This window comes from Candidatus Poseidonia alphae (assembly GCF_943787815.1).
Lineage (GTDB): Archaea > Thermoplasmatota > Poseidoniia > Poseidoniales > Poseidoniaceae > Poseidonia > Poseidonia alphae.
On sequence record NZ_CALSNW010000001.1, the window covers coordinates 346030 to 461372 of the forward strand.

The window sequence follows — 115343 nt, forward strand, 5'->3', positions numbered from 1 at the left end:
AAATCTCATCTTCTCGAGCAAGGTGTTCGTGGACGGCCAGAAGGTTTCGCCCATTCACATCAACCCACTTCTTTGCATCTGCTTCTGCAGTTTGTAGGGTATTCTCTGCTTTCTTGAGCCGGGCCCTAAGACTTGCAATAGCCTCACCAGGAGAGCCTTCAATCGTAGGTATTTGTACTGCTTTACCACCAAGTTCTCCGAGGGCCATTTGTACCTCAGCAGAATCGCTGGGAAGGCATGCAACGGCAACAATTCGCGCTGCGGACATCAGTTCAACCTTCTGAAGAAGGTCCCCGAACACTGAACGGGCTTTTGACGCCCTGGGTGTTTCGGACACGTAGACTTCAACATGGCCGGAGCCTTTGAGCAAATCAAGTTCCATGCCCAATGGCAGGAGGCGTCCAAGCAAGTGCAACTGCTCTTCGATGTGATCGATTTCAGCCTCGGTATCTCGTTGCACATCCAGGGTGTCAAGGCCCTTTTGGAGTGTCTCTGGGAACGCTCCATTGAGCAATTCTTCAACTCGCTTGGTGTTGAGTGGCCCTTCTCCATTGACTGGATTGAATGCAGAAACGGCCGCACGGACTTTGGAGAGCATAGCACTCACTTCATTGGCGGCGTCGGTTGAGATTGCGGAACCGACATTGATTCCATCCTCAAAATTTGAGTATGTTTCGACGTGAACGCAGCCTGCTATCATGCAACTGCGGAGAACTTCTTCCATACGATCAACAGGAGCAGCCACGGCAAGGCGAGACATAGCAACTGTGTCGAACATGGAATCACCTCATTCAGACATTAATGCATCGACGACCATCTGGACGGCTTCGTCCTGGTTTTTTGCGGAGTTGGTATCGATGGCGGCGATATCTTTGCTACCATCGGATTTGACCGAATCGGCCTCGCCTTGACCCTTTGAGCGGGCTGCATCGAGGATCGTTTGAGTCATGGCCACAGATTCCTCGGCTGCGCTTTGAATCATCTCAGAGGATTTCTTCCTCGCGTCAGAGAGGACCTTGGACGCCTCGTCTTGTGCTTCAAGCAAACGCTTTTCGGCACCTTGTTCGGCTTTTTTGATGCTGCGTAAGACTTCACCCATACTCATACCAAGCACCTATTGAATCCGCTCAACGAAAGGGGGTTTATCAGTCTAACGGGGCGGGTTCCACGCCTCCAGTTTGAGGCTTGCGGCCCTTGAACCGACTTGACATGCCAAACGGATAGAGCAGCCGTCCCTTGACTTCTTCAAAACCTACTGAACGCATCATGTTCCTGTAGTAGCCGTTCGTGCCGTAGTGAGTGTAGCTTTTCGCAAGCCCTTTCCAAGGATGATTTTTTTCTTTGGTGATGATTCGGGCCATGATTTGGACCACCGAATTCATCCAGAGCACACCGAAGAACCCATGCAGCTTGTTTGCTTTCCCAGCATCACAAATCACCAATTGGCCGCCTGGCTTCAAGACCCGATAAATTTCAGAAAGCCCTTTCGCTTTATCTCTAAAATCTCGGAATGAAAACAAACAGAAGACCATGTCGTAGGTATTGTCGGGGAGTGGGATCTCTTCGGCGATGGCTTCTACATACACGGCCGGCTCCTCGCCTCGCTCCTTTCGAGCGCCGTCAACTCGCCTTTTAGCTGTGGCAAGCATTTCCGGAGAGGGGTCGAGACAGGTCACATCCAATCCCACCAAATCTTCAGCAAATGAGCCAGGCCCGCACCCGACTTCCAAGACTTTCATCCCTGGTGAGGCGTGGTTGCGGACGTTTCTTCGCCAGCGTTTATCCTGGCCAAAGGTCATCCACTTGTTGACCCGATCGTAATTAGGAATCGTCGCTTCAAGTTGTCCTTCAAGCGTTTCCCACGCCTCCGCATCAATGCCGGAGGGGTCAAATCCGCCCGTTGCTGCACGCTTGCCCATGGTGTTGCCGGGCCCCCGACTGTTTTGGACATGTCGTTTCGCCCAGGCCCCCAATGCACCCTCAAGCGATACGCTCGACGGTCTCTGGAGTGATTCCTTCTTCGGGAGTCACACGGAACACCAAAATCTTGAGATTTTCAGGGGCGTTTCGGAATTTAGAAACGATCATTGAGTTTTCAAAATCAGTACCAATCGTTCGTACCTTGAACGATAGAACCATGTCTGCGATCGAGGACAATTCTTGTTTAATTGTAGGATCCAAACCATCGGTGGATACCGAAATCAAGAGCAGTCCACGAACCAGTTGCGCATGTGCTTGAAGCATACGGACCATGGATAAAACACGAGCTGGGTCGTCACGTTGTAAGAAGAAATCCAAGTTATCCACAACGGCTCTGAAATATGGACCAAGGCCCATGATTTCATTCGTCACCTCAGTCAAATAGTCCTGATTGTTATCTTCTACGAATCGGGTTTGGGCCAGACGTTGGATATCATCCAACTGAAATCCCTCGAGGCGATACCTGCTGGCCAATAGTTCGCGCTCCAGGACATTAGCATTGTATTCCTCGCCAATGGTACGCACATTGATGTCCAACGGCCAACCGTATTTCTTGAAAATACGAACAATTTCTTGTTGCCCTTCGTCGGTAGCAACATACAGCGTATTGTCGGGTTCTTCAGCAGGCGAAGTGAATTGTTTTGCAAACAACTCGCTTCCAGAACCGGTCTCGGTGAACGCAATCATTGTGAAACCACGAGGTACGCCACCACGCATTTCGTTGTCGAATTTAGGAACGCCAAACGAGCCCACGGTGCTAAAAAACTCTTCATCTTCTGAGTCGAATGTCATCTTTTTTGCCATGATTCACACCTCAAAGGATAACGACCTGCCCTCGGTCAACGACATCTGTACAGTACGTGTCTAAATTAGACAAGACGAGCGGAGGGGTTTGGTCGGGGACATTGAGGATGACGGTAAGCACCTCACGTTGACGGAAGGTGTTGATGAAGGTGTGCAGGTACTCTGCAAGCATACGGTCATCGTTGTAAATCGCTAGTGCATTAACGCTGTCAAGGAAAACGAAATTACGCTGAGATTCCATGGTGCGCAACACATAGAGCGTGCGAAGTAGAATACTCTCAAGCATGATTGGGCTGTCCACGAAGTGCACATTGGGGTACTTGACATCGGTCCCTCCGAGAATACCGGACGACACCAAATCGATGAATTGAATGTGTGAAACATCAACGCCTATCGCCTCAAACGCTTGGATGATTTCAACGGCTCCACGACTCGCCGAGATGTAAACTCCACCCATCTCAAACATTTGCATGAGCGGAATCATTGTACTCGCTGTGACCATAAATGAGTTTGCAGTTCCTACGCGTACTTGGACGGCGCTGTTAAGCGCTACTTGTGTCAACTGCTCAGAAATCCTTTGGTCCAATTCAAACATATTTATTGCCCCCATCTGCTGGTTTTATCGGCCGAAGCGCCCCATTTGAGCATTGGCGTTAGCATGACTCCAAGCGGTGTTAGTTCAATGGCATGTTTGGCACGACTGTGGGAAGTACCTCGCATCTTTACAACTTGCAGGAACCTCAAAAGATGACCCATCCGTTCGGAGTCCCCCATCACAATGATTCCATCCGCTATCGCTTCTTCAACACCAAAGGAAGACCAGTGGGCGTTTTCAGTGGCGGAGGTGATCTCAGAGATGAGAATGGTGGTGCATCCCAAAGTCGCCAGTTTCTTTCCAAGCGTGAACAAGAAATCGCGGATGAGTTGTTCGGATTTGATCTTGTAACACAGCGTGGTGACCGAGTCGATGACAAGGCGAGTCACACCGATGGTGTTGACGATGTCTACAATTGCTTTAATCAAAGCATGTACGTCATCAAGTTCGAACGAGGCTTTGTCAAGACCGAGCCAGGAATACAATACGTCCATGTCGAATACGTTGATGAGCCCCGAATCGACCATGTTCATGTCAAAAAATGCATACTGGCGAATGTTTTCCAGAAGTTTTACAGAAGGTTCGGTTGCAGTAAAGTGAGCACACGCCTCACCTGCGAGAGCACCACGAACAAGGAACTCCATGCCGAGCGTCGTTTTTCCAGAACCGCATGTTCCAGCAGCAAGAACTGTGGAGCCGTAGGGAATGCCTCCACGAAGAATCTCATCCAATCCGTGGATACCGGTTACGCACCGGTCTCGGGTGTAAACGGTTGTAGGTTGCATGGGAACGAACCGTTGGTGCAGACGGTGGTTGATGAAGTGTGCGCAATAATGCACCCAAAACGGCGCCTCATTCGTGAAAGTATCAGCCTTCACCAGGCGTGGGAGTTTCAGCAATACTCCAGGCACTCGAAGCGGTCATGCTGGTGCCATCCCACTGAAGCGATTGGCCTGTGACGAGGAAGAGACCCGTATCACCGCCCCATTCAACTCGGGCAATCTCCACGGCCCTTGTTTCGTCGAGTTGCGTGTAACGCAGCGACAGAATACCTCGGCCATCGGCAAGGCCGTCAACCTGCCCAACCCCCAAAAAGGCGTATTGGCCCAAATCAATAACTTGTGAAGCGTTACCCGCAGATTGACTGGCGGGGTCACCTGTAAAGAGAGCCAGGGATTTCCCAGAAAGGACTCCTGACTGAATGAGAAGGTTTGTTGATGAGGAGCCTGATGTGTGATTCAGTGACCAACCTCGAAGACCAATTGCAAAATCATTTGGATTGGAAACTTCAATCCACTCCGGGCCGTTTGAGGACGGGCGTGCTACGACCTCATTGAGGTGCAAAGGATTGTTTTTTCTGCCCCCGTCGTGAACTTCAAGTACGATTTGAATCAGTTCCCCATCTTGTTGAAAACTACGGTAGGCTGTTGATGAAGAGGAGGCAGTTCCTCGTTCAGTCCCTCCGCTAAAGAGATACGAGTCCTGTCGGGTTTCATTTTGGCTTTCAGTGACCTTAATTGAAAGGAAGAGGCTCATTTCATCGCCCAATCCAATGCCTGCAGCCATGCCGTCTTCTGTGATTTCATGAAGTGCAAGTATTTTGGCGGCGTCCAAGCGATGATTGGTAAGCAATCCGGGTTGGACGCGCCCCTGATAGAGGGTTGAAGCGTCTTGCAAATGCCAGTCCGAAGTCGAATTTGCATAATCGAGGCCGCCATCGCCTCCTGGAACAAACCAACCTTCACCGGAGGTAAGGCGGTCAAGGCCCATCGCTGCAGCCCTGTCAAGACGGTCGGTTGCTGGGTCGTTTGAACCCATTTGGAGTTGGGCTAGGGAAAGAAAGGCCGTGAGGATCATCAGGAAAAGCGTGAAGGCTGATAGAAATTCAATCACGGCAGTAAGGCCACGTTCGTCTCGAACGAGGTTTGCCTCACCTGCCTGTCGCATGAGAGATGGCTCGGAGGGCGCAATTCATGAGGTTGCCGCATTTAGAATGCAGTTGAGGATTTAATTCGCAAGCCTCGGACCAAGCCGAACAACCCAAAGCAGGCAAAAGATGCATGATTTTGTTAGAATGAAGCGATGAGTCTTTGAAGCCCCACTGCGAGGAACATACGATGACAGAGCGTAAGCAATGTGCGAGACCTAACTCAAAAGCAGGCCTAGGCCTTGTTTTTCTGCTCCTCTTCTCTACGCTCGGCACGTTGGCCGTCGCCCCTTCCGCGTCAGCCAACAGCAGCCAATCACTCGGCATTGCCAGTGCCAGTCAGCCCGATGAAACAAAATGGTATTCATCGTTTGGAAACATAGAATTTACGGTTGAGATTTACAATTATGCAGGTGCTCCTGCAGGACTCAATCGCGGCATGGCGTGGTATGTATGCGAGGGCGACGTCACCTCATCGGCGTGCAAATCCAACTATGAAGAAAAGGGAATCATCAACATTGGAAACATCAATCCATCCACTAGCAACAATTTCACATCGCTTGAACAATGGACACCTGGTCAAAATTCCGAGGGCGTTTTTACCGTTTTATTTGCCTTTGACATCCCGGATTCCAACCCGTCCGACGACGAACTCCGCTATCTCATCAACGTGACCGCTTATTATTCAGACGTGATCATCAACGAGGCCCACAACCCGCTTGAAAATGTAGACGGCCTCGCCGTATACCAAGGCCATGAAGTGATCAACACCGACACAGACTACATCCTCAATTCTCGTGGCCAAGCAACGATATGTGGCGGATGCAACCTTGATGCAACATTCGGCTGGCAGTTGTGGTCAATCGACGATACAATTCTGCTCAAAGAGGCCTACCAAAATGTCACCGACCTACCTGCGTGGGGTGGATTCACCTCGTTCAATAAGAATCTGCCCGCAATGAGTTATTCACAAGAAGGGGAATTCATACTCAAGTGGGGGGTCTTCGAAAGCGTAGGCACACCCTATGCCGACATGAACACGCACGACAATGTCGCTCAGATGACATTGATCGTTGACGACAGCATCGACCTTCAAGTGAGCGACCTTTACCCCAGTCATGACAATCAAGGCACATCGTTTTACTACGGCATTGACCGAGTTCATTCGGTCATTAGCAATCAAGGCAACATGTCCGTCTATAACGTCACTGCCGAATTTGAAGTCTACAGCCCTCAATTCGACTTGGAAGTGGAACTGGATTGTGAAATTGAGGAACTGTTGCCGGGCGAATCCACTACATGTATGTTCAACATGACTACAACAGGACCGAACAGATTGCTGCGTGTTCGACTTCCTAACATCTTCCAGAATGGAGAGGATGTACGCACCTCCGACAATGTCCTCACCGTCACAACAAACGTTGAATCGGGTAAAATCAACCCTAACATTCAACAAAACATCCAGAACGGTATCTATCGGACCTCCGACACCATTGAACTGGTTGCAAGGTTCAGTGAAATCGCATCCCAACCTCTCAATTTCACCTGGAGGCAAGGCTTCTATGTATGGGGGCAGGGCCAGGTATTGAATAAAACAGGAGCAGATTTTGGCCTTGGGCACCACAACATTTCGCTTGAGGCTCGAGACCCCTTCGGGAACATTGAGTACAACTACATTGAATTCGACGTACTCAATGCAATCAGCATCGAGGCAGAGCCTTACTTCAGAGGGGAGGCCGTTACTGAAACTGCTGCCTATGCGAATCATGAAATCGCACTCCCTTACTTAGGAACGAACTACGCCATCGGCGGAGGTAAATCACCACTTATGCTCGTTGGAGTAGAGATCTTGGCCAATGATGAAGAAAGCGAACCGGGATTGCGTGGAATTGAACTTTCCATGAACCTCACTGAACTTCTCCCCGAAAGCGTTGACCTCTCAACGGTTGACCTCAGAATTCTGCCAACAATGGACTCAAGTCAGTGGAATTACATCGAAGTACCAAACCTTTACGAAATCGATGATGATTACAACGTCGACATTGAATTAACCGCAAGCGGGGCCATCCTCCTGATCGGAATCCTGCCCTCCACAAATGCTAGCGTAGAAGAACTCAACTGGACGCCGTTAGAAGCTGGAAAGATTCAACTCGACTGGATTCCGGCCGGAGACATATCCAACCCATATGTTGGAGGGTGGAACATTTACAAATTCCAAGGCATCCAAGGATCTGTCTACTTCCCCGAACCAAATAATGGCGTGAACGACGGCTTGTGGGAAGAATTAACGCTCGACTCATTTGCTGTTGGACTTTCCATTGAAGCAACGCAATGGGTGGACCCTGAGCCCCTTGAAACTGGTATTTGCGCCTCATACGCCGTTATACCTGTTGACCGTGAAGGCAACCCGAATTACCAGATGGTCAACGTTACCCGCGTGAATGGAGAGGCAGGGCTTCTTTGTGGTGACGCCATCCCACCCACTACCTCCGTCATACAGTTTGACCATTCATGGTCATTCACAAACGATACCGATTGTTTCGACCGGAGATCAGACTGGTCGATTTGTTATGTAGTCAACCTCACATGGACTTGGCCCGACCATGAAGCCCAGGGCGACTTAAACTGGAACCTTTACCGCATTGAAAGTCAACCGTCGAATGTGAATCTCAAGTACATCTACCCCATTGCTGCTAGCCTCACAGGGGTCCCTGGCGAACAAGGCACCTTCAACCAAAGCGGCATTGAGATTGATGGCATCAGAGCCTACCGAACATACTACTACATCCTGGCCCCAGTGGATTATGTCGGTAACGAGCAACAAATCGCCTCATACCCCTCGCCCAACATCGAGCGAGTAAACATCGACGATGATTGGTGGTCGTACAATCAACACCTCATCCCAGAACCCGAACCCGAACCCGAGCCCCCACTCGGAATCCCCTGGCTAAAAACGTTCAACGAATACATGCTGGAAGAAGAATTCCAATACGCTGGAGGCGCGCTGTTGGGCGTCCTGCTTCTGAATTTCATCCTCTTGCCCGTGATCATCAAAAAGCGAAAGCGACTCAAGCGTATCGTAGATGCCCGGAAGCGAAACAGCAATTCCAAGCGTTATGAAGATGAATTCGATGAATTCTTCGAATGATGTACATCATTGAATGGCGCGGCAGGGGAGATTCGAACTCCCGAGGTGAGACACCACTGGATTAGCAATCCAGCGCAATGGCCAGGCTATGCGACTGCCGCTCGCTGTCCCTGCGACCTGCGGTTCTCACATGAACATGACGGTTGAGGCGACTCCCCGATAACAGGGCTATGTTTTGTCACAAAGGCCCCAGGAAACCCAACCACGAAGGCGGAATGAGACAAATCAAGACCAAACTGAGGAACATCCAGCCCAGATAAAACAAGCTGCGGAAGAAGGATTTTGCAGCTTTGGGCATTCGTCCGTTTTCATCAAAGGGTTCAGCAGGGTCGATGTCCCAGACCGACTTCCCATACCACAAGGTAAGGCCTACAGAGACAAATGCCCACAAGAGAGGCAGACCCGATTCCGGCCAGAACAGTGGCACCGCCCCTAAAGCCAACAGCAAAAAGCAGTATATTTTTGATTGGAGAAGGGTATGTTCTGCCCCTTTAACTTCGTTCAACATCGGAATGTTGACCTTTCCATATTCACCTGAGCGATACAAAGCCAGAGCCCAAAAATGAGGTGGTGTCCACAGGAAGATAAGGAAAAACAGCATCCATGGAATGGGCGAACCCAAATCGAAAGGATTGAGGCTGGAGATGGAGTCTCCCGCTGCGGCTGCCCAGCCAATGAGTGGAGGTGTTGCACCTGCGATCCCTCCAATGACGATGTTTTGTGGTGTTCTTCGCTTAAGCCAAATGGAGTAAATGAAAACATAAAACAAGACGGAGAAAAACGACCAAAACGCAGCTTTCCAACTCAGGATGAAGAAGATACTTGAGCCGAGTATTGCAATGGAGGTTCCAAAAATGAGAGCAAAACGTGGCGTCGTATGCCCTTGAGGAATCGGGCGGTTTTGAGTTCGCCGCATGTGCGGGTCAATGTCCGCATCGTACCACATGTTAATCGAATTTGAACCGCCTGCTGACAACGTCCCTCCAACGACAGTGACAATGCAAGCGATGATCGTATCTGCCCACGTTCGTTCTGACAAGATCAAATCATAGCGAGCAAGAGCGTCATGGACCAATATTGCGCAAATTGCAGTGACCTGCAAGAGCACAATCACTCGGAGTTTCATGAGTTGTATCATGACCTTGAGCATGCCAGGATGAGGGGTGGGTTCTCGTCCGACTTCTTCCTCGCCCGTCATTCCTGTTCAACTCCAATTTCATGGTCATGAACCGTTGAATGTGCGAAGCGGAATGCAAATACGGCCAACATGGCGGAGAGGAAGGCGGCAACTCCGACCACCAGGTGCAGCAACGAGAGCCATTCAGGAAAGTCACCAATTTTGGCGAAAACGATGTAAGAACCACCGACCATGACATTCAGCATCCATATGCCGGCAGTGATTTCTCCAAACCGAGTTAGATCATTGGCTCCAGCGAGTCCCTGGCCCGAAACACGGAGATTTGAAACGCCCAAAATGAGAATCAAACCAACAACAACGGCTCCTGTGCGGTGAATCATTTGGATGAAGATGCCGGGTTCATTCAGTGAGGGAAGGAATGAGCCTTGGCATTTCGGCCATCCGTTAGGTAAACCAACCGAGCAACTTTGATTGTAGTTTCCTCCCGCAGAAGAAGAAACCCAGGCGCCGAGTACAAGAAGAACACCCACTGCTCCCGCCATTGTACTCATTCGTTTGAAGTGCTTCTCCGTATATGTTTTTGGTGATTTCAAGAAGTTCCAAGATGCACCTTCAGTGATTTTCATCGACATGAACTGCCAGAGCAATCCAGCGGCAAAGATGCTTGCAAGCGAAAGATGCAGGGCAACGGTCCAATCTGCATTATCAAACCGAACGGTAACATAACCCGCAGTAGCCTGTACTGCTAACAATACCAGCGAAAACCAAGAGACTTTGTGAACCGATTCACCGTACTCTGCGACTCGCTTTTTTGCAAGGAATGCATTGAGTATGATTGGGATTGCAATGATTCCAACCAGCAAACGATGGAACCATTCCACAAAGATTTGGAAGGTCGTATAACGATGGTCTTCTCCACGGGAATCAATTTGATCTGGATTCGCATCCCAATAGGCCGATTGCTCTGCTTCAGAAATATCAAAATGCCATGAGCCAAAGCACGTTGGCCATTCTGGACAGGATTCGCCAGCATCATTGATGCGTATGCTTCCCCCTACCACAATAATGAGGAGCGCCATGATGAACAACATCAACGGCAGGGTGGACGGGCGACGCCACCAAGGCAGTTCCATGGTTGGGTGTGGTAGCAGACCCCTTTTGAACAAATGCCTCCACCCCCATGCATGCGTTGGCGGTTTTCTCTCCCATTTCTGCTTGCGACCCTGATGATTTTACCTGTGACTCCAGCCCATGGATTTCAGGATGAAACTGATGTGGACCTGCCTGGTGCTCTCCTTGACATCCGGGTATTTTCCGCTGATTGTTTGACCAACTCCTCATGTGACCTTCATCAACCCGCACACCTTCTGGAATACTTCAGTGCAGACTGGTGCGAACCGTGTGAACAAGTTTCGCAGCAAGTGAATGCCCTCAATGAAACTGAGGCTCTCATCATCCAACATCACCCATCCAATCAAGACCTGACCTTCTTATCTGAATCAAAACTACGATTCGACCAAGAATATCGCTTGTTGCTCTATCCCTCTCTAGTCGTCAACGGGAAACATTTGCTGACAGGAACGCGTCAAGCCATGGACCTCAACTCCACATTGGAGAATTCCACAATGAATTGGTCGGGTTTGGAATCGATGACAGTTGGAAATGGGACCATTGATTGGAATGCCTCAGCGGGAGATGTACTCCGCATATGGTATATCGAACCAACCCCACACACATCGGAAAACCGAATTCACCCTCATCTTGCTCGGGAGTCATGGGAACTTAATTCGTCCACATTATCGTATAATTTAAGCCAATTTGAAACCACAAGAAACGGTTCATTCGCCGTAATGCTTGAACGGCCTGGAGTTCGGAATTTGACCGTATCTTCCGACGCTCCAACGGGCCGTGTGGAAATCGATGGTGCAATCACCGATGTTGGTTCGGAGGGCCAACGTTGGAATCCTGCATGGTTGGCTGTAGCCGCTGCAGCTGGGCTCGCCATCATGCTTCTCCCTGCCCTCTTTATGCACCGCCGCTTGATGAATAAGTCACCTCTTAAACAGTTTTTTGAGAGCGAATGAACGTCCAACGGCAGAGGTAGGTTCAAGAAGAGTCGGCCTGTCGGCGGTTTGCGACTTTGCTCGCAGGTGTACAAAAATGGTCAAGCCCGCACGACTCCACACACGATTTGAACGAGCTAGAATTATTGGTGCAAGAGCCCTTCAAATTGGAATGGGCGCTCCACTTTACGCTACTGAAGAAGTCCTTCGCCAAGAATTCAAAGACGAACTGATTTCCCTTTACGGGCTCGAAGAAGCATCTGCTCGTTTCGTTCTCGACCCGCTCAAGATTGCTCTTTACGAATACGAGAATCATTTGATTCCTATCGACATTGACCCCCACGAGTGATTTCAATCACATCCTCTGGACCCCGTTCAAAGGTCGATTGACAAACAAACGGTTACCTCTGTCATGACGTTTGAGGCAAGATCAGTGCCTTTTGCTGCTTTGCAACAAGCAGGGCTCAAGAGGATGAGAATCCGTAAAATTCTGCATGCTCTAAACTTGGAAGTGCGTCGCGTTTGACGAGCATGGTCCTGACAGCCCAGAGGTCAACAAAGATACGATATTTGGTCGTAGCGTCCAGGTAATCTACACCGCTTGAACCACCAGTCCCCATCCTTCGCCCAATCATTCGCTCTACCATTCGTGCGTGGTGGGTTCTAAAGAGAAGCATGGATTCTTCAAGTTCTACGAAACTGTCAATGAGTTTACGAGGCCACGATAGCAAAGGTAGGTCCCGATAAGATTCAATAAACAACAAACCTGCTCGAGAACGAATGACACCCTCTTCTCCGATGAGGAAAGAGCGAGCGCCATGAACTCCAGCCTCAATCCTAGGGCGGATCGTTGCTTCATCACCGTGTCCGATCGAGATCATGTGCTTGATGACCGATTCTCCATGTTCCGACATGGAGTCAAGATGCTTGTTTACATAATCAAGAACCACGTCAGTATCGTCATTTCCATCCGGAGAGGAGCCATGTATTGGCGTTCTTCCGAGCCAGGACATCAAAGCATCATTGAGCGAAGGAAGAGAATGCGTGTTGTGGAAATCTGCGAGGGCAGAAGGTGATACTTTACCTTCTCCAGCAAGTTTTTCCATGTGAGCAAGAGGGTCCATGCCGCCCATTCGTTGCTCGTTTTCAAGTCCGAGCAGCACTTCCATTTCCCTCATCTGCCATGATTCAAATCCTGAAGAAGTACCAAGGCGGTCCCTGAATGCGAGGAAGTCTTGAGGAGTGAGTGTTTCCATGACTTTCCACTGGTTTGCAAGCAATCTGAATATTTCTGAAACTCTTTCAAGATGATGGACGATAACGGGCACTGTAGCCTCTTGGACACGCTCTGATGTCATGAGGTCTCTTGCTTCCTTCAACTCTCGCAAAATCTGTTTGAACCACAGCTCAAAGGTTTGATGGACGACGATAAAATGGAGTTCATCGTTTGATGGTGCAGGAGTATATCCTTCCGGACCGGATTGGAGGTCGAGAAGAGAATCGAGTTGCAAGTATCCTCCATAAGTCATGCGAACCGCAGGTACGTCTTGTCCCATGCTTCCTTGGAGCCCAATCCACCACATGAACCCTTCACCTCGGATGCATGCTCAGCAGAATCCATCACAAGGTCCCGGAGACGGGATATGTTGTTCCAAGATTTACAGATAGACAAAAAACCAGCATAACACTCATAGAGCGAATACGAAACCCCTCGGCATGGGCGTAGATTACGAGACTGTTCAAAGTTGGCTCGCAGGCTATGATTCCAGCCAGATTACCATCGGCGTGGTCGCCTCACACTCATCCCTTCAAATCCTGCACGGAGCCCGCCAAGAAGGGTTTCGAACACTTGGAATCGCTGTTGGTGAAAACCGTCGGCGATTTTACAAAGCCTTCCCAGGGGCTGAACCCGACGAATGGCTCATGCTCGATGACTACCGAGAAATGCTTGACCACGCAGAGTGGTTTCGCTCAAAGAATGTCATCATCATACCTCATGGTTCTCTCGTTGAATACCTTGGTGCGACGAATTTTAGAAACCTTGAAGTCCCAACATTTGGAAACCGTAACATCCTGCACTGGGAAAGCAGCAGAGCGCTCCAACGCGAGTGGCTTGAAAAAGGCGGATGTACCATGCCCAAGGTCATTGAAGACCCTCACAACATCGCCGGCCCGGTCATTGTCAAGTATGCTGGGGCAAAGGGAGGTCGTGGATATTTTATCGCCCGCGACTACCGAGATTTCAGAAGGAACGTCGATATTGAAGAAGAATTCACCATCCAAGAATACGTGCTGGGGTGCAGATATTACCTCCATTTCTTCTTTGACCCCACGGCAACCGACGGCTATCAAGTCCAAGGCCGTGGCCAACATGCAGGCAAGAACCTTGGTCGGCTTGAATTGCTCTCAATGGACCGAAGAGACGAAAGCAATGTTGATGAATTTTACAAACTTGGAAGCTTGCGAGATTTGAGAGAAATGGACCTTGAACCATCTTTTGTCGTAACTGGAAACCAACCCGTTGTCATTCGTGAGTCGTTGTTACCACGGGCTTTTGAAATGGCTGAAGGCACTGTTGCAGCATCGTTCAATCTTGAAGAAGGATCACGAGGTATGCTCGGGCCATTTTGTCTTGAGACGATCGTTACTGACCAACTCGAATTCAAGGTCTTTGAAATCAGCGCTCGTATTGTCGCCGGCTCAAATCCCTTTGTAGGTGGTTCGCCTTATTCAGACATCAATGAGCGGTTCATGTCCACAGGGCGTCGCATTGCTCGTTCGATTCGTAACGGAATCGATTCAGAAACACTGGACGATATTATTTCTTGAGGATTAATCCTCAGAATCATCATCGCCCATGAGCAAATCAAGGTCTGGAGCACCAGGTAGTTCTTGGGAGGATGAACCATCCTTGGACTCTCCTTCAACGGCAGTCGAACCTTTTTCTTCAGCCTCTTCAGGGAGTTTCTCCTCGTCGTGAGGGGCCTTGTCGGCAGTTGAGCCTCCTTTTGCATCCTGTATTTGCTTCTCAAGATCACGGCGGCGTTCTTCTCGCTCTTCGGGAGATGGAAGGACAAATTCAGTAACCATCATGATTGGGTCGCCGGTAGAAAGTTCTCCGCTGAACTCAAGCAAGTCGTTGCCCGCATTGACAATGAGTTGGAATTTCGTTGGGTCCTTGCTACGGCGCTTGTTGTGCTTCTTGTAATAGTGGACATAGACTTGGTACTTGCCTGCAGGAGCGCTCCCTTCTTGCCAGAACACGTTCTCAACGGGTTTGCGAGTTTCTGCACGGACGTTAGCATCCACATCCAGTTCACCGCCACAGTCCGAATTCTTGTTTCCACCGTGGATACGCTCACCAGAAGGACAAACGACGTGCAGATCCAAATCGTTGTAATTGTTCCACATTAACGAAACTTGAACATCGGATGATTGAGCACCCTCACGTTCCAAACGTGCTTGCAATTCAGACATGGCTCGCTGTGCTGCTTCACGGGATTCCAACATTTCTTGCTCTTTCGCCGCTTCAATTTCTTCTAAGCGTTGAGATTCAGCAGCAGCGATTTCAGCTTGTCGCTCCTCTTCTTGTTCGGAAATTTCAGTTGGAATTTCTCCACCTGCAGCAAGAAGTTCTTGTTCAAGTTCCCTTCGACGTTCTGCACGTTCTTCGAGAGAAGGGAGCACAAATTCAGCTACAAGCATGATCGGGTCGCCCATTGACAAGTCTCCATTGAATTCCATAAGGTCGCTGCCCGCATTGACAATGAGTTGGAATTTCGTTGGGTCCTTGCTACGGCGCTTGTTGTGCTTCTTGTAATAGTGGACATAGACTTGGTACTTGCCTGCAGGAGCGCTCCCTTCTTGCCAGAACACGTTCTCAACGGGTTTGCGAGTTTCTGCACGGACGTTAGCATCCACATCCAGTTCACCGCCACAGTCCGAATTCTTGTTTCCACCGTGGATACGCTCACCAGAAGGACAAACGACGTGCAGATCCAAATCGTTGTAATTGTTCCACATTAACGAAACTTGAACATCGGATGATTGAGCACCCTCACGTTCCAAACGTGCTTGCAATTCAGACATGGCTCGCTGTGCTGCTTCACGGGATTCCAGCGCCTCTTGTTCACGGGCAGCTTCTATCTCTTCCAAGCGGTCAGATTCTGCGCTAGCAAGTTCCAGTTGCCGTGCTGATTCGCGCTCAGCTGCAAGGCGATCTTCTTCTGCGGCCCTTTGTGCTGCTTTTTGCTCCATTTCTAATTCACGACGCTGGCGTTCGTCTTCCTCATCATCTTCGCGCTTTGCATCTTCGAGTTCGCGACGGCGACGAGCTTCTTCTTCTGCGATTAGCTCCTCTTCACGACGTTTTGCAAACCGCTCTTCTGCCGAACCGAGGTCCGAATGATTTTGACGGCGCAGAATATCTTGTACTGCGGCCAACTTGCGGTCTAAATTTTTCTTGGCTTTACCAAATCCCATGCCCGAATGTTGCTTCATAAGTCCTTCTGCACTCATGCCGCTTTGGACATTGACCTGCGCTTCCCTTCGCATTACAATGAAGAAGAGGCCCATCACAAAAGCCCCGCCCAACGCAAATGTAAGGAGGTAATCGGTCGGCTGCATACCTTACTCCATGTGCAGTCACCACTTGAAACATACGATGTTCAAGAATGAGTATAATTTGCCAGAAATATTGCATGAAGACATAAGAAGGCAAGACCCTACCGTTATGATATGCGAGAGGTATCGTTAAGTTGGTCTAAAACGACTCTTGCTACAACTGAATTTAGAGAACTTGGCGAAATTGTGTCAAATCTGAAAGTTATGGGCCATTTGGCCGTTGAACCTTCGGGTGTCAAACAAATAGTACTCCCCATATATCAAGAAGGAAAGACCGTCAAAGACCTTGACGGCCTTGGTTTTATTTCTGTAGAGCAAAAATTGAACGAACGGGAAAGCGACGCTGTCGTGATTTGGAACAGGCATCCTTTGGTTTGCCTTGCATCCAACACCGAGAACATTCACATTCTACCTCCATACGAATTTGATGATGGTGCAATCACCGTTAACATTCGCGGCCTCCCGGAATCGATTTCAACATTTGTCAAGTTGTGCAAGGTAGTGTTGGAGCCAGATGAAGTGCGAGTTCATAACGTGCGGAGCAACACTGATGAAATTACAGCCATTCTCACCCCGAGACAAAACGATTGTTTCGCACTTGCTTCAAAACACGGCTATTACAAAGAGCCAAAACTGGTCACCATTCAGGGATTAGCTGAGTACATGGACATCGCCCGCTCGACCTACCAAGAACATCTGCAAGGTGCCGAACAAGCCATTTTGCAGTGGTTTAGCGACCAGGTTGAATGAACTCCCACATACAAACCTTTGATGATGAGGGGCGCTTCGACACACCATGGACAAGGCAACGCGACTTGACGCCCTCCTGCCTGGTGGCCGAGGTGTTTGGATTCCAATCGACCACGGCGCCTCCGATTATCCAACAGAGGGCTTACAAGACCTCGAGGCCACCATCATCTCACTGGTAAAAGCAGGCGTCAATGCCATTGTAGCCCAAAAAGGAGTGGTGAGCAAATACGCTCACCTGTGCGAAGGAACGATGACTTCAATGGTTGTGCACTATTCAGTATCAACACGCCACGGTGGCCCAGATAGCGATAACAAAGTCATCGTTGGCCACGCCGACGAAACCATCGGCAGAGGTGGCCTGGCCGTTTCAAGCCAAGTCAATTTAGGTAGCCACCACGAAGCGGCTATGATTGAACGAATGGGAGAACTCAATCGTCAGGCGCATCATGAACAGTTGCCATCTTTTGGAATGATCTATGCTCGTGGAGAGCATCTTAATGTGATGGAAAACGACCCGACGGGCGGACAAGCACATGGTGTAAGACTCGCTTTTGAGATGGGGTGCGATGCTGCAAAATCGGTTTGGACCGGTGATCAAGAAAGCTTTTCTGTGGTTTCTTCCGCAGCACCAATTCCGGTTCTCGTCGCAGGAGGGCCCTCAACCGGTAATGCTCGGGCGATTATCACCATGGTCCATGAAGCCATGGATGCTGGTGCATCAGGGGTTTGCATGGGACGTCAAGTGTTCGCACATCCACAACGAGAAGACTTAGCGCGAGCACTCATGATGATCGTGCATGAAAATGCTGATGTTGAGCATGCATTGAGTTCAAACGGCTTGTGAGATGAGTTCATGGAAATCTGGGTTGATGTGCGCAACGGTGAACTTCCCGTCATAGCGGAAGGAATCGACCGATTGTGGGTTGAAAAACCCACGAAAGATAACGAATTTTCAGTTGATGGAGCCTTGATACATGGCCCGTCCTCTGTCCTGGGCGGATACTTTGTTGTTGCCGATGAAACATCACAAAACCGATCGAAGGCGGCCATTGGAAGTGCTGACTGGTTGCTCATTGAATGCGAAACGTGGTCGATGATTCCACTTGAGAACCTCATTGCTGCACGCCAAGGCTCGGCGACCAAAATCGCAGCAATAATTACAACACCGCAGCAGGCTCAAGGAGCCGGCTTTGCGCTAGAACAAGGCGTAGACGCTTTACTGGTCGCAAACTCACAGGAACTGATTGAAGCCGCCCTGGTCACGAAATCACAACGACTTGAAGTGGAATCCAATGCCGTTCACCACGAACGAAGGAAGCCAGAACCTATGGAATTGGAATTCTTTTCCATACAGAGTGTTGAAGATGGGGGTATTGGTGACCGCTATTGCCTTGATTTCACATCATTACTTCATGTTGGAGAGGGCGTCCTTGTTGGTTCAAGTTCATCTCAAATGCTCCTGATTCACAGCGAAACAATCCCTTCTTCATTTGTCCCAACCCGTCCTTTCCGAGTCAATGCTGGAGCGCCACATTCGTACATATTGATGGCTGACGGGAATACGAAATACATGAGCGAATTGAGCAGTGGAGACGAGGTTTTGATTCTAAGCGAAACCGGTGGAAGTCGGTCGGCAACATTGGGCCGAATCAAAATTGAACAACGGCCGATGCTGAAAATTAACTTCCATCGGATGAATCATAACATGCAAAAGCCTAATGAAGGCCATGTATTTATGCAACAAGCAGAAACTGTTCGCTTGGTCGGCCAAAACAAAACTCGCCACTCTGTAACTGAGTTACCACGACATACCATCGTCATCGGTTGGCTTGGGAGAAAGGGGCGTCACGTTGGCACCGCAATAGAGAGCAGTGTCGAGGAGAGATAAAAAATGGGAGTTTTGGGGAAGGGAACGGCACATGGTGCTTGTAGTCTTCTCCATGCTGCCGCTCTTGGTTACGGAGCAAGTATCGCTTTGGACCTCCCGATGACCGTTCGCTTGCTGGATAAAAAAAGCAAGCGTGATGTTCACGACCATGACAATCTCTTCGCCTCAATACTCCAAGTTTGGATGGATGCGGGCCTTGCACTTCCCAAAGGCTTCACGAGTGAACAATTGCATTGGGGAGTCAATTCAAAGATCCCACCACAGCAAGGATTGAAGTCATCTTCAGCACTTTGCGTTGCAGCTTTCCGTGCTCTGGGAGAGGCAACCGAAATAGAGGTCAGCGATGAATTGGCTGTCGAACTCTCCGGCCATGCTCAGATCGCCGCAGGTGTTTCGATGACCGGCTCGCTTGACGACGCTTGGGCATGCGCCACAAAAGGCTGGAAACTCATCGACCCCCAGGCTGAGGTTCAATCCGGAATATTGTTGGAAGGAAGTGGTCCAAATCCATCTGATTGGACCATTATCCTCGTCTTGAGAGGTGCAAGAAAACACCGTCCAACTTTCGAAGACTTCGTCCCCCATACAGCTGCATTTCAACAGGCCCTCTCAGCACTCCAAAACAACCAAGAGTTGGTCGCATTAACTTGGAATGGGCGTGGAATGGTTGCTGTTCTTGGCGATACTGAAGGCCGTAAAATGACCAATGATTCCTTTGTCAACAGCGCCCGGGCTGCTGGAGTGACCGGTTCAGGGCCTGCACTTGTCATCGTCGTCCCAAGCCAACAAAAACCAACAATTGAACGAATAAAATCATGGTACGGCATCCGCTACAAGGATGCTGAAATCATCGAGACCGCGTTTTTATCCTCTCAAAACGATGGGCCTGAAGAGTGAACACCTTCTTGAAGGCCCCACGGCTGGGAACATTGACCCATCATGCAAATGTCTCTTGGTGAACAGTTGCGGTTGACCCTTTATGGGTCAAGTCACGGCCCTCATGTAGGTGCAGTGCTCCATGGCTTACCAAAGGGGATTGTTCTTGATGAGGATGCCCTCAAAACCGCCATGAACATGCGCAAACCTGGTGGCCCATACAGCAGTCAACGCAAAGAAACGGATGAGGTCATGTGGTTATCGGGGCTGGAGAACGGAATCAGTACCGGAGAAACCGTTGAGTGTAGAATCAAAAACAGCGATGTTCGTTCAAAGGACTATGGATTCCTCCCCGACCATCCTCGACCAGGTCACCAAGACATGGTCATGATGCTGAAAACTGAAGGAAAGGCTGACCTACGAGGCGGAGGGACCTCAAGCGCACGGATGACCGCCCCTCTTGTTGCGATAGCGGCTCTGCTTCGCCCTTGGATGGCCGAAAAAGGAGTTGCTTTCCGCGCACATGTTGGAGCCATAGGAAGCGTTGAAGCACGCCATCTTGATGAGTGTCCCCCCACGTTGGAAAGTGAAGCCAGCCAACACATGCGTTGCTACGACCCCGTTGCCGCACAAGCCATGACAGAACTCATCAGTTCATATCGGAAACAAAGGGATTCCATCGGATCACGCGTTGATTTGGTAGTGGACGGGCTCCCATTGGGTGTCGGCGAGCCATGGTTTGATGGACTTGAACCGGCGCTTGCCCGAGCGATGTTATCAATTCCAGCTGCACGCGGAGTTGAATTTGGTCATGGATTTGGCGTTCAAACCATGACCGGAAGTGAGCATAACAGTGCGTGGGGTGGAACATCAGACGCACCCGTCATGGAAGGGGAACGGCCGGATGGAGCGTTGGCCGGTCTGTCGACAGGCTCTCCAGTCCAAGTCAGTGTGGCCTTCAAACCTCCGTCAAGCATCCCCCAAAGTCAAATGACGCTCAATATGAAAACAAATCAGCAGGAATCCTTGACCGTAAAGGGCCGCCACGACCCAGTGCTTGCCCCTCGCGCCGTTGCTGTTGTGGAAGCCATGGCAATATTGGTAGTCTCAGATTTGATGATTCGAGGAGGGTTTTTGAATGTTTGAACCCCCAGAGATTCACAAGTTCGGAGGCTCATGTCTCCGCGATGCAAGCGATATTAATCGAATCGCTGAAGTCATGCTGAACTCAACGAACCCCTGTATTATCGTTGTCTCTGCTCTATGGGGGACAACCGACCGACTGATGCGAGCAGCAAAAGAACCACGGTATGCTGGACGCTTGGTCAACGATCTAGCGAGTCAACACTTGCGTTTTGCACCGAACCTCATCAACTCCCCCTTACACGATACCTTTCAATTGGTTCTCAAGGGGATTGAGGATGCGCTCGAAATTCTCGCCACGGACCGTGATGATTCCGGTGCTTACAATCGACTGCTTGCTGCTGGGGAACGACTCTCTGCACTTGTTGTCGCCTTTGCCTTAAGCGAGCACGGAATCGATGCACACCCAGTAGGAGCGGAAGACATTGGTCTTTGTTTGGATGGGACAACAACAGCCCAAACCGTGGACATGAAACAATCAACAGAACTTCTTCAACGCTCGGCACTCCATGGTACACCCGTGGTCACTGGGTGGTTTGGCCAAGGGAAGGATGGCAACATCGCCTTGCTTGGCCGGGGTGGTAGCGACCACACGGCTACAGCCCTGGCTGCGTTGCTCGATGCGCAACGTGTTGTGTTATGGAAGGACGTCCTCGGAATCTACCCTGTCAACCCTCGTTGGGGTGTTCATTCCTCCCCAATTCCTTACTTGGGATACGCAGAAGCCATAGAATTCTCACACATTGACGCCCCAATCATTCATCCAGCCACAGTTGAACCCGTTTATACACTTGGAATTCCAATAGAAATTCGTCACCTCTACAGTTACGAGAAGACTGGAATGAAAACCGTCATTGGACCTGACATTCATGAATTGAGTGCTCCTAAAGGAGTCGCATGTATACCAAAGGTGGCCTGCATTGTTGTCGAAACCAAATACATGCATCGGTCAACTTCAGCGCTTAGCGATGTGTTACAGGAATTCCATGCAGCCAACATTCGGATCTGTTCATTCGAGTCAAATAACGCTCAATGGAGGTTCATCATCCCGCAACACGAAGTCAATCGGAGCATTGGGTTGCTCAATCAACGATTTGACGAAGTTTCATTCAACTACTATGCAGCAATGATTTCGTTAATTGGGAATACCGGGAACCACAAATTGACCATTCCCTCTCTCGACAATGGATGGGTGAGCGAGCAGCTGAATTCAAGCCAACATTCTACTCATCTGCTCACGCAACGCAGTGACATCTCCAATTTGCTTGAGGAATTGATCACTCAATTGTCAATCGGTGAGCGTAACGACAATTGATTACTCTGCCTTGCTTTCACGGTAGCGTTGAAGGTGAGTTGGAAGATTCAGACCAAAGAGACCACCAACTACAATGAACACGAAGAGTGTTCCAAGGGCAACGCCGTAAACAGATGTGAGTTCAACCGATTCTTCCATTCGTAATGCCGTATCCGATGAGAAGATACGTACGATTGCGGGTAGAATCATGTTAGCAGAGAGAACAAACCAAGCGAGCAAGGTTGCAATAATTGGATTCATGATCAAAGAACGGTGGTACTTTGATACGATTTTCTTTGGGTTCATCACGTACACTTCGTTGGTGCGAATACTCGTATCGAGCATTGAATAACGAATGACACCGTTGCTCAACTCAAAGTACATGATAAGGAGGACAGAGTAAACTACGACCAGGATTGCAAGCGCCCCGGGATTGTCCTGGAAGCCGAAGAGATCGTTCGACAAAGATGTTTTCGAGGAGGCAAAACGGAGAATTGCAAGAATAAAGAGAACGTTGCTGGCGAGAGAAAAACGTGCATCACGCTTGTATGTGCCCATAAAACCTGAAACGGTTGCGCCAACGATAACCGATAACTGGAACAAGTTGGCTACACCCAGGCTGCCGGTAATGATGTACCAGATGGTGCCTTCAGGCGGTGAAATCATGAACGTCAAGAGCGCCAATGCCACCAATACACCGTAAACAGCAAATTGTAGGTTTTGGACCATCTTGTCTGGAGGTAGGAACTTCATCTTGGGGACCAACGGCCCTCCAAGTAGGCTTTCGATAAACGATGGAATCTCAACGGTTGGGATTGCATCTTTTGGAATCTCTCCAGTCGCAGATGCATTGCCTGCGAGTTTCTTTCGTGAAGGAGCTGACGAGCGAACCGTCTTTCCATCGTAGAGATGTGCAGTATCACCGGATTTCATTGCCATTCATTTCCCTCCTCAGAATCCTCGTGCCCCAGCAAGAGCGGTTGAGAGCAGCATATCAGGCTCCCAATCCATGATGTTCACGCCAAGACCTCGCAACTCCCCAATCAGGACGTCGCGCTCGGTCTTCATGACTTCGTAACCGGTTCGGTCAATCCGTCGAGCATCGAATTCAAACTCAAGCGATGATGGCGAAAGAACGGTGACATCAAAGTCTCGTGCACGGAAATCACGCAGTGCATTGACAATGGTTGGGTCATCTTCAAGATTGGAAAGGAAGATGATCGGGCTACCCTTGTTGATGTGCGGTAGAATACGGTTGACAACAACCTGGAGTGGAATGTTACCACGGGCAACTGCACCTGCAAGTTTGGTGAGAATGACGTACAATTGCTTCTTGCCGGTATCTCGGTCAACGCTGACGACTTCATCACCGTAAACAATAACCCCAACGGAGTCACGACGTCCTAGGAAGTATTTTGCAAGTGACGCAGCGGCTCGTGTAGAGTAAACCAATGCATTTCTTGATACGGGTCCTGTTTCTGAAACTGCTCTTGAGTCAACGATGATGATAATGTCGGAAACGGCGTCTCGCTCACGCTCATTGACCATGAGTTTACCCGAGCGGGCATAAGCAGACCAGTTGATCGCACGGAACGAATCTCCCTCAAAGTACTCGCGGAGGGAGTAGAACTCCGAACCCGGGCCCGGTTGACGAATGTTGACAGCACCGGTGAAAATCTTGGGTACACGAGACTTGACGAATGTTTCTTTCAGGTCTTCCATCTTAGGGAACACAAGGAAGTCGTTGTAGACATGCAACTCCTTTTCCTTATGGAACAATCCGAAAGCGTCCTGGATACGGACCGTGACCGGACCGAGACTGTAGAATCCTCGCAAAGGACACTCTACCGTATATTCGATGTATGTTTCACGGCGAGGGCCAAGTTCCATCAAAATGTAATTGGCGCCTTCTTTGATTCTCATGACTTCAGGGACACGGTCTCGTACTTCCAAAATCTTAGGCAGTGAAGATGTATTTTGCATACGCAATGTTACGCTCAATTCGCCGTCCTCAAACATCCGGGCACTGGAAAGTTTCCTCATGGCAACAACGCTACCAAGAGCAACTCCCTCTTCACCCGACCATTCTTCGGCTCTTCGGCCGCTGGATGCGACATCTGCATGATTCCCCACGAGTGCAGCCCATGTTAGGAAGACAAAGATGACAACAGCGACGGTAACAAGTTGAGAGTTACGAAGCGTAAGGCCAAGCAAATACATAGCGACAGCTAGGCTGCCGAGCATGGCTGACTTACGACTCCACATCTTCAATTCACCTCAATGATTTCGTTCAGAAATCAGACCGTTGGAACGGGGACTTCTCGTAGAATAGCTTGAATCACTTCACCGGATTCCAAGCCCTTGATTTGGTGTTCAGGCTTGAGGATAATACGGTGGGCAAGTGCAAGTTCTGAAATCGCCTTAACATCGTCGGGTGTGACGAAATCACGACCTCGAAGTGCTGCAGCAGCACGGGAGGTCTTCAACAATGCTTGGGAACCACGAGGCGATGCGCCTACGAGGACACGAGGGTCTTCACGGGTTCGGGACACGATTTCAACCATGTACATGCGCAGAGCAGGATCGACGTAAACGTCTTCACAAGCTTGTTGCATAGCGATAACTCGTTGAGGGTCGGTAATGACGTCAACATCAACGGCGTCCTTTCCACGGCTGATACGTCGGGCGAGGATTTCGTCTTCGTCTGCTCGGTCAGGATATCCAACGGACATCTTGAACATGAAACGGTCAAGTTGTGCTTCAGGAAGGGGGTATGTACCTTCTTGTTCAACAGGGTTTTGAGTAGCCATAACAATGAACGGTGCTGGCAACTTGTGAGTCACTGTACCGATGGTAACTTGCTTCTCTTGCATAGCCTCAAGCAAAGCAGCTTGAGTCTTTGGAGGTGCACGGTTAATCTCGTCAGCGAGGAGGAGATTGCAGAACAGTGGACCTGGCTTGAACGTAAACTCGCCCTTCTTGGCGTCGTAAATGTTGGTACCAGTGATGTCGGCAGGAAGCAAATCCGGCGTGAATTGAACACGCTTAAAGTCGCAACCGAGCGCATCGGCGAACGTGTTGGTCATCAACGTCTTAGCCAAACCTGGATAATCTTCGAAGAGAAGGTTTCCGTTTGACAGAATGTTGACCAATACGTTGTCGATAACGTGGGCCTTACCGATAATGACCTTTTGGACTTCGGCTGAAATCGCTGTTGCGATTGCACCGACGGCCTTGAGGCGTTCTCGGACTTCTGGTGTACTCTGGTGCTTCGGCTGGGCCGGAGCGGCCGGTGCTGCAGGTGCAACAGGTGCGGCTGGTGCAGCAGGTGCCATTGGCATTGGTGCTGCTGGGGCCGCAGGTGCTACAGGCGCTGCAGGTGCTGGCGCGGGCGGGGCTGCTGGGGGGGCTGGGGGTTGCATGTCTATTCCTCCTTGTTTCAATTACCCCAACGTCGGATGTGAGGGATCAATTCCCTCAATTCTTCGTTGGAGTATGAGCGGTTTGAACTTACAAGTTCAACCAAGCGGGGTTCCCGCACCATTTGCATTACTTCGGCGGGAGACTTGCGGGCGAATTCGTCGCGCGTCAGGTCGTTGAATTGACGAACCTTGGAGAGCAAAGCATCCCTGGTTCGTCGGTGGTATTGTGAAGGGTCCAACTTTGTTGGCCGCTCCCTGAATCGAGTCAAGTCAAAGACGTGACGCCAGTTCTCTTTCTCCGGGACGACCATGATGGCGATCGCCAGGAGTGCGAAAAGGTTGAGGATAATGAGCCACTTGAGAACGCCATCGCTCGTGAGCAAGACAATCGCCCCAATGGCTTCCGTGAACGGCATGGAAAGAGTGCTGGAAACGTGGCGGCTCTCATCAAAGACGATGTTGAACTGGGCAGGATAACGAGTAACTTGGGTTGAAATTTGTTCGTTATCGAACTCCATCATATCGTTAATCAGTGCCGTGAAGAACATGGAATTGCCGCTCCATGAGGTATCGCCCAGACCCGAATTCAATCCTGCTGAATCTGTTTCCCAGCACATGTGACCGAATTGCTGGTAAAGTTGCGAATCGCATTGTTGCTTTCCGGTTGCAGCAGCGCGGTCTTCATCCCAAAGGTGGTTTGCGAGAACGGAATGGTCCGATACAAAGACGATGCTTCCTGTCACACTCACCTCGCCGTAGTCATTGTTTGGTTGTTGGTCAAGAACCTCTTGACCGGGATAGTCAATACGAATGATGAGTCCAGTTTCACCTTCTCCGAGGGTCGGATTGTTTTCGCCCTTACCCAGATCAATTTGGGCTGAGGTAGAGGCTTGGGCGAGCACATGAATTTCTCGATTTGTATCAAGTTGCTCATCCAATACTTGGATGGCCGTTGGGCGATGGAACAAAACCGGCATTCGGCAATTCTCTACTTCTTTGTCCCGGACATTGTCGTGTGAGCATGGAATTGCCTTCTCATCGCCCATGGTATCAATACCACGAGTTACCGATGAAACAGCCCACAGTTTCTTTGTGTCTGGGCTCACACGTTCATCGTTATCGTTGGTAACCTCATAATAGCGCCCAGTTGTTGGATCGTCTCGGACTGGAGCGTCAAAGTATTTCACTCCGAATTCTTCGGCAACCAGTTGTGCGTTGGTTGAGTTCGAGGCGAGGATGACCTTACCACCGCGTTCGGTGACGAAGTCATAAATTGCAGCAGACTCAGCTGCGTCAAAAGGCTTCTCCGGTGCTGCGATAACGAGGAGCGTTCGGTGAGGCTCTTGCCAGTCGTTGACAAGCATGGGAGTGGACATGGTATTTGCGATGTTGAATTCGGTCAAGTTGGCCCTCATCAGCGTGAGTTGTTGGTCCGAAAATTCATCATCGTTCTGATATGGGGAAAAAACGGTGGTCTTACCAGCGGAAACCAAGGCGATAACAACCGTGGAGAGGAGAACAGAAACAATCAATCCTACCATGAGCCATGCTTCAAGGCTCAAACCGGATTTTTCTGCTTCTGCGATGTTAATCTCTCCTAGTGACTGACGCGCAACGCCAGATATACATCTGTCGGAACTTCGCTCCACTCATAATGATTGCTCAAGGGTGTTCAAGGAAAAACCAACAAACTCTAGAAAAATAAGTCCTCAATATTTTTGAAAAAATGCTCTAAGGCTTGAAATATTACATTTTTTGAAGCCAAAGAGGCGATTCAAAGAAATTCACGTTGACTTCGTAGGGAAAACCACGATGTAAGAAGTAACACGAAGAAAATTTCAATCAAGGACAACGCCGGCATTGATTCCGAACCTGTGGATGTCTTGTCGTCATTTGCCGTATCATCACTGGAATCGCCAGAATTATCCGTAGATTGCGGAGCTTCAACATTGACGTTCATGGTCGATGAGCGGGTTGTTCCATCACCCTCAGACAGAATGGAGATTGAGACCTCACAAGTCCGCTCCTGATGGCTGCTGGTTGCCTCAAGGCGCAACGTGAAGGATACAACTCCCGTGCCGTTTTCATCGGTCACGGCAACGACGGTCCCTTCCAAGGAGTCAAGGCCGGTCACAGAAAGGTGCGGGCAACTTCTAATGGTGGCTTCGCCGGATGTGATGGCGTCTTGATTGTTGCCGAGATTGCTCACTTCAAGGGTAAAATCAACCCAAGAACCCGAGAACAGCGTATCGGTTGGAAGTTGTACTTCTGGAAGAAGTTGATACATGCGTGGCGTACTGATGTCGCCCTCGATCTCATTGTCCCGAACGGGCGTCTCTCCAACGGTTTCTTGGGCGAGAACGGTGAGTTTAATCGAGGAAGAAGGCGAGAAAGCCCGTACGGTTTCTGCATCTGCGCCGGAAATTGAAATTGAAAACGACTTGTTTGAAGAGCCACCAACGGAAACCGAATCTGGCCCATCAAAATCAAAGGGTCCATCCTCATCGTAATCGTACGTCATATCAATGTTCAATTCCCCTGTTTGCTCGTTGTTAATGTAGAAGACAAGTTCTCCTGTGAGGTCCCAATCATCTTCCAAATCCACAAGATAGGTTGAATCCATATCGGTATCCCACCCCAATTCCCACGAGGGGGGATTGAATTCCTGGGCCGAGGAAAGCGGCAGTGTCAAGGACAGAACAAATGCCAGAAGGACCAGGTACGTGTTCCGCATGGCTTCAGTCCTCCTTCATGATGCCCTTTAAGGCCCGTTTCGTAAGGGTTTTGACCATTGAGCGGCGGTATCGAGGAGGCAGGGCGGTGTTGTTAACAGGCTTCACCGATTTTTGGATACTGGTGGCCATTGTTTTCACATCGATAAGACCATCGTTTTCTTCAAGATGTTGCGAAATTTGTTCTGAATGTTCTTTGGGAATTGACTCGAGCGCAGTGCTTGCGATTTGAAGCGTGTCGGCCTTGCCTGGAATCCATGAAGCAGCAATACCGGCCTCTGGGAAATCCCATGATTCCCTCACACGTAGTTTTTGATAACAGCCTTCTCGCTTGGAGGCGTCCTTTGGAAGCATCACTTTGAGTAAAAACTCTCCTTCTTCAAGGACGTTTTTCTTCATCCCATCCAGTTGGTAAAAAGAAGCAACATCAACCGTTCGCTCACCGTTAGGACCGACGATCAGAACCGAGGCGTTGAGGACCATGAAATTAGGAGCAAGGTCGCCTTGATAGGTCGCTACGCACAACGTGTTCTGATTCGGTATAACTCTGCAATCTGCTCCGGTGCCGCAATCTGCTTTATGACACCAATCGATTGAACGGCGCCAATCCTCGGACTGGTTGTACCAGAAACATCGGGTGTCAAGGCAAAGGTTTCCACCAACTGTTGCACTTTTTCTAATCAATGACGAGGCAACTTTTGCAGCAGCTTGTCGCAGCAGTGGGTGGGCATGCTCTGAAGCCACCAAGGTGTCCAGAGAGACCATGCATCCAATTTCGGACGGAGAGAGTGCAAACGCATCCTGGATGCTCGCGAGGGAAATCACGTGGGGCTTCGGATTAATGCGCCATTTGTAATTGGGCAAGACGTCCGTCCCTCCAGCGACCCAATCGAAGGCGTGCCCTTGTTCCATCAGAGCGGCCGCAAGGGCGCAGGCTTCCTCCACGGTTTCGGGGTGATGAAGTTCAAACGGAGGCATCAACATCAAGCATCATCCTCCATGTGTCGTTGCTCTTTTTTGAGCCAAGCACGACCGGCAAATCCGAGTTCAGCAAGTTGTTCAGGAAGCGGTTCATCTGCCTCCCTCCATCCTTCAACTTGTTCACTGAGAGGGCGGTTTGGGTCAAAACCAAACAAAACTCCGTTCACGTAGGCAGAAGTGTCCTCACTGCGTTGACGCAGACGGTCACGGACTTCGTGTTCTTTTGCACGTTCTATGAGTTGCTCCTGCAAGGGGCCGTGGGTGAGCGTGGGGGGTATGAGGTCCAACGGGTCATCGATGTCGTGCTTTTTCAGATGCTTCTCAATCCCTTTGTAGACAACATCGGGAGTGAGTGGAAGGTCTCGCATCCGGATACCTGTTGCATCGTATACTGCATTAACAACCGCTGGCAGAATCGGTAGAAGAGGTCCTTCGCCGGCTTCCTTTGCACCAAACGGCCCCTCGGGGTCGCTGGATTCAACGATAATGGGTTCTACATGAGGCATTTCATGGACCGAAGGAATCTTGTAATCCAACAAATTTGCATTTTGAAGGTGTCCAGTTCGTCCGTAAACCATCTTCTCAGAGAGAACTTGGCCCAATCCCATATGGCAGGAACCAATAATTTGTCCTCGTACGGCAAGCGGATTCAATGCTTTTCCACAATCATGAGCGGCCCAAACATTGGTGCAAGAAACCTTACCGGTTTCAACGTCAACGTCAACTTCTGCAACGTAGGCTGAAAACGAATAGGCTGGAGCCAGCCCCGCTGCTGCTCCTTTGTGAACGCCACCCATTGGCGGTGAACGGTACGCCCCTCGAGCGATGAGTGCGCCTGTATCCTCCTGTGCCTTGTGCAAGGCTTGCAAATACGACACGCCGACTGCAGGGTCGTGTTTGTAGTAGATTCTTCGGTCATTGAGAACCAATACATTGGGGTGGTATCCGAGCATTTCCCATGCTGCCTTGAGCAATTGGTCACGAATGCCGATAGCAGCACGAATGGCTGCGTTCGCATTCATGAAGGTGACGCGACTGGAGTATGAACCCAAATCAACCGGACTCGTATCGCTTTCGTGGCTTCGCACGTGGATCATTTCCACAGGAAGTGCGAGAACTTCGGCCACAACTTGGGCGATTGCTGTTGTTGATCCCTGACCGATATCGGCTGCACCGGTGTGAACGGTAACGCCTCCATCCATATCGACTTGAATGTGGACGGTAGCATGAGGGAAATTCTTTGGGTCCCAATGGATGGGGAGTCCCGAACCAGAGATGAAGAAACCGCAACCAATTCCGATTCCCTTACCGAGCGGAAGCTGTCGGAATTTATTGTCCCAATCCGAACCTTCTCTGACGCGTGTTAGTGCTTCTCGCATACCGTTTGAGGTGATGCGGAATCCACTGATGGTCCGACTGTGCGGAGGAAGCAGGTTGGCTAACCTGAGGTCGATGGGGTCAACAGCCATTTGCTCAGCCATTTCATCCAGTCCAACTTCTACAGCGCAGCGGGTGTTCACGGCTCCGTGGCCCCGCATTGCTCCAGATGCTGGTTTGTTGGTCCAAACGCGAGCACCTGTGTAATGGAAGGAGCCCAATTCGTACGGAGCAGTCGCAAGCACGCCGTTGTAGTAAGAGGTGACGTGGCCGAAGGAAGCAAAGCCACCGCCGTCAATAAGAGCGTCAATGTCAAAGCCGGAAATTCGTCCTTCCGTGTCAGCCGTCATTTTCACATCGATATGAGACGGATGGCGGCCTCTGTTAATCCAATAGACCTCTTCACGGTCAAAGGTAATTCGAATTGGAACGCCCGCCTTACGAGCCAGGATCGCAGCGCACATTTCGTGAGGGAAAGGATCGGACTTCCCTCCAAAACCGCCGCCGACAAAGGTTCTCACGACGTTGATTTGATGCATGGGGACATCGAGAACCGTTGAAAGGGCTCGATGAGTGTAGTGGGGGACTTGCTGGGGAGTGTACAGTTGCAAACGACCGTTTGGGTCCCAATGAGCCACAACAGCGTGAGGTTCAGTAAATCCATGATGGACACCGGCCATGGTCCATGAGCCGTGCGAGGCAGCATGAGGGGATTTGACCAACGAACGGTCACCGAATTCTTGGAACACTCTTTTCTGAACGTTGGTTCGTGCGAGGTGATACTTGCCCCGCCAGTGAATCGGTTCATCGTGGTCCTCTAGACCTTTCTTTGGGTCAAACACCGGTTCGAGAAGTTCCCATTCAATGTCAAATAAAGAAAGGGCCTCAATGGCGGTAGCTTCGTCAACAGCAGCCACACAGGCCACCAAATCACCGACGTGGCGAACCTTGTCAACCGCCATAGCATGCTCGTCTTTTGTGACGGGGAGGACGCCAAATCGGTTTGGAGCATCTTCTCCGGTAGCAACAGCAAGAACGCCGGGGAGGGCTTCAACTCGAGTGGTGTCAATGGACTTGATTCTCGCATAGTGGTGAGGCGAACGTAGAATTTTTCCAATGGCCTCACCTTGAAGGCGAACATCGTCACCGTACCATGCCTGACCGGTGACCTTTGCATTCGAGTCAACCAGCGCCATGGGCTTTCCAACGGCAGTACCGGTCCGGTCCCGGTCGTGTATGTGATCGCCTGCTGGTTTTGGCTCGCGTCCGCCAACAGTCTCGGGAATGAAGTCCAAGTCGCGTGGACGCATCTCGGGGTCGGAGCCACCGGAGCCGGGAGGTGGGAAAACCTGCTTTCCTGCGACGCGCTTGCCATCTTTTCGCTGGCTACCTTTGCCAGAGCCAGGTTGTTGACGATAGCTTCCCATAACAATCACTTCGCGTGCCCTGGAGGCATCGTTGGGTCTTCGGGCCCTGATGGATGTGGGTCCGGGTGAGGGTCACTGGCTGGAGAGGGCGCTTCTCCTTCGCCACGATGGAGAACCGCTGCCGCCTCGATGGAATCAATAATTTGTTGGTATCCGGTACATCGGCATAGGTTTCCTTCAATCGCTTCGGCGATTTCATCCCGAGACGGGTTGTCATTAACATTCAGCAATGCTTGAGAAGCAATCATGAAACCTGGCGTGCAAAATCCACACTGAGAGCCTCCATGTGTTGCAAAGCAGGTCTGAATTGGAGTGAGGTGTGCGCCTTCTGATAGGCCTTCGACGGTCAGGATTTCACTGTTTTTTACTTGGCCAGCAAGTGTTAAACAAGACAATTTTGGAACGCCGTCAATCATGACAGTACAGCATCCACAGGTGCCAAGATCGCATCCACGTTTCACACCCAAGGTGCCGACTTTATCTCTCAAAACATCAAGCAGTACTGCGTTCGAGGGTGCAAGAACTTCGACCGGCCGTCCGTTAACAACACCCGACCAACGTTCGCTGGTTGCAGGAGGGGTCATTGTGATGTGTTCTTTGCCAACCATGCTCGTCCCTGTCCATCCGTTGGCGTCCCACTCTTTGATAATTCGGGGCGGTATGTTTCAAAAAACCCTTTGCTTACTCTTCTTGAAGCCATTTTGAATTCGCCGTAGGGTTTCTACAATCGGACTCCGCTTCTTCCAAAGCATTTCGAAGCACTAAACCGTGGTAAACCTTGATTCTCCTTTCTTTCACGAAATTATTCACAACTTTTTCTATTACATTCAATTCCTCGATGGTCATGGCCTCTTCAATACGATTCAAGCAACGCATAAACTCGTTTCGACGAGAAAAGTAAACTCCAAAATAAACTGGAATCAACAGCAGCGGGATGACCAGTTCCTCAAACACTATTTCCATGACGCCGGAAACAGAGAACTCCATGCTGTCGGCGTGATATTCGAGACTGAACGATTCACCAGTCAAACCTCCCGCATAGAAAATGCCGGTATTGAGGCCAAAGTAAAGTGTGAAGGGCGTTTCATCCTCATCGTAAATATCTGAACCTCGGTCAAGCTCTACATCGTCAGGCCAACCATCGTTGTCGTTGTCATGGTCCAAGACATCGGGAATGGTGTCTTGATCGGAGTCCAAGGGTGTAGATTGCGCATTGTACGGGTCGTAAAGAATGGTGCCCGACGAGGCTGACCGTTCCATTTCATTGCGTATGCCATCGCCATCGGCATCATCATCGTACACGTCTGGCATGAAATCTCCATCAAGGTCTGAACATCCCTTCAAGCGAATACGACTCTTCCCGTAGATGTAAGGGCAATTGTCGGACAGCGGGTGCATGCTTTGGTCTGCATATCCATCGCCGTCGCCGTCAGACCAAATAACAGGGTCCTCAGGCCAAACATCAACCTCATCCCCAACCCCATCTCCGTCCATATCAGGGTCTGCCTCGTCACCGATGCCGTCACCGTCAAGGTCACGGTGTTCGCTTTCATTGTCGGGAAAAGCATCAGCCCCCATTGAAGCGTTCCATGAAGCATCGGGGTCAGACCATCCGTCTCCGTCTGTATCCAAGCAGCCCACTCGGTCCATGGTTGAGTCTCCTTCGGTTCCGCAAACAGGAGTTGAATCTTGTGCTCCAACGCCTGTTGGAAGGAGCAATAAAAACAAAGAGAAAATGCACACATACGTCGTGCCCCACTGTTTCATGAAGAGCGCTAAACGACCGCCCATATGGCTTTATTGCATCCAACAGCACCGGAAAGGTTTCTATAAGGAGCAGTGGCCAATACCATCTATGAAACAATTTGCCTTCATGATGCTCATGCTCTTATTCAGTAGTTCTCTTGCAGGTTGTACCTCCGAAGAAACAGAGGAATCGCAATCCTTCCCCGTATTCTCTTCTGTTGCGGATAACAATGAGATCTACGACAACACAAGAATGGAAGGTAGCGCCTACATTGTCGTGTTTTCTGCTGAATGGTGCAACAGCCCATGCTTCACCACCATGCACGCCATATGGTCTGCTCAAGCAGAACTTCCAGTCTTGGTCATGTCCACCGACCCTGCCGAAAATGCAACTGGCGTGACCCTCTCAGAATGGCATGAATCTGCTGATGCTCACGATGATGATGGGGAAGCAACCGGAGTCAGCCTGACAACATATGCCTTCATGAAAGGGCATGAGGCGGGAATCAGTCTCGGCATTGACAAGCCGGGATCTGTGGTCTTTGTCAACGCCGATGGTGAAGTCACCTACCTTCATGAAGGCAGAATGGACGATACCGCAGAGATCTTGAAACGATGGGAAGCCGCTTCTGCCTGAAGGCATCATTGAAGTTTAGCTTCTTCGACCAAGATCGCTTCAATGTCCTCGTCTGGAACTGCATCGGACCACTTGAACCGTTCAACTTCAATAGAATCTTCTGATTTGTTGAGAGCGAGCATGACCAGAGGGACCAATATCACACCGATAATCATTCCAGCAATACCGACCAGAACGATACTTCCGGAAAACATTCCATCGCTTTCTTCAATCGCTGCGTCTTTGCTAACATCCATGAGCATAATGTCTGCCGTAATGATTGGGGTTGAGGAGAAATTTGTTTCGCCAGTCTCCATGAGACCACGAATGGAGATGGTATGATTCCCTTGGAGTTCTACACCAGGTAGATGCTCAATTTCATGAACGATATCAATAACCTCTAACTCGAAAGCCTCTGTATGCTCGTATGAATGAATGTTCGTCCAATCGTCAAGCAAATGGTTGCTTCGCCATTGAATGGTTTCAACGCCCTCTGTAATGGTGAATTCAAGTGAATCGCCATTGGTCATGTGTACGCGATTATCAGGTCCAGAAGAAGTTTCCATAGCGAGAGTCACACTGTTATCAAAGGAATAATCCTGTTCTGCCGCTTCCATAACAGCATCAAGCGCACGAACTTCTCCGTGACCGTAGACGTTATTCTGACGGTTCTTTGGAATAAGATCTTCAGGGCAAGGTTCGTTTGCAAACATGTAAGAGCATAGACGGTAGGTTGCGGTTTCTTGCATGATGTTGCGAATGTCAAACGGTGATAAGTCCGGGTTGGCTTGGTACATCAACGCCGAAACACCAGCAGCACCGGGTGTTGCCATTGAGGTTCCCGACATGTCCGTATATTGGTCACCGGTGTTGAAGGCTACAGACATGACGTTGGAGCCAACATAAGCAATGTTTGGCTTTGACACGCCCTTCTTCGGTGGGCCCCTGGCTTGAATAAATTGCAATGGCTGAATTCTTGTCAAGAGCGCCAACGGTAATGACGTCTTCTGCAGAACCTGGCGTTCCAATTTGCCCCGAAGCGACTGTATTTCCAGCAGCGATGAAAAGCGCAATTCCCGAGCGCACCATTTCATTGGCGTACCGGTTAACACTGTCTTCTTCTGAGGAGGTCCACTCAATTGGGCCCGGGCCACCAAGACTCATTGAAGCAGCGCGGATGTTGAATTGGTAACGGTTGTCTACGGTCCATTTCATGCCTGCCATTACGGTTGCGAAGGAACCCGAACCCCCTGCATCAAGGACCTTAACGCCAACAAGGTTTGCTTGTGGAGCCATTCCGACGTGCTCGTAGTTAGGGGCGCCCGTTCCTGCAGTTGTACCCGCACAATGAGAGCCGTGTCCTTGGTCGTCGTATGGGAACACTTCTGTACCGTTGGTAAGGGTAGGGTTATTCACAGGGTCGTAAAATCCAATCACCTTCGGGTCATTGGTTGAGTTATCATCGTCGAGGTCGTCCAGACTTGCGTGGGCGCCGTCAATTCCGGTATCGATGATGGCGACGGTTACACCGGAGCCATCGTAACCAGTTTCTTCCCAAGCCATGTCAACGCCGTGCAGAACAGCTGCATCCCCGTTTTGAATGGTGAGAATGCTGTCAAGTTCAATCATGACGACTCCTGGAATGTTGAGGGTCTCGCGAATCAAATCAACGTGAACGCGGCCAGCCAGCGCATCAATGTGTGTCAATTCCCATTGGTGCACATAACCAACTTCCCGTTCCAACAATGCGATTTCGTCAGTGGATGGCGTGTGGTCAAAGTCAATGATCAACGGCAGAGTGTTGTCTTCATCAAGGAAAACAGGATTGTCTTTGTGAAATTCCACCATGTCTCCGATGGAGTTCTTGTTTTGGTCGACCGTGGTCTCAATCCACCATCCTTCTTCAACGGAAGATTCAGTTTCAATTTGGATGGGGGTGGCCAAGGCCAAAGTTGGAAGCAGCATCAACGTTAGACAAAATGCGCTCAGAAGTTTTTTGATTAGCATAGGCTCAACACTTAATTCCAAGCAGGTGGTCTTTTTGAACCCATTGGGAACATGTGGCACGACCTCAACGAGGTCAACCGAAGGCAATCTCTGGAGGTGTCAAATCCGTACTTTGTCCAAATCCACGGGTGAAATTTTAAGACCTATTGAAGGAAAAAAATATCGATTGACATGGCAGCACCACGCAGAGCGAATCAAGGAGCCCCAAAAAGAACGCAAGCTCCAATGGCCCAACCTACGGCTCAAGCCGCATCGCCCTATCAAGGTGGATTGTCCAGTACGACCCCCCAACCCCTAGCGCCCATTGTTACGGTTGGGCCAAATGCAGCAAAACAGAGTCAAGACATGCTGATGTTGAAACTCTCTCAGGGCGTGATGATGGGAATCGGGTTCCTCGCAATATGGGGGGGAATCTTTAGCGTTGCATTTGATGAAGAGGCGACAAACGACAATTTCCTTGTTCTTTTCATCGGAGGGTTAGCTTCGTTTTTAGTCTCCATAGGCATCATTGAACTGCAGAGTAAAAAGAACGACCACAAACTGTATGACATCCACAATTACTTCCTTGGTATTGCGTTCTTCTTCTCCACCATTGGAGTCTTGTGGGGTACACGATACATGATGGGAGTCATGACAGGAACATTTGAACTCAGTTGGTTCGGAAACCCTGACCGAATACACCGAGACGGACTGGGCCCCCAATGCGAACGGAATTTATGCCCAACTGGCAACATGTATCTTGTTGACCTTCGGTCATTTCCGCCTCCTCAAAAGATATTCCGGCGATACCGGATTTGGATGGGGTGTCGCCACCTACGCGCCGATGGCGATCCTCTTGGCGGGAGTGGGGCCTTGGATACGCTGGTCCGGGAATGTCGTTAGTTACGAACTCGGAATCAGTATCATTGCCATCTCCATTGTTTCGATGGAAATGGCTCTGCGTTCAAACAAGGCTCTCAACTTCGGAGTTGTTGCATTCGCCTCTGGGCTCGTCCCGCTTGTCTATGAATTGCTGAATGATGTCCCCGATGCCGAAAAAGGAGGAGCACTCTCACTGATGGTCTTCATCATTGCTTTGCAGGGCTATTACGCTGCTCGTAGCGATCTACGAAAAGAAGTGATGGAACGAGCCTCGTTTTTCCTCGTAGGACAGGTTGTAGTGGCGATCCTTGTCACTCGTTCAGGAGATTTGAACCTCATTCTTGGCCCGTTTAGGTCTGCTGAATATTCATCGTTGACGTCCTATGTATCCCTCCCCGTTGTTCTTTGGTGCATGATGCTCCTTGCATATTTCCCTGCGGTATTGCAACAACGCGTCCCGTGGATGCCGATTGGGCTTGCCGTCAGTTTAGTAGCACTTCCAACCGCAACCTCAACCGTCCCGTGGACGCTGAGCATCGTGATGATCCCGTACATGCTGTTCATCTCAAAGGTCGCTAGAGAATGGGTGGTTAACATCACAGTTCTTGCGTTTGGAGTGTCCTATCTACTCACAGACTTCGGAGGAGTCATTGATGAAATCACTCCAAAAGAAACGTTCGGTGGGACCATCCTTCACATCGTTTTGCCCATCTTCATCGTCATCATCTCAGAAATGGGCCGACGACAAGAAAAAATCACCATCCCAGTTTCGCTTGGTTTGCTCGGCACCGTTGTATGCTCTCGAGCGATTCTTGACCCAGAGTGGTTTATGCCGTGGTTATTCATCGGATACATGTTTTACCTCACCATCGACATCGCTCTCAAGTGCGATGAAGAAGATTTCAGTAACCGCAAAGAACTGACTCTTTCGGCTGGTTTCACTTCACTCATCATCCTTTTATTGGGATTGTTCGACAAGTTGAAATTGCCTCCTGGCGACATCTTTGATAAGATTTCACCGGACGGTCTCGAACCGCAATTCCTCATATTGGGCATAGCTCTTTATTCACTCTCACGAATCATTGCAACAAAGGAATTCGACCTTGGGTCATTGCTTGCTTGGTTGGATCAAGGGTCTTTAAACACCCCCTCATATGACTCTGAAACAAACTCTTGGGTAGCACCGGCAGAAGAAAAGGAGAAAACATTGGACAGTCTTCTTGAGAAGATGTGGACTCCGCTTGCTCGAATTTCGTTGCTCTGCTCCCTCCTTCTGTTCACGTTGAGTATTGTATCCGTTACTGCTTACGTCAACAAACCGCAGTGGATTCTCCTCATCGCCATACCCGTGGGAATCTTGGTTTGGGAAATTTATCAAATGGAACGAATTGATTCAAAGACCAGAGCTGCAGGAGTTGGCCTACTCGTAGCCATTGCGCTTCCAGTGGCCATTGAACTGCAAGATGTTGCCTACTACCACATTCCTGCTGGAAAGATGTTGATTGCAGGGATTTTACTTGACCTTCTCCTTGTTTCTGCCCCCCTCATCGTCAACGCAATTATCTCAAAGCGAGGAATTGACGAAGAAGGCTTGAATTTTTATGCTGACGCTACAGCATACGTTCTCTTGCTGATCCTGGCAACATTGGATTCATCTGGAGGGTTATTATTTGTTCCAATCCTCTTCCTTGTGATGTACCGAACGGTTCAACATCGACATTACGGAACCGCCTTATTTGCCCCATTTGCGGTCCTTATCATGGAAAACGATTGGTTCTCAAGAGTGGGAATCACCAACAAAATCCTAGAAGGGCTACCCTTAGACATTGAGAATTACCTGAGAGATATGCATCTTGGACCGTTTGCAGCGCTATCGGGAATCTTTGTTGCTGTTCACATGACCCTCATGCTCTTTACGATGTATCGTGATTCAGAACGCTCGGGTGGATATCAAGAACTCTTGGCTCTGCTTTGGCTGGGGCTCGCCTTTTTGTCGGTTCTTCCCGACGGATATTGGTTGCCGACCATCATCACCTACCTCATCATGTCCTACCTCTGGTACACGGAGAACAGCACTGCTTTGCCTTACATGTTGGGCATTCTGTTCTTTTCCCTCTTCATTGGGTTCGATAACAGTGACAGTTTTACAAACATCAATGCCGAGAATGCGTGGGCATGGAGTGGGTTCGTCGCTGCATTGAACGGTGTGGTTTTTGCAATCATGCATCAAGCCAATATCTTATTCAAGGCAGATGCAGATGATGAGAATGAACAAAAAACACAAGACACAACAGCACTCTTGAGCCAACAAATTGCAAGCATTGGTTTCCTCATCAGTTACGAAATATTCTACGGAATTGGCCCACTCATCGCTCTCATGATGATTGGATATTCTACATTCAAGAAAGGACAGACAACCAGCCTTCTGTTGTTCCCACCGCTTCTCGCCTTTGCAGCAGTGAACATCATGATTCAAGGAAACGTTGGCGATAGCGAACTTCACGCGACGATGGGAGGGGCCATCTTGGCCTTCCAAGGAATCATGTTTACCCTGTTGTCCAACAAGGATGATCTGGTCTACGATTGGGAAAACGTGGAATGGGAGTCAAATGACAGTTTCTTCCAATTCATGGACCGTCTCGGTATTGCTGGAGTCGCATACTCTGTAGTTGGCCTCTTCTTGGCCTTTGACGCCATTGACTTGGATTCATTTGCCTACATCGCCATTACGGTTTACCTCGTCATTCTGGGCATTCAGGGATTCAGCGAAGAAAACGATGCACGATGGCGTCGTGGAATCGGTGGATACGGTTCTGTGTTGACCTCGTTCCTGTTCACTACAACCATTGAAAACGATCTCTTCGGAGCCATCGGAGTTGTGTTGATGGGTATCCTAGCTCTTGGATTTGGATTCCTCTTCATGCAACGAACCAACACGGAAGGCATCTACGATCAAGCGATGTTGCCCGATGACGCGCCCGCGCCTGCACCAACCGTAGAACAAGGGGGAACACCCGCTGTTAAAGCAGTGGAAGAAGAAAAGAAGGCAGAGGAAGTCGTCGCCGAAGTTGAACAAACCAAGGAAGAAGATGAAGTTTCAGCAGATCCCATAGAAGAGGTTGCTGAAGTTCCTGACTCCGTCGTTCAAACTCCGCCAGCAGAACCAGAACCAGAACCAGAACCAGAACCAGAACCAGAACCAGCCCACTCTGGCCTTCTCATGACAAAGGAAGGGTTCGCAGTCCGATTACCTGCTGATTCGGTGAACAACATCATCAAGTCTCTTGAGAAAACACCTCACGACGGATTTTTGCCGGTGGTTGCCTTTTCCCCAAGCGGTCAAATCGTGTTGAACTTTGAATCAAAAACCTCGGATGCTTGAACTTCAATCCTGCGAACAACAAAGACCTGAGCCCACTCAGGGCAAAGCATGAGTGAAACATCTCAACGGATGGTTTGGATTGACCTCGAAATGACCGGGCTTGACCTTGAACGTGAGTCCATCATTGAGATTGCTACCGTCATTACTGACAGTGAACTGAACATCCTAGCCACTGGCCCGAATCTAGCGATTAACGTTCAACAAGAACTTCTTGACGGGATGGATGAATGGAACACAAGGCACCACCATGGGAGTGGATTGGTGCAACGTATTCATGAAGAAGGTACGGAATTGGGGGATGCGGAACGGGAAACGGTCGAATTTCTAAAAGAGTGGATTGAACCGGGAACTGCTCCTCTTTGTGGGAACAGTGTTTGGAACGACCGACAATTCCTTGCCAAAGAAATGCCGGCGATTTTAGAGATGCTTCATTATCGGATGGTGGATGTATCAACCATCAAGGAACTTGCTCGCAGATGGTATCCTAAGACTCCCTTCTACGCGAAGAAAGGGGCACATTTAGCCCTCGATGATATCCTCGAATCCATTGAAGAGTTGAAGCACTTCAGAACGAATTTGTTCGTCCCTCAATCTTGACGCCACGTTGGCTCAGTGGGATCTTTTCTCTTGAAGGCAGACATGATTTGTGCGACCACTGCTACAGCAATCTCTTCAGGTGATTCCGCACCAATGTTCAATCCAATGGGACAGATCACCTGGTCCAATAGGGTACTGGGCAAACCACGACCTTCACATTCAGCACGAAAAGCCTGCCATTTTGACCGGCTACCAATCACCCCAACACGCGGGGCAGTGGAACCATCCAATGCCACGCCATCTTGATTGAACAAACCCAACAGACCAAGAAGCCGTTCTTGGTCTTCACTCCAATCGTGCCCGAGGAGCAAGACGTCTGAAAATCGGTTCATGGACTTGAGAGATTCATTGGAAAGAAGCGCCTCAATGTCCTTGGAAGAGAGGGCCACTGCGGAAGGATACAATTCGCTAGAAGCAAATTCAGGCCGTGTATCGTGTACGGAGTACGACCAGCCAACTTGGTCAAGCAGTGTTGCAATCGCTTGGCCGCAGTGACCGCCGCCCATGAGGAATACGTGGGGCATAGGAATCATCACTTCAAGCGAGAGGGTGACTTGCCCACCGCATAACGAATCAAGGGGTTGCACTTCATAGCCCTTCGCCCCTTTATTCAGGCCGTAGGTCACCACTTCTGCGACGGGTATTGTCGACTGCTCGAGCAAGATTTTGCAACGATTGAGGACCTTTAGTTCCAAGCCAGCCCCCCCAACGGTTCCTTCCCAACTCAAATCAGGAGCGGTCATCGCTAGACGAGCACCCGTTTTTCCCGGAACGCTACCTGAAGTATTCAACACCGTTGCAAGTACAACCTTGTGTTGTGCATTCAATCGGCTCAAGGCCCATTGGAGTACACGAGCCGTCATGCACAACCCTCTCGGCTTGCCCTCATATCCCTTGTCATCGCAAAAAATAGGCGTGCAGTTCTGCCGCATCTTCTTGCAAGTTGCTAAGTGATTCTGGCGTATCGATGTTCAGATGGAGCCATGGTCCATGGACCGTTACTTCCTTGAACGAAACGATGTCACGCAATGGCGTAGCGCTGGAAACAGACAATATGCGCTCAAGGTCATCGCCATTAAGAACCACTGGGTGGCCCTTTCTTCCTTGATGGATTGGGCACACCGACTCGTCATGGCCCGTCAAGGCCTTCACTAAACTTGCATTCCAGCCGGGGCGGTCAACGGGCGCCATGACCACCTTCCGAGGCAACCTTCCCAGTTCGGAATGAAGCGAAGAAATACCGTTCTGAAGGCTACCGGTGCGTCCCGCTTCGGGGTGAGGGTTGATGCTCACAATCGCATCGGGGACCGCCAAGAGCACATCAACAGATAACTCAGCCCGCGTAACCACAATGATGGGTTCGCAGCCAGCCGCCTTCAGGTTCTCATATGCCCACCGGACCAATGGGGTACCTCCAACGTTAACCAACAATTTCGGTTCGCCGAGTCGGGAACTTGCCCCTGCTGCAAGGATAATGCCAGGTACAGAGCGAGCCATGTTCGCTCCAACCGTTGCCGACCAATTGCTTTTCCTCTTTTCCTTCAAATAGAGTCAACCGCAAAACCTGACATGAAGGTATGGAAAATACCCCAATCATGGACCGTCCAAAAGCGGGCTGCTCATGACCGTGGACTTGAATTCCTCAAGTCCATTTGCGATTCATCGCAACACTTGGAGACTTATGCGCTCCCAAACGGACTTCCATCGGTCCGGATAAAAGGTAGTTCAAGGCGTTGGTATTCACTTCAGGCGGTGCCTGAAAAAACAATTAATCAAAACTTGATCGGTGAAATGGAAGATGGAGTCGTCTGGGGTTTTGACGTTCGCGCAGCCCCTCGAAAAACCGACCTTTTGACCCTAAACGATTATTCTGTACGCCTTTGCATTTACCCTGAACATGGAGGCAAAGACCTCCCCATTGGAGACCAACTTGCAACCCTTGCACTCGGACTGAGAGACGACCGCAGAACAGCAGTACGTATCGGTTTGCTCGCACAATTTGTCATTGCTCCACGAGAAGCTCTCCTCGACGTGTACAAGTTTACTGCGGAAGGTGCCATGTACAACGATGAATTGTTTTATGATGATGATGAATTTGAGTACGAACCCAATCCACGTCGGCAAGCTCAACAGCGTCTGATTGACCTTACTTGTGAAGCAGACCAAATCAGTGAAACGTTTGCTGACGATGACCAAGCCTCTGCAAATGAACATGAGTACATGAACTTCCAAGAATGGTTTGACCGAAAGGAAGAAGTGGCATACACAAAGGAAGAGGTCCCCTGGCATCACGATGAAAATCAGATTTGGGACATCGAAGAAGCGCTTATTCGGGGTTTGGATTGATCAGAAATCCTTGGTGATTTCACGGCCGATAATCATCCGTTGAACTTGAGATGAGCCTTCGTAGATTTGCATGACCTTCGCTCCCCGCATCAAGCGGGCAACGGGATACTCCTCTGAGTAACCGTAGCCGCCATACACCTGAACCGCATCGGTCGTTACTTTCATGGCCATGTCTGCCGCAAAGCGTTTTGCGTGGGCAGCAGACTCAGTGTTGCGGATTCCATTGTCAAATTCGGATGCAGATTTCCATGTAAGCATTCTCGATGCCTCAATGCTTGTTTTCATATCTGCAAGCATAAATTGGACGGCTTGATGTTGGTGAAGAGGTTTACCGAATGTTTTGCGCTCGTTTGAATAATTGAGAGCGTGTTCGTAAGCAGCCCTTCCCAGACCCGTTGCATGTGCAGCGATGTTGGGGCGACTCATGTCAAATGCTTTCATAGCGTTCATCCATCCACCGGATTCAGAGCCTCCAATCAGATGACTTGCAGGGATTCTCACGTTGTCAAACGAAAGAGATCGGGTGTCTGAGCATCGCTGACCCATGTTGGTTTCTTTCTTTCCAAGAGTGAACCCTGGTGTGTCTTTTTCCACAATAAAGCCAGACATACCTCGGTAGCCAGCGTTAGGGTCTGTTTTGGCCAAAACGAAAAAGAAATCCGCATATCCCGCTCCAGTAATCCACATCTTTGAACCGTTCAAAACGTATTCATCACCGTCACTGATGGCGGTAGTTTTGAGTGCTGCAACATCAGAACCTGCTCCTGGTTCAGTGATGGCGTAGGAGGCAAGGGCCCCTTCTTCAGTGACTTTACGAAGCCAGATGTTCTTTTGCTCCTCTGTTGCTCCTGTGATAATTGGAGCACAGGCAAGAGCGGTCGCGTAGGCTGCAGTTGCAAAACCAGGGTCGCCCCATGCCAGTTCCTCGTTAACGAGGACTTCCTCGAGCGAGCCAAGGCCTGCGCCGCCATATGCTTCAGGAATGTGAAGGTTAAGCAACCCCATCTCATGGGCTTGACGAATGGTCTCAATCGGATAAACTGACTCTTCATCCCAATGTTCTGCCTTTGGACGAATTTCATCCACTGCGAACTCATGAGCGAGTTCTTTGAGCATGGTTTGCATCTCATCGAGTTGGAAGTCGACCATGATGTTCCCAAGAGCCGCTCCCTTAAGGCGATTAGGATTCATTCTCCGAGGTTGTTTCCGTCAAAGAACAAGAATGCCCTGCCGGTGTGCGACAAGTAACCCCAAAAAGATAAGATAAAAGAAAATTAGGGCAATGCCTTCCCAGCGCTTGAATTCGTATTGCGAACGCATCATTCCTAAGGCAACCATGGTTCCAAGAACGGTTGCTGGGATAATGAGGTGCATGGTCAATGGATAACCTTCGGCGGTCAATGACAATGGGAAGACCATGGCGGCAAGGCCAACAGAAAGGAGCGGGTCGGTAATGTTGGACCCAATGAGGGCTCCGATGGCAACGCCTTCACTCCGTTTTGCGGCCATAAAGGCGATGGTCAGTTCGGGCAAAGAGGTTCCTAATCCTGAAACAGTCGTTCCGACAACTGCATGCGGGACGTTGAGTTCATAAGCCATGTCACTGGCGATTTCTACGAGGTGGTGAGCTGCAAATAGGGCTAAAACAAGGCCGAGTGTGACCATGACGATATATGACGCAGTGGTCCAGTTTGACACCCGTTCAACGGGACTCTCTTCGGTCATCTCTTCTCGCATGATCTCCTCACGATTCGACAACAACCAATAGATGTAAATTCCGTAAAGGCTCACAAGAATCAATCCTTCAAGACTGCTCAGCACCCCTCCAGTGTTCAAAAAGAAGGTGAGGAGGAGAATCGAACCGAGCATGATCAAACCGTCTCTTTTGAGCCAAGAGGGGCGGATTTTTACACCACGAAACGTCACAACTACGCCAAGAATAAACGTGATTTGGACGAGAATTGAGCCGAAAATCCCCCCAAGGGCGAAGTCTGCAAATTGAGCATCTGCTCCTCGGAAGCGCATGTCTGCAGCCGAGGTAGTCGTAACTAAAATTTCTGGAAGTGAGGTGCCTATAGAGACAATGGTAAGGCCAATAACAACCTCTGGAAGTCCTGCCCGATAAGCCAGGCCCTTTGCCCCTTCAATGAAAAAGTCTGCAGATTTAATCAGCAATGCCATGGCCAATATGAGAAGTGTAATGGATACCGGGATGCTGTCCAAATAGACCTCATCGATGCCTGTATGAATCCCAACGAGGCCTAAAAACAAGGCTCCATTGATGAGAAGAGTATTGCTGAGGACCAACTGCGGAATGCCCATGACATTCTTTTCATCCCCCATGGTTCTTCCAAGGGAATACCCTTCTTGACCGTTCGCATGGTTGTCCTCGTAGTAATGGTGCAAAATGGTTTCAAGACGAGGACAACTCGCCCACACCATGAGCCGCCAAGCGTTCTTTGAATTTCTTGGCACAGCACTGATGGTTGGGCTTGGTTGTGGAAGCATATTCTACGGCGCAAGCCATGCTTGGATTTCATTGACTTTTGCATTCGCGGTCATGCTCGCTATTCTTTTGTTTGGCAACCTGAGCGGAGCCCACATCAATCCCGCAGTTTCCATCGCTTTTTGGAGGGAAGGAGAACTTGAAAACAGCCAACTGCTGCTGTACATTGCTGGACAGATGACAGGAGCACTTGTTGCTGCAATTGCACTTGGTGGCGCAGGACCAACGGTGGTAGCCTCTCACCTTACCCTCATTGAGGCGTTCGCGATTGAAGTGTCCATCTCCTTGCTTTTGATGTTGAGTATCTTTGCCGTTGTACGGACTGAACCTTCCATCGTCCTCCTTGCCGTGTGGGTTGGGGCCACCGTTGGAATTCTTGCATTCCTCACCGGACCAGCGACTGGAGCGAGTATGAATCCAGCACGAACCTTTGGTCCAAATGCCGTTTCAGGATTGTGGGCAAGCCTGCTCTTTTACGGAACATCTACGGTGCTTGGCGCCTGGTTTGCATGCGACATCAAGCGGATTACCTTTCCAAAGAAGCAACGTCAAGATTGAACCGATGCACGAAGCATTGTGATCACGTACTCAAGCGATGGAACGGTATGGTTTTCCAATGGTGGAGAAAACGGCACGGGTGTATCCAATGCGCCAATGACGCAAGGAGCAGATTCAAGTTCGTAAAAGCACTCTTCCATGATTCGTGACTGCACCGTGTGGCCAAGTCCACCCGACCATTGACCCTCTTGGAGAATCACCAGTCGGTTTGTTCGCTGAACCGATTGTATGCATGTTGCTGCATCAAATGGAATGAGTGTCCTCAAATCAATGATTTCGACTTCAATGTCTTCCTCTGCAAGCTTTTCAGCCGCCTGCAATGCAACGTGAACCATAGCGCCCCATGTAACGAGCGTCACATCACGGCCACCTCTGATGATATTGGCTTGACCAATGGCCAAGTTCTCTCCGGCCTCAATACGTTTCTTCACGGATTCTGTGTCCACATGTTGATTGATGTTCATGCCCCAACCGGTCAATCCTCCTCGCAGACCGTAAAGGCCAATGTGCTCGAGCATCAATACCGGGTCGGGGAGGTGAGAGGCTTCAACGAGAAGGTCATAAGCATCTTGAGGGGTTCCTGGAGCAAGAACGATGAGACCCGGATCATTTGCAAACCAGGATTCAATCATGTTTGCATGGAATGGCCCAGAGCGCGTTCGGGCTCCGAGTGGAATGCGGACGGTCATGGGACAATCTGCACCCCAGCGCCAGCGAAGCATTGAGGCGTTATTGATGAGGGCATTGAAGCCCAATGCGGCGAATCCACCAAATTGGATTTCAACCATTGGACGCATACCCGATAATGCAGCACCAATTCCGGTATGAACGATTACCGCTTCGCAAAGCGGCATGTCAACCAACTTGTCTTCATGCCCTGCATTTTTTAGAGCCATATTCATTCCAAACGCACCGGCAACTTCCATGTCTTCTCCGATGAAGACGCAGTCTTCACCGAATGTTGTTGCGATATCAGCCATGGCTTGCTGGATGGCTCGTGCATAGGTCCAGCCTCCTTTTTCCGCATAGACGAGCTGGGTTTCACCGAGGGCCAAAGGACCTGCAGTTGAGGGTTGGCGTATCGTGCCCTGATAGCGGTGTTGACGGTCCAAGTGAGTGTCTGCATCATGAAGAGATGTTACGCCTTTGGTTACAGTTTCCGGCAGAGGCCATTCCATTGCATCAAGATCGGTCCGTGCAGTATTGACGCGTTCCTGTTCCTCCTGTTCCATGGTAGTGAGGTCGTGTTCGTGAACCCCCAAATCCAAAAGCAAGTTGCGATGGTTCGGTAGCGGGTCTTTTGCCTCCCAATAGGCGAGGAGGTCGCGGTCAACGTATCCCGGAGGGGTTCCGCTGGGATTGCCGAGATACAAATCATCGTGGTGATGAGCATGACCGCACCCCCGCATGGTTTCGACATGGATGAGCGTCGGACCGCCTCCTGCAAGAGAGAATTCGCGTGCTACTGCTGTTGAGGCATGCCAGGCGGCTGGGTCTGAGCCGTCAATGGTCCAAGATGGAAAGCCCATTGCTTCGGCTTTATCCGCCCATAATTCAACACCAGATTGTTTCGCAGGCGGGGTATCAAGAGCGATCTGATTGTTCTGAAGAATGTAAGTGATGGGTAGACCGCGTGCTCCTGCAAGATTCATCGCCTCCCAGAACTCCCCACTGGAAGAGGAACCTTCCCCGATACAGGCGACGTGGAACCTTTCTAGCCCCTTGCGCCATGCTGCAAAAGCCAGTCCAGTCATCGTGACGCTGGCGATTGGAAGCGGTGCGGTAGGTGGTAGAACGCCCACATGCCATGCACCGACGTGAAGGTCACGTCCTCCTGCATTCTCCCATCCACCGTTTTGGTTTGAGCCCGCTTTACCAAGGTTCGCAGCCATCACGTCAAGGGCAGTATCGCCCATTGCTAGGCCGAGACCAATATCTCGAATCATTGGAGCAACCAAGTCACCGTCGTATCCTTGCCCAGGCCGAGCGTCGCGAGGAGCATCGGGCTGTCGCTTGAGAGCAGTAGCAACAGCGACGACGCCTTCCTGCCATGTTGACCGGAACCCTTTGCCCCCAAAGGTCCCTCCATCTGGTGTTTCAACACCTTCGGTAAACAGGTCCTTGAGTGAGGTATCGAGGTAGCGTGTGCGGGTCATGTAGCGCTGCCATTCCATACGATGATCAACCGTGATGGCCATGTAGTGTGCGAGACGGCGAAGCATCAAACGCATGTCAATGAGGAAATGTGTTCGACGACGCTCAAGCATGAGTTCCATGCTACGTCGAGGGATGACTTCTCGCTCAAGTTCCTCCTTCAGAGAGGTTGTAGCTTGCTTCTTCATGCCTCGTTCAAGACCGTTCAAGAACCGTTTCGAGAAGGTATGCCATGACGGCCCTTCGAACTGATTTGGTTCGTTGCTAACCACATGGTCCCAAACGTTAGCAACGAGGAAAAGATGAGCGTCATGCCGTTGAGCGACAAAGGAGAGAACTTCTGAACGGGCGGCCTCCTGAACGAGTGGCTGAACGAAATTAAGTGGTTCTTTTGGAGTCCAAACCGAACCGAAAATTTGTGGTAGTTCACCCTGAGTCATAACGCCACCTCAACCCTGCCATGAAGCGGTTCGTTTCAATACTATGTTTGTGCAACCTATGAACAAATAGGGAAATCAATCGGCCCCTAAACGGCGCTGCATCTCTGAATCGTAACATTCGTGAAGCATTTCTCTGTTCTTGAGCGTAATGAATAATGCAACACTGGCCGGCAGGGCAAGCACACCAAGGGCCAATGCCCAAGATTGGAAGATGTCAAACACTGGACCGACCATGAGAGGTCCGAGAATGGTCCCCGCAGCCCAAGCGGTCCCAAACGCTCCGAAAGCCAAACCCGGGTTTCCGTCCCCCAGTGCTCGGTTTGTTGCAGTATCAATGATGGGGAGCATGGGGATTTGGGCAGCAGCAATTGAAAATTGGAACGCTCCGAGGAGTACAATCATTCCGAAAACAGCATTGTTTCCAGAAAACTTCCATCCCACAAAACCAACTCCAAGGAGTGAAGCAACAACGACGGCCCACCCGAGAATCATGTACCGTGTAGGTCCGTTGCGGTCAACGAGTTTGCCCCAAATAAGCGAGCCAAGACCTTGCATCAAGACCATGACCAAAAGGACACCTCCAATTTCGGCTGAACTCAACCCCAGCGTATCATCCAAAAACAAAGGAACACCAGCCTCGAGAGCCCCCGTTGCAACGGTCGTGATGGCCAGTAATATTCCAACCCGAAGCAAGACTGGATCGGTGAAAAATACCTTTACAGATGCACCTCCGAGAGACGGTTCCTGTGCTTTCCCGAGGGATGGACCAGCAGAGATGATGAACGGAATTACCGAAAACGTCACCAGGCCAAGGAAGCCAAATGCTGATGCTTCGCCCCAAGCAAAAAGTATTCCTCCAAATACGGGACCTAGCAGTCCACCTATTGCGGCAATACCAAGCAATTTCCCTGCCTGTTCTCCAAATCGTGTTGGCCAAAGTTGAGACGCTGCGGCTAAACCTGCGGTCATGATGGTCGCTCCTGATGCCCCGTGAAGCAACCGAGCAAAACAGAGGGCGAGGAACGGGTGAGGCAACCATTCGTTGGTAGCCAGCAGGTAGACTCCGCTCGAGATGGTCAGCAAAATAAGACTGGTCAGAATCGTAGTCCCTGCTCCAAATCGGTCCGTTATTCTCCCGGACATAGGCCCCATCAAAAACATAGGTACCGCCCATAGCGAAACGAGAAGTGTTGCTTGTGTAGCATTGATGTCAAACTGTGTTTGCCATGAAGGAAGAATGGGTACGATGAAGGCATATCCGAGAAAATTGACAAAGAATGCAGCAATTAAAGCACGGAAAGCGACCGCTTGCCTTTGCTCTATAGAAACTTTCATTCTTCTTCCTCCTTCGCAGGAAGGGCCTCCAATACATCACCGGTCAAAACGAGGGCATCCTCAATTTGCGTGAGGAGGGTGATGTCTGAAACAGCACCAGGGCGTTTGAGGAGTTTGAGTAAGTCATGAACCACCTCGGTCGTGAGTTGAGTCATGACAAGAGCCTCAGGATCGATGTAAGATTGGGAATCGGGCATCAACAGAGAAATATATTCTGGCTCCTCATCAAGAATTTCGTCCATTTTCCCCTCGACCTCTGCTGCAAGTTCTTCTGCTTGCTTTTCGAGAATATCTTCCATTGAACCGCCAAGACCTCCTTGAGGGGCGAGGTTCGGCTTTGCCCCGTCAGAGAGACTTGCCCCCTTGCTAATTGAACGAAACGACGGGCCTTTACCTACTTCTTGAGATGCTTGGTCGTCTAAATCTTCAGAGCCAACAAGACGGTTAAGCGCAAGACGTACCATCGTCGTCAATTCTTCTGAAGAAAGAAGTGGCTCGTCTTCCTCGTCCTCTACCTTTCCCATTTCAGTTTGGAGGTCACGAACAAACTCATCATCAATGTTCCCTGCCTCGACCAGTCTACGCAGCATAGGAAGCGCCCATTGACTGTCATTCATGGTCATGGATACGTCAAACCGTTGACCGCCAAGTCCACCTCCTTGAGTAGGGGCTATTTCGGCCGGTGGTGCAACGAATTGCTTTGATGCGTGACGTTGCATTTGATTGATGAGTTGGTTCATGTCAATGGGTTTGCCAATGACTTCCGCAACTCCAGCCATTGCCGCGGAGGAAAGAAAATCAGGCGTGATGGTTCTTGATAGAACGACAATACGGGTGTTGTTACGGAATTGTGGGCTGTTGTTCATCTTTTGACAAACATCGAGGACGCTCCCTTGACTCCATTCACTCTCAAGCAAAAGAACATCGGGGAAAGTGACGAGCGCTGTCGCTTCTGTTTGCCTCAATGTCGGAGTTCTCGTTACATCAAAACCTTCTCTCTGAAAGGTGTTGGCGAGGAGGTCCCGACGGCCTTGATTTTCATCGGCAACCATGATTTTTACTATCGTTACCCCCTCCTCAATTTGAGGAAGGGAGCCGCGCCTTTCAATATCACCCTCCAAATTCGAAAAGCGGCCCGTATTTTGGTAAGTTGCCCGAAAACTCGCCAATGGGTTGCACTTGAGCGAAATCTTCCTTAAACCACTTGGGAAGTCCCGCATTATGGCCGAGGCTGAATCTGTCGTAAAGGTCTCTAGAAAAGAGCGAATCCAACAAATCATTTTTGAGGCTGACACGCCCTCAGGGAAATTTTTTGACATCGCGTTGTTGATAGCGATTTTAACATCAATCCTCACCGTTTCCTTGGAAAGCGTTGACTCGATTGACAAGGCATATCACACTGAATTGCGACTGATTGAATGGGCCATTACCATCCTCTTTACCTTGGAATACCTCCTTCGCCTCTACTCGACCAAGAAATCCCAGCAATATGCCACTTCATTTTTCGGAATCGTTGACTTGATTGCGATAATACCCACCTACCTGAGTTTGATTGTACCTGGAGCACAAAGCCTCCTCATTGTTCGAGCATTGCGCTTGCTCAGGATGTTCCGAGTTCTGAAATTGAGCCGCTATATCGGAGAAGGTGAGGTGCTGTTCGAGGCCCTTTTACAATCAAAAACCCGAATCATCATATTCCTGTTCACTGTGACAATTCTTGGGTTCATTTCTGGAGCGATGATGTACCTTTTGGAAGGCCCAGCAAACGGCTTCACATCAATACCACAAAGCGTGTATTGGTCGCTGACTACCATCACTGGGACGGGGTATGGAGATGCGGTCCCCTTAACGCCATTGGGTAAGTTGCTGGCTGTTGTGATTATGGTGCTTGGATACAGCCTTATCATTGTCCCAACAGGAATCGTGTCATCGGAGCTGATGAAACTGGGAGAGGTTGACACCCGTGCTTGCAGCTCATGTTCCAGAGAGGGACATGATCGGAATGCAAAGCATTGCAAGCACTGTGGAGAAGCACTCCGAATCAATTAATGATTTCATCAGGCGCTGCTGCCTTCCACGCGGTGATTCCACCGTCAAGGTTGTACACGCGTGTCGCATCGTATCCTGCTTGAATCATGCTCATCGCTGCGATTTGAGAACGCATTCCACTTCGACAATAAACCAGAATATCGCGGTCGGAGGGAATTTGATCAAGGGCAGAACCAACTTGGTCATGGGGGACTTGCAAGTCGCATGAAGCCGCATGTGCTTGATGGTATTCACCATCTGAGCGAACATCAAGAATAAACGGTGACCATCCACTGGAACGTCGCTGCAAAGCATCGGAGATGGAAATGTGGTTGAACATGTTCTCGCCCTGGTGGGCTTCCTGTTTTTTAATGCCTCCATGTATTGTACCGGTTTCGAGAGAACACCATTCAGAAGCGTTAAACATGGCTGAGGATAAACTCAAATCCAAAATTTTTGTACGCTCTTCATCCCGTTCGAACGATAACTGAGTGAAGGACATCGCCGTTGCATCGTAAATGAGTAACCGTCCTGAAAGAGCCACGTTGAGTCCGAGCAAGAGTTTTATCGCCTCTGTTGCTTGAAGCAATCCAATCACTCCAGGAAGGACTCCGAACACACCAGCTTCTTCGCAACTCGGAACTGCATTTGGAGGTGGGGGTTCAGGGAAAAGGTCCCGATACGAAGGGCCTCCTTGATATCCAAATACAGAAACTTGTCCTTCGAATTGGAAGATTGAACCGTAGACCCAAGGTATCCCCTTCAATGCGCAGGCATCGTCAATGAGGTATCGCGTCGGAATGTTATCCGTGCCGTCGATGACGAGATCCCATCCCATCTCAAGCAATTGCATGGCATTCCCTGGGTTGAAACGGGTTTGGAATGATGTGACCTTAATGCCTTCATCCAATGCATGGAGGCGCTTCTTAGCGGATTCAACTTTGGGCGTCCCTACGCTTTCTGAAGTATGAAGAATTTGACGTTGAAGATTTGAAAGGTCCACGACATCATCATCAATCAAGCCAAGATGGCCAACGCCTGCAGCAGCGAGGTAAAGGGCTGCTGGAGAGCCTAATCCACCGGCACCAATGATGAGAATGCTGGCATCAACCAAGCGCTGTTGACCCTTAATCCCAACATTGGGGAGGGAAAGGTGACGCGCATGACGTTCAAGGTCAACCATGAACTGGCCAGCGGAGCCACTTTGATGAATGCACCGCCCTCAGTGGACGTTCTCTTCAAGCCACTTTTCAACATCAATTGCAGCAGAGCATCCCATTCCAGCAGCGGTAATCGCTTGCTTGTAACGGGTATCAACGACGTCACCTGCGGCAAAAATGCCCGGGACAGAGGTCATAGTGTATTCTTTGTTGACGATGTAACCGTTTTCATCGGTTTCAACTTGACCGCTCAAAAATCCAGTAATCGGTTTGTGACCGATTGCGATGAAAGCCCCAGTTGCATTGATGGTCTCTGTCGTTCCGTCTTGTATGTTTTCAAGCACTGCACCGGTGAGGCCTTTTTCATCAGACAACCATTCTTTGACCTGACGGAAGGTACGAATCTCAATTTTATCGTGATTTGCAGCGCGTTCGTACATAATGGTTGATGCTTTGAACACATCTCTTCGGTGAATGAGCGTGACCTTACTCGCAAAACGCGTGAGGAAGGTAGCCTCCTCACAAGCAGAATCTCCGCCGCCAATGACCAGGACTTCTTCATCGCGGAAAAAGGCACCGTCGCAGGTGGCGCACGTGGAAATACCTCGGCCTTTTTGGGCTTCTTCCCCGGGGGCGTTCAACCAAATGGATTCGGCCCCTGTACAGACAATAATGGAGTGAGTAAGGAACGTCTCACCTTCCACTTCAACCTTGAATGGGCGCTCTGATGTATCGACTGAATCGACATTACGGTCTTGAACTTCCAGGCCAAACCGTTCCGCTTGTTCGCGCAGTTCCGTCATCATTTCAGGCCCTCCAATCCCCTTGGGATATCCGGGGAAATTTTCAATGTCGCTGGTCAACATCAGTTGTCCACCTGACATGTAACCGGCAAACATGAGGGGGTTCAGCATGGCTCGCCCAGTGTACAATCCTGCGGTGTATCCTGCAGGACCTGAACCGATAATTATGACATTGCGCACTTCTGACATGTTGTTCTCCATCCAGCGTTTGGACGGAGGGGGTGTTTGAAGGTTCGCACGTTCTATTCCGCGCCAAAGAAGGGCAGTGAGTGGTCCATTTCCGCCCAACTCCACCGGGGTTTGTTAAGCCTAAGCCCTTCCATCAAATGAGAGCCAGCACTGCTGCACGTGCGTGGGGTTCCAACCTTGGTTCAATGTGGTGCTGTTCTGCACCTGGACCGATGATCCCCAAGCCAATCGGTTTGTTATGCTTGAGTTGCAATTCAAGAATCGTTTTGATGACCGCTTGGCCCATTGCAAGGCCGTGTTGGGTCTCTCCTTTCTCGATGATTCCCAAACATGCTGCAGCATCGCAAGCGCTCAGCATGCGGTCGAGTGCAAGCGGAACTTCCATCGAACCAGGTACCCATTCAACGTGAGTGATTTCTAAATCGTTCGCGTCGGCTTCTTCTCTTGCCCATGCGAGCATGCGTTCAACTTCTTCACGGTGGAAGGAACCACAAACGATACCGATGTTCTTGACCATGTTACGCCACCTCATATCTCCTGTTTCATCATTCGCTCCACCGTAGCGACGATGGTTTGCGTCATGGAGTCAATTTCGACGTTGATTTGATCGTCCAATGAAAGCGATGCAAATGTGGTCAGCCTCAGTGTCTCGGGAATCAAATGGATGGAAAAAGTGTCATCCTCAACTCGTCCAACAGTAAGGGACGCACCGTTAAGGCCGATGTATCCTTTCTCGTGGATAAACTTCATGAGCGTGACAGGTGCTTTTAATTTGAAGTCCATGCCTTCTCCTTTCTCTGTCAAATGGACCACGGTGGCCTTGGCCATGATGTGCCCGGAGAGCAAGTGGCCCCCCAGTTCATCTCCCATTTTGAGAGAGCGCTCTACGTTCATCTCATCCCCGACCTTGAGGCGCCCTAAGGTCGTCCGCTCAAGCGTCTCGGGAATGACGTCGAAGGCGACCTGGTTTCCGACAATGTCCGTTGCCGTCAAACAAACCCCGTTGAGAGCAACGCTTGCCCCTCGCTCCAAGCCAACTGCATCGGGCAGTTGAACGGTGAGGGTTTGTACCTGCTCTCCCTTTTGGAGGCCGACCAGTTGGCCTTTTCCTTGAACGATTCCGGTAAACATGTTCATGCCTCCTGGTTGGCTGCACGTTCAAGTATTCGGGCAATGATTTTTCGGGTACCGTCTAAATCGTCGGTTAGGCCTTCTACACGAACAACTTCAATGGTGCCGTATCCGCGTGATTTTAACGCAGATCGGATGTTTTCCTCTGCGTGTTCTTGGTCGTAGCCGAGGGCGATAATATCCGGTTTAACCTGGGGCAGGATATCGAAAATCGGGACTTCAGGGGGGTTTCCGATGAACACATCGTCCACTGGCTTGAGGCCCTCTACCATGCGTTTCCGGAGGTCATGGCTGGTAATGGGATTGTGTTTTCTTTTGCGAACCGTATCGTCGTGTGCGACCACCACGGTAAGGTGGCTACCGAGTGCTTTTGCTTGCTCAAGATAGTGGAGATGTCCTGCATGAAGCAGGTCGAAAACTCCAACAGCCATGATTCGCTTCACGGTATCACCTTTGGTAACGGAGGGTTTGTTCTTCAAGAGGATGACGGTGTTTCATCAGCAAACGCTCGCAGTAAGTCTGCACCTTCAAGGAACGGAATCCCACGCAACTCCGCCCATTCCCTTGCGTCATCAACCGACAAAGCAAAATCCCCGTTGGGTTGAAGCATTTCGGCGCCGATGACGACAGGCGTCATGCCTGCAAGACGAGCAAGTCCAACGGCCAATTCCGTGTGACCTTGACGTCGGGCCAATCCACCCTCTGCCTCTCGACAAACTGGGATGTGGCCAGGCGTTCGGAACTCTGCTCCTAGTGTTTCAATAGCAACCTCCAATGAATCACCTGAATCCATGACTGACTTCGCCAACTCTGCAAATCTGCGGGTCGTAAGCGAGCGGTCATGGTCGGTAATTCCCGTGTAGGTATCTCTGTGATTGATGGAGAGCGTAAAGGCTGAGCGGGCATCATAGCGAAGGTCGTTGGTGACCAAATGGCCTAGAACAGGGAAGTTCGACACAGCAGATGCATCGGTGTGGAGGTCCTGCAGGAACGGGAGGCCAAAACATGCTCCGACGTCATCGCCGATGGCGAGAAACAGCAACCCTCCACAATCGTGTCGAAGTTGACGCATCGTTTCCGGCTTCGCATGCTCTGCGGGAAACAACAAGTCGGTTTCTCCTTCTCGTTTCTCAGAGTCGAAAAGACAGACTGGGTCTCCGTTTTTGAAGGCGTCAACCGCCTTTTTTAATCGAGCGTCCATGGGGGTGGCTGTAGCCCCACCTTCATGAAGAGTCGTATGCAATCACCATTGAAACCACAACAGCGACCCAATGATAGCGGACAGCCAACAGAAAGAGGTTATCATAGGGCGGACCTTGGCTTGGTTTCGCGGGGGGAAAAATATGCCAGTTAAACTCGGACCAGCAGGCGTTCCATTGTCATGCAAGGGACGCACAATTGTTGAAGGAATGGACGACATTATTTCCCTCGGTCTTGAGACCATGGAAGTTCAAACCGTGCGCATGGTTGCCCCACAGCACTTTGAACAATACTGGCAGGCCGGCGTGCTTGCAAACAAGACGGATTTTGAGATGAACATCCACGGCCCGTACTATTCCGAGTTGTTGGGCAACAAAATTGAGCGTGGTCGCTCTCTTGCGAAAATAGAAGCAACCCTCCAAGCTGCTCGAACCATCAATGCTCGCCACATTACCCTCCATGCAGGAAATTACGGCGAATTTGGCCGAGGCCATGAAGCAAACGAACAAGTCGCCAATGTGTTTTCTGGAATTGTAGACCGTATCCATGAAATCTGGGAAGATGAAGAGGATGAATTTCCCGTGTTCCCGTGGATTAAAGACGGCACTCCGTCAAAGATTGGAGTTGAAACATCCGGTCGACAAGAACTCTGGGGCAGTCTCGAAGAAGTCCTTGAAGTCGTGAACCATGTTGAAGGAACCATCCCTGTCCTCAACATTGCTCACATCCACGCCCGGGGGCATGGACGAATGCGTACCTCTGAGGATTACGGAGAGTTGTTTGACATGGTTCGTGAATCCATCGGAACAAAAGAATTCTACTGCCACTTCTCTGGTGTGGAGCACCGTACGGGCAACGCCATGCATTACACACAGATCAAGAAATCCGATCTTAACTTTGAACCGCTTGCTGAATTTATCGTTGAAGATGGAGGATGGCTGGACATCACCCTTATCTCCGATTCCCCGTTGCTAGAACACGACGCCATGTACATGATGCAAAACATCGAGAAGTCACGCCACAGGCAACTCGAGCGTAAGGCCCGAGAAGACCGCAGGAGAGCACTCGCCCTTCAAACCGGTAAGACTGAAGACGAACTCAAGACCAATGAGACCAAGCAAGCGCAAGCACGAGAAGATGCGACTGAAGTCAAGGAGGAGGTGCCCACACCCGAGCCCGAAACAAAGAAAGAGGAAGCAGCTCCGAAAACCAAAGAAGGAGCAGCTCCGAAAACCAAGGGGACCAAGGAAGACGTCTTCGACTTTGAAGAAGACGATGATGACTTGTTCTGATGGCGCCGTACTCAGGCTCATGAAAACCGCACCAAGCCGGTGTTTTCATCGGGAAATGGTATAAACCAAAGAAGGTGCGAAGCAGATGATTGCTATGGCACACATCTCTGTATTGGGTCTCGGAAACTGGGGAACAGCCATTGCTCGTTTGTGGCTTTTGGAAGGCCACAAGGTCAAGGGTTGGACCATTGAAGAAGAGGTATATCAGTCAATTACCCTTGATGGAGTCAATTCAAAATATCTCCCTGACCATCCGGTTCAGGGATTGGATGCAACCATGCACCTTTCAGAAGCGCTTGAAGGAAGCGAAATCATTGTTCTTGCCGTACCCTCATCCGTCATTCTTGATGTGGTGGAAGACATCATCCCCCACCTTCAGCCGCGCCACGTTCTCCTCGACTTGGCGAAGGGTCTTGCACCTGGAAAACGACTTATTTCTCAAGCGATTCATGGAATGCTCAAAGAAGCTGGAAAAACGAATCCCCTTGCAGTACTTACAGGCCCAACCATTGCTCCAGAAGCAGCAGCAGGCGTTATGACCACTGCTTTAGTTGCGAGTGAGGATGACGCTGTTGCCAATCGCTTGGCGAGCACACTAGGGACGCCCAGTTTCATTCTTCACCCTGCAAGTGACCCTGTCGGAGCGGAACTATGGGGCGCCTACAAAAATGTGGTCGCCCTTGCTTGCGGACTTGTTGACGGACTCAAACAAGTAGGCGATCTCGGTGGAGACAATCTCAAAGCTGCAATATTCATGTCCGGATTCAAGGAAGGTTGTCTTCTTCTTGCGGAACTTGGAGCGCGAGCAGAGGTTGCTTTTGGACCAGCAGGACTTGGAGACATGTACGTCACCGCCACTTCACCGCATGGAAGAAACCGCAGCATGGGGGAAAAACTTGGGACTGGACTCACTCTTGAGCAAGCTCTGGATGAAATGCATATGGTTGCAGAAGGTGTCCGAGCCACTCGAATGTTTATTGAACGCGCAGAGGACAGTGGACTCAAGGTCCCCTTCACGAAAGCGCTCAATACCCTCCTTGATGGGGACATTGACGCTGAAGAATGTTGCAGGCGCATGGTTGCACTTGGTTGAAGGAAGCCATCGGTGCTGTTTTGAGGGAAGGCTTCGTGAGCGTAGTATGTCCGATGAACTCTCTGAGTTTGAAGTCAAATTATTGACGTGGCTGGCTAAGAGTGAATTCCACATTGTACCGTGGTCAACTAAAGACGCGGCGAAGACGTTCAAAGTATCTGAAGACGAAATTTACGAAGCGATCTCAGCCTTGAGCAAGAAGGCATCCGACCGCATCCAGGTGTTTTACAAGGACGGGTCTTTGCATATTGCTGCTGATTGATTATGCCTCATCCTCGGAAGTATCTTTTTGCTTCCTAGCCTTCATGAGAACGGTTAACCATGTTGGTTTTCTCACATCCCCTTCTTCGTTGACAAAGGAACGAACCATCAACGAGAACAGGTCGATCAAGACGACGACGATGAAGATGAGAATCAACAAAGCGAAGACTTTGTCGTATTGAAGAAATTTGAGATAGGTGCTGATGTAATAACCGATACCACCAGCACCAACAATTCCAATCACGGTACCGTGCCGCACATTGTACTCGAACATGAACATCAGTTGACTGAGCAAATGATTTCCGTTTTCTGGGATGACGATGTTAAAGAAAATGCTCGGACGACTCAGCCCCATGGCCCGACCTGCTTCCAAGGGGTCGCTTGGCATCCCCTCAAACACTTCATACTGCAATTTACCAAGATATCCGACCGTGTAGAATGTCATCGCTAATACGCCCGAAAGGGGCCCAAAGCCAATCACAATCACAAATAGAATCGCCCAAATCAAACTGGGAAGGCTCCGAACAGCAGAAAGAAAGACTCGGACGGGAATTGAAATGGAGAGGGGTGTCAAATTCCTCGCTGCTAGAGATGAAAGACAAATTGCACCAATGAACCCTAGAACTGTAGAAACAAAGGCGATTTTCAGAGTCTCCATCATGCCCAAGTAGCCCACAGAGCAAAAGAATTCAATGTCTTTTTCACACACTGGGTAGGAACGGGCCTCAAGAACACTCCAATTCGGAGGCCACATGCTTTCCTTGAAAAACACTACAAGGTTAGACAATCCTCCTTCAAGCCTGCCCCAATCGCCCTCAACGAGTCCATCAAGCGTTCGCCAAGCCAAGAAGAGGAGAAACAAGAGGATACCAAATAAGCGGTACTTCATTCCACTTCCTCCATTGAGTTTTGCTTGACCCACTCCCCGATGGGAAGGTCCAAGAAACGCTGACCCTTAATTTCCCAAATGCGCGTGGCAAAATTTAGGACGTTGTCTTCATGGTGTTCGACCATGATCACCGCCGTTCCACTCTCGACTAAATCTAGGACCGCTCCTAAGACAATGTCAACGTTCGCCTGGTCCAACTCACCTAGAAACTCATCAGCGAGCATTATTTCTGGCCGTTGAGCCAGCGTTCGCGCAGTTGCTACTCTCCGCTGTTGACCTCCTGAGAGACGCCGAACGGGTTCAGAGGCTTTGTTCTCAATTCCAAGCGTTCGAAGAGCCTCAAACGTGCGTTCCTTGCGCTCCTTGAACATTTCAAGTGACCACTTCACACGCATTCGGGCCCCCAACGAGACATTGTGGGCAACGGTTGCATGCCGAACGAGACCAAGACGCTGAGGAATGTATCCAAGACCTCCTCGGCGTTCAACGTTCAATTCAAAAGAGCCGTCAAGGGGCCGAACGAGACCTGCAACAGTGCGTATCAATGTGGTCTTCCCGATGCCTGATGGACCGAGAATGGCGATAATTTCACCTGGTTTCACTTCAAGTGTAATTGGTTCCACCAGCGGATCATCATAACCGATGGAAAGTTGGTCAAGAGATAGGATGGCTGTGTCGCTCATAATATCCCCTCATTCACTCCTGCGAGCAGGTCTTATTCAAGCGGTTGGACATGGCGACATCAACATCTCCAAGTCTAGAATCGGTTGTGGCGGTCATGTTAGCTCCGGGGTGCTAACGGAGTGACCCTTCTATGGGTGCGGTGATTGAATCACTCCGCCAGCGGTTTAAGGTGAGGAAAGGGTTGTGAAGATCACTCCGTAATGTCGTATTTAGAATCAAAGTAGGCCGAGATTCCTGGAATTGCACCGATAAGGCTGCTGTAACTGCCCAGATGTTCCTGAGAATTCACTTCGACCAAGCCAGGGGTGTTGAGTACATTTGCCAGGATTTGGTCGCCACATGCAGATTGAGGTGAGGTTGAATCCACTTGATGAGAAACCATTGAGTAGCAACCGGTGTAATTCTGTCCCTGCATTGGATAATCCTGAACGTACATCTCATTGTTCAATGCCAGCATAGCGTTGAGGATGGCCGTGCGAGTTTGGACATCAAGTGTTTCTGGATTGTACATCACCGGATGCGATGGTGCAGAACCGTAGGACGGCAGAAGAATGTATTCCGATTCAGGAAGGCACCATTCTGCGTTATCGCTGACCTCTTCATTACCGCAATATGAAGCAACGGTGGAATCCTTTGCAAAGGCAACATCGCCAACGCCTTCTGTCAAACACTTCACTGCTCCAGAATAGGAGTAGTAAGGCGTTCCAGATTCAGGGATGCTCGCATTCTCGTTAAAGAACGACGTGATGGTGTTGCGGAGGGATTCTATGTCCTCTTGGGGCCCCACAACAGGAGCATAGCCCTGTGAAATCAGATGACCCATTGGAAGGAGCATGCCGGCAGATTTGAGCCATCCCGTGTGACATGAGGTGGTTCCTTCCATGAGAGCAAAAGGATCGGTCGAAGCATCGTCGTCTAAGTAAGCGTTGGCGATGTCGGAGCCGTTGAGGACAACAGCATGAGCATCGTAATGAGTGCGCCCATCGGATTTTAGGTCAGCAGCCATTGCTGCTAGGCCATATTCTTTCCATCCAACCCAAGCAGCCCCACCGTCCATGAAAGCGATGTCAGCATTACCGAATCGCAGGGCCTCAATAATTGCCCCTTCGGAGGTCACAGGGTAAAGCGTCACAGTAACTCCTGTTTGTTCGGAGATGAAATCAGCCAAAACTTGGGGGTTCTCCGCGGGGTTCTCGTAATCGTCCTTCATTTCAAAGGCGATCCGGATATTGGAGATCGTTGGTTCAACTGAATCGTTAATGGCGAATTTCGTGTCGTAATATGCTGAAATTCCAGGGACATCTTCGATTAAATTACCGTAAGAGGCAAGGTGTTGTGACGCATTTGTTGGAGAGATTGCTGGCGTATTGAGAACATCCGTGAGAATGGATTGCCCTTCTACCGTATCTTTCATGGCCACAAGTGCATCTTGAACAAGGGTCATTGTGGCTGCATCGCTGGTTGAAGGGTTGTACATAACGGGGTGTGAAGGCGCATTTCCGTATGAGGGCAGCAATATGTAATCAGATTCTGGCAAACACCATGCTTCGTTCGTGCTTGCATCCTCGTTCCCACAGTATGAAGCAATGGTCGAGTCCTTGGCAAAGGCAACGTCGCCTGCACCTTCAGTGAGGCACTTGACTGCTCCACTGTAAGAATAGTAAGGAGTTCCCGAATCTGGAATACTTGCATCTTCGCTGAAGAAGTTGGTAATGGTCGAGCGCAGAGATTCAACATCGTTTGCATCCCCAATCACGTTGGCGTAACCGTTTCCAATGAGGAAGCCCATTGGAAGAAGCATGCCTGCGGATTTGAGCCATCCAGTATGGCACGAAGTCTTACCTGCCATCAGAGAGAACGGGTCGGTGGAAGGGTCATCGTCAAGATGTGCTGCTGCAATATCCGAGTCCTTTAGAACCACAGCATGAGCGCTGTAGTACGTTCTGCCGTCAGATTTTTGATCTGCTGCAAGAGCCTCGAGCCCGTATTGTTGCCAACCAACCCATGCTGCACCGCCGTCCATGAAGGCGATGTCTGCATTTCCAAAGCGAAGGGCTTGGAGAGCAGCACCCTCTGAATCAATTGGATAAAGCGAAACATCCATGTCGAGTTTTTCACTCAAATAATCTGAGAGACGTTGAGGATTTTCATCGACATTCGTGTAATCATCCTTGATACTGTAAGCGATAACGAGTTCATCTAATTCAGTCTGGGTTTCTGATTCACCACCGAGACATCCAGCGAGTGAAGCTGTGGCAAAGAGGAAGATAAGCAATGTTGATTTTAGTTTTCGTGTTTTCATGTTAAGCCCTACGGGTTTAGGCCGCCCTAAAAGTGCCCCACTTATAGTATTTCGTATGCCCTAAAAATTATGCTTGGCGGCCGTACGAGACTGAAGCGAGATTTGCGGATAGTCCCTCTCGGATTTGAACCGAGGTCGGAGGAACCAGAATCCTCCATGATGGACCGCTACACTAAGGGACTGTATCCTTGGCGAAGAACGAGTCCTTCTTGAAATAAACGGTGAGAAGGTTCTCAACTCAAACAAAGCGAAAGAGAACTTTCGAAACCCAAGAGAGCATCATGATGGTCATGAATGACGCCAACGCATATTTCGCCCACGGGCGTGAAGGTTTGGTTTCTGGCCAAAGGTCAATCCCCATCGCTTCTGCTTGCTCGATCAGATCGGCCATTTCGGCCAGATGCTCCTCCACCGATTCATGACTCACATCCCATCGGTACCATCGGCCCTATTTTTACCCTCGGAGCCCAATTTGAATGGATGATGATGCTGAAAATGGCCAAAACCTCTTTTTTGGATGCCGATGAATCAGGAACACTTTCAGATGGCGACATGGTCTACATCAACAACAACGGCGGTGTTGAAGAAGCATGGAACACTGTTCGGCTTTACTCTGCCTCTGCTGAAGCGTACAGCGACGAGAATCCAACCCTCCCAGGTTTCACCGGGATGCTCGCCACGCTGTCCTTGCTAGGCGCAGCTTTTGTCCGCCGTCAAGCCTGAAGGAAACGCAAGCCTTGAAGGTAAGTCGCTCAAGGCCCTTTCATGAGTGAAGTACCCAAGGGTGTCAACTTCGCTCCTGCCCCGCGCCGATCAGCGCGCCCAACTGCGACCATGACGCTCACACGTGACGGTCCAGAAGGCGTCGAAGTACTCCTCGGTAAGCGTTCTCGAACCATGCGAGCGTTTCCAAATTACTGGGCTTTTCCAGGTGGAGGAGTATCTTCGGTAGATACAGCGGCAGTAGAGTGCTTCCCCCAGCTTGAAGGGGAAGAGGCCAAGACCATCGCTTGCATTTTGAGAGAGATGAGTGAGGAACTCGGCCTTGTTCCTGCACCGACCGGCCTAATAGCAATACCTTCAGAAGCCAGATTGGCCATCGTTAGCGACAAAAAGAACTGGCTTCCAATGGCTCAAAACAACGCTTTCCCAGTGTCAAGAGAGAACATTAAGGTCTTCAGTCACCGAATTACGCCCCCCTTTGGCCCCGTACAGTTTGATAATGCATTCCTCCATTACCACGCAGGTTCATCCCAAGATGTACCTGAAATTGATTTGGAACCTCAAACTGAATTTACAGAGATCATGTGGGCAAAGCCCGTGGAAATTCTCTCAAAATGGCGTTCTTACGAGATGAAAGTGGCTCCACCCGTAGTCACGCTTCTCATGGAAATTGAACGGACACTTGACCAATTTGACCGGAACATGGAAAAGGCTGCAGATGACATCGCTTCAAGACTTCCAGGACGGCGCTCAATCCTTTTTGCTCACGGTGTTGAAGTCGTGCCGATTAAGACGGCTACATTACCGCCTGCGGACCACACGAACGCCTACATGGTGGGAGACCCTCAAGGGGACTATGTTTTGGTTGACCCTGCCGTGAGAATGCGAGAGGACATGGAATCTCTGGCAACTGCCATTGACCGACATAAGGGCACCCTTGTGGCCGTTGTGTTTACTCACAGCCACGGTGACCATCTTGCCGATATCGGGCTGCTCCGAGAAGCAATTGACGCTCCCATTTGGGGCAGTGAATATACTTCACAAAGCGTCCGATGCGACCGTATTCTCGTTGATGGAGATGTACTTCAACTCGGGAACCAGTCTTGGAATGTCCTGATAACCCCTGGCCATCATCCTGGCCATGTTTGTCTTCTTGGAGATGCGGGGCTGATCGCGGGTGATATGGTTGCAGGAATCGGAACCATACTCATTCCCCCTCAAACCGGCAACATGAACCAATACATGGCGCAGTTGAAGCGACTAAAAGATGCAAAGCCGCATCTGATTTTTCCCAGCCATGGGCCCGTTATCGCTCTGCCGGAGCAAACCATTCAACGCTACATCGACCATAGAATCGCTCGGCACCAACGAGTATTGGCTGCTGTTGTCGCTGGAGATTCTGTCGTGGAAGATATCGCAAAAAGGGCCTATGAAGACACGCCAGACGCACACCCTGGTCTTGCAATTGACCAAACATTATCTCATCTGCTCGCTCATCAAGAGGAAGGAAACCTAACTCATAACAACAGGATTTGGTCTGTGAACCAATAAGGAGGAGACACCATGCCGAGAAGAGTCGTCATCAACAAAGCAGGAGGCGTTTCCGCCATTACCGTCCAATCCATGGACATGCCCGAACCCGGAGAGGGTGAAGTCCGAATCAGAGTCGTCTTTGCCGGCATCAACTTCGCTGATTTATTGATGCGAATGGGATTTTACAATCCACGACCGCCCTACCCGTTCACTCCAGGATACGAAGTCAGCGGCTACGTTGATGCCCTAGGCCCTGGAGTCACTTCATTCACCATTGGACAACGCGTCGTGGCTGCAATGCGTAATGGAGGGCAAGCAAGCCACGTGACGTGTGAAGCCTCCAGGGTTCTTGCTCTTCCTGACAAAATATCACTTGAATCTGCTGCTGCAATTCCGGTAATCTATCTCACCGCTCATCATATGCTCCACCATTTGGGTCATATGAAAAAAGACCATTCCGTACTCATCCACGGAGGTGCAGGAGGCGTTGGAATTGCAGCGCTCCAACTGTGCAAGTGGGCTGGAGTTGACAAGGTCTGGGCCACTTCATCCGCACCTAAACACGACGTCATCAAACAGTATGGGGCACGGGCGATTGACCGCCATAACGAAAATTTCGTTGACATTGTTCGAAAGGAAACCGATGGAAGAGGAGTCGATCACGTTCTTGACCCCATCGGAGGAGAGCACCTCAAGCGAAGTCTTTCGGTTGTTGCAGAAGGTGGTCGGTTGTACACCTACGGCCTTTCTGCTGCAGCTCCCACATCAAAACGTTCCCTTCTCAAGGCTCTCTTTGCAATGAGGAAAACGCCTAAATTCGACCCTCTTAGACTGATGACGCGAAATCGTTCAGTGTTTGGCGTCCACATGGGCACATGGAGTGATGAGGCCGTCATGCAAACCCAGCTTAATCGAATTTTAATTGGAATTGAAGACGGCCATCTCAACCCAACCGTTGACAGTATATTTCCCGCAGAGCAGGTTCAAGATGCTCACCAGTACATCCATGACGCCAAGAATATCGGAAAAGTTCTGTTACAATTCTCACATGATGACGGAGGGGGATTGAACTGATGTTCAAGGCAAGAATTCTGCAACATGCAATGCTTGTGTTGCTTGTGCTACCGATCGCAAGTTTGGCGGGATGCACTTCGGAAACCGACAATTGGGTTCGGCTCGGTGCTGATGAATTCGCTGTGGCGATTGATGATGAAGAAGGTGCGTTCCTCCTTGACACTCGCACTCAAGATGAGTGGGAGGCAGATGGCCATTTGGAAAACGCGACCCTTATCCCGCACGATGAAATATCGGAACGGACCGATGAGTTGCCCGATGACAAATCCACGACCATTCTTCTGTATTGCCGCAGTGGAAACCGATCCCAAGCCGCTGCTGAAACGCTTCTGGACCTCGGATACACCGACGTTCGCGACCTTGAACCTGGAATCAATGGGTGGAAGAGTGCTGGATACCCCGTCACCTACGGAGCATGAAGAACCTTCAATAAACCTCAACTTCACAAGAACAACAAGGGGGTAGCAGAATGAAGAAAGCAATGTCAGGTTTTGATTTACGAGCGATCGCCCGTGAACTGAACGACCTGGCTGGTGCCTATGTCAAGAAAGCATACATGCCCCACTATGAGCAAGTCGTCCTTCGCCTTAATCCGAAAGGAGCAGACCAATCTGACCTCGTCTTGGTACGTGGAGAACGGATATACACCTCTCAACGAGACCGACCGATGCCGATGACTCCACCACCGTTCGCCATGGTCCTCCGAAAGCATCTCCGCAATGCTCGCCTCACCGCTGTGAATCAAGTTGGTTTTGACCGAGTGTTGTCCTTCCATTTTGACACGAAAGGAGGGGAACGTACGCTGTATGTCGAAGTCTTCAGAGACGGGAACATCATCCTAGTAGATGAACATGGAATTATTGTTCAACCCTTAACTCACGCCTCCTATGCTGGAAGGACACTGAAAAAGGGTGTTGAATACGTTGCGCCTCCCGCTGCATTGGACCCTTACTCTTTGGACTTGAAAGCGGTAACATCACTCCTGCAAGAATCAGACCGTGACCTTGTTTCCACACTTGGAGGGAAAGCGAACCTCGGAGGAACACACGCTAACGCCGTTTGTGAACTTGCTCAGCATGAACCAAATATGGAGCCTGCTGAAGCCGATGCTGAAGCAATATACAACGCACTCAACTCCTTGTTAGAAGACCTGGATTCGACGGATAGCGGCCATCTTATCGTTCAACTTAACGAAGGAGATGGAGACAAATGGCTGTCTGGCTACGAGGCTTTGGCTTTGGTTGAACAGCATCAATGGCTTGAGAAGCGGACCAAGGAAGCCACCCCCATCCTCTTGCCAGCTCACAAAGGAAAGCCCGTTGTAAGTTTCCCCTCACTTAGGATGGCTGTCGATGCATGGAAGGGAAACCATGACGCCCATGCATTGCAACGAAGGGAAGAAGAGCGCTTTGAACAGGCCGGACCAGGCCGTGGACAATCAACCGACGCCGACCGTCTAGGTCGGCGAAAGGCTCAGCAAGAAAAAGCGCTATCCGGTTTTGGAGTGAAGATCGAGAAGCAGCAACGTCTGGGCCATTTGATTCAAGAACACTGGACTCATGTTGAAAGCCTGCTCAACCAAACCAAAGAAGCCGTCGAAGCCAACGGGTGGGATGCTGTAAAAAAGGCCTCAAAATCGATCCCTTGGATTACTTCGCTTAATCCTTCAAAGAGGGAAATTAATGTTATTTTACCCGATGAGAACAACGAACCGAAAGGGCCTCAGGTTTTACTTGAACTCGACGGTACGGTCTATCAGAATGCACAACGTTATTTTGATTCTGCGAGAAAGCAAAAAAACAAAACAAGTGGTGCTGTTGAGGCTTTAGAGGAAACTGAGCGCCAACTGAAACGAGCAAAGAAGAAAGAAGAGAAACAGAAAGCAAGTGGTAAACTCAATCGTTTGAAACGTAGCAAACGCATGTGGTTTGAGCAACACCGATGGGGGGCGGTCAGCGGAGGCCACCTCTTGGTTGGGGGCAAGGACGCCAAAGGGAACGACTCCGTTGTCAAAAAGCATCTGTCTGGCTCAGACATGTACCTTCACGCAGACCTTCACGGGGCCCCCTCTTGCAGCCTAAGGGCGACACAGGGATTTGCTCTAGAAGAGCGAAGGCCAACTCATCTACCCGCAGATATACCGGCTTACCGACTGGTTGACAAGCTTGGAGATGAACGCATCAACGAAGAAAAATTGAATCAAGCTGCTATGCTCGCACTTTCTTGGAGCAGAGCGTGGAACAGCGGGGGCTCTCATGGAACGGTCTATAGCGTAAAACCTGCTCAAGTTTCAAAGACTGCACAAACAGGGGAATATGTGGGAAAGGGTGCCTTCATCGTTCGCGGTCAACGCACATGGTACAAGGATTTGAATGTTGAAATCGGTATCGGAATCGTCGCCATCAATGGAGTCCCCCTCATGATAACCGCTGCACCTGATGAAATTCGGTCGATGTGTCCCCGTTATGCGGTTTTAAGACCTGGCCTGACCAAGAAGGAACGAATAGCAAACCAAATCTACAAGGTAACAGGGCTGTCTACCGATGACTTGCTCGGAGTCCTTCCGGGTGCGTGCGAAGTCGTTGAGGAGCACGGAATATTTTCACACCCACGTCCAGTCGGGGAGGAAGAATGATGGATGAGAATACACGCTCCAGTGCAGAGATGTGGGACCGTAGATTTGGCTTGGACGCGTTCGCATACGGCAAAGAGCCAAACGTATGGCTCAAGAATAGAATCGATTTGATGGAACCGGAATCGAACTCCAGGGCGCTGTTTCCTGCCGATGGCGAAGGAAGAAACGCAGTATGGGCTGCTAGAAAAGGGTGGTCAGCAGAGGTCTTTGACCTCTCCGAAGAAGGGGAAAAGAAGTGCATGCAACTCGCTAAAGAATTTGATGTCAATGTAGAATATCATGTTGATGACTTGGTGCTACGTCCATTTGAGAGCGAAGATTATGACCTCATTGCTTGCTCTTGGTTTCATACACCCACTCCGATTCGTGAACGGCATATGCCCCGTATGCTTCACGCACTGAAATCCGGTGGGCGCTTCGTCATGGAAGGCTATCATCAAAGCCAACTTCCTTTGTCCAGCGGGGGGCCAAAATCGTTAGATCTGCTGTTTGACCTCGATACTGTTCTTGCTGAGCTAACCGGCCAACATGCCCCTGAAATGAAAATTGTTCATGCGTCGGTTGAAACCACGGTGCTCAATGAGTCCGATTTGCATCGTGGAAAAGCAAGGGTTGTTCGGTTGGATTTAATGAAAGTTTAGTCGCTTTGCAGGCATCAAAATGAAGTAGAAGTAGAATTAGGACTTCAACATGCGGCTCATATGGCTCGTTTTCTTTTGATGACATCAAGCCTTGCATCACCTTTGGTTGACAATTCAGCCGCACAGAATGTAGTGGCCGCAGTAGAACTAAGCTGCACTGCACCATACTCGAGCGGGAGCGTGGAACTCGAAGTCCATCCCGGAGCAGCATTGACTGGATATGCAGATTGTACGGTGAGCAATCCTTCGGCTCACACTGAGAAAATCGCAATTGAGGTCACCGCAGATGGATTGGCAACCGCTGCGCCTGGCTCAATCTACCTTGCTGCCGGTGATGAGTCGGACTTCCAAGTTACCATAAGGGCTGATGGTCAAATGGCCGTACAGTCAAAGTCAATTACCATCACGGCTACTGTTCAAGAGACAAGTGGTCTGCCGCCCCCCAATGTCGCTGAGAGTTCTGTAAACATGATGGCAGCCATCATGCAGTATGCTGGACTTAACCTCGAAATGAAAAATCCTATTGTGTCAATTGAGGCGGGTTCGATTGAAAGTTTAGAGTATAAAGTCTACAACCAAGGCAATGGCTTAGACCAATTCACCATTTCTACAAACGGTGACATTGTCGATGGAATGCGTGCATTTTCCCTCCCATTCACAGGGATAGAAGTCGAAGCTTACGGGCCTCCAGCAATCTTTAGAATCACAGTAAACACGCCAGCAGAAGGTTCCGATTGGCCGTTAAACGCAGATGGGATCCACACTCTGACGGTAGATGTTGATGTGATTATCAAGAGTCAATTCAGCTGCGAATACACCAGTGAATGCATGTCGGTGAGTTTGACTCAAAAGGTTATTTTCTTTCAAAACCAAACGCTAGAAGAACAGGCTGAAGCAAATGATTTAGCGAGTTCTTCCGAGCAACAAATGTTGATTTATGGGGGGACAGGAGCAACGTTACTTCTTTTGCTGTTCGTGTTCTTTGCAATGAGAAAAAGACAATCTTGAGTGTAGAACGACCTAGGTCCAATACTTTTGAATCAAATCAACGAAGTCTATCAGACGAGAACGAGACGTTGTTCATGAAAGGACTGCTGTCCTTAGATGAGGCTCACTTCTTTCGCTTAAATGAACGTGGAGGAGAGCCTCTGCGTCGGGCAAAGTTCGCTCTTGAAGGGCGTGGGCCGGAACGTGGACGTGGGGGGGGTGCTCTTTTGCCCTTGTGTTCCTTGTTCTCTCCACTGTCGTCACTTCGAGAATTGTTCTCTCGCTTTGGAGCTGAGCGCCCATGGTATCCACTGTCTTCACGAGGTTCACCACGGCGCCCACCGTCACGGCCTCCTCGGTTCTCTCGCCGGTCGTTGCCTCCCTGGTTGTAGCCTCGGCCACCGTCTCGGCCACCGTCCCGGCCACCTTGGCGTTCGCCACGAGAATCACTTCGGTCATTTCCACGCTGATTGTCGTTGCGTTGGTTGCCACCTTGGCGGTCATCACGATTATCTCGGCGGTCATTTCTCGACCCACCATCGTTTTCACGGTCATTGCCTCTGCGATATCCACCGTCACGTTGGTTGCGTTCATTGCGATTGTAATCAGGCCTTCCACCGTCTCGGCGTCCGTAGCCACCGCCACCTCCACCGTCTCGGCGTCCACCATCTCGGCGTCCGTAGCCACCGCCACCGCCACCGTCTCTGCGACCACCGTCTCGTCGACCACCATCTCGGCGTCCGTAGCCACCGCCACCGCCACCGTCTCGGCGTCCACCATCTCGGCGTCCACCATCTCGGCGTCCGTAGCCACCGCCACCTCCACCATCTCGGCGACCACCGTCTCGACGACCACCATCTCGGCGTCCACGAGAACGTGGCTCGGCAGGAATGTATTCCACTTCAAAGGTTGGGAGGGAGCCAAAATCGGGAGGAGTAAAATCAACATTCACACCTACATTTTTCTGGAGACGATGGTACATCTTCTTCTGAGGCCGTTGGACAAGAGACACAACGACTCCGCTTGCTCCACCCCGGGCTGTACGACCGCTACGATGCTTGTACGCCTTACCGTTTTCTGGAGGGTCGTAATGAATCACACAGTTGACGCCTTCAACATCCAGACCTCGTGCAGCAACGTCAGTAGCAACAAGAGCCATGCATTCTCCATGCTTGAAAGCCTGCATAGCGCGGTCGCGTTGTCGTTGGGACAAACCACCGTGCAGTCCCCGAACACCGAGGCCGTCATCGAGCAATTCGTCGTTCACCCGCTCAACACCAAGTCGGGTGCGGCAGAATATTATCGTTCGGCCACAATTACGAATCAATTCAGCCGAAATTGGAGATTTTTTAGAATGAGGCATGAGCCAAAAATGATGTTCCATATCTGTAATGGAAACTTCTTCTGCACCAACCTCAAGGCGGACCGGTTCTCGTTGGTAACGCTTGATCAAATCCCCAACTTCGTCATCGAGTGTGGCACTGAAAAGGACGGTTTGTCGGTCCGGTAGGCATCGGTCGAGGATATCACAAACGGGTTCCATGAATCCCATATCGGCCATTCTATCGGCTTCGTCAATGACAACGACTTCAACATCTTTGAGAACGACTGCACCTCGCTCCATCAAATCAAGTAGACGGCCCGGGCAAGCGACGACAACATCCAATCCACGCTCAAGAGCACGGTACTGATTCTTGTATGAAACACCACCATAGATGGTCCCCACAGTTCGGTCAATGACACGAGCAAGAGGCTTTAGAACGCCATAAATTTGTTCAGCTAACTCTCGAGTTGGAGTTAGAATGAGGGCACGTGGACGGTTTGGTTCAGCATAGGATACCTTTTCCAGCATAGGGAGTCCAAACGCAAGGGTTTTTCCCGAACCAGTAGGGGCTCTGCATGAAACATCTTTTCCTTCCATTGCAGGAGGGATAGATTCTACTTGAACTTCGAACGGCTCGTTAATACCTTGCGAAGACAATACTTCCGCAAGTGCATCGCTTATGCCGAGGTCTTGAAAGGAACCCATTGGTACACCCAATGTGAAGCCCCCGCCGCTCCCTATTTAGCATGAACCGTTCAAAGCAGGAAAAATCGGGCCTTGGATTCAAACCTTGCGGGTCACATACATAGCCACGGCATTGCCGCCGCCAAGGCAAAGAGTTACGATGCCTGAAGCCGCTTCAATGCGTCGCATGACCCCTAATAGGGTGATGAGACAACGCGTTCCACTCGCACCCAAAGGGTGGCCTAAACTGACTGCACCACCGTGAAGATTGAACCGATCATCTGGGATTCCTACTTCCTGAGCCACAGCACACGATGCTGAGGCGAACGCTTCGTTATGCTCGTATACATCCACATCCATCACTTCGAGTTCATTTCTCTCGAGCAGCATCTTCACTGCGGGAATGGGTGCGCTCATGACACGCGCCGGCTCAACACCGGATGTGCAATAGTCTCGGATGTAAGCAATGATTTCCCATCCTTGTTCCAGTGCAAAGGATTCTTCTGCGACCAAAATCGCACTCGCTCCGTCGTTTAGGGTACTTGCATTCCCAGCAGTCACCATGCCTTCTCGGTCAAATGCTGGGCGCAATTTACCAAGAGAATCAAGGGTTGTTTGGCCGCGAACTCCCTCGTCTGAAGTGAACGAAAGGGGGTCTGCTCTTCGTTGTGGGACTTCGATTGAGAACGTCTCCCAATCAAACCAGCCTTGTTCCCAGGCATTGGCTGCCCGTTGTTGACTGCGTAGTGCAAATTGATCGGCATCGTCGCGACTGATGTTGCATTCCTTCGCAACCGTTTCACCGGTGAGTCCCATGTGAACGTCGTTGTAAACATCCCAGAGACCGTCATGAATCATTGAATCAATCAGTGTAGAGGAACCCATTTTTGCTCCTTTTCGCTGACCCATGAGCAGTTGAGGGGCATTGCTCATGCTTTCCATGCCACCTGCAACGATGGCTTTGTATTCTCCTGCACGAATGCTGTTTGCAGCCATCATCGCTGCCTTAAGAGAAGAACCGCATACTTTGTTGATGGTTGTACACGGAATTGAAACCGGGAGCCCAGCACCTAAAGCAACTTGCCGTGCTGGATTTTGCCCCGCTCCGGCTTGGAGTACTTGGCCAAAGAGAACTTCATCGATCACACCGGACTGAGGGTCAATGTTGACACGATTCAACAGTTCCTTAACCGAAAAGATACCAAGTTCAACCGCTGTGAACGAGGATAACGAGCCGAGGAATTTTCCAATGGGTGTGCGGGCAACGCCGCAAATAACTGCTTGTGGCTGGGACATGATTCTTCCAGCCACTGAAACGCTTTGAAGGTGCGCGTTCGCCAACTTGGCGGGTGAGAAGGCTTGATGAAGCGAACCCGCTGGGAGATGCATGGCCAAATTCAAGACCAACTTGGAACTTTCAAGAAAAGCAGATGAAATGAGAGACGTCGAAGTGCAACTGGATTTCACCCCTAATGCCCTTGCGTCGGTCCTTTACCGACAAGGCGACACCGTTGTCTTGGCTTGCTGTACAAAAGAATCTAAACTTCCACGTTGGTTTCCACGAGACGCAACAAAGGGCTGGGTTCATGCAGAATACTCACTCCTCCCAGGTTCTACCGATTCCAGGTTCCGTCGCGAACGAAACGGAGCAAAGGGTCGCACGCAGGAAATTGAGCGCCTTATTGCTCGATCGCTCCGCGCAGCAGTCGACCTGGAAGCCCTTGGACCTGTGGCGTTGAACATCGATTGTGATGTGCTGAATGCAGACGGGGGCACCCGATGCGCCTCCATTACTGCGGCCAACATCGCCCTTCGTTTGGCTGTCCGTCGCTTGATTGCGAGCGGCGATTGCTTGCCTTCCGACCTCCGGCCAACCTTCGAACAACGCAAAGAGGGCTGGACTGCTCCATCGCTCTCTGCGGTTGAACAGAAGAATCACGAGATGGACGTTATACCTCACGACCTTGCCGCTGTTTCAGTGGGATTGATTGATGGTGATGTCTATCTTGACCTGGATTATATCCTTGATTCAAATGCAGATGTCGACATGAACGTGATCAAGACAAGCGACGGTAAATACGTTGAAATTCAAGGCACTGGAGAGGAATCCACCTTCTCCGCCGAGGAACTAAGCGCTCTTTTGGCGCAAGCCGACGGTGGAATGGCGACGCTGTTCAAGATGCAAACCGATGTACTGAACAAAGCCGTTTGAGAGACAAGAGCGACTTCTTTTGAACGGGCCAGTGAAGCCGCTGCATCGGAAGGCTTGATATGGCGAGGGCACTCGCAAAGAATGAACGGGTTAGTAGCTTAGTTGGGAGAGCGCGGCACTGAAGATGCCGAGGTCGCTGGTTCAAGTCCGGCCTAACCCACCAACATTCATTGCCTTGAGGGTTGTCATGGACTACGAAAACGAGGACAAAGGCTTCCATTCCGCCCAGGAACGGGTGGGTGCCGCCCTATCTGGCGTGTTCCTTTTTTTCTTTGGATTTCCGTTTACATTGGTCCCGTTCATGATATTGCCTGAGGTTTATGGGGAAAGCATGATGTTGAATATCTTCGTATTATGCTTCTCATTGCCGTTTCTATGTGCTGGCCTTCTCGTCCAGACCGCAGGATGTATTTCGCTGATTATGGCACTCTTTCCAGAAAGTAAGTTCACGGTCAAGCAACTTCTAAAACGTCGAGAGGCCTCAACCTCAAGAGAACATTACAGCGACCATCATCCATCTCCGTCATACGCTGAAGAATATGGAGTGGCCCACCAAGAAAAACCCATTGAAAGCGGCAATTTCTGGGACAATGTGGCCGAAAAATGACGGGAAGTTATTCTCGATGTCTTCCTTTTGAACCACAATAATGCTCGCCTTCAATTCTATAGAGTCGTACTCTTTGGACGAACTCTCAATCATATATGAGAAAAGGGTTCATGAGGAAGTTCCGACTTGCCCTCACTATGGGCAAAGAGGGATTAGACCAAGAGGGCTCCCCCGACGCTCAGGAAGAGCATACAAAATCTCGAAATAAAGAGGCTAAGGAACTCCAAGAAATCCGTCAACGCCGTATGGGAGGAGGGAAACTCTTCCTCTCAAAGATAGAGGATTTCGTGTTGATGGGCGGGCTCGTTTACGGCATGCTATTTGCTCTGCTTCTGTTCTCTATGTCTTCGGGAGTGTTTGGAAACACAACCGCTCTCGACCATCAAGCATCGACTACATTTTTGGACATTGGTGATGAATGCGAAGAGGTATCGGATGAACCGTGGCTCAACATATTCCCCGCCCCCGAGCAAGAATTGTTTTCAATCGCAGGCCACAATCTACCCAACGGGGTGGCTTTCCTCAACTACTCAATTGAGGAGAACGGTGGAGCAAATGAGGTTGCATTGACCGATGAAACCACCCGTATTGTTGACGAGGATGAAGACAATTCGGGCAGGGCATATTTCAAAGCGCCTTTTTCTGACCTAGCGGAAGGCGAATACACCCTCAAATTCAGGCTAACCGTCCATGAAGAGAACAACATCAGTTCTCCGTTCGTCATGCAATCGATGACCAAAACCATAGCGTTTGAACTGAGCATCTCCAGCGAAGCGCTGTCCTTCCTTCCGTTTGTCGATGATACAGAACATTCGGATGTTCGTATTGCCGACTCGGGCTTACGGTCCTGCTGGACGGTTCAAGATCTCGGAGATTGGGGCTACCTCCTCATGGGAGCAGAATTGGGTGGTGGACGTGAAACCGCCATGCTAACCGGAGGGGCAGCCGGAATCCCTGCTTGGTGGATGGCCTTCATTTCACTCTCTCTATCCCTCATCTCACTGCTCGTGCTCTACCCGCTGATGTACAAGGTCTACCACCAAGATACCGACGACATCCTTTCCCGCAACCACATTGCACGACTGGTGGAAGATACCGTCACCGACATTGCAAATCGGCTTAATGTGGAAGTGGACCATGACCTGTTCAAAGTTGAAACAAGGGACCTGTCCATTGACATTATGGTAGCGTATAAAAACACTGAAAACACGCTTTCTGACGCCAAAGAAATACGTGCAGAAATCCTTCGCAATCTTCTTGAAGAGTTTGCGATCTTCCGAGTCTTCAAACCGGTACAACTCAACGTTCGCATCATTGGAGCTGGCCAATCGATTGATTTCGACTCCGGCGTTGGAATTGGAACCCGTGTGGTCAGCGGGGATGAAGCCGAAGAGCGACAAGATTACTCGTCCTTCTTTTCCGAATTGCATTCATTGTCAAGAGTTGAAGACGATGTTAGAGACAGTTTGGACCTCTTCTTCACCCGTAGGAACGACGTCGAAATGAACGGGGCCGTTGTAACAAGTGACGACCGCGTGGTCTTCGTCTCCGTCATTTACCGGCCAACACAAAGGTTTGCGTTTTTCCGCTTTGACAAAACCTCGACTCAAATCAAGGACGAATTGTTCACCTTCATTTCCGAGCGTAATGAAGAACTACTCGGCACTCAGGAATTGGTTGTCAAAACACGAAACGAAGTTTCAACGCTCGCAGACCGTTCAGGTGCCGGTCGTGTGGAACGAAAATCCGCTGATGACGATCGAATCGTTGCAATTGCACGACAAGATGGCCTAGGTGGCCGAATGCTGCAAACAAAATTCCTCGGCGATACGCTTTCAACGGTCGAATACATGGCCAATGAAAAGCGCGAGATGATCAACAAATGGGGCTTTTGGGGCTTAATCGTCTTCGTTTGGATTCCGTTCATGGCCTCCGGAGTTCTTGTTGGGGCCATGCTTGGATTGCTTTCACGTATGCAATTCATGCGCGTGCTCATTGCGACATTTATCGGTGGATCAATCGCATCCATCACCTGGGCTTACACCGCAGAAGGGATTGTCAAATTCATGCACCAGTACAAACTTGAGGTATTCATTCCAATGATTATCATTGTCTTTATCCTCATGGCTGTGCTTCACATCCGCTCAACTAAGATGCGACGACAGACTGAATTGTTTGAAGACACGCTCCTCGATAACTTCCACGCAGACATTGTTGCAAAATACGGCGATCAGTGAGGCGGTTCAATGGACCAACAAACATCAAGAGAGGGTCGGGACGGCCACGTTGGAGATTCTGTTTGTCTCGGAATAGTGACGGTGAGTGACCGTGCAAGTGAAGGTGTGTATGTTGACGAAGGAGGTCCTGCAATCCTCTCCTTCTTTGATGAAGCCATCAAGAGTCCTTGGACAACGCATTACCGGTGTGTTCGTGATGAAATAGAAGTTATTGAGAGCACACTCAAATCCTTGGTGGATGAATTCGGCTGCGATGTCATTGTGACAACTGGCGGTACCGGGCCTGCTTCAAGAGACGTCACACCCGAGGCTACGATTGCTGTTTGCGACCGAATGATGCCTGGTTTTGGTGAGCAAATGCGAAGTATATCGCTTGCTTATGTCCCAACTGCAATCCTCTCCCGTCAAGTTGGAGGACTCAGGGGTTCAAGCCTTATTTTCAACCTCCCAGGGCGACCAAAGGCCATTCGAGAAACCATTGATGAGATTTGGAGGTCCGTCCCGTATTGTGTTGATTTGATGAACGGCCCATACATGGACATGGAAACTGAAGTTTGCAACGCATTCCGGCCCAAAGGCGCTTCTCGTTGAGGGCGCCCCAGCGCGATATTGATGTGCTGACCGCATTAGCATCGATTGGAGACTGAACATGAGGGGAAATATGCTAATTCGCGGGGCGACGATGGTCCTCCCAGGCCAAACCATTATTGGGGATTTGAGGATAAAAACTGGAGTCATTGAAACCATTGACCCCACAGGTACCCTAATCCCACACGAAGATGAACTGTTGGTGGATGCAGAAGGCCTCCACCTCCTCCCGGGAATGATTGACCCTCAATGCCATTTCCGCGACCCTGGTCAACCGGAAAAGGAAGATTTGGGTTCCGGGTCAGCCGCAGCCGTTAGCGGTGGTGTGACATCATTCCTTGACATGCCCAACAACAAACCGTCCATTACGACGATGGACGGAATGAACATGAAGTTGGGCACTGCATCCCAAAAGTGCGTGAACAATTATGGCTTTTTCATTGGAGCAACTCCAGAAAACGTTGCTGACCTTCAAGAAGCGGTGGGCACACCAGATGCGCCGATTGCGATTCCCGGGATTTGTGGCATCAAGGTCTTTATGGGGTCTTCGACGGGTACGCTCTTGGTTAACGAACGAAAGGCCTTGGAAACTATTTTTGAAAATACCGCGGGACTCATCGCCGTGCATGCTGAGGATGAACAACGACTTATCGAGCGATTTGAGGAATTCAAATCACGAACCGATATCGCTGCACATGCAGAATGGAGGGATGATGTCACCGCCCTCTTAGCCACAAAACTCGCTGTTGAACTGGCCGAATCAACCGGGCATCGCTTGCACGTTCTTCACCTGACAAGTGGCTTGGAAGCTGACTGGCTTGAGGGCAAAACAACGCTTCCAAGTCAAGCCGAAGGTTCTGGAGCGATCATCACAACCGAAACGCTACCTCAACACTTGACGTTTGATGAAGACGATGTGAAGCGAGAAGGGACTCGGCTGAAAATGAATCCTCCCATTCGTTACAAGAAGGACCGTGAACTGCTCTGGAATCACATGCAAAAAGGTACCATTCAATGCATCGCAACCGACCATGCACCCCACACATTGGAAGCCAAGGATCTCGGCTTTCCAAAGGCTCCCAGCGGAATGCCTGGCGTTGATACCTCACTCGCCGTCATGCTCACCCACGCAAAGGATGGTAAATGCTCCATTGAAGATGTTGTACGTTGGATGTCAACGAATGTAGCAGATTGCTACAACATGTCAGGAAAGGGGCTCTTAGAAGAAGGAAACGACGGAGATGTCGTCCTTGTTGATATGGTGAATGAAGCGGTTGTCGAAGACAAAAATTCGTGGAGTCGGGTTGGCTGGAGTCCCTTTAGAGGTCATGCCCTTGTTGGATGGGCTCAAGTGACGGTTGTTGCAGGGGTTCCTGTGTTTGAACGAACGACTGCAACTGGACAGAAAGGAAAAATCTTGGTTGAACCCGGTGAAGTGGGTGAAGCAATCATCATGACTCCTTGGGAATAATCACTCACCAAGTTGATACAGTGCTCGGTATTTTTGTTCGAGGTAATTGAGGAAAGGTTCGGGCGTAGGGGCTCTTCCGGTAGCATCCTCAATCAGTTTACTCGGAGTCACCTGACTACCACGCTCATGAATCCTAGGCCGTAGCCAATCCAACATCGGACTCCAATCACCAGAGGAAATCATCGCATCAATGTCGCCGAGGTCACGGCGCATTGCTTCCAGGAGTTGCGCTGCGTAGAGGTTACCAAGGGTGTAGGTCGGGAAGTACCCAAACGCCCCCATCGACCAGTGAATGTCCTGAAGGCATCCGAGTCGGTCTTCAGGAACTTCAACTCCGAACCACTCGCTGAACATTGTATTCCAAGCGTGAGGCAGGTCTTCAACCGAAAGGTCACCATTGAATAATTTCTTTTCAATCTCATAACGAAGCATCACATGTAGGTTGTAAGTGACTTCATCTGCTTCAACCCGCACAAAGCCTTTTTCGACCTTGTTAGCAATCCGATTCATTGTTTGTGAATCCCATTGAGGGGCTTCGGGAAACTCCTCATAAAAGAGCGGCAAGGCAACATCCCAGAATGCGGCCGTACGTCCAATTTGATTTTCCCAGAAACGGCTTTGGGATTCGTGAACACCCAACGAAACTGCTGCACCACGTGGAGTGAAGCGGTGAGTGTGGTCAAGACCTTGCTCGTAAAGTGCATGGCCCGTTTCATGCATCACGGCATACAAGCAGGAAAAAGGGTCTTTGTCATCAAATCGTGTTGTGAAGCGCGTGTCACCAGGCCATAGCCCTGCTGAGAATGGATGGGTCGAAGAATCCATACGCCCCGCTTCAAAATCAAAGCCCATGCGAGAAGATATGGCCTCGCAGAACCTTTCTTGGGCTGGAATCGAAAACCGGAGACGATCGGGGAGTTGAGGAGCGGTCTGATGTTGCTGTGCATTGGTAATTGATTGAAGCAAAGGCACCAAGCGTTCCTTGAGGCCTTGGAAGAGGGGGTCGTAATCGGCAACGGTCATTCCAACCTCATACTCGTCCAACAGCACGTCGTAAGGTGTACTTGTTACGCCGAGATAAGCGATCTTTGTTCGTGTCATTTCAATCAACGCTTCGAGCGTTTCTTTGAACATTGAGAAGTCAGAAGCCGCTCTCGCTTCCTGCCATGCAACAAGAGATGCGGAGCGTGCCTTAGCAAACGCCTCAACAAATTCTTTTGGGAGTTTCACTGCTTGGTCGTACGCCCGACGCATTTCTCGGACGTTAGCAGATTGGTCAACATCCAGTTCTTCAGACTCCAGACGTAAGAGCAAGGATCCCATTTCGGGTTCAGTAAGAAGTTCATGCCGCTTCCCTGCCAACCATGCAAGGATTTCGCCACGGGATTCGCCGCCCTTTGGAGGCATCAGTACCTCTTGGTCCCAACCAAGATGGCCCTGTAAAGAACTGAATCTGTGGATGTCTTGAACGCGAAGTAAGAAGTCATCATAGGCTTGCATGGCATTACGAATTCTCGGGTGTTCTTGAACACTCCCTTCAAATTGAACGAAGATGAAATTCTCTTCAGCCTAAAGAACAAACCACACATTGAAGAAGAATAGAATTCTACGCTTATCATGGTGTCCCCTTTCCGGCGAAAAGGTAAGGACGGGATTCCCAAAACTTCCGAAGATCCTGACTTGGATGAAGCCGTCAATGAAAGCGAGATTATCGCACTTGATGATAGTCAACCAGCACCACCCGAAGCCCTTCAACCGGTTGAAGTTGAGGAAGACGAATCGGAAGATAAAATGGATGAATTGATGGAAAAAAGTGCTGTTACCGTCGTTGATATTTGCATGGATTTGCGCCGTGGAGAAAATATCCTCATTGTATGCGACTCCACAACAACAGGTATTGGACAAGCATTGCACGATGCTGCGAGCAAGCGCTCGGACAGGGTATTGCTGGTTGTGATGCCAAAAGGGCGCCACCACGGAGAAGAGCCACCTGCCCCGGTTGTCAATTTAATGCGGCAACAACAGGTAGTGATCGCTCCGACTCGATATTCCCTAACCCACACAAGAGCTGTACGCCAAGCGATCAAAGACGGTGCTCGAGTAGCGACCATGCCCGGAATGACCAATGAAATGTTCACCAGCGGTGGAATGTCTGCGGACTTTGCATTGATTAAGAAAAACATGGGAGAAATGGCTCCTGTTCTGAGGCGTAAACGTATTGTTAATGTAAAGTCCGAAGCAGGGACCAATGTCACCTTTGAAGTCAATTGGAGAGAATGGAAATTGGACGATAATGGAATTTGCAATCGACCAAGAATGTTGACAAATCTCCCCGCTGGGAAAATTTTTACCCTTCCGAGAGAAGGAACCATGAACGGAACAATTGTGATTGATGGGTCCTGGGATTCAGCCTTGGTTGACGAGCCTATTGTTCTGCAGATTGAGGATGGATTGGTCGTTGATGTCAAAGGAGGAACTGCCGCTGCTCAAATTCGGCAAGCCTTTGGAGAAGCAGCTAAACGATTACGAAGCAAAGAACAAGAGAATGTTTGGACGGTCGCAGAATTTGGCTTTGGCATGAATCCAGAAGCGAGACTCATTGGAAGTGTTCTCGAAGATGAAAAGCGGTTGGGGACAGCTTACTTCTCAATTGGAGACAATACGACGCTTGGTGGTGCTTCTGCTGTTGGGATTCACGTTTCAGGTGTCATGAACTCACCAAGCATTTGGCTGGATGAAACAGAATTGGTCAAAGAAGGGCAATTCCTGCTCAAATAAGGTCAATAGCCCATATTTTGCTGGCCACAAACCGGGCAAAAACGCCAATATGGGTCCAAACCAATACCGCAATTTCTACAGTGTACGCCAGAACGAATGGTTGGTTGAACCACCGGTGCCTGTGGTTGAGGCCATCCTGGCTGAGGTTGTTGTTGCCAATTTTGCTGGGGTTGCTGAGGTTGTTGCTGCCAATTTTGCTGTGGTTGCTGAGGTTGCTGCTGCCAGTTTTGCTGTGGTTGCTGAGGTTGCTGAGGGAGAGGAGGGGGTCGCTGTGTCACGGGTTGAGGGGCCTGAGCTGCTTGTTGTTGCCCGCCACCCAACGGTTTTCGAACTGGAGCTACGGGTTTCGGCAGTGCTGCCGAACGATCGCCCGCCGGAGATGAAATAAATTCTGAAAGCGTAACAACCCCATCTCCGTCCGTATCTGCCTCTGCGTGTAATTCGGTGGCCTCTTTGATGGTTGCCCCGGTGGCTGATGCGAGTTCTTCAACAGATAATGCCCCGCTGCTGTCCTCATCTGCAGCGATGAAATGCTCTGCCGCACTAACGAATTCTTCTTCCTCGGGTTCCTCTTGAGGAGGTTCTTCTTGTAAAATAGGCACTGTTGAAGGAATCGTTTCTTCAGCCTGTGGTTCTGCAACTGGAGGTGTTTGCTCTTCACTTCCGATTCCGATATCAAACGCTCCAGCAAATGCATTTTGGGTCGCTCGAGCCACTTGTTTTTCACTTTCAACGTTCACCACTGTTTCCTCAGGTACGGATTCCGCCTCAATCACGGGCAGTTGAACCGATTCACTCGGAAGTGGAACAGCAGTAGGGGCATCACTGGGTTCAGAAATGGTAGTTGATGGAACCGGTACCGATGGCGTTTCAATGCTTGGTAGCGGAACGACGGTCTTCGGAGTTGATGCGACTGGAAGTGAGGGCGCCGGCAGGGTTACTTCCGCTGGTGCAGCAGATCCACTTGCAAGGGATGGCATGGGAAGTACGTGACCACTTACATCAAGCGCTGCATCCAATTCCTTGTTGATATTGACCAGTATTTCGACCGATTGTTCTATGGAATTCAAGTGGCCTTGAAGTGTATTCATGTACTTCATGAGTTCATTTGCTTGGCCGGTTTGATGCGCGACTGCAAAGATTTTCATCATCCGCATAGGGTCGGCAAGTTGAGTTAGAGGCCCTTCTTGCTCTGGTGCAATTGATGCGAGGCGAGCCCCCATGGTCTCTCCTGCTGAATTTGGAAGGCCCAGTGCATCCAATAGCGGATCGGGCATGCTCATCAACCCAAGGTGGCCTGCGACGAGGTAGTAGATTTCACCGCCCTCGCATTGCATACGCTCGCTGGCTGCTTCAAAATCAAAGTCACCAGGGCTAAGAACGATATCCGAGAGGATGTCAAAGAACTGAGCCATTGCTTGTTCTCGAGGCATTGACATGAGGGTATGGAGCATGTCCGAAGAAGTCGTGGCTCCAAAGTAAGCCGCGGCATCATCAACTTCTATGGTTTGTTGATTCGAAGAACTTGTGTCGTCAGCCATTTTACCCCTCCCTACCGTTGCGACTTCGGTCCTGCATTTAAGACCTCACGGATGTTGATATCTTACCAAGGTTACCTCATCGATTTCGTGCAAGATTGAAAATGGCTCGGGACTGTTCAGCAGACCACCCTGTTTCTTGAAGTTGCATGAGTATAGTCCGCTCAAGTTCACCATCCCCAGATGCCTCAACCACCCAGTCAACAGCCGATTCACGATCGTCGGTCTGCCAGTCTTCAAAGATGCTTAAATCAACGCTGATTTTTGCTTTTCGAACTTTTGCAGATGGTTCATCTTGAGCCGGAACAGACTTTTTCTTAGCGACTTTCTGAACTTCCTTCTTCGCACCTGGAGGTCCACGGGAAGGTGGCGAACGTCCGGGTGGCCCTGAAGACGCCTTCTGTTGCGGTGGTGTTGAACGTTGCTTTGGAGAAGATGTAGGTCCCTTTCGTTCGGTTTGCTTCGTGCGGGAAGGACCAACAGCAGCCGTACTTGAAGACGCTACGGTAGATTTGCGGTCCAGTGACTTGAACACGTCGTCATCGTCATCGTCATCCATAAAGTCGTCATAATCATCATCGTCTTCATCGTCCTCATCTTCTCTATTTGAGGAGCGAAGAACAACGAGGAAGACGACAATCACCAGCACACCGATTCCAGAAAGAGCAATCATCAGCGTCCCTCCGCTCATCCCTAACAATCCATCATCACCATCGCCGTTTGAGAGCGGTACATAGGGGCAGCCGTCTGAATAGCCATCAGAGCCTTTGGGTTCATCAACACAGATGTCTTCGTTATCAAAGACACCGTCCCCGTCTGAATCTCGTTCGGTGAGATGGCATCCATCGCTGTCAACTTGGTCTTTCAATTGATACAGTGTCTTTGGACACAAGTCCGCATTGGTCGCACCTTCAATGAAAACCCCCGGCCAGGTAGGGTTGCGTGTCGAATTCCAAGAAGGGTCACCCCAGTTATCGCCGTATCCATCGAAATCAGTATCCTGCCACTGGGTAGAATCGTTTCGTAGATTGGCTGGTTCAAATTCATCTCGCCACCCGTCGCCATCATCAGCGCATCCGAGGTAATCAATAAACGAAGTCCCTTTTTCCTCAGGGCAATCATCTCCATTGGTACCTGAATTGTTATCGCCGTAGCCGTCGCCGTCTCGGTCAAACCATTGCGTGCCATCCGTGGGATAAGCATCTCCCTGTTCATCGTACCGAAGTCCAGTTTCGGCATCGATATTGTAACTGTAGGCACCCGAATAACCGTCACCATCCAAGTCTGTATCCAGCGCATCTTCATCGGTACATCCATTTTCAAGGATCGGGAAGCCAAGTGGCGTATCGTCGCAAACATCGTCAAGGTCAGAGATTCCATCACCGTCAGAATCCCGCTGTTCTTCCGAACATCCATTTGCATCAATGGACGCTCCAATAGGGGTTCCCGGGCAGGAATCCTCAGGGTCGTTAAGCCCATCACCATCGGAATCCGACTCTCGTTGGAGTTCACTGCAGCCATCACTGTCGACGGTTGCACTTGCGGCGGTATCTGCACAGAGGTCAACATCATTGGTGACTCCGTCGTTGTCATCATCAAGTTGGGATTCTGCACAGCCTTGTGCATTCACAGGCTGACCCGATGGCGTTTCGGGGCAATCATCATCTTGGTTGATGACACCATCAATGTCTTGGTCTGAGGAATCTATAAATCGGCATCCTATGCCTGCAGTTCCATCAAGTACACCCACTTCAGCAGGACATACGTCTCCCTGGAATCCATTGACTTGGTCCCCGAAACCGTCCCCATCAAGGTCAGTCCATTGGGTGGGCTCGAGAGGAAAGGCATCGATGTTATCGCTCCATGAGTCTCCGTCTGAGTCAAGACAGCCACCTGCGGGTTTGGTTGAATTGCCCCATTCACCTGGGCATCCATCGAGCGTGAGACCTTTGTTGTTCAAACTGGGAGGGGCTCGTGGTATGGGTCTTGAATCAAAATCATTGCAGCCTTCTGCGTCGACCTGTTCTGTAGAATTTGTAATGGACCCTCCGCACCAATCGAAAGCGTTCTCAATTCCATCATCGTCATCGTCCATGGTGGCATTGTAAAATTCCGTCCACGTGTCGGGATATCCGTCTTGGTCCGAATCGTTTGCAACAGCGATGTTGTTCGGGAAGCTGTCGGGGTTGGTTGCATTCATTGAACCGTTATCGCCGAAGCCGTCACCGTCACTGTCCGCCCATTGTGTTGGGTCAGTAGGCCACATGTCGGCCCCCATGGATTCATTCCATTCCAATGAGGTGCCTGTATCGGAAGGGTCGCTTGCACCATCTCCATCCGTGTCAAGACATCCATTTCGGTCAAGGTAAGAGCTGCCCCAATCAAAGGGGCAAAAATCTCCGTATACCGAATCGGAATCGTTGTCGCCGTACCCGTCTCCATCCCTGTCTTTGTATTGACTTGATATGTAGGGAAATTCATCGCCAACGGCAGGATCAAATTCACTATCGCAGCAATCAGGGCCGTGGTTATCCCCGTAGGTATCCCCATCGCTGTCAAGGGAAATTTTCCAATTGTCAGGATATCGGTCACCGTCGATGTAACCTTGTCCGTTGTCAGACCAGCCGTCTTGATCGGCATCTTCACATCCAAAGCGGTCAATCCAAGATGTACCGCCGTCATCAGGACATGCGTCAATTTGGTCTGCAAACCCGTCCACATCAAAGTCCGGGCATCCATGAAGTACATATCCGGAGGAGCCTGTTGTGTTCGGACAATCGTCACCCAATGGACCAAGTGGATTGTCCCCGTAACCATCAGAGTCGCTGTTCATCCATTGATTTCCAACCGTCGGCAAAGCATCAACGAGGTCAAACACGAGGTCTCTATCTTGGTCGGCGTACAACCTCAAGACCACGACGTCATCGGACGACGTATCCCAATAAGAAAGGTGTACGGTGCCGTTCGTGTCAACCATTGCGTTCATTGGACCTGATGATTCGATATCACCAAACGAAGCGCTGATCCAGGAAGGAGAAGCATTCGCAATGCTGTTGAGGTCAAGTGTGTTGACCGTTACGCGCTGAGTAGAAGGTTCACTTGTCAAGAGGAGCAAGTGGCTGCCCATATGCACAACATCCCAGGCACCATCAACCGCTGCTGCAGGTCGTTCTGCAATCGAGGTCCAGTTTCCATCTCCATTCACACTGTAAAGAGCGGAAATGGAATTTGCACGGACAGCTAAAACCGGATTCTGGCCGCCATAGAGGTCCAAGCGGTATTCATTGTCAGTACCGCTCGGTTGAGCGATGGAATGATTCTCCCATACGCTTGAACCTGGGTATTGTTCAAACAAAGACAATTCACCTGTTGAAGTGAGGGTAGCGACCAACAAGGAACCGTTGGAGAGCAAAGCAGTTGAGATCTGGACGTCCAAATCAGATTGATTCGCAATCCATGAGGATTCCAATTGCTGGCCGTCATACGTCCAAAGAGAGAGGTTTGTTGCGTTACCATCTGAGGTAACCAGTGCAACCGCAAGGTTTCCATCCGGCATGATGAGGGATGGATGCTGCGTTGAGACGGCTTCACCTTCGTTTCCAAGAGAAGTAAGAGCCCATCCGCTCGGTCGTTGTGCGAGTTCAAGTTGGTTGTTTGTGAGCCTGTAGACCAGATGTGGCGCCCCTGCCCCGTCAACTGAAACTGAGATCGATCCGCCAAGAACTGCAGCAGAACGTACCATTTCGTGGGTCCAACCTGATGTTGATTCTTGGCTAAGGAAAATTTGTTGACCCGTCCCTGAAGTATACGCAAGCACTTGTTGACCGTCAGCATCCAATGACGCTCCAAGGTATTGCCCCATGGTTCCAGTGGTTGCCACTTCCATTTCGACTGCCGTCATTGACGACACTGTATGGAGAACCATATGCACATTGTCTTCGGTAACGATAATCGGCATTCCCGATGAGCGAACGTCGAAAATGAATTGGGTTGATGGGTCAATCGAGGAAACAATGCATTGCTCTAACCATTGCCCGATAGGAGTTCCGTCCTTCATGTGTTCAAGTTTCATCAGTTGATGTCCGTCGTTATTGGCCAGCGTGAAGACGATTGAAGTTTCTCCACGTGTAGCCGTACCGAGGTCCAAGCCGGTGAGCACACCGTTGTAGGTAAACGTGAGTGATTCCCAATCGCGTTCGGTAAGAACGGGATAATTCAAACTGAAATCGGTCCCACCTGATGTGTTCCTCATTGAATAGACGATTTCATTCAGTCCATCTCCATCAATGTCCCCGTATCCTGCGATGATAGCGCCAAGAGATTCACCGCTAAGTCCTTGAGCAAGCAATTGAGATTCCGTCTGTAATCCGCTTGATGAGCCCAGGAAAATCTCGATACTGCCCCCGCTATCTCCTCCGACTTTACTGATGAGGACATCATCAAAACCATCGTCGTTGAGGTCCCCGACCGATTCAACTGCTGCGCCAATTCGAGCGTTTGCCTCGGACGAGAGGAGGACCCAATCCGGTTCAACAGACATGGAACCTGTCGTTCCATTGTACAACCATAGTTTTCCTGCACTAAAGCCGCCTCCTGAACTGTTAAACGGTTCTGTAATGATGTGATCCTCAAGACCATCACCGGTAACATCGCCCAAACAGGCGAGATTATGCCCAAATAACCTTCCTTGTTGGTTGGACTCAATAACGTGGATTGGAGAGCCATCGTATCCGTTTGAAGAACCTTCAAAGTATTCAACAGATGAATACGACAAAGCATTAGAGAAAGTCCCCGTGTTCGCAATGACCAATTCATCAAAACCATCTCCGTTAATGTCACAGGCTTCCATCGTTCGTCCAAACATTTTCCCGAATGAGGTTTGAGTCAAATTACGTTGTAACGTCATGCTCCCGTTTTCAAAATCAAAGAGAAGGACTTTTCCAGATTTATTCTCCGCGCCTTCAAGACCGTTACTCCACCCCTGTGCAGAGACCGCCAATGCGGGAGAACCATCGTTCTGTTCAAGCGAGTTCACAAGATTTCCAAGGCGCTCATTTCCTGATCCTGACATCGAGTACATGGGTTGGGAGGTCAGTCCATCGGTGTGACCAGCAAAAATTTGAACCTGTCCTTGCTGACCTTCGCTTTGAGTAAGATTGTGCCAGCCTGGAACGCCAACAGCAAGGTCTTGAATCCCATCTCCGTTAAAGTCACCAAGATCAATGCCCATCCCAAAGTGGAAATCATCATCTTCACCGGCAAGGATGACATCTGGAACCGATGAAAGGCCTGCGGTTGAACCGTGATAGACATTGACCCTACCGTTATGAGTGTGGCCGAGCAGGTTTGCTGTTGGGGTTGCAATAATCAAATCCACGAAGCCATCAGCGTTCAAGTCCCCCATCGCCATGGAGCCTTCCGAGGCGTCATCTTGTCCGGAAACAGTGTAGGACGGCGTCGGGTTAATTCTTCCTGAATCTTGTCCATCAAGGGAACGAATCAACTGGATGGAAAAACTGGACGGCCCTTGTACGACCGTTGCTACTTGCTCAACGTTATTGTTGTCCAGCCCCATCCCGAGTGCTGAACTTGTGGCCGTATCTTGGGAAAGGATCTGAGTTTCATGCTCCCAACCGTCAATGCGTAGCAAGACAACTGAACCCGTAGTATTGCGAGTGTAGAGAATATGGGCAACACCGGTTGGATCAACCTCTAACTCAAGGTCGGTTCCGACAGGCCCGGCATCCAGGAGGAATTTTGTCCAATAGTTACCGCTGAAGTTCACCTGATGCAAGGCGCCATCTTGTGTCCTCATGAGCCCCCATTCCAGTCCTTCAGGGGTAATGTCCATTTCCAAATGAGTGGGGTTGACGTCTTCAAAAATTGTGCGTGTATGCCATCTTGCACGATCCCAGTAATTTTGACTCAAAGCGGCGTAACGGCCCATTTTCAAATCCGGTCCGTCGGCGTAAAGAACACGTGGGCGTTCGTTCTCCGTCACCGAAATAGCACAGTCAACAAGTGCTGTTGAATTGGATGAAGACACGTTATCCACGAGCATCGAAGTCCATGAACCACTGGGACGATGAATGGCGGTTCGGACCGGGCCTTCTTCTGTACTCCAGCAGAAATGTTCGTTGTCGGAGCGGGTGAGTTTCATATCAGGCGTGCCGTGATGTTCAACTGAGGAATTGTTTAATTCAACATTTGACCAAAAATCCAAAGCCGATTCCTCCCGAACAGTACCGCTTTCAAGGCCATCGAATGAAATTACAGTACCCGCAAAGTCATGTCCATCACCACTTGAGAGGGTGAATGGAGACGTGGATTGAGGGTTTTCTGTGGACTCATCAAAGATTTCCACCCCCTTGTAATTCACCATCGGGGAAAAAGAAGTGAGTAAAAAAAGCAGGAAAATCATCACGCTTTTTTGCATTGGAGTTCCAAAACGAGCGCCCGACATGTTACACTCACACACCCCGACCTTGAAAATCATTGTTCACTTATTTCTTGACCCCCCATAGGGGGTCAATTGAGAAAAGGTCAATGATGAGGACCGTTTGGTTGAGAAGGGGAAACCGATTCGTCGCATCGTGGAGGAAGCCTACAGCCTCATTTTAGCAAACGGCCCGTGGCCGAGTATTGCTGTTCTTCAGGCTCAGTGCGAACAAGCTGTTCACGTCATTGCTTGTGATGGCGCCCTTGACCGAGCACTGGAAGTTGACCTGGTGGTCAACACCGTTATTGGAGACATGGACAGTGTTCTCGAAAGGACGTTGATGCGATTTATCAAACAAGGTGGTGAGGTTGTTGAAAACAACGACCAAGAATCGAACGATTTTTCAAAGGCCGTCACCTATTGTGCCGAAAAAGGACACACAAGGTTGGTGGTCTTTGGTGGATTAGGTCATGACCTTGGCCATGAGTGGGGAAACATCCTGACAAGTGTGGCCTCCCAACTTCAGATTGAAATGATCCATGAAAAGAAGAGTATACAGACCCTTATCAAAGGCAAAAACTATTCTATAGAAGTTGGCCCTGAGGGTGAGTTTTCATTGTTTGCGATTCCCTTTTGCGACGGCCTTAACCTCACCGGCTGCGCCTATGAATTGCATCAACACCGATTGGAGATGGGAAGCCAGGGCGTCCATAATATCGCCAAGAACAATCGCATTCAACTTTCATTTGAAGAAGGTGCTCTTGTGATCATCAAATCTCTTCTGTGATTGGACCTTTAGGCAGATGGTTTCTCAGCATGGCCGAATAATCCTCGACACCATCCCACTGTTGGGCCACCTCATCAATCCGGGCTCGCTCGAGTGTAGGCTCGTAACCACCCCAATCTTCGATCAGTTTGAGTTTAAATGCGGCCCGAGGTGTGTGGCCTGGCAGGAAATTCCTCCATAAGAACGGAATTCTTCCGGGAGTGACGCGATTAACGATTTGAACGATGGAGGTATTGCAGGTCGTCAGCAAAGAATGGTACCACTCTGGGCTCACTGAAAGCTGATTTAATTTTTGAATCATACCAAGAAGAAGCATCTTGTCTTTCCCAGGAGGCGTGATTGCCCTGAACATGTAATCCTTATTGTTGCGAGCATGGGTTCGTAGCCCCGTTACGTCGCGTTCAAAGCCAACCAAGAGATAGAGTTCATACGCACGCCATAGGCCGTCCCAAGGATGGTAACGCTCACCTTTTTCTCGGCGGGTTTCAAAAGAAAAGGAGAGGCATGTTCCGCATTCAAATTCAAAGGTGAGATAGGTATGAGCCATTCCTTTTATCGCATGAAAATGGTCCACCATAAACCAAACATCCTTGAGTTCATCCAAACGGACCTTGACCTCTTCTTCCCAGCGCTCGTCGCGGTCTCGAGTGGTTCGCCAGTGAAAGTCTCGAACCATTTTGAACGTGATATCGTTTCCATCGACTTCAGCGGTAGTGAGGTGTTCACAATCAGCCGCCCATATGAGGTCCAATTTTGGGCGAAGTGGGCGGACGCGAGTCCACCAAACATAGGCGAGGCGTAGAACAAATAATCCTGCGAGGCTTAACACGACCGCCCATATTGCTTCTGAAACATCCATACAATCACCACTTATGCCAGATTCTCCAGTCTTGGTCCCACCAATCTACAGAGCCATCGGGATGTTGCCGCCACAACATGCCTTGGTCGTCGACCGTTGTGGGGAGTCCCTGTGAATCTGGAGAGCCGTCGGCTAAAATTTGAGGCTCAGGCCCTAAGTTGGGCAGTTCAAGAGGTTCGGGTTCACGAACCCTAACCAGCATCAGGAAGACAAGAACCGTCACGACAAGAGCCAAGATGCCCATTGAAACCCAGCCCACCGACGTTGTTTTTGTTTCAGGGCCGAGTGAGGTTGACGGGAGAGATGCACTCTCATTTTCCATCAGTTCCAACGAGGGAAGACGGATCATATTGGTCCCTTGAGTTGATGAGATCATTTTTCCAGTGATGATTTCTAGCGTCACAAGATGGGCTCCTGGGCCCAAATATGAACAATCCAGAGTGGTGCTGTTGATGCCTGAAACAACCGTGCCCTGGACCGACCATACCTTGGCCATAGAGGAATAGTCCATGGTTTGCTCGGATTCGATCATTACAGAACACGGCGTATCCGTTGTATTTTGATGGCCCATTACCCTCAGTGTGAAATCAGGAGGGGGGCGATTGAAAATGGTGAAGTTCAATGTTGATTCTGTTGTTTGACCCAGCCCGTTGCGATAGGTTTCTTTCAGTTCGTAATCGCCTGCAGGCCAAGATGAACAATCAAGAGATTGCTGGGTTTCAAGAACACTGAACGGCGCACCCGTGAAGGTACGCACTCCAGTTTCACCGTAGCGCGGTCCGGTTTCATCGGAAAAGTCTCTGTTGACGGTGCAGACTTCTCCCGTTTGGATGCTTTGTCCAGCATCAAGGTCAAGACGAACAAGTGGGACTTGCAGAGCAGGCCTAAGGAGGAACGTTGGAAGAGGATAAGTTGCGATGAAATCACCGTCACGGTCAAAGAAGTCCAGCCGTAAATCATGTTCTCCGGCGGACCATGAATCGTACACTAGACTGATGTTGGTTTGAGATTCAAATGCTAATTCTTGAATCACCATGACCTCGCGTTCTTTGTGCAACCCGCGTAACTTGATGATCATCTCGTTCTGAGATTGCGTCGAATTGAGAACAACCACAACTCTGACGGCGTCAATGTCTCCATCTTGATTGGTATCGATCGTGTCATTACGCAAGGCAAGCAGAGTCAAACCTTGTTCTGCAAGACGCTCGTCAGGCGTAAGTTCAGCCGACCCGTTCATTGTGGGGATGCAGCAAAGGAACAGAAGCACCGTGAATGCAACAGCCGTGGTTTTGGAGGCCTCATTCATGTTGCTCACCTCCGGGGGCCATGGGGAGAGGAGGGAGTTCATCGATTGGGATAATCCGTGGTTCAACGGGGGCTTGAAGCAAATCGGTCTGGTCGGTCTCCAATTCCTTATCAAAGGCCAATTGCTCCATCAAGATCGAACGTTCTCTCGAAGTACGTACGATAAGAGCTGCAACCGCACCAAAGATGAATCCGAGGCCGACGACAAGATAGGTCAGCCAAGAGGCCGCAGGGTCTTCTCCCATGATGGCGATGGCTGCGGCAAATCCACCGTAATCGTTGGACCAACCGTCACCGTTGTTGTCAACACAGCCTTGTAAATCTCGCTTAGAAGTACCAAATTCTTCGGGGCAGTCGTCTCGTAGTGCCCCAAGGGGGAGGTCTCCGAAACCGTCTTGATCAGAATCTTTCCATTGCAAAGATTCCGTAGGGAATGCATCTCCTGTCCCGAATGGATGAGCAGGCCATGAATCACTCGGGTCCGACCATCCGTCTCCATCGGTATCCCTGCACCCGAGCCGGTCAAGAATCGATGTTCCTCGGGTTTCGGGGCAAGCATCTCCTTGATGGCCGTCAATTCGGTCTCCAAATGCGTCACCATCACTGTCTCGCCATTGGGTCGGTTCGTGAATAAAAGCGTCCCCAAGGTCTGACCATCCATCACCGTCAGTGTCCTGGCAACCCCATCGGTCTCCACCGGAAGAAGGCCCGACGGAAGTTCCAGCAACGTCTGGACAAACATCTGCGGTAGTGCCCATTGGATTATCGCCTCTGCCATCACCGTCAATATCGTGCCACTGAGTGGGATCTTCTGGCCAAGCATCGCCCATTCCACCCGGGCTTGCCAACCAGTAGGACGTTGCGTCTGACCATCCATCACCATCCTGGTCTGGACAGCCCCACCGGTCAAAAGTAGAATCGCCCAATGTCGTTCGGCAGCCATCGGGCCGGTAAGAAGGACGCCAAGCTTGCCCGTCAAAGAATTCGAGGTTGTCACCATAGCCGTCATCATCGGTATCGTGCCATTGACTCGCATCGTTGGGGAACGCATCGGCAAAGCCAGACGGATGGGCGATCCAATCTTCTGTCGGGTCAGAGTAACCGTCACGGTCAACATCTCGGCAACCGAGACGGTCAAAGCGTGAAATCCATCCCGAATCAACCTCTTCGGGGGTGGAAGATACGCAAACATCACCCTCGAATCCAGCAAGGTTGTCACCGTAACCATCGCCGTCTGTATCTTGATATTGAGTCGGAACAAATGGGAAGGCGTCGACTTGAGTGGCGCCGTAGGTTTGGTTATCACCCCACCCGTCTCCATCCGTATCACGCCATTGACTCGGGTTGAAAGGGAAATCATCGATGAAGAGCGCTCCCTCTGATTGGTTATCGCCCCAACCATCACGGTCGGTATCTTCCCATTGGGTTGGTTCTGCTGGGAAAGCGTCGGAGCCGTTGGCAAGCGTCCAGTTTTCATCACCATCCGAAAACGAATCACCGTCTCCGTCGGGACATCCATACCGGTCCGATGAGGAAGTGCCTGTTACAAACGGGCACGCGTCCGGTTGAGTTGCGTTGAAGAAATATTGTCCGATCTCCCAAACGGCTCTTGTGCTGTTCAATGCCCCATCTGCCCAGTTGTCTCCGTAACCATCGAAATCCGTATCGTTCCATTGAGAACCGTCATTCAAGAAGGCGTCGGCAGTCCCGGTAGGGTGAGAAAACCATGGCTCGTAGCCATTGAGCCCACCGGGGTCAGGGTCAGAATAGGAATCACCATCGGAGTCAATGCAACCGAATCGGTCGGAAGAAGAGTATCCACGACTGAACTGACAATGGTCACCCATGTATCCTTCTCGGTTATCGCCGTAACCGTCGTTATCCGAGTCCAGCCATTGCGTGACTTCACTTGGAAAGGCATCCGCTCCGTTCTGAGCGCCCCAGCCGGAATCGGGGTCTGACCATCCGTCACCATCAGAATCTGTACAGCCGTTGCGGTCGTTGGTTGAGGCGCCGACGAGGTCAACACAGTCATCGTCGGTATCAACAAATCCGTCCTCATCCGAGTCTCGGTTGGTCTTATCGATGCTCGGAGTCAGGGTATAATCAAAGCCGTCATTGCACCAGGAATCCTTTCCTTCAACCTTGAGGCTTATTTCGCCTGCAGTGGAGAGGGTTGTTGAAAGCGAACGGCTTGGATTGCCGTCGTCAACATTTGCAGACGTAGAACCCATCGTAAAGGTCCCTTCCCACCCATCATTGAAACACAACCAGTTCGGATTGCTCATGCTTCCGGAGAAGGTAACTTGGACGATGTCTCCCTTTTTCCCTTGGATTTTCCAGTAGTCTTTTGCATCTTGCGGAGAGCATCCGTCGTTTGAACAAACATACCCGCTTGAACTCACTCCATCGGTGAGTCCATTTGCGCTCGCAGCACTGTCATCTGCTGAAGCAAACGGGAGTTGAAGCAGCGCGACGCAGACGAAAATCGCCATCACAGCTTTGCCGCGCATGATAGGGGGATGTAGAATTGGATTATCAAAACCTCTCCTGCGAGGCATGCGCACATTTCAGCGACTTAGAGGGCTGAAAGATACCTCAGCGACCCGTAAACGTGCTTTTTTACACCAAGTTGTGAATTGAGAACCCATTTCACCGTACCATGTGGGTCGACCACAAACGTCACTCTTTGAGGAATGATTCCAAGGGTACGGCCCAATCGCAATTTTTTGCGAAGTTGGGATTTTTCGTCGCTCAATAAAACAAGGTTCCCACCAATATCGCACTTGAACTCTGCATGGGATTGAATGGAGTCACTCGAGACACCGAACAGACGAGCCCCATAAGCTGCGAATTGTTCTTCTTCCTTAGCAAAGGTTTGAGCTTGGACACTGCAGCCAGGCGATCTGTCTTTTGGATAGAAAAAAAACACGCTCCATGATCCATGAAGCCGTTCGTTATCCCATTGCTGGCCGTCATCCGCTCGCATATTGAACGTTGGAAAAGGCTGGCCAACCCAAGAAGTCGCTGCGCTCACATGTTCACCTTGTGAGTTTCTGTTTACCAAGGCATTGGCGCAAACAGGCTTCCAAGTTCTGATGTTGAAACGAATAACCGCTTTCCACCAAGCGATTAGGTAGAACCCGTTGACCGTCCAGGACTAAAGATTGCGCCATTTCGCCTAAAAGAATCTTGAGGACAAAGCCGGGCAGCGGTGCGAAGGCTGGGCGACGCATGACTTTCCCCATTGCTTTTGCAAACTGTTTCTGGGTAAGGGGGTTCGGTGCTGTCAAATTGAATCGACCTTCGCATTCCGGCGTCATCATCAGATGATGGATGGCATAGATTTGATCGTCAAGAGAAACCCAGGAGTAGTATTGTTTGCCGCCACCAACCGGGCCACCGGCTCCCAAATTTGCAGGAAGAAGGAGTTTCTTCAACGCCCCGCCCATGGGCGTGACTACGATTCCAGTTCGCATCCATGCAGTGCGTATTCCGGCATCTGCTGCTGGTTGTGCGGATTCTTCCCACCGGCGCACGGTGCCTGCGAGGAAATTATCGCCACCTTCTGAAGTTTCATCGAGCACTTCATCGCCCCGGTCCCCATAAAACCCGATAGCAGAACCGGAGAGGAATGTCTTCGGCGGCTGATTCAAGTTTGCGAGGAGGGTTGCTAAATTCCTCGTTGGGACGGTTCTGCTCGTTTCAATAAGTTCCTTGCGTTTTTTGTTCCAACGCTTATCTCCAATTCCGGCTCCTGCAAGGTGTATTACCGTATCAAAGCCGTTCAAATCCCCTTCAAGGACGGTTCCTTTGACATCATCCCATACAATGACCGAATCGTTGGAAGCATCTGGGGGGAGCCGAGTTGTTGGTCGTACCAGCCGTGTGATGTTGTGACCAGCCGCTGCCAAAAAGGCGCAGAGTTGCATTCCGATCAGTCCTGTTGAACCGGTGACCAACACCTTTTGGCGAGGCATGTGGTCAAACATAGCGATTCGCGACAAATCCGATTGAACACGTTGTGTCCGGTAGGCGAACATTTGGTCCATTCGACCTTTAACGGTGAACGGGGCGGTCCACCATGTCAGCATGTGGAAAGGAAGTTTCCACTGAACCGTATCGTGAATTTTAGAAGAAGTTCCGTCGACCGGAAGAAATCGATGTTCATGGTCCCAGGCACCGAAGGGGCCTTTGACCATCCTGTCGTGAAAGACTTCCCCCTCAACCACATCGTGATGACGGGCGATCCATTTCTGCTTGATTGGACCGAGGCTGACCTTGAACTTGGTTTCCTCACCGTTTTTGAGGGCCCCTGCTTGGATTGGGGTGATTCCTTCCCACTCAGGCATGATTCTTCGGAACGCCCCCGGGCTGTCGTACCACTGCCATACTCGGTCAACGGGCATCTCAAAATCGCCAATGTGTTCGTAGGTCGGCATCTGCAATCGTCTCTCATTGGTGAGCGGTGTAAAGTGAAGGGCCCGAACCCAACACGGTTTGTTGGGTGTGCCCTTGACTGTATTTTTCAATGTAGGCTTTGGTTTTGAATTTACGCATGGTTGAAGCGCTGGTCATGCACCTTATTTTTCCGAAGACATCGCGTTCAGTCCAACCACGGTCAAACTTGCCCAATACCCATCCGATACCGGTGTATGAATTTGGATCTCGCCCGTCGAGGGCCCATCGGTCATTGAGGGCAATCATCCATTCCATCGCTGTTTGGGGGTCGGGTGACCATTCCAGTATTTTCTTGCCCCAAAGCATTCGCAAATAATTGTGAATAATGCCTTCTTGCCTCAATTGTTGTTGAGCAGCATTCCAAAGTGGGTCGTGGGTTTGGGCCTTTTCAAACTGTTCAAAGGTGTAGATGTAAGGGCGTTCGTCGTTTGAATGCTCAGCCAAGGTGGTTTGGGCCCATTGCGGGAGCGAGGAGAATTCCGTGTGGTCGGGGTTCATCGCGCAATGAATGAATCCAATGTCCCTCCAAGTGATGATTTGGTCAAGGAAAGCCTCAACGGGTTCGGGAAGGCCCCACCAACCGCTTCTTCGTCCATCGTTAGGGGGAGTGACCATTGAGACGTCCCACCTGTAAGCGGTAAAAATCTCGTTGATGATTTGATGAATACCAATGTGGCCAAAATGAAGCCAGGGTGAAATTCCACTCGCACCCTTTTCTTGGGGTTGGTTGCGCATCTCGTTGTAGTTGACAAGTCGTTTGCTCAAGAATTCTTTCCATCGCCGACGGGCTTCAACGCTCCCTCCTTTTTTGGTGAGAACAGGAGGGACCGTGTGGTCGATTTTAAGCTTGGAGAGCGCGTTTTTCCCGACATCCCCTCCTTCGGCAACCCGCCATAGGTATTCGTATGGAGTAAGGGGGGTGTTGCTTTTTGCGAAAATGTCCTCGATCAGTGTTGCATCGATCATAGGGAGGTTTCTGGCGTTGTCCAGCGGGTTGGCGAGCGGAAATTCATACATGTGTTCGAGAATGGTTTTGTGCAGGTGACGGCGAAGCGAGTAGGCAGTAGTAAAGTCACGGCCTTGAGCCCGCATAGCCATGAAGCCGTTTGAATCGACGACGTGAAGTTCGCAGGTATTGAACTGCAATGCGGTGTCGAGAACATGGCGAGGATAATACGTTGGAAAGTCATCAATCACGCATGCTGTTGCTTCTTTTAGCCAAACTTCGAGGAGACCTGAAGCCTCCTTAGGCCGAGTTTCGACATACGGGATATAAGTGACTCCGGTCTGAGCGAAGGCGGCCCGATTGTCAATCATTCCTTGGAGGACAAACGTTGAGATGCGGTCGTTGGCCCACCGGTGGTTGAGAGCAAGACATTCGATCACAACGAGCGGTTGTTGGTGTTGGTTGGCCAAATCTACTGCGTGTTCTAGCGCGTGATTCCAGTGGGCTCGGCGTGCTGATGTCATCCAATAGACAACGAAATTGCCCTTGGTATTGAGCGCTCCGTGAACGTTGAGTCTTCCAGGTGGAATCACAGCGAGACCCCCGTGTTGGTCATGAGGTTTCGATTCGTTCTGTAAACAGCATATGGGGTGTCTCGTGGGGTCAAACCATTGGTGGCCTCCATTGTTTGTCGTTGGCTCAAACCATCAATAGCGAGTTGTTGCATGGTCTCAGAAACCCAAGTCAGTTGGTTTAATTGCATGAGGGAATACCAGCCCGCTGCAGAGATCTCGTCGGATTGGTCGATGATCGAAGAGGTTCTACTGGCCACATCGTAGCACAAGAAAACCGCTGGGTCATCGCTCTTGAGAGCGGTGCGGACTGCAGCTAGGCCGAGAACGACACCTCTGAGTTCGGTTTCTTCAACCAACTCTCGTAGTACAGCCTGTTCCGGACTTTCACCTGCCTCAACGTGCCCTTTCGGCAAACCCCAGCAACCAGAGAACCTTCCTCTGGCTTCTTGGACGAGTAAAATTTTGTTGTTTTGGACGACCCGTGCTGCAACCCCTAAATCGCACATCAGTCTGCCCATAACACTAAAATTTCATCACTCACTATATGAAGAACCGTTTAGCCCTTTGGCCGGATGTGAACAGCAGTTTATATGTAAAAATGTATAATTTTTTTAACATGCAAGCACCAAGCGCACTACCAGTGACACCCAAACCCCAGGCGGACGCCATCCTCCCTACCGAGCACGGAGAATTTCGAATTCGTGCGTTCAGAGACCCTAGCGACGGCAAGGAGCACTCCATCCTCTATGTAGGAGACATCTCTCAAGGAACACCGCTCGTTCGCATGCACTCGGAATGTCTAACCGGAGACGCATTTGGATCGCTCCGCTGTGATTGCGGCCCGCAACTCCAAGCCTCGATGAAAGCCGTTCAAGAAGCAGGAAGCGGAGCCATTGTCTACCTGCGGCAAGAAGGGAGAGGGATTGGCCTGTATTCAAAAATGCAAGCCTACGCCCTTCAAGACATCGGATACGACACACTGGATGCAAACCTAGCGCTTGGCCTTCCTGCAGACGGGCGCACCTATGATTTCGCTGCGGAAATGCTCTATTCAATGGGCGTCACCTCTGTAGAATTGATTACCAACAACCCCGACAAGAAGGCTCAACTCATGGACTACGGCATCGAGGTCAAGTCGCGAGTGCCCATTATCGTAGGGCATTGCGCACAGAACCGTTCATATCTACAGACCAAGGCCGATAGAATGGGCCATATACTACCGGTCTGAGGAATTCACATGAAAATAAATCTCGTCGGCCAACCGGCCCCCCAATTTAAACTTGAAACCGATACAGGAGATGTCTTTGATAGCGCCTCACTCAACGGCACATGGCGCGTCGTTTTCTTCTACTCAAGACACAACTCTCCCACGTGCAAACGAGGGTGCCTGACCTTCAAACAACAACACGACCTGTTCCAGTCCGCTGGGTGCTCAATTGTTGGAATCGGCCCAGGCACGGTTGAAGAACAAGCATCGTTCAAACTTGAACTCGGAGATTTGCCCTTCCCTTTACTCGCTGACCCCGAACGAATTGTGGGCACGATGTACAATGTGCCGATGCACCTCGGCCAGTTTCCCGCCAAGTCATCGTTCCTCATAGGACCCGACAATACCATTCAATACGTGTACGACTGGTTGTTCAGGCCACGCCGCCACGTCGCAAAGATTCTCGGAGACATATCCACGGTCGCCGGAGGTGAGTGAAATGTGGGAAGAACTCCTCCTCGAGGCAGGCCTCAATGAGCGCGAGGTGCGCTCCATCCTCATCCTCGGGTCTCGTCCAAGAATGAAGGCATCCGAACTTGCTAAGGAGCTCAACACCACACGCTTGGACGCCTACAACAGTCTCTCTCGACTGCAAGAGATGGGGATCGTTACGGCTACAGCTGACCGCCCAATGCTCTTTTCCAGCCTCCGTGTCAATGAAGCCATGGAACACATCATCCAATCACGAAAGCAGCAACTCGACCGATTGGTTGGTGGTTTTGAAGACCTTTCCCAGGGCATTACAGAGAGCGATGCGTCGTACGAGAAGCAACGACGTGACATTGACGACCCACGGTTCGCTGTACTCAAAGAACGCACCCACATCTACAACAGGCTTCAAAAGATGGCTAACGAATCGGAAGAGCGATTGATTCTCCTTCTCGGTCAATTTGGAATTCTTCACCTCTGCCGCAACCCAGATGCTTTGGAGGCAGTTAACACAGCAGCGGTACGCGGCGTAGTCGTGCAAATCATTACACATCTTGATGGACGCACACTCCGGTTCTTTGACCAACTCAACTCAAGTATCGAGGTGCGTCATTCTGACGAATTGGATTCGCTTGGATTCGTCCAAGACCAGTCTGAAGTCATTCAATACTTGAACATCGAAGACAACCCCGTCGGACGTGGAAAAGAAGATGCTGCGCTCATCATTGAGTCGTCACCCTTCTCACAAGCACACCTCCATCTCATCGATGCAATTTGGGAGGCCGCAGTTCCTTTGGAAACTGCCCGAGCTCGATTTACTGAGAACCAAATCAATGACCCGCTACGCCTGACAATCGGTGAAGGTTCGTTCTTGAAAAATGTCTCAGTGGCGCTTGGCTTTGACGGTGAGTTTCCAGAAGGAGACACGCCGTTTGACCCGGAGGCTTTCTTTGCTGCCGGACAGGAAGTCAATGAAGCTCGAAAGCAACTTACCGAAGGGAAACTTTCGAACCTGAAAGTGTTGGGGATTGACTTGGGGCGGATGCTTCGTCAAATCGGAAACCGTGTTGGCCGTGAAATCGCCTTCTCCCTCCGCTCTATAGAAAATGATATCGAATTTCTCGATGAGATGATGGACTGGTGGGAGCATGCTGGATTGGGCATGTTGCAATACGATGTTGACCCTCAGTTTCATGTTATTGTCGGCCTCAACCACCCGCCTGTATCTGACCCGGATGCATTACCCATGTGGGAAATGGACGATGGGATCATCGAAGGTGCTCTCTCGACTCGGTTCACGAAAGATGCTAACGTCGTCATTCAACGCACCGAAGGAAAAGGAACATCGGACAACCTGTGGCACTACCTCATTCATCGTCACGAACCAAAAGCCATGGAATTGGTTGACTGAACCAAAGGTGAACGGCCATGAAACTCTTAACCTTCCTTCGCTTCTTCCGGCAACTGAAGGGAAAAAAACCAATCGATGTTGATGCCATACAATCCATGGGCTTGTTGGCGGTCAAGCTTGGCCAAATCTTTGCCCTTCGGCCCGACCTTATTGACCCCGACCGCTGCATAGAGCTCCAGCAGTTGTACAGCAGAGGAGCAACCATTCCAACGGAAGATTCGCAAAATCTACTCCAACGGTTCGCCCCTTCGGGGTTCATGGACCATTTCAAAAGTCTGGACAAGGACCCCTTTGCTGCCGCTAGCATCGGGCAAATTCATCGCGGTGTTCTCAACGATGGGAGTAAGGTCGTCGTCAAAATCATCAAAGCCGATTTTGAAGTCTCGTTCAAACGAGACGTACGACGCATGAAGCGATGGATAACGATTGGGCTGTTCTTTCGTCGTAAACTGAGAAAGGTGGGCAACCCGATTGGACTTTTGGCTCACATCGAAGATTACACACTTCGTGAGTTAAACCTTACAAATGAGATATCGGGGCGGAACGACTTGATCTCCAAGGCGGACGAAATCGAGAAGAACTTCCCTATGCCTAAGCTTCGTTTCCCAAAAATGTGGGATGAACTCTCGAACCGCCACGTACTCGTTATGGAAGAAATCGTTCACCCTACCCTTGAGCAACACCTGGAAGAGGGAACGCTCAGTTGGCCCGACATGCTTGAATTGTTTCGCATCCATGGAGCGTTTATGTTCGGAATCGGCACATTCCATGGCGACCTTCATCCCGGTAACGCGATGATGGACGACAAAGGCAACTTCATCTTTATTGATACTGGAGCGATTTGCAACGCTCCGGATCATGTCCGGAATGCTTTGTTTGGATTCTTCTACTTCCTCGCCAAAGGGGAACTGCGTCACGCTTACGATGCCATGCTTACGATGGCGGACGTTCAACCCACTGGGAAAACACTTCAGACATATTACGATTCCATGAACAGCCTCTACGACGGGTTCGTTGGTACTTCCGTGAGTGAAGTCTCCCTCACCGAGCAGATGATGAAGACGGTCAAGGCTGCTGTACTGGCGGGATGTTCCTTCGGCGAAGAAGCATTTCCAATTATTCGTTCCCTCATGTACATGGATGGAATGGTGCTCAAAGGCCACCCTGAAGTTGACCTTATCAGCTCAATGGGGCCGTATCTTGATGAATTCTCGGTTTTGATTGACCCTCATTCAATTATCAAGTGACCTCTTTGGCGCGCAATAATGATATTTTTCGGCTTCATAAATTTGCGGCTAAAAACCTGCCTTTATATGTCCAATCGAATCCACATAAACTATGAGCACGACTGCACGACCAAAAGTGGCTATAATCGGGGCGGGACCTGGAGGTCTTGCATCCTCCCTCTTGCTTGCAAAATCCGGCGTAGACGTTACCGTTTTTGAGCGTTCTAAGGCTGTTGGTGGCCGGAATAAGGTGTTTGAGCGAGATGGCTATAAGTTCGACCTTGGCCCAACATTTTTCCACTATCCTGAAGTGATTGAAGACATCTTCAAAGCCATTGGAATGGATGCCCATGAAGAACTGAAACTCAACAAACTTGACATGAACTACCGCCTCATTTTCGGACAAGGAGGTCAACTTGATTGCACAAGCGACCTCACTGAGATGACCGAGCGAATTCGAACCCTTTCTGGTGACAGCAATGCTGAGGCATTCAAGCGCTACGTTGAGGACAACAGCAACAAACTCAACAAATCCAAAGCATGCCTCCAAGAGCCTTGGTACGGCCCAACCGACCTGCTCTCAAAGCGAGCCTTCCGCGTGGCGAGTGTGCTCCGCCCACAACGAAGTGTGGCTGGTGACCTGATGAAACTCTTCGATGATGACCGCCTCATGCTTGCTATGTCGTTCCAAACCAAGTATTTGGGAATGTCACCCTTCAATTGCCCCAGCCTGTTTACCATGCTTGCTTATCTTGAATACGAATACGGAATCTTCCATCCCATGGGTGGACTCGGCAGCGTTAGTGAACGCATGGCGGGCATAGCACGTGACCTTGGCGTTACCTTCCGCATGGAAGAAGAAGTCGAGAAGGTGATCATGGATGGAAAAGCGATCAAGGGAGTGACCACAAAAGAGGGCGATTTCCTCGCTGACCGAGTCATCATGAACGCCGACTTTGCTAACGGAATGACACAACTGTTCCCTGACAAGTCTCGAAAGAAGTGGAACAATAAAAAATTGGACAAGAAAAAGTACTCTTGTTCCACCTTCATGCTCTATCTCGGCGTTAACAAAACATTTGACAACCTTCCGCATCACCAAATCTATGCCTCAGAAAATTACGAATCCAATCTTGAAGACATTGAGGAACATCACAGAATCACATGGGACGACCCCTCGGTCTATGTCCAGAACGCATGTGTTACCGACCCCGGTCTGGCCCCTGAAGGGTGTTCGACCATCTATGCCCTCGTCCCAGTATCGCACATTCACGAAAACATCAACTGGGAAGAAGAAAAGGACGCATACCGAGACCGAATCATTGACCAAATTGAAGCCAAACTCGGCTTTGAAAACATTCGCGAGCACATCCAAACCGAACTCGTCATCACTCCAGAAGATTGGGGCGACCACTGCTATCGTGGAGCGGTATTCAACCTCGCTCACGGCCTCGACCAAATGCTGTGGCGCCGACCAAAGAATCAATTTGACGAAATCGCAAACCTGTACCTTGTTGGTGGCGGAACACATCCTGGAAGTGGACTGCCAGTCATCTATGAGTCGGCCCGAATCAGCAGCAAATTGCTTCTTGATAGTCTAGGAATCATTCCTGACTGGAACGGAGTTGACACGTGGTTTGAGAGCCGAAAGCGCTCCAAGCAAGGGCGGAATGCACTCAAACAAAAGCGAAAAGAAAACCTTCCGGGAACACCAACGAGCGCTTGAGGGATCACCATGAGGCAGTTGCTGATAGACAATGCGTTTCGCTATTGCGAAGCGGTATGCCGTGAAGCATCCACAACCTTCTTTTCATCGTTTTCTGCTTTACAGTACGACAAGAGAAGAGCCGTTCATGCCGTCTACGCCCTCTGCCGTTGGGTGGATGACATCGTCGACGGAGATGAAGAACCTTCTATTTTGGAAACAAATTCACTCCGTGAGGCCACCGATGCACGTCAACGCATTATTAGCGAGATTCATGAGGGTAAGGAACCAACGCTCCCTGACGAGGAGCACCGCCGACGCCTGATGGCGCTGGTCGACATACGAATCAAAATCCATAAGGCCAAAGAAAATGAAATCACCTCCAGCGATCATCCAATTTTTATTGCCTTACAAGATGTATTTGGAAGGTTCCCAATCAAAATCCACGACTTTGAAACTGTCCTCGAAGGAATGGAAGACGACCTTTATCCAGTACAAAACAAAACTTGGGATGAACTGCGCTCTTACTGTTACAAGGTTGCGTCAGCTGTTGGCCTCATCTTGATTGAGATCTATGGTTATGAAGACAGAGCAGCCCAACTCCACGCCGTTGACCTTGGAATTCAAATGCAATTGATCAATGTTTTACGAGACATCAACGAAGATATGGAGCGTGGCCGAGTCTACCTTCCTCTCGACATTCTTGCATCTCATGGCATTTCGATTGACGACTTGCAACGGCCTAATGTTGCTAAATCTCCCTCATGGAAAGGTTTCATCATTGAATATGTGGAGATGATTAAACGTCATCGTGAATCCGCAAACCACCTGTTTGGATACCTTGATGCACGAGCCCGAGTACAGCCCGAAATTATGTCCGATGCTTACCAATCCATACTCGGGGAAATCGTTCGTCGGTCCGGTGATGTCTTCAGTCAACCTGTTCGACTTTCACTCTGGCGGAAGGTTCTCCTCGGTGCGAGACTAAATCTGCGGAAGGTCAAAGCACGGCTGTTTACTTCGTAAACAACACCTTCCAACGTTTGGAAGAATCTGGGCACCAACGTTTCGGTGTCCTTCAATCGATTTTCAAGCGCCTACCCAGCCAGAACCCAACCGTGTTCACAACAAGGTCTGATAGTTTGTTCTCCAGCGGTTCTACAGCGAACGAAGCCCACGGTTGACCGTCAATGACCCATTCAAAGCATTCCCAAGAAATGGAGAGCACGAAAAACACGGTCCAGTTGAGGTTCGTCCAACGGCCAGCAGTGGACCATATCGCAAAATGAGACAATGACCAAAGGTTCAGCAGTGCCATTCACTCACAACGTTGAGGGGCCACCGGCAGTAATCTCAGGAAGCAACATCAAGTCACCGTACAATGCTGGCCCGTAAACATAGGTCCCTACGATTCCAAGTTCGCCGTTGACGTTGTGGGCGAGCGCAATCCACGGGCGGCCCTCATCGTCCAATTCAACATCGATGAAATCTCCAAACCCGCCACAGCGAACGTTTCCACAATCATCTGTAGAGTCCAACGGGTCATCTGGGGCATTGACCGCTACTGAGGTAATGAGCGGATTATCTGCGAACGCATCGGTCATGACCGACATGTAGCCGGACCATCCGCCGTTATCGACGTTCTCCCCAATGTACCCGACAACAACACGCCCTTCGTCTCCGGCGAAAATCGTAGGGAATCCCGTTTCCGTCACTTCCGGTGGTGCAACCATCATGGGTTCAGACCAGGTTTCGCCTTGGTCCCTTGAATAAGCCATCCAGGGCATTTGGTCTACACTGATCCAAGATGCGAAGAGATTTCCAGCTTCATCGGTTGCAACAGCAACTTCGTGGCTGTGCCATCCGTCCTGCATTGGAACCTCGGTGGTAATGGTGTGCTCAGTCCATGAATAGCCACCGTCAATACTTCGGTACACAGCAGGCCCATCGCACGATGGGTTGCCGCGATAAATTGCTCCATCGTTGGAACCTGCAAGGTGACCGTGCAAGCCTGAACACTGAGCGGTCCCTGTCGGGTACCCTGGACGTTGAATGTCCCATGTATGCGCCCCGTCAAGCGAGCGGGAGCATTGCGGCCCAGCAGCCGAACTTCCAGTGTTGATGCAGAACACAAAGATCGTATCGTAGAGCCCTATACCGTCAACGTCGGGCATAGAAGCAATTGATTGGTGGTCTTGTGGGCTGTAGTACCCTTCTGCAGAGAAAGGAATGGACCATGTTTCGCCGTCATCATCGGAGTATTCTACAAACATAGCGGTGAGCGCGTGCATGTCGAATTTGACGATTCGATCGGTCCACTTGTCAACGTAAATGTAAGGGTCGTTGGATGAAGGGACTTGCCCAACTTCAATCGGCAAGATTGGATTAAAGGGCCCCATATTGTTCCATGTTTGCCCTTGGTCCATTGAACTATAGACCATGGTCCCAGAGCCTGCACCTCCAAAAGATGCGAAATGAATGCCCCCCGTAGAAGTCACTCCAATGGTTGGCTCAAAGGTCGTGTCGCCAATTCCATAGTAAGTACCTAGGGCGGGATAAGGAGTCGAATTACCGGTTAAATTTTCAAAGCCAATTGATGCATTGGTTGCGTTAATTCCACCGGGGTAGTGATACCAGGTGGTTGTACTTGGAAGCGAGTCAAAGGGAGTAGGCTCCTCGGTTGATTTACTTGCCTCATTCTCACCAAAGCAACCCGATAAAGAGAGGGTTACAACCATGAAAGAGAGAAACAAAGCTCTTGCTTGCATAGTAAAGCCGAATCGTCATTGGGATAATGACCTTCCGCATGAACTGATATCAAACCAATGGCGAAAGTTCACCCTTTTCCAGGAGGAGACTCGGTCCCTTGGCGAGGTAATACATTCCACCCATGCTGGTTCGTGAATCGGCTGGAGTAGGTGTGTCCATCGATGCACATTCAGCGATGCAACCGTCTGCAAAGGCAACATAAACCCGACCTTCAAGGTCAATATGCAGGTCGTTAAAATCAAGAAGGTTACGATTAGAACCACCTTGATCGCTGCGGCAATCTCCGCTGTTGAGGCACATAGCCCCAACCTGAACGGGGTCTTGAGTGACTCGCATGGTGTGGAAGGTTGGATTTTCATCCAGAGCGTTGAGGCTGTAGGTGATGTAGAGGTGGTAATGGACGCCATTTGGAGCATAATGTCCATTTCCAGTCCAATTGTTCCCATCGATGTCGGTTGTGCCGAGAAGCGATGTATTTTCACTGCCGAGATAGGTGACTGCGATTCGCCCTGGGTCACCAGCGTCAATTTGAGGGAAGGTGGTTGAAATGACTTCAATTGGACTGATGCGCATGCTATCTTGAGCCCAAGATTCTCCTGAGTCAACACTTGTTGACATGTAGATCCCTTGGTCTTCGCCGGTCCAAACGTGATACGCATTTGATTCTGAGTCAGTACCCACTTCCGAATTCTTACGAGGGTTGGGGGTTCCTGCATCGGCTCCCATGGTTCTCTCTTCCCAATTCAAACCGTTGTCTTTGGACATCAATATCGTCGGAGTCGGAACCCGGGGGGTGAGGTAAACCGTACCATCTGGAGATGTTGTAATCGCTCCATGCAACCCGCCGTTGGTTGAAGCCAAACCAACAATATCTCCGCCTACCTCGAAAGAAGCGCCTCCATCAAAACTGGTAAAGCAAGAAATACCAACCAATTTATTGAAGCAGAAATACACTGCTGTCTCGTAGGTTGGATTCAGTTGGCCAATCGCTCCATAGGCACTGTCAATCCAAGGACCGGAAGCCAACTTAATGTGGTCATTAAGGGGTGTTGTTCCTGAGTCATGAGGATTACCGAGCCACGATTCACCATCGTTATCTGACCATCCAATCCAAGTGGATTCAAGCCCCATCATGTGGATGTTGAAGACTCGATCCGTTACAGGGTCAACCCAGCCGTAAGGATCACTGGTAAACGGGGCTTGTGTGATATCCGCCATGTTTTCCCATGTCTGACCACCATCACAGGAACGCATTGGTTTTTCCATAGCGATGAAGAAGATACAGCCACTGGAAGTAATACCAAGACTTGGTTCGGGGCCGTCTTCTCCAACATCGCTGAAGAAGAATTCCATATCCAATAGGGGTTCATTAACGGCCATTCCCGACTTATCGGTCACGAAGGTGCCGTCGTTGTTTGGTTCAACCTCTGGAACAACGACTTCATCGGTTTGGTCACCAAAACAACCTGATAAAGAAACCGTTGCGATGATGAGAGCCAGGAACACTGCCTTTGCCTGCATGTTCCTCGCGAACCCCTCGGGGAATAATGACCTTCCGCTTCAATGTCAAGGCAATTCAAGGCGCTGAGATGTGATTCAATACTCAATGGCACGCAAGTAAATGGCCTCGTATGCCTCTGCGTTGTGCTCGTAAGTGTACTTCCCCAGCACACGGTCTCGTCCGAGTTGTGCTTGTTGTGTTCGGGCATCCGGTTGATTGAGAGATTCAATGACGCTTCGCGCCAAATCAGCAGGGTCGCCACGGTTGAACAGGCCTCCAACCGTCGAGTCAATCATCTCCGTCAAGGGCGCTTGGTTCACCGTGATCACCGGCGTTCCGCTCGCTAGTGCTTCGAGGGGGATAAGGCCTTGACCTTCGTAATATGAGGGATAAATGGCCAAATCTGCTGAACGGAAATGCAAGGCAAGACGGTCAAAGTTCATGCCCGGTTGAATCGATACCGCATGGCCAATTCCCAAGCGTTTGGCTTGTCGAATCAATGTCTTGCGCATGTGGCCCCTGCCGATGATGACCAATTTGGCACCAGGGTGGGACTTGAGGATTTCAGGCATGGCCCGCAAAAGGGTTCGGTGGCCTTTGCGAGCGACCAATCTCCCAACTGCAAGCAAGAGAGGGGTTTCTGTATCTGCCTTCCCAATAAGAGCAGCTTCATCGGCAGCGTCATACGTGGTTCGAATAGCCTCGTAGGCCAGTTGATCTTCTTCATCATCATGATTGACTGGCCGATACACTTTGTGGTCAACACCGTAGAGAACTGTCTCACAATTCCAATCCTGGGGAGGCTTATACCATCGTTCGAATTCATGTTTGGTTGACTGCGAAATCGCCACACTCACGGTTGAACCCGTAAGGCCTGCCTGTTCGTACTTTGCATAATGCTTCGCAGTGAGAAGAATGGCCAAATCATTGAGCGTCTTCCAAGTTGCTGATTCGTTATGACGTGCTGCAAGTTTCATCCCTTCTCGCTCACCAATCCAACTCCTATTGAATGCTGACACAACGGGAGCTATGTTCTCCTCGACCCATTCATACTCCCGTTCGTTCCAACTCACCAACGGAAGAAGCGTATGGACAATATCTACCGGCTTTTCGAGGTGAAGTCGGCGAAGAGAGGTCAAAGCATGTGTTCCATATGAGCGGGTAAACGCCATGGGTGCCTTGAGCCAGGGGACATGGAGTACACTGACTCCGGGTTGCCGAGGTGTTCGTTTTTGATGCGTTCTCGTGATGACTGTAACGTCATGACCTCGCTCAGCGAGATGCCCCGCCAGGTGAAATACAACCGAGCCAATACCGCCCCAACGAGGAGGATATTCGGCTGATATCATGGCGATGTGCATCATGATAACCAAGGTCAACGGGCATTTGAATGTCATTGAAGATGTGCCTGCTTCTGTTGAGAATAAAGCCAAACCTTTCAAGTCCACCCAAACGGTGGAGGCGTCATGGCCGATGTGTTGCCCGTGACCGTGACGGTTATCCTACCTACTCGTAACGAGGAAGAAGCCCTAGGACCTACCATTGATGCCATCCCTCGTGGATGGTGTAAAGATTTAGAGATCATGATCGTGGATGGGAACTCATCCGACCGAACACGTGAAATTGCCTTAGAAAAAGGAATCCGTGTTCATCTTGAAGACCGGAAAGGATACGGACGCGCTTACAGAACTGGGTTTGATGTTGCATCAAACGACATCATTGTCACCATGGACGCAGACTGTACGTACCCTGCTGAACTCGTTCCGGAGCTGGTCAAGCGACTCATTGATGATGAGTTGGAATTCATCACCTGTGACCGGCTATCCATGGCGGAGGACGGCTCTATGTCCGGACTTCACGGATTTGGGAATTGGGTGCTATCGTTCACTGCGCGTCTCTTGTTTGGATACGGCGTTAAAGACTCCCAATCCGGAATGTGGGTTTTTAAGAAATCCATTTTCGAAGATGAAAAACTTCGCCCAACCAATGATGGCATGCCTCTAAGTGAGGAAATGAAAATCATCACACGCCGACATCTTGGAAAGAAGAAAGCTGTTGAAATCTCAGTCCCATACCGCCCACGTGTCGGTGATGCTGAAATCCACACCTGGGGAGACGGATGGAAGAACTTGAAGTTCCTCTTTTCTCGCAGATTTGGTCTCAACAAGACCTTGACTCCATGGGGTGGCCGTGATGAAAACCCAGATTCAACCAAAGGCGACATTCCTGAACAGAAGAAGTGAACTTCAAAGCAGACCGTCGAGTTCGGTTTGAACTTCTTCAGTACCGTCCATGATGTTGTCTTCCAAGGGACGTTGTTCAACTTCAGCAGTTTTTTCCGGCGCTCTAAACGCATCCCAAGAAGCGATGAGGTCAATATCTGATAAGGCCCGACGTCGGCGCATAGCGATGAATGCCAGGAGGGAGAATCCACCAAAGAGGCCAGCGGCTCCAAGGGCGAAGAAGAGGACTCGTTGGTCATCTTCAAACGCCTCTACAGTTAATGTTCTCGTGAAGACGTCAATGTTGGCGTTTTGCCCTTCGCCGTCTCGGGCAACCAATTTCAAACTGGGGCTTCCTGTTTCTTCAGGTCGCCATTGGAGAATCCCTTCCCAGATTCCGTCGCCATTAACATCGGTAAGATTGATTTCCCATTGCTGGATGTTGTGCGTCAAATTGGCTCGTACATCCTTTGTGGTACCGTCGGCATCATCAAGGCGGATTGAGATGTTCAGTTGGGAGAGTTCCCCCGCCACAAAGGTCGTTTCGGATAGGGTCAAGGAATCACGGTCAAAAGACGGAAGACTGGATTGAATCGTGATGTTCACGTGTTCTTCAACCCAATTTTCTTGAGAGTCCTCAATATAGAGGGAGAGGTGGTATTCTCCGGGGGCTAAGTTGGTAATTTCATCGATTGAACTCGTTGAAATCACCTGTGGGATACTGCTTTGATCCGACCAAAGGCGCCATTCCCGGACGACCAAATCATTGTCAGCATCAAACGAGGCTTCTTCCAGTATCACAACGCCTCCGGGGGCGATGGACTGCCGATTTTCAGGCAAGATGAGGCGCATTGTTGGGCCTGATTCATTGATGGTAAGGGAGAAAGTCTCATCCCGAGATATTCCAGTATCGTCTGTCAGCGTGACCGTGAGTACGTGAGAACCTGCCCGCAGCGTCAATGCATGGCTTTCACTTGAAGAGACATCCACTAGAATTGGGTCGTCTTCAAGGGAAGTCCTGAGGGTCAAGACGAAATCATCGTTGTCGTAATCTATACTTTGAGAGGCATCAAACATCAGTATGGCTGAAGAAGAGTGGCTTGATCCATCGACAGGACTTACCAGCCCAAGTACAGGAGCAGAAGGAACGATGTCCAAGGTTAATGTTGAGGTGACGGGGTCATGTATTCCATCATCCAAACTCAACGTGATGGTATGGATTCCAATGCTCAATCGTGATTCAAACATCAACCAGTCTTCACCTTCAGGGGTGAGCCGGCCATCGAGGTCGCTGGTCCATGTAACCACCAAAAACTCCGAACCGCCGTACGGTGAGAACGGAGCACAATGCCATGTTCCTTCTTCGGGGAAGGTATCGCATGCAGCATCGAAGTCACCCGATCCGTTCGCCGAAAACTCGACCAACTCGGATGAGTCAAAAGTCGTCAACGACGGCAGGGCGATGGTGGCGACTGGGAGCGAGTTCTCTACAGTGACTAAAACAGATGATGATGCGCTTTGATTGACATGTTCTGCCCGGTCATCGGTGACTTCCATCGTGATGGTATGGACGCCGCGAGAAAGGTACCCTGACCAAATCGTTGAGCCGTTCGTGAGCTCCGCCAGGACCCCGTCAAGGCTGGAGCGGTACGTGATGCTCATGCCGTCGCTTTCTGGGTCAGACGTTGCACTACCGTCCAATGTCACAAGATACTCGCTCTCATTTCCTTCCCTTTGAACCTCAAATATCGGTTCAGGAAGTTCGTTGTACAGAATGACAGGAACGCTGTAGGTTGCGTTGTTGCCTACGGCATCAAAGGCCATGACCTTCAACGTGGCGGAGGCTGGCGGCTCCTCGGTTGTGTAATCGAAGGTGTACGTGAGTTCCTCGGGGCACACCCACTGGTTGCCCCAACCTGCACCTTCCCCGTTGAAATCAATGACGCATGCGAAATCATCGCCCTCGGGGTCAAACGTGCCCGTGGTGTTCACGACCACCGTGCCCGTTTGCGGCATGATGAGTTCGCTCCAAGGGTTCAACGACGGCTCGAAGTCCACGACGAGAATTGGAGCAAGGTTTACCAGTTCAATCGTCCTGCTTTGAGAGACACATTGTCCTGTATCATCGCACAACTCCAAGGTGATGTCATGGATGCCGTCTGACAGGGTACAACCCCACACTGCAGGTTCTAAATTCACGGTGAAGGCCAATCCTTGGTTTGGATGTCCTGCGGAGAGGCCGGGTCCGTTGCAGGAGGCCAGTATGTCACCATCGAGGTCACTTGTCCATGAGAATGTTAGGTCATCATCATCAAGGTCCCAAGAATCACTGGCATTGAACACCACTTCACCTTGTGAAGGGTAAATTGCTTCATCAAGTGGTGATTCCCACATCAAGAACGGTGCTTGATTGTCCAAGGGCAGTAGACAATTCACAAATCTGTTCTGATCAAGGGTAGCGCTGGTCGAATTCGTGATGCTATCGTAGGCGCACTGAACGGTGACTGAGTTATGAGGTGACGCTCCTGAAGAAGTCCACTGCTGGCCGATGAAATCGGAAAGGAACACGTAGCCTAAATCGTTGGTATACTGTTGCACAGAAGGTTCATGGTCGGTAAAACTTGCATCAACGTTCGCATTTGGAATTCCATTGGTGAAGTT

At 50.2% G+C, this 115343-nt stretch carries 97 protein-coding genes and 3 tRNA genes (2 of these 100 only partly in view); 42 read left to right on the plus strand and 58 right to left on the minus strand.

The genetic code is table 11. The annotated features are described in order from the left end of the window. The 7 genes from AAA857_RS01565 to AAA857_RS01595 form a co-directional block, all read right to left on the minus strand. Nucleotides 1-778, minus strand: the start of a protein-coding gene (locus tag AAA857_RS01565; RefSeq protein ID WP_338172378.1) for a V-type ATP synthase subunit I. It extends 1244 nt beyond the left edge of the window; the window shows 778 of its 2022 coding nt (coding positions 1-778); its start codon is at nucleotides 776-778; its stop codon lies off the left edge, out of view. A gap of 9 nt (nucleotides 779-787) precedes the next feature. Beyond that, nucleotides 788-1105 carry an ATP synthase archaeal subunit H gene (ahaH, locus tag AAA857_RS01570; RefSeq protein ID WP_338172380.1) on the minus strand — a complete coding sequence of 106 codons (318 nt, stop codon included), beginning with the start codon at nucleotides 1103-1105 and terminating at the stop codon, nucleotides 788-790. A 40-nt stretch (nucleotides 1106-1145) separates the two neighbouring features. Further along, the gene (locus AAA857_RS01575) at nucleotides 1146-1919 is read right to left on the minus strand and encodes a class I SAM-dependent methyltransferase (RefSeq protein ID WP_338172382.1); all 774 of its coding nucleotides are present in this window, start codon (nucleotides 1917-1919) and stop codon (nucleotides 1146-1148) included. 61 nt (nucleotides 1920-1980) lie between these two features. Then, entirely contained in the window at nucleotides 1981-2784 is an 804-nt protein-coding gene (locus AAA857_RS01580; protein ID WP_338172385.1) for an RAD55 family ATPase, read from the minus strand. 10 nt (nucleotides 2785-2794) lie between these two features. After that, nucleotides 2795-3394 (minus strand): hypothetical protein, encoded by a 600-nt coding sequence (locus AAA857_RS01585; protein ID WP_338172387.1) that lies wholly within the window; start codon nucleotides 3392-3394, stop codon nucleotides 2795-2797. Then, nucleotides 3382-4164 carry an ATPase domain-containing protein gene (locus AAA857_RS01590; RefSeq protein ID WP_338172389.1) on the minus strand — a complete coding sequence of 261 codons (783 nt, stop codon included), beginning with the start codon at nucleotides 4162-4164 and terminating at the stop codon, nucleotides 3382-3384. Before AAA857_RS01590 ends, AAA857_RS01585 begins: the two co-directional genes overlap by 13 nt. 82 nt (nucleotides 4165-4246) lie before the next feature. After that, nucleotides 4247-5326, minus strand: a complete 1080-nt coding sequence (locus tag AAA857_RS01595; protein WP_338172391.1) for a hypothetical protein — start codon at nucleotides 5324-5326, stop codon at nucleotides 4247-4249. Nucleotides 5327-5496: 170 nt separating this feature from the next. Between AAA857_RS01595 and AAA857_RS01600 the strand changes: the two genes are divergently transcribed. Continuing rightward, nucleotides 5497-8454, plus strand: a complete 2958-nt coding sequence (locus tag AAA857_RS01600) for a hypothetical protein (RefSeq protein ID WP_338172393.1) — start codon at nucleotides 5497-5499, stop codon at nucleotides 8452-8454. A 14-nt stretch (nucleotides 8455-8468) separates the two neighbouring features. On the opposite strand, the gene AAA857_RS01605 is transcribed toward AAA857_RS01600, so the two are convergent. The 3 genes from AAA857_RS01605 to AAA857_RS01615 form a co-directional block, all read right to left on the minus strand. Further along, nucleotides 8469-8555, minus strand: a tRNA-Ser gene (locus AAA857_RS01605). 77 nt (nucleotides 8556-8632) lie between these two features. Then, nucleotides 8633-9652 (minus strand): heme o synthase, encoded by a 1020-nt coding sequence (locus AAA857_RS01610; RefSeq protein WP_338172395.1) that lies wholly within the window; start codon nucleotides 9650-9652, stop codon nucleotides 8633-8635. Continuing rightward, a complete protein-coding gene (locus AAA857_RS01615; protein WP_338172397.1) occupies nucleotides 9649-10725 on the minus strand; it encodes a COX15/CtaA family protein in 1077 nt (358 codons plus the stop codon). Before AAA857_RS01615 ends, AAA857_RS01610 begins: the two co-directional genes overlap by 4 nt. A gap of 51 nt (nucleotides 10726-10776) precedes the next feature. Here AAA857_RS01615 and AAA857_RS01620 point away from each other — a divergent pair, with 51 nt between their 5' ends. Further along, nucleotides 10777-11676, plus strand: a complete 900-nt coding sequence (locus tag AAA857_RS01620; protein ID WP_338172399.1) for a hypothetical protein — start codon at nucleotides 10777-10779, stop codon at nucleotides 11674-11676. Between the two features lie 76 nt (nucleotides 11677-11752). Beyond that, nucleotides 11753-12004: a DNA-directed RNA polymerase subunit omega gene (locus AAA857_RS01625; protein WP_338172401.1), complete on the plus strand. Its 252-nt coding sequence runs from the start codon at nucleotides 11753-11755 to the stop codon at nucleotides 12002-12004. 115 nt (nucleotides 12005-12119) lie between these two features. On the opposite strand, the gene AAA857_RS01630 is transcribed toward AAA857_RS01625, so the two are convergent. Next, entirely contained in the window at nucleotides 12120-13211 is a 1092-nt protein-coding gene (locus tag AAA857_RS01630; protein WP_338172403.1) for a tryptophan 2,3-dioxygenase family protein, read from the minus strand. A 160-nt stretch (nucleotides 13212-13371) separates the two neighbouring features. Between AAA857_RS01630 and AAA857_RS01635 the strand changes: the two genes are divergently transcribed. Further along, the gene (locus tag AAA857_RS01635) at nucleotides 13372-14484 is read left to right on the plus strand and encodes a formate--phosphoribosylaminoimidazolecarboxamide ligase (RefSeq protein WP_338172405.1); all 1113 of its coding nucleotides are present in this window, start codon (nucleotides 13372-13374) and stop codon (nucleotides 14482-14484) included. A 3-nt stretch (nucleotides 14485-14487) separates the two neighbouring features. Here the strand turns inward: AAA857_RS01635 and AAA857_RS01640 are convergent, their stop codons facing one another. Beyond that, on the minus strand, nucleotides 14488-16281 hold the full coding sequence (locus AAA857_RS01640; protein ID WP_338172407.1) for a hypothetical protein: 1794 nt from the start codon (nucleotides 16279-16281) through the stop codon (nucleotides 14488-14490). A gap of 111 nt (nucleotides 16282-16392) precedes the next feature. Here AAA857_RS01640 and AAA857_RS01645 point away from each other — a divergent pair, with 111 nt between their 5' ends. Genes AAA857_RS01645 through AAA857_RS01670 form a run of 6 tightly spaced genes read left to right on the plus strand, consistent with a single transcriptional unit; the run spans nucleotide 16393 to nucleotide 22250 of the window. Then, nucleotides 16393-17028 carry a helix-turn-helix domain-containing protein gene (locus tag AAA857_RS01645; protein WP_338172409.1) on the plus strand — a complete coding sequence of 212 codons (636 nt, stop codon included), beginning with the start codon at nucleotides 16393-16395 and terminating at the stop codon, nucleotides 17026-17028. 46 nt (nucleotides 17029-17074) lie between these two features. Further along, a complete protein-coding gene (locus AAA857_RS01650) occupies nucleotides 17075-17872 on the plus strand; it encodes a hypothetical protein (protein WP_338172411.1) in 798 nt (265 codons plus the stop codon). Between the two features lie 9 nt (nucleotides 17873-17881). Continuing rightward, on the plus strand, nucleotides 17882-18916 hold the full coding sequence (locus tag AAA857_RS01655) for a 3-dehydroquinate synthase II (protein ID WP_338172413.1): 1035 nt from the start codon (nucleotides 17882-17884) through the stop codon (nucleotides 18914-18916). Between the two features lie 3 nt (nucleotides 18917-18919). After that, nucleotides 18920-19813 carry a hypothetical protein gene (locus AAA857_RS01660; RefSeq protein ID WP_338172415.1) on the plus strand — a complete coding sequence of 298 codons (894 nt, stop codon included), beginning with the start codon at nucleotides 18920-18922 and terminating at the stop codon, nucleotides 19811-19813. Nucleotides 19814-19855: 42 nt separating this feature from the next. Continuing rightward, entirely contained in the window at nucleotides 19856-20938 is a 1083-nt protein-coding gene (gene aroC, locus AAA857_RS01665) for a chorismate synthase (protein WP_338172417.1), read from the plus strand. Then, entirely contained in the window at nucleotides 20931-22250 is a 1320-nt protein-coding gene (locus AAA857_RS01670) for a hypothetical protein (RefSeq protein WP_338172419.1), read from the plus strand. Before aroC ends, AAA857_RS01670 begins: the two co-directional genes overlap by 8 nt. Here the strand turns inward: AAA857_RS01670 and AAA857_RS01675 are convergent, their stop codons facing one another. The 9 genes from AAA857_RS01675 to AAA857_RS01715 form a co-directional block, all read right to left on the minus strand. Next, nucleotides 22251-23168, minus strand: a complete 918-nt coding sequence (locus AAA857_RS01675) for a hypothetical protein (RefSeq protein WP_338172422.1) — start codon at nucleotides 23166-23168, stop codon at nucleotides 22251-22253. Nucleotides 23169-23180: 12 nt separating this feature from the next. Beyond that, nucleotides 23181-24494, minus strand: coding sequence for a DUF58 domain-containing protein (locus AAA857_RS01680; RefSeq protein ID WP_338172423.1), 1314 nt, complete (start codon nucleotides 24492-24494; stop codon nucleotides 23181-23183). 32 nt (nucleotides 24495-24526) lie between these two features. Further along, on the minus strand, nucleotides 24527-25651 hold the full coding sequence (locus tag AAA857_RS01685) for a MoxR family ATPase (RefSeq protein WP_338172425.1): 1125 nt from the start codon (nucleotides 25649-25651) through the stop codon (nucleotides 24527-24529). 17 nt (nucleotides 25652-25668) lie between these two features. After that, nucleotides 25669-27300, minus strand: a complete 1632-nt coding sequence (locus AAA857_RS01690) for a hypothetical protein (protein WP_338172427.1) — start codon at nucleotides 27298-27300, stop codon at nucleotides 25669-25671. A 125-nt stretch (nucleotides 27301-27425) separates the two neighbouring features. Continuing rightward, nucleotides 27426-28385, minus strand: coding sequence for a hypothetical protein (locus AAA857_RS01695; protein ID WP_338172429.1), 960 nt, complete (start codon nucleotides 28383-28385; stop codon nucleotides 27426-27428). Nucleotides 28386-28389: 4 nt separating this feature from the next. After that, nucleotides 28390-29367, minus strand: coding sequence for an FAD binding domain-containing protein (locus tag AAA857_RS01700; protein ID WP_338172431.1), 978 nt, complete (start codon nucleotides 29365-29367; stop codon nucleotides 28390-28392). Next, entirely contained in the window at nucleotides 29367-32168 is a 2802-nt protein-coding gene (locus AAA857_RS01705) for a xanthine dehydrogenase family protein molybdopterin-binding subunit (RefSeq protein ID WP_338172433.1), read from the minus strand. The genes AAA857_RS01700 and AAA857_RS01705 overlap by 1 nt, the downstream gene beginning before the upstream one ends. Before the next feature lie 5 nt (nucleotides 32169-32173). Further along, complete coding sequence (locus AAA857_RS01710; protein WP_338172435.1) at nucleotides 32174-32776, minus strand: (2Fe-2S)-binding protein; 603 nt, start codon at nucleotides 32774-32776, stop codon at nucleotides 32174-32176. 73 nt (nucleotides 32777-32849) lie between these two features. Next, entirely contained in the window at nucleotides 32850-33935 is a 1086-nt protein-coding gene (locus tag AAA857_RS01715) for a thrombospondin type 3 repeat-containing protein (RefSeq protein ID WP_338172437.1), read from the minus strand. Nucleotides 33936-34023: 88 nt separating this feature from the next. Between AAA857_RS01715 and AAA857_RS01720 the strand changes: the two genes are divergently transcribed. Further along, a complete protein-coding gene (locus AAA857_RS01720; protein WP_338172439.1) occupies nucleotides 34024-34551 on the plus strand; it encodes a hypothetical protein in 528 nt (175 codons plus the stop codon). 5 nt (nucleotides 34552-34556) lie between these two features. Here the strand turns inward: AAA857_RS01720 and AAA857_RS01725 are convergent, their stop codons facing one another. Beyond that, nucleotides 34557-35456 (minus strand): S8 family serine peptidase, encoded by a 900-nt coding sequence (locus AAA857_RS01725; RefSeq protein ID WP_338172441.1) that lies wholly within the window; start codon nucleotides 35454-35456, stop codon nucleotides 34557-34559. Further along, on the minus strand, nucleotides 35392-36537 hold the full coding sequence (locus AAA857_RS01730) for a S8 family serine peptidase (protein WP_338172443.1): 1146 nt from the start codon (nucleotides 36535-36537) through the stop codon (nucleotides 35392-35394). Before AAA857_RS01730 ends, AAA857_RS01725 begins: the two co-directional genes overlap by 65 nt. A 171-nt stretch (nucleotides 36538-36708) precedes the next feature. Between AAA857_RS01730 and AAA857_RS01735 the strand changes: the two genes are divergently transcribed. The 3 genes from AAA857_RS01735 to orn are packed head-to-tail and all read left to right on the plus strand — an operon-like array spanning nucleotide 36709 to nucleotide 41377. After that, nucleotides 36709-37419 carry a hypothetical protein gene (locus AAA857_RS01735; RefSeq protein ID WP_338172445.1) on the plus strand — a complete coding sequence of 237 codons (711 nt, stop codon included), beginning with the start codon at nucleotides 36709-36711 and terminating at the stop codon, nucleotides 37417-37419. Beyond that, nucleotides 37361-40780, plus strand: a complete 3420-nt coding sequence (locus tag AAA857_RS01740) for a hypothetical protein (protein ID WP_338172447.1) — start codon at nucleotides 37361-37363, stop codon at nucleotides 40778-40780. The genes AAA857_RS01735 and AAA857_RS01740 overlap by 59 nt, the downstream gene beginning before the upstream one ends. 48 nt (nucleotides 40781-40828) lie before the next feature. Further along, complete coding sequence (orn, locus tag AAA857_RS01745) at nucleotides 40829-41377, plus strand: oligoribonuclease (RefSeq protein ID WP_338172449.1); 549 nt, start codon at nucleotides 40829-40831, stop codon at nucleotides 41375-41377. On the opposite strand, the gene AAA857_RS01750 is transcribed toward orn, so the two are convergent. Next, nucleotides 41368-42240, minus strand: coding sequence for an XdhC/CoxI family protein (locus tag AAA857_RS01750; protein ID WP_338172451.1), 873 nt, complete (start codon nucleotides 42238-42240; stop codon nucleotides 41368-41370). The two genes, orn and AAA857_RS01750, sit on opposite strands and share 10 nt — an antisense overlap. Before the next feature lie 34 nt (nucleotides 42241-42274). Then, nucleotides 42275-42922, minus strand: a complete 648-nt coding sequence (locus AAA857_RS01755) for a nucleotidyltransferase family protein (RefSeq protein ID WP_338172453.1) — start codon at nucleotides 42920-42922, stop codon at nucleotides 42275-42277. Nucleotides 42923-42946: 24 nt separating this feature from the next. Between AAA857_RS01755 and AAA857_RS01760 the strand changes: the two genes are divergently transcribed. Then, nucleotides 42947-43723, plus strand: a complete 777-nt coding sequence (locus tag AAA857_RS01760) for a hypothetical protein (RefSeq protein WP_338172455.1) — start codon at nucleotides 42947-42949, stop codon at nucleotides 43721-43723. Here AAA857_RS01760 and AAA857_RS01765 read toward each other — a convergent pair whose 3' ends face one another. Then, complete coding sequence (locus AAA857_RS01765) at nucleotides 43724-44914, minus strand: acyl-CoA dehydrogenase family protein (protein ID WP_338172457.1); 1191 nt, start codon at nucleotides 44912-44914, stop codon at nucleotides 43724-43726. A gap of 18 nt (nucleotides 44915-44932) precedes the next feature. After that, nucleotides 44933-46066 carry a sodium:calcium antiporter gene (locus AAA857_RS01770; RefSeq protein ID WP_338172459.1) on the minus strand — a complete coding sequence of 378 codons (1134 nt, stop codon included), beginning with the start codon at nucleotides 46064-46066 and terminating at the stop codon, nucleotides 44933-44935. A 97-nt stretch (nucleotides 46067-46163) separates the two neighbouring features. Here AAA857_RS01770 and AAA857_RS01775 point away from each other — a divergent pair, with 97 nt between their 5' ends. Continuing rightward, nucleotides 46164-46787: an aquaporin gene (locus AAA857_RS01775; protein ID WP_338172461.1), complete on the plus strand. Its 624-nt coding sequence runs from the start codon at nucleotides 46164-46166 to the stop codon at nucleotides 46785-46787. On the opposite strand, the gene AAA857_RS01780 is transcribed toward AAA857_RS01775, so the two are convergent. The 3 genes from AAA857_RS01780 to AAA857_RS01790 form a co-directional block, all read right to left on the minus strand. Further along, nucleotides 46778-49381 carry a transketolase C-terminal domain-containing protein gene (locus tag AAA857_RS01780; RefSeq protein WP_338172463.1) on the minus strand — a complete coding sequence of 868 codons (2604 nt, stop codon included), beginning with the start codon at nucleotides 49379-49381 and terminating at the stop codon, nucleotides 46778-46780. The two genes, AAA857_RS01775 and AAA857_RS01780, sit on opposite strands and share 10 nt — an antisense overlap. 75 nt (nucleotides 49382-49456) lie before the next feature. Next, nucleotides 49457-50716: an MFS transporter gene (locus tag AAA857_RS01785; protein WP_338172465.1), complete on the minus strand. Its 1260-nt coding sequence runs from the start codon at nucleotides 50714-50716 to the stop codon at nucleotides 49457-49459. After that, on the minus strand, nucleotides 50713-51768 hold the full coding sequence (locus tag AAA857_RS01790; protein WP_338172467.1) for a response regulator: 1056 nt from the start codon (nucleotides 51766-51768) through the stop codon (nucleotides 50713-50715). The genes AAA857_RS01785 and AAA857_RS01790 overlap by 4 nt, the downstream gene beginning before the upstream one ends. A 169-nt stretch (nucleotides 51769-51937) precedes the next feature. Between AAA857_RS01790 and AAA857_RS01795 the strand changes: the two genes are divergently transcribed. Continuing rightward, entirely contained in the window at nucleotides 51938-52765 is an 828-nt protein-coding gene (locus AAA857_RS01795) for an ion transporter (protein ID WP_338172469.1), read from the plus strand. On the opposite strand, the gene moeB is transcribed toward AAA857_RS01795, so the two are convergent. From moeB to ribB, 6 genes are read right to left on the minus strand one after another with little or no spacing between them, the layout of a single operon-like run. Continuing rightward, nucleotides 52758-53927: a molybdopterin-synthase adenylyltransferase MoeB gene (gene moeB, locus AAA857_RS01800; RefSeq protein ID WP_338172471.1), complete on the minus strand. Its 1170-nt coding sequence runs from the start codon at nucleotides 53925-53927 to the stop codon at nucleotides 52758-52760. The two genes, AAA857_RS01795 and moeB, sit on opposite strands and share 8 nt — an antisense overlap. A gap of 39 nt (nucleotides 53928-53966) precedes the next feature. Then, entirely contained in the window at nucleotides 53967-54995 is a 1029-nt protein-coding gene (trxB, locus tag AAA857_RS01805; protein ID WP_338172473.1) for a thioredoxin-disulfide reductase, read from the minus strand. Between the two features lie 34 nt (nucleotides 54996-55029). Then, nucleotides 55030-55413 (minus strand): 6,7-dimethyl-8-ribityllumazine synthase, encoded by a 384-nt coding sequence (locus tag AAA857_RS01810; protein WP_338172475.1) that lies wholly within the window; start codon nucleotides 55411-55413, stop codon nucleotides 55030-55032. An 11-nt stretch (nucleotides 55414-55424) separates the two neighbouring features. Then, on the minus strand, nucleotides 55425-56027 hold the full coding sequence (locus tag AAA857_RS01815) for a riboflavin synthase subunit alpha (protein WP_338172476.1): 603 nt from the start codon (nucleotides 56025-56027) through the stop codon (nucleotides 55425-55427). 2 nt (nucleotides 56028-56029) lie between these two features. Beyond that, entirely contained in the window at nucleotides 56030-56470 is a 441-nt protein-coding gene (locus AAA857_RS01820) for an adenylyltransferase/cytidyltransferase family protein (RefSeq protein WP_338172478.1), read from the minus strand. A gap of 32 nt (nucleotides 56471-56502) precedes the next feature. Beyond that, nucleotides 56503-57228: a 3,4-dihydroxy-2-butanone-4-phosphate synthase gene (ribB, locus tag AAA857_RS01825; RefSeq protein ID WP_338172480.1), complete on the minus strand. Its 726-nt coding sequence runs from the start codon at nucleotides 57226-57228 to the stop codon at nucleotides 56503-56505. A gap of 142 nt (nucleotides 57229-57370) precedes the next feature. Between ribB and AAA857_RS01830 the strand changes: the two genes are divergently transcribed. From AAA857_RS01830 to AAA857_RS01840, 3 genes are all read left to right on the plus strand, one after another. Beyond that, a complete protein-coding gene (locus AAA857_RS01830) occupies nucleotides 57371-58519 on the plus strand; it encodes a TIM barrel protein (protein ID WP_338172482.1) in 1149 nt (382 codons plus the stop codon). An 85-nt stretch (nucleotides 58520-58604) separates the two neighbouring features. After that, the gene (locus AAA857_RS01835) at nucleotides 58605-59612 is read left to right on the plus strand and encodes an NAD(P)H-dependent glycerol-3-phosphate dehydrogenase (protein WP_338172484.1); all 1008 of its coding nucleotides are present in this window, start codon (nucleotides 58605-58607) and stop codon (nucleotides 59610-59612) included. A 46-nt stretch (nucleotides 59613-59658) separates the two neighbouring features. Next, nucleotides 59659-59874, plus strand: coding sequence for a hypothetical protein (locus AAA857_RS01840; protein ID WP_338172486.1), 216 nt, complete (start codon nucleotides 59659-59661; stop codon nucleotides 59872-59874). Here AAA857_RS01840 and phnE read toward each other — a convergent pair whose 3' ends face one another. The 5 genes from phnE to AAA857_RS01865 form a co-directional block, all read right to left on the minus strand. After that, nucleotides 59875-60762 (minus strand): phosphonate ABC transporter, permease protein PhnE, encoded by an 888-nt coding sequence (gene phnE, locus AAA857_RS01845; RefSeq protein WP_338172488.1) that lies wholly within the window; start codon nucleotides 60760-60762, stop codon nucleotides 59875-59877. Beyond that, the gene (locus AAA857_RS01850; protein WP_338172490.1) at nucleotides 60759-61445 is read right to left on the minus strand and encodes an ATP-binding cassette domain-containing protein; all 687 of its coding nucleotides are present in this window, start codon (nucleotides 61443-61445) and stop codon (nucleotides 60759-60761) included. The genes phnE and AAA857_RS01850 overlap by 4 nt, the downstream gene beginning before the upstream one ends. A 191-nt stretch (nucleotides 61446-61636) precedes the next feature. Further along, nucleotides 61637-63748, minus strand: coding sequence for a PhnD/SsuA/transferrin family substrate-binding protein (locus tag AAA857_RS01855; RefSeq protein WP_338172491.1), 2112 nt, complete (start codon nucleotides 63746-63748; stop codon nucleotides 61637-61639). 109 nt (nucleotides 63749-63857) lie between these two features. Beyond that, a tRNA-Gln gene (locus AAA857_RS01860) sits at nucleotides 63858-63930 on the minus strand. A 56-nt stretch (nucleotides 63931-63986) separates the two neighbouring features. Beyond that, nucleotides 63987-64139, minus strand: coding sequence for a hypothetical protein (locus AAA857_RS01865; RefSeq protein ID WP_338172493.1), 153 nt, complete (start codon nucleotides 64137-64139; stop codon nucleotides 63987-63989). Between the two features lie 104 nt (nucleotides 64140-64243). On the opposite strand from AAA857_RS01865, the gene AAA857_RS01870 reads away from it, so the two are divergent. From AAA857_RS01870 to coaT, 7 genes are read left to right on the plus strand one after another with little or no spacing between them, the layout of a single operon-like run. Further along, the gene (locus AAA857_RS01870; RefSeq protein WP_338172495.1) at nucleotides 64244-64471 is read left to right on the plus strand and encodes a hypothetical protein; all 228 of its coding nucleotides are present in this window, start codon (nucleotides 64244-64246) and stop codon (nucleotides 64469-64471) included. A 42-nt stretch (nucleotides 64472-64513) separates the two neighbouring features. Further along, entirely contained in the window at nucleotides 64514-66022 is a 1509-nt protein-coding gene (locus AAA857_RS01875; protein WP_338172497.1) for an MBL fold metallo-hydrolase, read from the plus strand. Between the two features lie 12 nt (nucleotides 66023-66034). Continuing rightward, on the plus strand, nucleotides 66035-67078 hold the full coding sequence (locus AAA857_RS01880) for a zinc-binding dehydrogenase (RefSeq protein WP_338172499.1): 1044 nt from the start codon (nucleotides 66035-66037) through the stop codon (nucleotides 67076-67078). After that, on the plus strand, nucleotides 67078-67497 hold the full coding sequence (locus AAA857_RS01885; RefSeq protein WP_338172501.1) for a rhodanese-like domain-containing protein: 420 nt from the start codon (nucleotides 67078-67080) through the stop codon (nucleotides 67495-67497). Before AAA857_RS01880 ends, AAA857_RS01885 begins: the two co-directional genes overlap by 1 nt. A 50-nt stretch (nucleotides 67498-67547) precedes the next feature. Then, a complete protein-coding gene (gene rqcH, locus AAA857_RS01890; RefSeq protein WP_338172503.1) occupies nucleotides 67548-69713 on the plus strand; it encodes a ribosome rescue protein RqcH in 2166 nt (721 codons plus the stop codon). Continuing rightward, entirely contained in the window at nucleotides 69713-70354 is a 642-nt protein-coding gene (locus AAA857_RS01895) for a class I SAM-dependent methyltransferase (RefSeq protein ID WP_338172504.1), read from the plus strand. The genes rqcH and AAA857_RS01895 overlap by 1 nt, the downstream gene beginning before the upstream one ends. A gap of 60 nt (nucleotides 70355-70414) precedes the next feature. Then, a complete protein-coding gene (gene coaT, locus AAA857_RS01900) occupies nucleotides 70415-71362 on the plus strand; it encodes a choice-of-anchor T family protein (RefSeq protein ID WP_338172506.1) in 948 nt (315 codons plus the stop codon). A 103-nt stretch (nucleotides 71363-71465) separates the two neighbouring features. On the opposite strand, the gene AAA857_RS01905 is transcribed toward coaT, so the two are convergent. Then, nucleotides 71466-73370 carry a DEAD/DEAH box helicase gene (locus AAA857_RS01905; RefSeq protein ID WP_338172508.1) on the minus strand — a complete coding sequence of 635 codons (1905 nt, stop codon included), beginning with the start codon at nucleotides 73368-73370 and terminating at the stop codon, nucleotides 71466-71468. A 78-nt stretch (nucleotides 73371-73448) separates the two neighbouring features. Continuing rightward, a complete protein-coding gene (locus AAA857_RS01910) occupies nucleotides 73449-74645 on the minus strand; it encodes an acetyl-CoA C-acyltransferase (protein ID WP_338172510.1) in 1197 nt (398 codons plus the stop codon). 91 nt (nucleotides 74646-74736) lie between these two features. Between AAA857_RS01910 and rph the strand changes: the two genes are divergently transcribed. From rph to AAA857_RS01940, 6 genes are all read left to right on the plus strand, one after another. Then, complete coding sequence (rph, locus tag AAA857_RS01915) at nucleotides 74737-75561, plus strand: ribonuclease PH (RefSeq protein ID WP_338172512.1); 825 nt, start codon at nucleotides 74737-74739, stop codon at nucleotides 75559-75561. 87 nt (nucleotides 75562-75648) lie between these two features. Further along, nucleotides 75649-75724 (plus strand) — tRNA-Phe (locus AAA857_RS01920). A 24-nt stretch (nucleotides 75725-75748) separates the two neighbouring features. Then, nucleotides 75749-76168 (plus strand): hypothetical protein, encoded by a 420-nt coding sequence (locus tag AAA857_RS01925; protein ID WP_338172514.1) that lies wholly within the window; start codon nucleotides 75749-75751, stop codon nucleotides 76166-76168. Between the two features lie 137 nt (nucleotides 76169-76305). After that, nucleotides 76306-78405, plus strand: coding sequence for a small multi-drug export protein (locus AAA857_RS01930; RefSeq protein ID WP_338172516.1), 2100 nt, complete (start codon nucleotides 76306-76308; stop codon nucleotides 78403-78405). A gap of 9 nt (nucleotides 78406-78414) precedes the next feature. Next, nucleotides 78415-78996, plus strand: coding sequence for a molybdopterin adenylyltransferase (gene mog / locus AAA857_RS01935; RefSeq protein WP_338172518.1), 582 nt, complete (start codon nucleotides 78415-78417; stop codon nucleotides 78994-78996). 58 nt (nucleotides 78997-79054) lie between these two features. Beyond that, the gene (locus AAA857_RS01940; protein WP_338172520.1) at nucleotides 79055-80464 is read left to right on the plus strand and encodes an amidohydrolase family protein; all 1410 of its coding nucleotides are present in this window, start codon (nucleotides 79055-79057) and stop codon (nucleotides 80462-80464) included. On the opposite strand, the gene AAA857_RS01945 is transcribed toward AAA857_RS01940, so the two are convergent. Further along, on the minus strand, nucleotides 80465-81964 hold the full coding sequence (locus AAA857_RS01945; RefSeq protein WP_338172522.1) for a carboxypeptidase M32: 1500 nt from the start codon (nucleotides 81962-81964) through the stop codon (nucleotides 80465-80467). It lies immediately after the preceding gene. A 117-nt stretch (nucleotides 81965-82081) separates the two neighbouring features. On the opposite strand from AAA857_RS01945, the gene AAA857_RS01950 reads away from it, so the two are divergent. After that, complete coding sequence (locus AAA857_RS01950) at nucleotides 82082-83242, plus strand: aminopeptidase (RefSeq protein ID WP_338172524.1); 1161 nt, start codon at nucleotides 82082-82084, stop codon at nucleotides 83240-83242. Between the two features lie 2 nt (nucleotides 83243-83244). Here the strand turns inward: AAA857_RS01950 and AAA857_RS01955 are convergent, their stop codons facing one another. Beyond that, nucleotides 83245-84783 carry a hypothetical protein gene (locus AAA857_RS01955; RefSeq protein ID WP_338172526.1) on the minus strand — a complete coding sequence of 513 codons (1539 nt, stop codon included), beginning with the start codon at nucleotides 84781-84783 and terminating at the stop codon, nucleotides 83245-83247. 76 nt (nucleotides 84784-84859) lie between these two features. After that, the gene (locus AAA857_RS01960) at nucleotides 84860-91243 is read right to left on the minus strand and encodes an FG-GAP-like repeat-containing protein (protein ID WP_338172528.1); all 6384 of its coding nucleotides are present in this window, start codon (nucleotides 91241-91243) and stop codon (nucleotides 84860-84862) included. A 130-nt stretch (nucleotides 91244-91373) separates the two neighbouring features. Between AAA857_RS01960 and AAA857_RS01965 the strand changes: the two genes are divergently transcribed. Continuing rightward, a complete protein-coding gene (locus tag AAA857_RS01965) occupies nucleotides 91374-92006 on the plus strand; it encodes a thiamine diphosphokinase (RefSeq protein ID WP_338172529.1) in 633 nt (210 codons plus the stop codon). Here the strand turns inward: AAA857_RS01965 and AAA857_RS01970 are convergent. From AAA857_RS01970 to AAA857_RS02000, 7 genes are all read right to left on the minus strand, one after another. Then, nucleotides 91990-92865: a DUF4105 domain-containing protein gene (locus AAA857_RS01970; protein WP_338172531.1), complete on the minus strand. Its 876-nt coding sequence runs from the start codon at nucleotides 92863-92865 to the stop codon at nucleotides 91990-91992. The two genes, AAA857_RS01965 and AAA857_RS01970, sit on opposite strands and share 17 nt — an antisense overlap. Nucleotides 92866-92869: 4 nt before the next feature. Beyond that, nucleotides 92870-94171, minus strand: coding sequence for a hypothetical protein (locus AAA857_RS01975; protein WP_338172533.1), 1302 nt, complete (start codon nucleotides 94169-94171; stop codon nucleotides 92870-92872). Next, nucleotides 94164-96683, minus strand: a complete 2520-nt coding sequence (locus AAA857_RS01980) for a hypothetical protein (RefSeq protein WP_338172535.1) — start codon at nucleotides 96681-96683, stop codon at nucleotides 94164-94166. The genes AAA857_RS01975 and AAA857_RS01980 overlap by 8 nt, the downstream gene beginning before the upstream one ends. Nucleotides 96684-96748: 65 nt before the next feature. Then, on the minus strand, nucleotides 96749-97207 hold the full coding sequence (locus AAA857_RS01985; RefSeq protein WP_338172536.1) for a peroxiredoxin: 459 nt from the start codon (nucleotides 97205-97207) through the stop codon (nucleotides 96749-96751). A 4-nt stretch (nucleotides 97208-97211) separates the two neighbouring features. Continuing rightward, nucleotides 97212-98612 carry a TIGR01777 family oxidoreductase gene (locus AAA857_RS01990; protein ID WP_338172538.1) on the minus strand — a complete coding sequence of 467 codons (1401 nt, stop codon included), beginning with the start codon at nucleotides 98610-98612 and terminating at the stop codon, nucleotides 97212-97214. A gap of 13 nt (nucleotides 98613-98625) precedes the next feature. Continuing rightward, entirely contained in the window at nucleotides 98626-100170 is a 1545-nt protein-coding gene (locus AAA857_RS01995; protein ID WP_338172540.1) for a hypothetical protein, read from the minus strand. After that, the gene (locus AAA857_RS02000; protein WP_338172542.1) at nucleotides 100167-100670 is read right to left on the minus strand and encodes an NUDIX domain-containing protein; all 504 of its coding nucleotides are present in this window, start codon (nucleotides 100668-100670) and stop codon (nucleotides 100167-100169) included. The genes AAA857_RS01995 and AAA857_RS02000 overlap by 4 nt, the downstream gene beginning before the upstream one ends. Nucleotides 100671-100768: 98 nt before the next feature. On the opposite strand from AAA857_RS02000, the gene ribA reads away from it, so the two are divergent. The 6 genes from ribA (at nucleotide 100769) to AAA857_RS02030 (ending at nucleotide 107216) form a co-directional block, all read left to right on the plus strand. Next, complete coding sequence (gene ribA, locus AAA857_RS02005; RefSeq protein ID WP_338172544.1) at nucleotides 100769-101380, plus strand: GTP cyclohydrolase II; 612 nt, start codon at nucleotides 100769-100771, stop codon at nucleotides 101378-101380. 9 nt (nucleotides 101381-101389) lie between these two features. Continuing rightward, nucleotides 101390-101857, plus strand: a complete 468-nt coding sequence (locus tag AAA857_RS02010) for a redoxin domain-containing protein (RefSeq protein WP_338172546.1) — start codon at nucleotides 101390-101392, stop codon at nucleotides 101855-101857. A gap of 1 nt (nucleotide 101858) precedes the next feature. Next, complete coding sequence (locus tag AAA857_RS02015; RefSeq protein WP_338172548.1) at nucleotides 101859-103259, plus strand: helix-turn-helix domain-containing protein; 1401 nt, start codon at nucleotides 101859-101861, stop codon at nucleotides 103257-103259. Nucleotides 103260-103276: 17 nt separating this feature from the next. Next, the gene (locus tag AAA857_RS02020) at nucleotides 103277-104506 is read left to right on the plus strand and encodes an AarF/UbiB family protein (protein ID WP_338172550.1); all 1230 of its coding nucleotides are present in this window, start codon (nucleotides 103277-103279) and stop codon (nucleotides 104504-104506) included. A gap of 91 nt (nucleotides 104507-104597) precedes the next feature. After that, a complete protein-coding gene (gene crtI, locus AAA857_RS02025) occupies nucleotides 104598-106211 on the plus strand; it encodes a phytoene desaturase family protein (protein ID WP_338172555.1) in 1614 nt (537 codons plus the stop codon). A gap of 9 nt (nucleotides 106212-106220) precedes the next feature. Beyond that, nucleotides 106221-107216, plus strand: a complete 996-nt coding sequence (locus AAA857_RS02030) for a phytoene/squalene synthase family protein (RefSeq protein ID WP_338172557.1) — start codon at nucleotides 106221-106223, stop codon at nucleotides 107214-107216. A gap of 52 nt (nucleotides 107217-107268) precedes the next feature. Here AAA857_RS02030 and AAA857_RS02035 read toward each other — a convergent pair whose 3' ends face one another. The 4 genes from AAA857_RS02035 to AAA857_RS02050 form a co-directional block, all read right to left on the minus strand. Next, entirely contained in the window at nucleotides 107269-107508 is a 240-nt protein-coding gene (locus AAA857_RS02035; RefSeq protein WP_338172559.1) for a hypothetical protein, read from the minus strand. Nucleotides 107509-107512: 4 nt separating this feature from the next. Then, a complete protein-coding gene (locus AAA857_RS02040; protein ID WP_338172561.1) occupies nucleotides 107513-108928 on the minus strand; it encodes a sialidase family protein in 1416 nt (471 codons plus the stop codon). A gap of 79 nt (nucleotides 108929-109007) precedes the next feature. Then, on the minus strand, nucleotides 109008-110480 hold the full coding sequence (locus AAA857_RS02045) for a sialidase family protein (RefSeq protein ID WP_338172563.1): 1473 nt from the start codon (nucleotides 110478-110480) through the stop codon (nucleotides 109008-109010). Nucleotides 110481-110555: 75 nt separating this feature from the next. After that, nucleotides 110556-111902 (minus strand): glycosyltransferase family 4 protein, encoded by a 1347-nt coding sequence (locus tag AAA857_RS02050; RefSeq protein ID WP_338172565.1) that lies wholly within the window; start codon nucleotides 111900-111902, stop codon nucleotides 110556-110558. Between the two features lie 24 nt (nucleotides 111903-111926). On the opposite strand from AAA857_RS02050, the gene AAA857_RS02055 reads away from it, so the two are divergent. After that, the gene (locus AAA857_RS02055) at nucleotides 111927-112703 is read left to right on the plus strand and encodes a glycosyltransferase family 2 protein (RefSeq protein ID WP_338172568.1); all 777 of its coding nucleotides are present in this window, start codon (nucleotides 111927-111929) and stop codon (nucleotides 112701-112703) included. A 3-nt stretch (nucleotides 112704-112706) separates the two neighbouring features. Here the strand turns inward: AAA857_RS02055 and AAA857_RS02060 are convergent, their stop codons facing one another. Next, nucleotides 112707-115343, minus strand: the 3' portion of a protein-coding gene (locus AAA857_RS02060) for a right-handed parallel beta-helix repeat-containing protein (protein WP_338172571.1). It continues 2133 nt past the right edge of the window; the window shows 2637 of its 4770 coding nt (coding positions 2134-4770); the start codon falls outside the window, past its right edge — the gene reads right to left on this strand; its stop codon occupies nucleotides 112707-112709.

What these genes read in the sequence shown, in the direction of transcription:
- AAA857_RS01590 (WP_338172389.1), bottom strand. Translation starts at nt 4,164, where the DNA reads ATGCAACCTACAACCGTTTACACCCGAGACCGGTGCGTAACCGGTATC.
- AAA857_RS01710 (WP_338172435.1), bottom strand. Translation starts at nt 32,776, where the DNA reads ATGGTTGGCAAAGAACACATCACAATGACCCCTCCTGCAACCAGCGAA.
- AAA857_RS01785 (WP_338172465.1), bottom strand. Translation starts at nt 50,716, where the DNA reads ATGAAAGTTTCTATAGAGCAAAGGCAAGCGGTCGCTTTCCGTGCTTTA.
- AAA857_RS01700 (WP_338172431.1), bottom strand. Translation starts at nt 29,367, where the DNA reads ATGTTGATGCCTCCGTTTGAACTTCATCACCCCGAAACCGTGGAGGAA.
- AAA857_RS01975 (WP_338172533.1), bottom strand. Translation starts at nt 94,171, where the DNA reads ATGAATGAGGCCTCCAAAACCACGGCTGTTGCATTCACGGTGCTTCTG.
- AAA857_RS01580 (WP_338172385.1), bottom strand. Translation starts at nt 2,784, where the DNA reads ATGGCAAAAAAGATGACATTCGACTCAGAAGATGAAGAGTTTTTTAGC.
- AAA857_RS01615 (WP_338172397.1), bottom strand. Translation starts at nt 10,725, where the DNA reads ATGGAACTGCCTTGGTGGCGTCGCCCGTCCACCCTGCCGTTGATGTTG.
- mog (WP_338172518.1), top strand. Translation starts at nt 78,415, where the DNA reads ATGGACCAACAAACATCAAGAGAGGGTCGGGACGGCCACGTTGGAGAT.
- AAA857_RS01670 (WP_338172419.1), top strand. Translation starts at nt 20,931, where the DNA reads ATGTTTGAACCCCCAGAGATTCACAAGTTCGGAGGCTCATGTCTCCGC.
- AAA857_RS01930 (WP_338172516.1), top strand. Translation starts at nt 76,306, where the DNA reads ATGGGCAAAGAGGGATTAGACCAAGAGGGCTCCCCCGACGCTCAGGAA.
- orn (WP_338172449.1), top strand. Translation starts at nt 40,829, where the DNA reads ATGAGTGAAACATCTCAACGGATGGTTTGGATTGACCTCGAAATGACC.
- AAA857_RS01910 (WP_338172510.1), bottom strand. Translation starts at nt 74,645, where the DNA reads ATGTCCCAGCCACAAGCAGTTATTTGCGGCGTTGCCCGCACACCCATT.
- AAA857_RS01635 (WP_338172405.1), top strand. Translation starts at nt 13,372, where the DNA reads ATGGGCGTAGATTACGAGACTGTTCAAAGTTGGCTCGCAGGCTATGAT.
- AAA857_RS01855 (WP_338172491.1), bottom strand. Translation starts at nt 63,748, where the DNA reads ATGAAAACACGAAAACTAAAATCAACATTGCTTATCTTCCTCTTTGCC.
- AAA857_RS01625 (WP_338172401.1), top strand. Translation starts at nt 11,753, where the DNA reads ATGGTCAAGCCCGCACGACTCCACACACGATTTGAACGAGCTAGAATT.
- AAA857_RS01865 (WP_338172493.1), bottom strand. Translation starts at nt 64,139, where the DNA reads ATGGCCGATCTGATCGAGCAAGCAGAAGCGATGGGGATTGACCTTTGG.
- AAA857_RS01705 (WP_338172433.1), bottom strand. Translation starts at nt 32,168, where the DNA reads ATGGGAAGCTATCGTCAACAACCTGGCTCTGGCAAAGGTAGCCAGCGA.
- AAA857_RS01835 (WP_338172484.1), top strand. Translation starts at nt 58,605, where the DNA reads ATGATTGCTATGGCACACATCTCTGTATTGGGTCTCGGAAACTGGGGA.
- AAA857_RS01720 (WP_338172439.1), top strand. Translation starts at nt 34,024, where the DNA reads ATGAAACAATTTGCCTTCATGATGCTCATGCTCTTATTCAGTAGTTCT.
- AAA857_RS01895 (WP_338172504.1), top strand. Translation starts at nt 69,713, where the DNA reads ATGGATGAGAATACACGCTCCAGTGCAGAGATGTGGGACCGTAGATTT.
- AAA857_RS02015 (WP_338172548.1), top strand. Translation starts at nt 101,859, where the DNA reads ATGTGGGAAGAACTCCTCCTCGAGGCAGGCCTCAATGAGCGCGAGGTG.
- AAA857_RS01600 (WP_338172393.1), top strand. Translation starts at nt 5,497, where the DNA reads ATGACAGAGCGTAAGCAATGTGCGAGACCTAACTCAAAAGCAGGCCTA.
- AAA857_RS01620 (WP_338172399.1), top strand. Translation starts at nt 10,777, where the DNA reads ATGCGTTGGCGGTTTTCTCTCCCATTTCTGCTTGCGACCCTGATGATT.
- AAA857_RS01925 (WP_338172514.1), top strand. Translation starts at nt 75,749, where the DNA reads ATGGACTACGAAAACGAGGACAAAGGCTTCCATTCCGCCCAGGAACGG.
- AAA857_RS01740 (WP_338172447.1), top strand. Translation starts at nt 37,361, where the DNA reads ATGGCGATCCTCTTGGCGGGAGTGGGGCCTTGGATACGCTGGTCCGGG.
- AAA857_RS01795 (WP_338172469.1), top strand. Translation starts at nt 51,938, where the DNA reads ATGGCCGAGGCTGAATCTGTCGTAAAGGTCTCTAGAAAAGAGCGAATC.
- AAA857_RS01960 (WP_338172528.1), bottom strand. Translation starts at nt 91,243, where the DNA reads ATGTCGGGCGCTCGTTTTGGAACTCCAATGCAAAAAAGCGTGATGATT.
- phnE (WP_338172488.1), bottom strand. Translation starts at nt 60,762, where the DNA reads ATGAAGTACCGCTTATTTGGTATCCTCTTGTTTCTCCTCTTCTTGGCT.
- AAA857_RS01630 (WP_338172403.1), bottom strand. Translation starts at nt 13,211, where the DNA reads ATGGGACAAGACGTACCTGCGGTTCGCATGACTTATGGAGGATACTTG.
- AAA857_RS01875 (WP_338172497.1), top strand. Translation starts at nt 64,514, where the DNA reads ATGAGTGAAGTACCCAAGGGTGTCAACTTCGCTCCTGCCCCGCGCCGA.
- AAA857_RS01945 (WP_338172522.1), bottom strand. Translation starts at nt 81,964, where the DNA reads ATGCAAGCCTATGATGACTTCTTACTTCGCGTTCAAGACATCCACAGA.
- AAA857_RS01880 (WP_338172499.1), top strand. Translation starts at nt 66,035, where the DNA reads ATGCCGAGAAGAGTCGTCATCAACAAAGCAGGAGGCGTTTCCGCCATT.
- rqcH (WP_338172503.1), top strand. Translation starts at nt 67,548, where the DNA reads ATGAAGAAAGCAATGTCAGGTTTTGATTTACGAGCGATCGCCCGTGAA.
- AAA857_RS01790 (WP_338172467.1), bottom strand. Translation starts at nt 51,768, where the DNA reads ATGGTTGCCGATGAAAATCAAGGCCGTCGGGACCTCCTCGCCAACACC.
- AAA857_RS01645 (WP_338172409.1), top strand. Translation starts at nt 16,393, where the DNA reads ATGCGAGAGGTATCGTTAAGTTGGTCTAAAACGACTCTTGCTACAACT.
- AAA857_RS01775 (WP_338172461.1), top strand. Translation starts at nt 46,164, where the DNA reads ATGAGCCGCCAAGCGTTCTTTGAATTTCTTGGCACAGCACTGATGGTT.
- crtI (WP_338172555.1), top strand. Translation starts at nt 104,598, where the DNA reads ATGAGCACGACTGCACGACCAAAAGTGGCTATAATCGGGGCGGGACCT.
- AAA857_RS01905 (WP_338172508.1), bottom strand. Translation starts at nt 73,370, where the DNA reads ATGGGTTCCTTTCAAGACCTCGGCATAAGCGATGCACTTGCGGAAGTA.
- AAA857_RS02010 (WP_338172546.1), top strand. Translation starts at nt 101,390, where the DNA reads ATGAAAATAAATCTCGTCGGCCAACCGGCCCCCCAATTTAAACTTGAA.
- AAA857_RS01950 (WP_338172524.1), top strand. Translation starts at nt 82,082, where the DNA reads ATGGTGTCCCCTTTCCGGCGAAAAGGTAAGGACGGGATTCCCAAAACT.
- AAA857_RS01850 (WP_338172490.1), bottom strand. Translation starts at nt 61,445, where the DNA reads ATGAGCGACACAGCCATCCTATCTCTTGACCAACTTTCCATCGGTTAT.
- rph (WP_338172512.1), top strand. Translation starts at nt 74,737, where the DNA reads ATGGCCAAATTCAAGACCAACTTGGAACTTTCAAGAAAAGCAGATGAA.
- AAA857_RS01765 (WP_338172457.1), bottom strand. Translation starts at nt 44,914, where the DNA reads ATGAATCCTAATCGCCTTAAGGGAGCGGCTCTTGGGAACATCATGGTC.
- ribA (WP_338172544.1), top strand. Translation starts at nt 100,769, where the DNA reads ATGCAAGCACCAAGCGCACTACCAGTGACACCCAAACCCCAGGCGGAC.
- AAA857_RS01735 (WP_338172445.1), top strand. Translation starts at nt 36,709, where the DNA reads ATGGCAGCACCACGCAGAGCGAATCAAGGAGCCCCAAAAAGAACGCAA.
- coaT (WP_338172506.1), top strand. Translation starts at nt 70,415, where the DNA reads ATGGCTCGTTTTCTTTTGATGACATCAAGCCTTGCATCACCTTTGGTT.
- AAA857_RS01885 (WP_338172501.1), top strand. Translation starts at nt 67,078, where the DNA reads ATGTTCAAGGCAAGAATTCTGCAACATGCAATGCTTGTGTTGCTTGTG.
- AAA857_RS01585 (WP_338172387.1), bottom strand. Translation starts at nt 3,394, where the DNA reads ATGGGGGCAATAAATATGTTTGAATTGGACCAAAGGATTTCTGAGCAG.
- AAA857_RS02045 (WP_338172563.1), bottom strand. Translation starts at nt 110,480, where the DNA reads ATGCAGGCAAAGGCAGTGTTCCTGGCTCTCATCATCGCAACGGTTTCT.
- ribB (WP_338172480.1), bottom strand. Translation starts at nt 57,228, where the DNA reads ATGGACGCTCGATTAAAAAAGGCGGTTGACGCCTTCAAAAACGGAGAC.
- AAA857_RS01840 (WP_338172486.1), top strand. Translation starts at nt 59,659, where the DNA reads ATGTCCGATGAACTCTCTGAGTTTGAAGTCAAATTATTGACGTGGCTG.
- AAA857_RS01640 (WP_338172407.1), bottom strand. Translation starts at nt 16,281, where the DNA reads ATGCAGCCGACCGATTACCTCCTTACATTTGCGTTGGGCGGGGCTTTT.
- AAA857_RS01815 (WP_338172476.1), bottom strand. Translation starts at nt 56,027, where the DNA reads ATGTTTACCGGAATCGTTCAAGGAAAAGGCCAACTGGTCGGCCTCCAA.
- AAA857_RS01650 (WP_338172411.1), top strand. Translation starts at nt 17,075, where the DNA reads ATGGACAAGGCAACGCGACTTGACGCCCTCCTGCCTGGTGGCCGAGGT.
- AAA857_RS01810 (WP_338172475.1), bottom strand. Translation starts at nt 55,413, where the DNA reads ATGGTCAAGAACATCGGTATCGTTTGTGGTTCCTTCCACCGTGAAGAA.
- AAA857_RS01760 (WP_338172455.1), top strand. Translation starts at nt 42,947, where the DNA reads ATGAAGGTATGGAAAATACCCCAATCATGGACCGTCCAAAAGCGGGCT.
- AAA857_RS01715 (WP_338172437.1), bottom strand. Translation starts at nt 33,935, where the DNA reads ATGAAACAGTGGGGCACGACGTATGTGTGCATTTTCTCTTTGTTTTTA.
- AAA857_RS01940 (WP_338172520.1), top strand. Translation starts at nt 79,055, where the DNA reads ATGAGGGGAAATATGCTAATTCGCGGGGCGACGATGGTCCTCCCAGGC.
- AAA857_RS01980 (WP_338172535.1), bottom strand. Translation starts at nt 96,683, where the DNA reads ATGCGCGGCAAAGCTGTGATGGCGATTTTCGTCTGCGTCGCGCTGCTT.
- AAA857_RS01955 (WP_338172526.1), bottom strand. Translation starts at nt 84,783, where the DNA reads ATGGCTGACGACACAAGTTCTTCGAATCAACAAACCATAGAAGTTGAT.
- AAA857_RS02035 (WP_338172559.1), bottom strand. Translation starts at nt 107,508, where the DNA reads ATGGCACTGCTGAACCTTTGGTCATTGTCTCATTTTGCGATATGGTCC.
- AAA857_RS02030 (WP_338172557.1), top strand. Translation starts at nt 106,221, where the DNA reads ATGAGGCAGTTGCTGATAGACAATGCGTTTCGCTATTGCGAAGCGGTA.
- AAA857_RS02055 (WP_338172568.1), top strand. Translation starts at nt 111,927, where the DNA reads ATGGCCGATGTGTTGCCCGTGACCGTGACGGTTATCCTACCTACTCGT.
- moeB (WP_338172471.1), bottom strand. Translation starts at nt 53,927, where the DNA reads ATGGTTGACCTTGAACGTCATGCGCGTCACCTTTCCCTCCCCAATGTT.
- AAA857_RS01680 (WP_338172423.1), bottom strand. Translation starts at nt 24,494, where the DNA reads ATGTGGAGTCGTAAGTCAGCCATGCTCGGCAGCCTAGCTGTCGCTATG.
- AAA857_RS01655 (WP_338172413.1), top strand. Translation starts at nt 17,882, where the DNA reads ATGGAAATCTGGGTTGATGTGCGCAACGGTGAACTTCCCGTCATAGCG.
- aroC (WP_338172417.1), top strand. Translation starts at nt 19,856, where the DNA reads ATGCAAATGTCTCTTGGTGAACAGTTGCGGTTGACCCTTTATGGGTCA.
- AAA857_RS01660 (WP_338172415.1), top strand. Translation starts at nt 18,920, where the DNA reads ATGGGAGTTTTGGGGAAGGGAACGGCACATGGTGCTTGTAGTCTTCTC.
- AAA857_RS02020 (WP_338172550.1), top strand. Translation starts at nt 103,277, where the DNA reads ATGAAACTCTTAACCTTCCTTCGCTTCTTCCGGCAACTGAAGGGAAAA.
- AAA857_RS01750 (WP_338172451.1), bottom strand. Translation starts at nt 42,240, where the DNA reads ATGACGGCTCGTGTACTCCAATGGGCCTTGAGCCGATTGAATGCACAA.
- AAA857_RS01695 (WP_338172429.1), bottom strand. Translation starts at nt 28,385, where the DNA reads ATGCGGAACACGTACCTGGTCCTTCTGGCATTTGTTCTGTCCTTGACA.
- AAA857_RS01610 (WP_338172395.1), bottom strand. Translation starts at nt 9,652, where the DNA reads ATGACGGGCGAGGAAGAAGTCGGACGAGAACCCACCCCTCATCCTGGC.
- ahaH (WP_338172380.1), bottom strand. Translation starts at nt 1,105, where the DNA reads ATGAGTATGGGTGAAGTCTTACGCAGCATCAAAAAAGCCGAACAAGGT.
- AAA857_RS01675 (WP_338172422.1), bottom strand. Translation starts at nt 23,168, where the DNA reads ATGGCAATGAAATCCGGTGATACTGCACATCTCTACGATGGAAAGACG.
- AAA857_RS01730 (WP_338172443.1), bottom strand. Translation starts at nt 36,537, where the DNA reads ATGCTAATCAAAAAACTTCTGAGCGCATTTTGTCTAACGTTGATGCTG.
- AAA857_RS01970 (WP_338172531.1), bottom strand. Translation starts at nt 92,865, where the DNA reads ATGGATGTTTCAGAAGCAATATGGGCGGTCGTGTTAAGCCTCGCAGGA.
- AAA857_RS01575 (WP_338172382.1), bottom strand. Translation starts at nt 1,919, where the DNA reads ATGGGCAAGCGTGCAGCAACGGGCGGATTTGACCCCTCCGGCATTGAT.
- AAA857_RS01770 (WP_338172459.1), bottom strand. Translation starts at nt 46,066, where the DNA reads ATGGGGGATGAAAAGAATGTCATGGGCATTCCGCAGTTGGTCCTCAGC.
- AAA857_RS01685 (WP_338172425.1), bottom strand. Translation starts at nt 25,651, where the DNA reads ATGCAACCCCCAGCCCCCCCAGCAGCCCCGCCCGCGCCAGCACCTGCA.
- AAA857_RS01870 (WP_338172495.1), top strand. Translation starts at nt 64,244, where the DNA reads ATGGCCAAAACCTCTTTTTTGGATGCCGATGAATCAGGAACACTTTCA.
- AAA857_RS01780 (WP_338172463.1), bottom strand. Translation starts at nt 49,381, where the DNA reads ATGACTCAGGGTGAACTACCACAAATTTTCGGTTCGGTTTGGACTCCA.
- AAA857_RS01595 (WP_338172391.1), bottom strand. Translation starts at nt 5,326, where the DNA reads ATGCGACAGGCAGGTGAGGCAAACCTCGTTCGAGACGAACGTGGCCTT.
- AAA857_RS02000 (WP_338172542.1), bottom strand. Translation starts at nt 100,670, where the DNA reads ATGGGCAGACTGATGTGCGATTTAGGGGTTGCAGCACGGGTCGTCCAA.
- AAA857_RS01830 (WP_338172482.1), top strand. Translation starts at nt 57,371, where the DNA reads ATGCCAGTTAAACTCGGACCAGCAGGCGTTCCATTGTCATGCAAGGGA.
- AAA857_RS01990 (WP_338172538.1), bottom strand. Translation starts at nt 98,612, where the DNA reads ATGCCGACCTACGAACACATTGGCGATTTTGAGATGCCCGTTGACCGA.
- AAA857_RS02040 (WP_338172561.1), bottom strand. Translation starts at nt 108,928, where the DNA reads ATGGTTGTAACCCTCTCTTTATCGGGTTGCTTTGGTGAGAATGAGGCA.